The sequence below is a fragment of the Nocardioides sp. T2.26MG-1 genome, from assembly GCF_950101795.1.
Lineage (GTDB): Bacteria > Actinomycetota > Actinomycetes > Propionibacteriales > Nocardioidaceae > Nocardioides.
Window position 1 is genome coordinate 447288 of the sequence record NZ_CATNLZ010000032.1, and the last position, 111297, is coordinate 558584.

Consider the following 111297-nt stretch of genomic DNA (forward strand, 5'->3'; position numbering starts at 1 on the left):
TGGACCCGACATCCAGATCGTGACACCGCGTCTCGACCCTCGGGAAATCCTCGAGCCTTCTGAGGCGGCACTAGGCTGGAGTGGTGATCGAGCTCGAGGACGTCCCGGACCTGGTGGACCCCGTCGTGATCGCCGCGTTCGAGGGCTGGAACGACGCCGCCGACGCGGCGTCGTCCGTGATCGACCATCTGATCCGGGTCTGGGGCGCCCGTACCGTCGGCGCGGTCGACCCGGAGGACTTCTACGACTTCCAGGTCAACCGACCGGTCGTCGGCACGGACGAACTCGGGCACCGCCGGCTGACCTGGCCGAGCACCCAGATCGCGATCGCCTCTCCCCCGGATCTGGACCGAGACGTGATCCTGATCCGCGGGATCGAGCCGAACATGCGCTGGCGGCAGTTCTGCGCCGAGCTGCTCGCGGCCTGCGACGACCTGGGCGGCGAGCTCGTGGTCACCCTGGGCGCCCTCCTCGCCGACACTCCCCACACCCGTCCCATCCCGGTGACCGGGACCGCCACCGAGCCCGAGCTGGTCGACCGGCTCAAACTCGAGCAGTCGACCTACGAGGGCCCCACCGGCATCGTCGGGGTGTTCCAGGACGCCTGCATGCGGGTCGACGTGCCGGCGGTGTCCTACTGGGCGGCCGTCCCCCACTACGTCGCTCAGCCGCCGTGCCCCAAGGCCACACTCGCGCTGATCGGTCAGATCGAGGACCTGCTCGAGGTGAGCATCCCGCTCGGCGACCTGCCCGAGGACGCCCGCGCCTGGGAGCGCGGCGTCGACGAGCTCGCCGAGGAGGACGAGGACATCGCCGACTACGTCCGGTCCCTCGAGGAGACCCGCGACACCACCGACCTGCCCGAGGCGTCCGGCGAGGCCATCGCCCGCGAGTTCGAGCGGTATCTCAAGCGCCGCCAAGACGAGTCGTAGCCGCCGTCCGGCATCCACGCTCGCTGCGTTGCCGCGCCTTGGTGCGGGTCCACTCCCGTTGTGGTTTGGTCACCAACCGCAGCTGGGAGCGTTCCCAATCTGCCGTTGGGGACCAAACCACACCATTTCCCGGTCAGCCCAGGGCCGCCCTGACCTCCTCCGGTGTCATCGTGACCGGCGTCTGCAGCAGCCACTGCACACCGAAGGGGTCGCGGACCCGGCCGCCCCGTGCGCCGTAGGGCTGGTCGGCCACCGGGAAGACCTCGACGGCGCCGTGCTCGACCATCTCGGTCGCGACGCGGTCCGGATCATCGGTGACGACGTCGAGGATCGGGCCCGGCGCGCCCGAGGAGGCGGGCGCCGGATCGAACTCGTCCGCGTCCTTGAGGGTGACCGCGGTCCCGAAGACCTCGAGCTCCGCGAAGATCACCGATCCGTCGCTGTCGTAGCGGACGACCTCGGTGGCGTCGAGGTGTGCGACGTACCAGCGCAGCGCCGCGTCCGCGTCGGGGACCACCAGCTTGGGGCGAAGTGCGTTGTCAGTCATGGCATCAGCCTGCCGCCTGCGGGCCCCAGGGCGTCTTGAAGGAATGGGAGACGCCGGTGCCCCGAGCGGCCCGGCGTCAGCTGAGCCAGAGGGCGAGGCCGAGCGCGGCGTCGAGGGCGGCCAGCATCTGTACGCCGGCGTCGGGGTCGCTGGTGTCCGCGAGGCCGTCGGTGCCCAGGGTCGCCGCCACCCACCGGTCCACGGCTGCGGTCGCCCGAGGAGCGTCGAGGTCGTCGGCCAGGGCCGCGAGGACCTCCTCGACCACCGGGGCGGCCGGCGCGCCGGCACCCAGCGAGAGCGCCCGGCGCCAGCGGGTGACGTCGTCGACCGCGGTCCACAGCTGGTCGTCGGTCCACTCCCAGTCCGAGCGGAAGTGGTGGCGCAGCAGCGCGAGCCGGATCGCCATGGGGTCGACGTCGCTGTTGCGCAGCGCGGACACGAACACCAGGTTGCCGCGCGACTTCGACATCTTCTCGCCGTCGTAGCCGACCATGCCGGCGTGGCTGTAGACCTGCGCGAACGGCGTGCCCGGCACGGCGACCTGCGCGTGCCCCGCGCACATCTCGTGGTGCGGGAAGACCAGGTCGCTGCCGCCGCCCTGCACGTCGAAGGCGCCGCCGAGGTGGCGCTGGGCGATCGCGGTGCACTCGATGTGCCATCCCGGCCGCCCCGATCCCCAGGGGCTGTCCCAGGACGGCTCTCCGTCGCGGCGACCGCGCCAGACCACGCAGTCGAGCGGGTCCTTCTTCCCGGCCCGGTCCGGGTCGCCACCGCGCTCGGGGTAGACCTCGAGCATCCGGGCGCGGTCCCACCCGGACTCCGCCCCGAAGGCCGGGTCGGAGGTGACCGAGAAGTAGAGGTCGTCCTCGACGCGGTAGACGGTCCCAGCCGCCTCGAGCCGCTGGATCAGCTCGATGACCAGCGGGATCGACTCGACGGCGCCGATGTAGTGGTCGGGCGGCAGCACCCTGAGGGCGGCCATGTCCTGACGGAACAGCTCGGTCTCCCGCTCGGCGAGCTCGACCCAGTCGATGTGCACCTTGGCGGCGCGCTCGAGCAGCGGGTCGTCGACGTCGGTGACGTTCTGGACGTACGTCACGTCGTGCCCTGCGTTGCGCCAGGCGCGGTTGAGGAGGTCGAAGGCGACGTACGTCGCGGCGTGCCCCAGGTGAGTGGCGTCGTACGGCGTGATCCCGCAGACGTAGAGCCGCGCGGCGCCGGTCGGCGTGGTGGTGACCTTCGCACCCGACGGGGTGTCGTGCAACGACACCGGCGGTCCCGGCACCGGCAGCGTCGGGATCTCCGGAGAAGGCCAGGCTCGCATGCCGCGAAGCCTAGCCGGGCTCAGACTGGATCCGAGACAGGCTCGGTCTCGATACGCCCGTCGCGACCTCCTGCGTCGGTCGCGGGGCTACTCGACCTGGCTGCTGGGTCCCGGCCTTCGCGGGCTCAGGCCGGGGCAGCTCAGAACGGCGGCCACGGGATCGCGGGCCACTCGCCGTGGGGTGAGGGCATCACCGCGCGGTCCGCGAGCCGGTGGCAGCGCCGGCGCAGCGCCTCGATCTCGGGGTCGCTCAGATGGGCCGCGAGCACCTCGCCGAGGGCACCACCGACCTCGTCGCCGATCCGGCGCACCGTGGCGACCTCGTCGGCCGTGAGCTCCTCCCCCAGCCACCCCCACAGCACGGTCCGGAGCTTGGGGTCGGTGTGGAAGGTGACCCCGTGGTCGACGCCGTACCGATGACCGTCGGTCATCTCCAGCACGTGGCCGCCCTTGCGGTCGGCGTTGTTGACCACGACGTCGTAGATCGCCATCCGGCGCAGCGGCGCGGAGTCCTCGTGGATCAGCGAGATCGGCCGGTCGTGGCCGTCGAGCCCGTCGAAGACGTGCCGCCAGCCGGCGGGCACCTCGCCCTCGGGCACCAGCGTGACCGCCACCTGCTCGTCGTCGGGCTCCTGCCAACGCTGCACCATCCCGTGGCCGTGCGGCCCGTCGCGCAGCCAGGTCTCGGGGACGACGTTCCACCCGAACGCCTCGGACACGAGGTACGCCGCGCGCTCCCGGTCGGCGAGCGTCCCGTCGGGGAAGTCCCACAGCGGACGCTCCCCGGCGACGGGCTTGTAGACGACCCGGATGCCGCCGATCTCACCGACGAACGTGGCGTTGGACGCCGGCATCACCCGGCCGTGCAGCACCAGCTCCCCCTCGACCAGGTCGGGCCCCGGGTCGCCGAGGGTGCCGGGGTCGTCCCGGTCGACGGTCACGGATCGCGGCGCCGGAACCCGTTGGCGCGGACGCACAGGTGCCCGTCCGGGTCGATCGGGTTGCCGCAGAACGGGCAGCTCGGCCGTCCGGCCTCGAGGACCTGCTCGGCGCGCTTCACGAACGCCCGTGCGGGCCCGGCGGGCAGCCGCACCAGGAACACCTCGTCCGGCTCGGGCTCCTCGAAGTCCTCGTCGAGCTGGTCGGGGGTGATCACCGCGGCCTCGGTGTACGGGAAGACCTCGATGACCACCCGCTCGTCGGTCGGGTCCCAAGAGAGCGTCATCGTGCCGGCGCGGAACTCCTCCTCGATCGGCTGCTCCAGCGGGTCGGAGTCGTCGAGCCCGAGCGGCGCGACCGCGGGGATCACCGCGTCGCTGCCCACCTGGGTGGCCATCACCTCGTCGAGGAGCTCGTCGACGCGCTCCGCCAGCGCCTGCACCTGCTGCTTCTCCAGCGCGACGCTCACCAGGCGGCTGCCGGCCCGGGCCTGCAGGAAGAATGTCCGCTGCCCGGGCGGGCCGACGGTGCCCGCGACGAACCGCTCCGGGGGGTCGAATGCGTGGACGACTGGCATAGCCACACCCTAGGACCCGGCCGAAGGCCCGGCCCCGCCCCCGACGACGGCGTCCGTCGTGCGGGCCGTCCGGGACCGCTTCTTGGCCGCCGGGGGCGGTGCGAGCCAGGACAGGTCACCGGCATGGGTGTTCGTGGCGAGCACGTAGGGGCGGGTGCCGGTGTAGCGGACCACCGAGATCGACGCGGGGTCGACGTGCAGCCGCTGGAACAGGTCCAGGTGCATCCCGAGCGCGTCGGCCAGCACCGACTTGATGATGTCGCCGTGGCTGACCGCGACCCAGACCGCGCCCGGACCGTGCTCGTCCTCGACCGCGGCGTCGTGCCGGCGTACGGCGGTGACCGCACGCGCCTGCATGGCCGCCATCGACTCGCCCTCGGGGAAGACCGCCGCCGACGGCTGGGTCTGCACGAGCGACCAGAGCTTCTCCTTGGCGAGCTCCTTGAGCGCCCGGCCCTGCCAGGCGCCGTAGTCGCACTCGGTGATGCCGCGGTCGGTGGTGATCCGGACCGGCTCGGTGCGCGCGCTCGCGATCGCTTTGGCGGTCTGCCGGCAGCGTTCCAGCGGGCTGCTGACGATGCCCGCGAGCGGTACGCCGGTGAGCCGGTCGCCGGCGCGAGCCGCCTGCGCCACGCCGGTCTCGTCCAGCCGCACCCCGGGGGTCCGACCGGCGAGCGTGCCCGACGCGTTGGCCGTCGTCCGGCCGTGCCGCACGAGGATCACGGTTGCCATGGCGTGGACTGTAGTGGGGCTACGGTGGCCGGGTGATCGTCGACTGCGCCCTGTACCGCGACGGCAAGCGCACCGAGGGCGGGACGCACTGGCGCGAGCTGCGGGCGAAGGCGGACCGCGACGGTGACTTCGTGTGGATCGGGATGCACGAGCCGTCGACGGCCGAGGTGCACGAGGTCGCGGAGGTCTTCGGTCTCCACTCGCTCGCGGTCGAGGACGCCGTGAAGGCGCATCAGCGACCGAAGCTGGAGCGTTTCGACGACATGGTCTTCCTGGTGCTCAAGACGCTCTGGTACGTCGACGAGGACGACGCGGTCGAGACCGGCGAGATCGCGATCTTCGTCGGCGACGACTTCGTGGTCACGGTCCGCCACGGGCAGGGCAACGAGCTGCACTCGGCCCGCGAGGAGCTGGAGACCAGCCGGCGGGTGCTCAGCCACGGCCCCGGTGGCGTGCTGTACGCGGTGATCGACCGCGTCGTGGACGAGTACCTCGACGTGGTCGACGAGCTCATCGTCGACGTCGACGAGATCGAGGCCTCGGTCTTCTCCGACGACCGCACCCATGACTCCGCCCGCATCTACGTGCTCAAGCGGGAGCTCGCGGAGGTACGCCGGGCGGTGCTGCCGCTGCGGGAGCCGCTCGTGCGGCTGGCGGGCGGCGACGTGCCGAGCGTCACGGACCAGGCAGCCCCGTTCTTCCGCGACGTCGCCGACCACCTGGCACGGGCAGCGGAGACCGTGGACTCGCTGGACGCCCTCCTGTCGACCGCCTTCGACGCCTACCTGGCCCAGATCTCGGTCCAGCAGAACGACGACATGCGCAAGATCTCGGCAGGCGCAGCGCTGGTCGTCGTTCCGACGCTGATCGCCGGCATCTACGGCATGAACTTCCGGCACATGCCCGAGCTCGAGTGGACCTATGGCTACCCGTTCGCCCTCGGCCTGATGGCCGCAGTCGCCGTCGGGCTGTGGGTGCTGTTCAAGAAGTCCGGGTGGCTGTAGTCCCGGATGGGCGCTAGGCCGCGATCACGCCGGTCGCGACGAGCAGCAGGGTCGCGGCACCGAGCGCCACGCGGTAGAGCACGAACGGCGTGTACGAGTGGGTCGTGACGTAGCGCAGCAGCCACGCGATCGCGGCGTACCCGACCACGAACGAGACCACGGTCGCCACGATCGTCGGTCCCCAGCCGTAGAGGTTGTCGCCGTTCGGCACGTCCTTGAGCTCGAAGAGCCCGGCGCCGATCACCGCGGGGATCGCGAGCAGGAAGGCGTAGCGGGTGGCCGCCTCGCGCTCGTAGCCGAGCAACCGGCCCATCGACAGGGTCGCGCCCGACCGGGAGACGCCGGGGATCAGCGCGAGCGCCTGCGCCAGGCCCATCAGGATCGCGTCGCGCAGCGAGATCTGCTTGATGGTCTTGTCGGTGCGCCCCACCCGGTCGGCGAGGCCGAGGATCAGGCCGAGCACGATCAGCGTGCAGCCGATCAGCCACAGGCTCCGGAAGTCGCGCTCGATGACGTCCTTGAGCAGGATGCCGAGCACGACGATCGGCACCGAGCCGGTGATGATGAACCAGCCCATCCGGGCGTCGAGGTGGCCGCGGTACTCCGGACGGAACAGCGAGAGCAGCCACGCCTTGCCGATCCGCCAGATGTCCTTGCGGAAGAACAGCAGCACCGCGAGCTCGGTGCCGATCTGGATGACGGCGGTGAACGCGGCGCCGGGGTCGCCCCACCCGAAGAGCTCCGGGTAGATCCGCAGGTGCGCGCTGCTGGAGATCGGGAGGAACTCGGTCAGCCCCTGGATGAGGCCGAGCACGACGGCCTGGAGGAAGTCCACCACGGCGGGAACTCTACGGGCGGAACTCCAGGGTGGTCCGCTGGGCGTGCCGGTGCGGACCGGCGGGGCGTGGCCGACTACCTTGTCGCCATGCAGCAGCGGCGTGTCGGTTCGACCGGCCTCACCGTGTCCCGCCTCGCACTGGGGACCATGACCTGGGGCCGTGACACCGACGAGCACGAGGCTCGCGACCAGCTGATCGCGTTCACCGAGGCTGGCGGCACCCTCGTCGACACGGCCGCCGGCTACGGCAACGGCGCCTCCGAGGAGCTGATCGGCACGCTGCTCGGCGACGTGGTCGAGCGCGACGAGGTCGTGCTCGCGACCAAGGCCGGCATCACCGCGCGCCGCGGCGGCCGCGAGTACAACACCTCCCGCGGACACCTGCTCGCCACCCTCGACGCCTCGTTGCGCCGGCTCGGCGTCGACCACGTCGACCTGTGGCAGGTGCACATCTGGTCCGAGGAGACCCCCGTCGAGGAGACGCTCGCCGCGCTGGACACGGCCGTGCAGAGCGGGCGTACGTCGTACGTCGGCGTCTCCAACTACTCCGGCTGGCAGACCGCCCAGGCGGCGACCTGGCAGCGGGCGGTCCCGGGCCGCACCCCGCTGGCGAGCACCCAGGTGGAGTACTCCCTGCTCAACCGCGCCGTCGAGCACGAGGTGCTGCCGGCCGCGGCCGCACTCGGGCTCGGGGTGCTGCCCTGGTCGCCGCTCGGCCGGGGCGTGCTGACCGGCAAGTACCGGACGGGCACGCCCTCGGACTCGCGGGCGGCCTCCTCGCATTTCGCGAACTTCGTCGGCCCCTACCTCGACGAGCGGTCGGCCGGCATCGTCGAGGCGGTGGCCCGGGCCGCCGACGGGCTCGGGTGGACCGCCCTCGAGGTCGCGCTCACCTGGGTGCGCGACCGGCCCGGGGTGACCGCCCCGGTCGTCGGCGCCCGCACCGCCGCGCAGCTGCGCGGCGCGCTCGGTGTCGAGGAGCTGAGCCTGCCTGCCGAGATCACCGCCGCGTTGGACGACGTGTCCGCCGATTGACCCCGCCGACGGAAGGGAGCCCCGATGAGCCGTGCACTGCGCCGACCCCCTGCTCGAGGAGTGGAGTGGGAGTTCGACAAGGTGACCTTCTCGCGGGAGTTCTCCCGCAACGTCGTCACCCGGATGCTCGTCGAGCGTGCCGAGCACGGCGGCTGGGAGCTCGACCGGGTGCGCATCACCGCCGACGGCACCCGGCGCGTGGTGCTGCGCCGCAAGATCATCCGCGCCGTCCGGACCGCCTGAGGCCCCGGCGGCTGGTCGGAATCCGTGCCGTTTGGTCACCAACCGCAGCGTTTCGCGCCGGGAGGTTGTCGTTGGTGACCAAACCACATCATGTCCCGGCCGACCCGGGGTGCTGAGACCATGACGCTGCCGGTCACCACGCCGATCACGCCAGACCTCGTGCGTGGTGCGATCGAGCTCGAGCGGGCCGGGCGCGGACTGCGGCCGCACCGGCTGCCGGCCTGGGCGCGTGCCCAGGGCACGGACGGCCGGCTGGCACTGGCGCAGGCGCAGCCGTCGGGCGTGCGGCTGGTGTTCCGCACCCGGGCCGCGGCGATCGACCTGGACGTGGTGGCGACCAAGGTGACGTACGTCGGCCTCGAGGGCGGGACCGGAGCGGCGTACGACCTGGTGGTCGACGGGCAGCTCGAGCGCCGGGCGACCGCGCCGGGCGGCAACCTGCTGGTGATCGACCTGGCGACGGCGTCCACGGACCTGAGGCGTGGTGCCGTGGGCACGGTGCGGTTCCGCGGTCTCGCGCCCGAGACCAAGCACGTCGAGCTGTGGCTGCCGTACACCGAGCTGACCGAGCTGGTCGCGCTGCGCACGGATGCGCCGGTCGAGCCCGTCGCCGACGACGGCCGCCGGGTCTGGCTGCACCACGGCAGCTCGATCAGCCAGGGCTCGAGCGCCACGAGCTCGTCGACCACGTGGCCGGCGTTGGCCGCGTACGCCGGCGGGGTCGAGCTGGTCAACCTCGGGTTCGCCGGGAGCGCCCTGCTCGACCCGTTCGTGGCGCGCACGATGCGCGACACCCCGGCCGACCTCGTGAGCCTCAAGATCGGGATCAACCTCGTCAACCACGACCTCATGCGGCTGCGCGCGTTCGGCCCGGCCGTGCACGGCTTCCTCGACACGGTCCGCGAGGGTCACCCGACGACGCCGCTGCTGGTCGTCTCGCCGCTCCTCTGCCCCGCCCACGAGGACGTCCCCGGCCCCAGCGCACCGGACCTGACCGGGGGCGGCGTCCGCTTCGTCGCCCTGGGCGACCCGGCCGAGACCACCGCGGGCAAGCTCACGATCCGGGCGATCCGCGCCGAGCTCGCCCGGATCGTGCGGGAGCGCGCAGGCGACGACCCGCAGCTCCACTACCTCGACGGCCTGGAGCTGTACGGCCCCACCGAGCACGCCGAGCTGCCGCTCCCCGACCAGCTGCACCCGGACCCGCTGACGCACCAGGTGATCGGCGGGCACTTCGCCCGGCTGGTCTTCGGACCGGGCGGCGCGTTCAGCGGCTGAGCGTCACGCGCCGTCCAGGAACCGGTCGAACACCCGTGCCCCGAACTCCAGCGCGTCCACCGGCACCCGCTCGTCGACCCCGTGAAACAGCGCGGTGAAGTCCAGGTCGTCGGGGAGCCGGAGCGGGACGAAGCCGTAGGAGCGCAGGCCGAGGCGCCGGAAGTGCTTGGCGTCGGTGCCGGCGCTCATCAGGTACGGCGCCACGACGGCGTCGTCGTCCTCGGCGAGGATCGCCCGCGTCATCGCGTCGACCAGGTCGCCGTCGTACGGCGTCTCCCACGGCTGCTGGTGGCTGACGTGCTCGATCTCGACGCCCTCGCCCACGAGCTCGGCGAGGGTCGCGAAGAACTCGTCCTCGTAGCCGGGCAGGAACCGGCCGTCGACGTGGGCGGTGGCCTCGGTCGGGATGACGTTGACCTTGTAGCCCGCGCCGAGCATGGTCGGGTTGGCGGTGTTGCGGATCACCGCACCGAGCATCCGGGCCGCACCGCCGAACTCCTCGATCAGAGCCGGGGCGTTGTCCGGGGTCGCCTCGGTGCCGGCCAGCTCGGCGACGGCGGCGAGCAGCGTACGCATCGTCGGGGTCAGCCGCACCGGCCAGTCGTACGCGCCGATCCGCGCCACGGCCCCGGCGAGCCGGGTGACCGCGTTGTCCGGGTTGATCATCGACCCGTGGCCGGCGGTCCCCCGGGCCGTGAGCCGCATCCACGCCATGCCCTTCTCGGCGGCCTCGATCAGGTAGACCCGGCGACCGCGGACGGTCGCGCTGAAGCCACCGACCTCGCCGACCGCCTCCGTGCACCCCTCGAGCTCCTCGGCGTGCTCGTCGACGAGCACCTGGGCGCCGTGGTGGCCGCCGGCCTCCTCGTCGGCGGTGAAGCACAGGGTGATCGGCCGCTCCGGCACCCGTCCCGCGCGCTGGCGCGCCCGGACGACGGAGAGCAGCATCGCGTCGAAGTCCTTCATGTCGACAGCGCCCCGGCCCCAGACGTACCCGTCCTTGACCTCGCCCGAGAACGGGTCGACCTGCCAGTCCTCCGCCGCGGCCGGCACGACGTCGAGGTGCCCGTGCAGCAGCAGCCCGCCCCGATCCGAGGCCGACCCGCCCCAGCGGGCGAGCACCGACGTGCGGCCCGGCTCCGACTCGTGGAGCCGTGCCTCGATGCCGACCTCGTCGAGGAGTGCGGCGACGTACTCCGCGGCCTTGCGCTCCCCCGGGCCCTCCTGGTCGCCGTAGTTGGAGGTGTCCATCCGGATCAGCTCGCGGCACAGGTCGACGACCTCGCCGGCGGGGTCGTGACCGGCCTGCTGGGCGACGTTCGGGGGGTCCTGGGCCATGGTCCCAGCATGACATCCGGGGGCCCGATCCCGATGCGAGGATTGCCCGGTGCCTTTGCTACAGTTCCACCGCACTCGTCCGGGTGGCGGAATTGGCAGACGCGCTAGCTTGAGGTGCTAGTGCCCGTATAGGGCGTGGGGGTTCAAGTCCCCCCTCGGACACCGACGAAGACCCCGTCCCAGCTCGCTGGGACGGGGTCTTCTGCATCCGACCCGGGCGCGTCAGGCGGGCACGTACATCGAGTCGATCAGGTCGCGGTAGGCCGCCTCGACCACCTTGCGCCGGACCTTCATGCTCGGCGTCAGCTCGCCGTTCTCGACGCTGAGGTCGTGGTCGAGGATCCGGAACTTCTTGATGGTCTCCCACCGGTTGAGCCGGCCGTTGAGCTCCTCCACGCAGGCCTGGACGTAGTCGCGCACCTGCGGGCTGGCGGCGAGCGACTCGTAGTCGGTGTCGTGCAGGCCCTCGGCCTTGCCCCACTGCACGAGCGCCTCGGGATCCAAGGTGATCAGCGCCGTGGCATAGCTGCGTCCGTCGGCGTGCACGATCATCTGGCTGGCCAGCGGACAGACGGCCTTGAAGATGATCTCGACCGCCTGCGGCGCGATGTACTTGCCGCCGGAGGTCTTGATCAGGTCCTTCTTGCGGTCCGTGATCCGCAGCCGGCCCTGGGCATCGAGCTCGCCGACGTCGCCGGTCGCGAACCACCCGTCCTCGCTCAGCACCTCGGCCGTCGCGTCGGGCAGATGGTGGTAGCCCCGCATCACGCCGGGTCCCCGCACGAAGATCTCGCCGTCCGAGGCGATCCGGATCTCCGTGTCGTCCAGCGGCTTGCCGACGTAGCCGAACACCGGATCCTGTGGGCGGACCATGCAGGTGCCGGCGCTGGTCTCGGTCAGGCCGTAGCCCTCGAGCACCAGCAGTCCCGCGGCGTGGAACCAGTGGGCGACGTCGGGCGAGAGCGCCGCGCTGCCCGAGACCAGGAACCGGATGCGGCCGCCGAGGCGCTCGCGGATCTTGCTGAGCACCAGGCGGTCGGCGACCGCGTGCTGCGCCGTCAACAACCGGGACGGCCGGACTCCGTCGATCCGGGCCCGGGCGACCCGGTCACCGACCCGGAAGGCCCACCGGAACAGCACGTGCTTGACGCCGCCCTCCTCCTGGATCGTCTGGACGACCTTGCCGTGGACCTTCTCGAAGATCCGCGGGGGGCCGGCCATGAAGGTCGGCCGCACGGCGGCGAGGTTCTCCACGATCCGCTCGAGGCGGCCGTCGACCGCCGTCGGGAAGCCGATCTGCAGCTGGACGGCCTCGAGCATCTTGCCGAACGAGTGGGACAGCGGCAGCCACAGGAACTGCAGGTCGTCGGGCGAGAGGATGTCGAGGTTCTCCGCCGCGCTGCCGATGTAGGTCCAGCAGCGGTGGGGCAGCTCGACACCCTTGGGCTGGCCGGTGGTCCCCGAGGTGTAGATGAGCGTCGCCAGGTGCTCCGGTCCGATGGCGGCCACGGTCTCGTCCACGACACCCGGATGGTCCACCAGGTGCCGGGCGCCGAGCGCGACGAGGTCGTGCAGGCTGAGCACCCACCCGCCGTCGGCCTGGCCGTCGAAGGTGACGACCCGGGTCAGGTCCGGCAGGGCGTCTCGGCGTTCGCGCAGCTTGGCGATCTGCACGTCGTCCTCGGCGAACACCACCCGCGAGCCGCTGTCGGCCAGGATGAACGCCACGTCGTCGGCGCTGGTCGTGGGGTAGACGGTCGTGGTCGCCGCCCCCGCGCACATGATCGCCAGGTCGGCCTGGAGCCACTCGACCCGGGTGTTGCTGAGGATCGCGACCCGCTCCTCGGGCCGGATGCCGAGCGCCAGGAGCCCGGCGGCCAGGGTCCGGACGGTCTCGCCGGTCTGCCGCCAGGTCACCGAGCGCCAGCCCTCCTCGCCCGGGAACCGGAAGGCCTCCAGGTCCGGTGTGGCGGCCACCCGGTCGTAGAACATCCGGGCCAGCGAGGCCGCCCGGTCCGTCCGTGGTTGCTGTCTCGACGACGTCGTCTCGCTCACGTTGCCACCCTCTTCCCGACGTCCACATTCATCCGGACGCCGTGGCCGGCACTAGAGGATTTCGTCCTGTGGTGTGACGGTCGTCTCAGCCTCGGGAAGCTCGACCACGACGTCGAGCCGGTTGGGCCCGGCCGGCTCCGCGACCGTGTGCCCGAGTCGCCGCAGCATGGCCAGCGACGCGAGGTTGTCGGCGGTCACGGTCGTCACGAGGCGGTTCACCCCGGCCGGCCGGCGGCGCATGAGCTCGGTCAGCAGGGCGGTCGCCACGCCCTTGCGCTGCCACTCGTCGATGACGGTGACGGCGACGTCGGCGGCCTCGCGGTCGTCGGCGTACCGGATGATCCGCGCCACCCCGGCGGGGATGCCGTTGCCGTCCTCGTCGAGGGCGAGCAGCACGAGCGCCACGTGGTTGACGCCGTCGACCTCGTCGACGAGGTGGTCGAGCATCGTGTCGGTGAGGTGGGGCACCGCGGCCAGGAACCGGTGGAACCGAGTCTCGTCGGACAGCTGCTCGTAGCCCTCGCGGACCGCCTCCCGGTCGATGGGGAGCAGCTCCCAGATCAGTGCCCGGGTCCCGTCGTTGAGCTGCGCCTCGGCGAACACGCCCGTCACCTCCTGCGGCTCAAGTTACGCGCCTGCGGAGCCGCGGGAGGCCGTTTGCGACCGCCGTCACGGACGTCACGGACGGTCGGTGGACTGGCCCAGCCGGCGCTGCAGCTCGTCGCGGACCTGCCTGCGCAGCACCTTGCCGATGATCGACACGGGCAGCTCGTCGACGTTGTAGACGTGGCGGGGCACCTTGTACGCCGCGACGTGCTCCCGGCAGCCCGCCCGGACCGCCTGCTCGTCGAAGGTGGCGCCGGGCGCGAGGACGACGACCGCGACCACCTCCTCGTCACCGCCGCCCGACGGCAGTCCCACCACGGCGGCGTCGAGGATGTCGGGGAGCTCGCGCAGGGCGTGCTCGACCTCGCTCGGGTAGACGTTGAAGCCGCCGGTGATGATCAGCTCCTTGATGCGGTCGACGATCGTGAAGAAGCCGTCCTCGTCCATCACCACCACGTCCCCGGTGCGGATCCACCCGTCCGCGAGCACCACCTCCGCCGTCTCGGCCGGCCGCTCCCAGTAGCCGCCGAACACCTGGGGGCCGCGCAGCAGCAGCTCGCCCTCCTCACCGGGCGGCAGGTCGCGCGAGGGGTCGTGCCGGTCGACGACGCGGACCTCGGTGGAGGGGAAGGGCACGCCGATCGCCCCGATCCGGCGCGCGTCGCCCGCGGGGTTGCCGAGGGCGACCGGCGAGGTCTCGGTCATCCCGTAGCCCTCGACGAGCAGGCCGCCGGTGACGGACTCCCAGAGCTCGGCCGTCGCTGCCGGCAGGGACATCGCCCCCGAGATCGCGTAGCGGATCGTAGTCAGGTCGACGCCGCGCTCCTTCGCGGCCGTGGCGAGGCGCTCGTAGACGGGTGGCACCGCCGGGAGGAACGTCGCGGGCCGGCGGCCCATCGCCTCCAGCACCAGGTCGACGTCGAAGCGAGGCATCAGCACGAGCGTGGCGCCGATGCTCATGGAGAACGTCAGGCAGAGCGTGAGGCCGTAGGCGTGGAACAGCGGCAGCACCGCGTAGACCACCTCGTGCCCGTCGACGAGCCCGGGCATCCAGGCACGCCCCTGCGCGGCGTTGGCCCGCAGGTTGCGGTGGGTGAGCACTGCGGCCTTCGGCCGGCCGGTGGTGCCGCCGGTGTACTGCAGGAGCGCCACGTCACCCGTGGTGGGCCGCGGGTGGGCCGGGTCCAGCGGGGGACCCTTGAGCAGGCGTTCCCAGCGGTCGATCCCGGGCGCGGGCCCGGTCATCGCGGCACGGGTGGCGGCCGCCCGCTTCACCGGCAGCCGGAGCGCGAGCCGCTTCACCGGCGGGAGGGCGGACGGGAGGTTGACCGAGAGCACGGCACGGGCACCGAGGGGCTCGACGATGCCGCGCACCATCGTGGCCACCTTGTCCCAGACGACCACGACGGTGGGCCGGTGGTCGGCGAGCTGGAAGCTCATCTCCTCCTCGGTGTAGAGGGGGTTGTGCTCGACGACGACCGCGCCCAGGCGCAGGGCGGCGTAGAACGCGACCACATGCTGGGGGCAGTTGGGCAGCACCAGGGCCACCCGGTCGCCGGGGCCGACCCCGAGCCGGCGCAGGCCCTCGGCCGCCCGGGCGACCTGCTCGCCGAGCTCGGCGTACGTCGTGGTGGCGCCGAAGAAGTCGAGCGCGGGCAGGGACGCGAACCGCGCCGCGGAGCCGTCGAGCAGGTCGACGAGCGTCTCCTCGGGCACCTGGATGTCCAGGGGCACGCCGGGCGCGTAGCTGCTCGCCCAGGGGCGTTCGTCTGGTTGCATGAGGCCTCGTTTCCGTGTCGGACCGAAGCCTAGTGGGCAGCCGATGCGCCTCGGCAGGGTCGGGCACGCGGGGATGACGGAGAACTACACCGGTGTAACTTTAACTATCTCACACGGCGTGTCTTCTTGACAATTTGGTCACTTCGTTCCCATGAGACCTCAACTGTCCCTAGACTCCCATGCGTGCCACCCCGCTCCCGCCTGCTCGCGCCCCTGACCTCAGCCCTCCTCGGGGCCCTGGGGCTGCTGGTGCTCGCGCCGGCGCCCGCCGGAGCGACCACGACCGCGGCGATCGTCGCCCCAGGTGCGGGGAAGGCCGGCGCGCTCGACCGCGACCGCGATCGCGGCGAGCCCTCGGCGGTCTTCAAGCGCAGCGCCTACCTGTGCATGGGCTACACCGCGTGCCGGGACGCCGGGATGGGCAACGCAGGCTACGCGGCGAACAACCGGACGATGTACTGGCGGATGTACTCCGGCCACAACTGCACCAACTACGCGGCGTACCGGATGGTGAAGAGCGGTCTGCCCAACGAGCGTCCCTGGTCGGGTGGCGGCAACGCGACCTACTGGGGCACCTCGATGCCCGGCATCACCGACGGCACCCCCCGGGTCGGTGCGGTCGCGTGGTGGAAGGCCAACACCGGCCCGGCGGGCTCCTCCGGGCACGTCGCGTACGTCGAGCGGGTCGTCTCGGCCGACGAGATCGTGATCTCGCAGGACAGCTGGAACGGCGACTTCTCCTGGGCGGTCGTCACCCGCAGCAGCGGCAACTGGCCCAGCGGGTTCGTGCACTTCAACGACAAGCCGCTGGTCAACATCGAGGTCCCGGCCGTGACCGGCAACGCGAAGGTCGGCGCGGTCCTGACCGCCACCTCGGGTGCGTGGCGCCCGACCGCCGTCTCTGTCGGCTACCAGTGGCTCGCCGACGGCCAGCCGATCGCAGGCGCCGTGGACACTTCGCTCAAGCTGACCCGGGCCCGGCTCGACCAGCAGATCACGGTCCGGGCCACCGCCTCCCAGCTCGGCTACCCCACCGCCTCGGCGACCTCGGCGCCGACGGAGCCGGTCCAGCCGGGCCAGCTCAAGAACGTCGTCGCCCCGGCGATCACCGGCGAGGCGCAGGTCGACTCCTCGCTGACCCTCTCCCCCGGCACCTGGACCCCGACGCCCGACCTGACCTACCAGTGGCTCGCGGACGGGAGTCCCATCCCGGGTGCCACCGCGACCACGCTCGCGCTCGGCCCCGACCTCGTGGGCCGGACGATCACAGCCCAGGTGACCGCGACCCGCGCGGGGTACGCCGCCGTCACGGCCTCCGCCGCACCGACCCAGCCGGTCGCTCCGGGCACCTTCGCCGTGACGACCGCACCCGCCCTGGTGGGAACCGCGCGCCTCGGCGAGACGCTGGCAGTCGACCCCGGACGGTTCAGCCCCGCGGACGCGGGCGTCCACGTCGCCATCCAGTGGCTGCGCGACGGTGAGCCGGTCCCCGACGCCACCGGGTCGACGTACCCGGTCACGAACCTCGACCTCGGCAGCCGGATCTCGGCGCGGGTCACGCTCTCCCGCCTCGGGTACACGACGGCGGCCCTCGAGACCCCCCGCTCCGCGACCGTGAAGTCCGACCCGCGGATGCGCCTGGTCGTCTCTCCCGGTGCGCACGCCGCCCGGGTCACCGTCACCCTCACCGCGCCCGGCGTCACCGAGGTGACCGGATCGGTGGTCGTCCGGTTCGCCGGTGTCGCCCGCGAGGTCCCGCTCCGGCACGGCACCGCGACGGTCCGGCTCACGGATCTGCCGCAGGGCAAGCGCACGCTGACCGTGCGGTACGCCGGCAGCGACGCGGTCAACCGGGTGGTCGGGACCCGTACGGTCCGGATCGGCTGACCGCGCGCTCCTGGCTCAGCCCTCGGGGTGGTAGCCGCAGGCGTCGTCGGTCTTGACGGCGGTGCCGGGGTCGTCCTTCGGGCCGGCGCTGCCGCCCTGACGAGGGGCGAGCGCCTTGGCGACCACCGACTGCATCCACGCGAAGTCGGGGTCGCCGGAGAAGAACTTGTCGGAGGACACGAAGGCCATCGACCGGATCTTCTTCTCCTTGACCTTCAGGGCGAGGTCGACGAACGCCGGCATGAGCTTGCGCGGCACGTCCGTGCGCAGGATCTCCTCCCCCGCCTTGGCCAGGTCCTGGTAGCGGCGGAGCAGGTTGAGCGGGTCGGCCTCGTCGATGATCGCGCTGACCATGCAGCGCTGGCGCAGCATCCGGTCGTAGTCATCGGAGCCCCACCGGCCGCGGGAGTACCAGAGCGCGTGGAAGCCGTCGAGGTGCTGGTCGGGTCCGGGCTCGAGATAGCCGGTCGGCGGGATGTTGAGGTCGGTGTTGCCGTTGATCGCGATCGGCTCGTTGATGTTCACCGTCACGCCGCCGATGGCGTCGACCAGCTGCTGGAACCCCAGCAGGTTGATCAGCATGTAGTAGTCGACGCGCGTGCCGAGGCTCCCCGCGACCGCCTGCTTGACCGCGTCGGCGCCCTCGTTCTCCGAGTCGCCGAGGATGCCGGGGTAGAGCGCCGGGACCTGGCCGTACACGGCGTTCAGCATCCAGCTGCCCGGGTCGCCCTCGCCGCGGAAGCCGTCGGGGAACACGTCGTGCAGGGGGCTGTCCTCCGGGAACTGCGCGTTCATCATGTTGCGCGGCAGGCTGAACATCACCGACTTGCCCGTGTCGGTGTCCATGCTGAGCAGGATCACCGAGTCCGTGCGGATGCCGGTGCGGCCCACGCCGCCGTCGCCGCCGAGGAGCAGCACGTTGACCCGGTTGCGCCCGCCCCACGGGTCCTCCTCGGTGACGTCCCCCGGGGTCGTCGCCGTCTGCTCGTCGTCGAACACCGTCGCGACGAAGTGGGCCTGGGTGGTCGCGATCCGGACGCTCTGAAACGCCGGCAGCCCGACCAGGATGCACAGCAGCGTCACGACCAGCGCGCCGAGCCCGCCTTCGAGGCGGCTCATCCCGCGCGGGCGCGCCATCGCGTACGTCGTCGCCACCACGAACGCCCACGTCAGGAACAGCACCGCGATCACCACGGCGGCCACCCGGAGCCGGGTCGGGTCGAAGGCGAAGTCGACGAGCCGGTGCAGGTCGCGGGCGTAGAGAGCGAGCAGCACCAGCCCGGCCAGGAACGGCACCAGCACGACGTACCCGAGCCGCCGGCGGGTCCACAGGTAGCCGGTGCCCGGCAGGGCGGCGCCCAGCATCGTGACCCCGAGGGCGCCGGCCAGGGTGTGCGCACGGCGGAACGGCCGCCGCAGTCGCGCGGCGCGGTGTCGTGGGCGCGCCGGCGGCGCAGGCGTCTCCACCGACGTCGCCATGCGTGCACCCTCTCCGGCCGATGTCGCCGCCGAGGATACCGGTGACGGGCCGCGGGATCAGGCCGGGACGCCGACCTCCGGCGTGTACGCCGTGCCTCGCTCGGCGCGGGTCCAGAGCACACCGTTGCCCGGCGTCGGTCCCTGGGCGGCCAGCTCGCGCTTGAGCACCTTGTTGGTCGCGGTGCTCGGCAGGTCGGGTGCGATCCGGACGTAGCGGGGCCACGCCTTGGCGGAGAGGTCGGGCTGGTCCGCGAGGAACGCCTCGAGGCCGGCGGGGTCGAGCTCGGCTCCGTCCTGGAGCACGAGAGCGGCCATGACCTGGTCGCCGACGTGCTCGTCGGGGACCGCGTAGACCGCCACCCGGTTCACCGCCGGCAGCCGTTGCAGGATCCGCTCGATGGGAGCGGCGGCGAGGTTCTCGCCGTCGACCCGCATCCAGTCGGCGGTGCGCCCGGCCAGGTAGATCCATCCGTCGGCGTCGCGGTAGGCCAGGTCGCCGGACCAGTACATGCCGTGCCGCAGCCGCTCCGCGTTGGCCGAGTCGTCGTTGTAGTAGCCGATGAAGTAGCCGGCGCCCTGGGTGTTGACCAGCTCGCCGACGGCCCGGTCGGCGTTGGTGAGAGCGCCGTGCTCGTCGAACACCGCGACGTCGCACTCGGTGACGGTCGCGGCGTCGTACACGGCGACGCCGTCGGCACCGCGGCCGATCGAGCCGCGCGGCGTGCCGGGCTCACGGGTGATGATCACCGCCAGCTCGGTGGACCCGAAGCCGTCCCACACCTCGCACCCGAACCGCCGGCTGAACTCCTCGATGTCGCGGTCGCTGGCCTCGTTGCCGAACGCCACGCGCAGCGGGTTGTCGGCGTCGTCGGGCCGCTCCGGGGTCGCGAGCACGTAGGCGAGCGGCTTGCCGACGTAGTTCATGTAGGTGACGCCGTAGCGGCGTACGTCGTCGAGGAACCGCGACGCGCTGAACCGCGCCGGCACGATCGTGGACGCCCCGCACACGGCCGGGCTCCACCCCGCGACCACGGCGTTGGAGTGGAACAGCGGCATGGAGACGTAGCAGACGTCGTCGGGTCCCAGGCCGTAGCGGCCCTGCAGGTTGAGCCCGGCGAAGAGGACCATGAGGTGGTTGACCTGGACCGCCTTCGGCTCGCCGCTGGTGCCGGAGGTGAAGATCATCATGAACGTGTCCATCGCGCCGACCTCGCGGTGCGGCGTGAGCGGCCCCGCGCCGGCGACCAGGTCCGCCCACTCCTGGCCGTCGGTGTCGAGGACGCGGACGCCGGCGAGGTCGAGGCCGTCGAGGAGCGGCCGGTGCTCGGCGTCGGTGACCAGCAGCTGGCACTCGGCGCGCCGGATGTCGGCGTGCAGCCCCTCCCCGCGGCGCGTGTTGTTGATGCCGCACAGGACGTAGCCGCCGAGCGCCGCTCCCGCCATCGCGCGGAGCATGTCGGGGGTGTTGCCGAGGAGAGTGCCGACGTGCAGCGGACGGTTCGGGTCGGCCGCGCCGATCAGCGCAGCGGCCACCGCCTCGGACTCGGCCACGTGCTCGCGCCAGGTCCAGGTCCGGTCGCCATACCGCACGGCCGGGTGGTCGTCGTCGGCCCGCTCCCTCAGCAGCTGCTGGACGGTCTCCGCCACGTCGGCTCCCTCGGTTGTCAGGTGTTGTTGACGCGCGTCAAACTAGGCGACGATCGGCTAGTCTGCAACACGTTCTAGTTCATCCCAGCGCTCACCGAGCCCCCGGAGGGTCCATGCCCAGCCGCTACGCCAGCCTGACCCGGGACGAGCTGGCCGCCCTGGTGCCGGAGCTGCTGCTGATCGGCCAGCTCATCGACCGCTCGGGCATGGCGTGGTGCATCTCCGCCTGGGGCCGCGAGGAGATGGCGCAGATCGCCATCGAGGAGTGGGCGGGGTCCAGCCCGATCTACACCAAGAGGATGCAGCGCGCGCTGCGCTACGAGGGCACCGACGTCGTCACGATCTTCAAGGGGCTCCAGCTGGACATCGGCGCTCCCCCACAGTTCATGGACTTCCGCTACGAGGTGACCGACCCCTGGCACGGCACGTTCCACCTCGACCACTGCGGCGCGCTCATGGACGTCGAGCCGATGGGCGAGGAGTACGTCGTCTCGATGTGCCACGACATCGAGGACCCGACCTTCGACGCCACCGCGGTCGCGACCAACCCGCGCGCCCAGGTGCGCCCGGTGCACCGGCCGCCTCGCGCCCCGGCCGACCGCCACCCGCACTGCGCGTGGACCGTCACCATCGATGACTCCCACCCGCCGGTCGAGCCGCTGCCGCCGTACTTCGTCATCGAGCGCACGAGGGCGGCCTCCGTCGAGCTCGACCCCATCGTCCAAGGCGGCCCGGCCGGCGGCGGCGCGTCCGACTACTCGGGGCCGCTGCTCAGCGACGTGGACTTCGGCGCGTTCTCGCGCTCCGCGCTGGTCCGGATCGCCGACGAGGTGTGCCTGCAGATGCACCTGCTGAACCTGTCGTTCGGGCTCGCCGTGCGTGCCCGCGCCGCCGACGAGCGCGAGGCCGTCGAGGTGACGACCAAGCAGCTGACCGGCATCGCCGGCATCGCCGCGGAGCGGATCGCCCGCGCGCTGGGCCTGGACGACCCGCTCCGGGTGCTCGAGCTCCACCCGCTGCTCAACCCGGCGGCGTACGTCGACGCGACGGTCGCGGACGGGGCACTGACGGTGCGGCCGTCGGCGGCCGCCGAGGACGGTGCCTGGATCACGCTGTGCGGTCCCGGCCGGGTCGGGGCCCTCCAGGCGCTGGTCCGGGCCGTCGACGCGCACCTGGACGTCGAGATCACCGGCACCGACGAGCACTGGACCGCACGCCTCGTCCGCCGGCCCGAGCCGGCGCGCGAGGCGCCGGAGGTCGCCGTGACCCGGTTCAGCACCGGCTCGACGTTCGCGTTCGAGCCGCGTCGGTCGCTGCCGATCACGCTGGTGTAGCCACCCGTCCTCCTACGCTGGCGACCATGGCCGCACAACAGAACCCTGCCCAGCTCCACGCGCCCGACGCCGCCTGGCGCCAGCGGGCGGGCGACCTGCTGGCGGACGTCCGCACGGCCGTGTCGGACCTGCCGGGTGCGGAGACCGCCGCCTTCGACCACATCGGGTCCACCTCGGTGCCCGGTCTCCGCGCGAAGCCGTACCTCGACCTGCAGATCCGCATCGACCCGCTGCCCGCCGAGGAGGACCTGACGGCGCGCCTGACGCCGCTCGGGTACCGGCGGGCGCGCGGTGCGCGACCGGACTCGCCCGGCGTCGACCGCGACCTGCCCCGTGGGGACGAGGACGTGCCGGACGCGGTGTGGGAGAAGCTGCTGTACTTCGCCGCGCAGGAGCGGGCGATCCTCCACGTCCGCCGGTCCGACTCGCCCTGGGGCCGCTACACCGTCTGGTTCCGGGACTGGCTGCGGGCCCATCCTCCGGAGCGTCAGCGGTACGAGGCGACCAAGGTGCGCCTCGCCGCGCAGAACGCCGGCAAGGCCGACTACGACGACTACCCACGGGCGAAGACCGCCTACTTCGACGAGGTGCAGCCGGTGTTCACCGCCTGGGCACGCGCGCGGGGCGGCGTGCGGGGCTAGACGGCTGCTGACCGCGCCTGACCGCTCCCGGCGACCACGGCCTCGGCATACTTGGCGGGTGCCCATCACCCGAGGCTTCACCGGCAGAGGCCGGCCCGAGCGCCCCGACCGGCTCCCTCCCGGGCAGTACGACACCGGCAGCTCCTGGCCCACGCTGACCGCCGAGGCCACGCCCAGTCTGTCCCAGGAGCAGTGGGAGCAGGAGTGGCGGATGAGCGTGGACGGCCTGGTCGAGAGCCCGCAGAGCTGGTCCTGGCGCGAGATCCACGCGCTGCCCGGCTCGACGTACTTCGGCGACATCCACTGCGTCACCACGTGGTCGAAGTTCGACATGACGTTCACCGGGGTCAGCGTCGACACGCTGCTGGAGGCGGCCCGGCCGCGTCCGGAGGCGGCGTTCGTGCTCGCGCACTCCACCACCGGCTACACGACCAACCTGCCGCTCGCGGACGTGACCGGCGGCAAGGCCTGGGTGGTGTGGGAGGTCGACGGCAAGCCGCTCCCCCGCGGCCATGGCGGCCCGGTGCGGCTGCTGGTGCCCCACCTGTACTTCTGGAAGTCCGCGAAGTGGGTGACCCGCCTCGAGCTGCTCGACCGGGACCGGCCGGGCTTCTGGGAGCAGAACGGCTACCACGACCGGGGCGATCCGTGGCTGGAGCAGCGCTACCAGGGCGACCCGTGACGGGTCCGGCGCCGGCCGGAGGGTGGACCACGGGGACGATCATCGAGCTGGACCGCCCGACCGACCGCCTGGTCCGGGCGCGCCTGCACGTCGACGACCGGGTGGACCACCTGCCCGGCCAGCACTACGTCGTGCGACTCCGGGCGCCCGACGGCTACACCGCCCAACGGTCCTACTCGGTCGCGTCCGACCCGGACGACCCGCTGCTGGAGCTGATGGTCGAGTGCCTGCCGGGCGGCGAGGTCTCCGGGTTCCTGCACGACGTGGCCGAGGTGGGCGACGTCCTCGAGCTGCGCGGCCCGATCGGCGGCTGGTTCGTCTGGGAGGGCGACGTGCCGGCGGTCTGCGTCGCCGGCGGGTCAGGTGTAGTGCCGATCGTGGCGATGGCGCGCTACGCCCACCGTCTCGGCCTCCAGGAGCGGCTGCGGATCGTGGCGGTGGCTCGCACCTGGGACGAGCTGCCGTACGCCGCGGAGCTGCAGCGGTACGGCGCGTTCCTGGCGCTGACTCGCGAGAACCTGGGCGACCGGGTCGCGGCCCCGCCGTACCCCTCCGAGATGGAGCCGCTCGTCGCCGGGGCCTCGCGGGCCTACGTCTGCGGGTCGGTCGGGTTCGCGTCGTTCGCCACCCGCTTGCTCGAGGACGCCGGCGTCGCCACCGACGCCATCCGCGTCGAGCAGTTCGGCGAGACCGGCTGACCCGGGCCGTCCTGCGCGTCGGATCGCTCCGGCCCGGATGGTTGCGGTTTGGTCACCAACCGCAAGGAACGGCGCTCCAGGATTGTCGTTGGTGACCAAACGACATCATTTCCCCGAGGACTGGGCCGGCGGGCGCCGCCCGTAGGGTGGTCGGGTGAGCGAGGCGTTCGGACACTTCAGGGTGGGGTTCGTGACCGGGGCGACCCCGGACAAGTGGGCCGGCACGTGGCGCTCCCGCTTCTCCCGCGACCCCCTCGAGCTGGTGCCGCTGACGGAGGAGGAGCAGGAGCTCCGCGTCCGCGCGGGCACCCTCGACATGGCGATCGTGCGGCTGCCGATCGACCGCGACGGCCTGCACTGCATCCCGCTGTACGACGAGCTGCCGGTCGCGGTGATGGGCGCCGAGCACCTGCTGACCCTCGCCGAGGAGGTCACGACGTCCGACCTCGCCGACGAGCAGCTGGTGCTCCCGCACCCGTCGGGGTGGACGCCCGACGCCGAGCAGCTGGAGTGGCCGGCGATGTCGGTCAAGGACGCGGTCGAGGTCGTCGCCAGCGGCACCGGCGTGGTCATCGTGCCCATGTCGATCGCGCGGCTGCACCACCGCAAGGACGTCACCTACCGGGTCGTGACCGACCTGCCGCCCACCACGGTCGGGCTGACCTGGCTCATCGACAACGAGGACCCGTGGGTGCAGCGCTTCATCGGGATCGTCCGCGGGCGGACTGAGCGCAGCTCGCGCGGCTGAGATCTACCAGCTCGTGGCGAGCGGGCGCCCCTCGTGGAAGCCGGCCGCCGACTGCACACCGACGACGGCGCGCTCGGCGAGCTCGGGCAGCGTCGTGGCCCCGGCGTACGTGCACGCCGAGCGCAGCCCGGAGCAGATCTGGTCGAGAAGGTCCTCGACGCCGGGCCGCGCCGGGTCGAGGTACATCCGCGAGGAGGAGATGCCCTCCTCGTACAGCCCCTTGCGGGCCCGGTCGTACGCCGACTCGGTGGCGGTCCGGTTCGCGACCGCGCGCGCGGAGGCCATGCCGAAGGACACCTTGTAGGCCCGCCCGTCGGAGTCGAGCATGAGGTCGCCCGGCGACTCGTGGGTGCCGGCGAACCAGGACCCGATCATCACCGCCGAGGCGCCCGCCGCGAGCGCGAGCGCCACGTCGCGGGGGTACCGCACTCCCCCGTCGGCCCAGACGTGCTTGCCGAGCTCGGCCGCGGCGCGCGCGCACTCGAGCACGGCCGAGAACTGGGGGCGACCGACGCCGGTCATCATCCGGGTGGTGCACATCGCGCCCGGCCCGACCCCGACCTTGACGATGTCCGCGCCCGCCTCGATCAGCGCACGGGTGCCCTCGGCGGAGACGACGTTGCCGGCGGCGACCGGGACCTGCGGGTCGAGCGACCGGATGGCGGCAAGCGCCTCGAGCATCCGGTCCTGGTGACCGTGCGCGGTGTCCACGACCAGGCAGTCGACCCCCGCGTCGAGGAGGTCGCGCGCCTTGCGCGCGACGTCGCCGTTGACGCCGATGGCGGCCGCCACGCGGAGACCGCCACGGGTGTCGACGGCGGGCGAGTAGAGCGTGGCCCGCAGCGCACCGGTGCGGGTGAGCACCCCCAGGAGGCGGCCCGCGGGGTCGACGGCCACGGCCAGCCCGGCGTGGTCGCGGTCGAGGGCCTCGAAGGCAGCGCGCGGGTCGGCGTCACCGGGCAGCACGACAGCCGGTGGCCGCATCACGTGGCGCACCTGGGCGAACCGGTCGACGTCCGCGCAGTCGGACTCGGCGACCACACCCACCGGCCGACCGTCGTCCACGACCACGGCGGCACGGTGCGCACGCTTGGGGATCAGCGACAGTGCCTCGGCCACGGTCTGGTCGGGGGCGAGCTCGATGGGGGTGTCGAAGACCAGGTGGCGCGACTTCACGAACCGCACCACGTCGGCCACGACCGCAGCCGGGATGTCCTGCGGGATCACGGTCAGCCCGCCGCGGCGGGCGACGGTCTCCGCCATCCGCTTGCCCGCGATCGCGGTCATGTTCGCGACGACGATCGGCAGCGTCGCGCCGGTGCCGTCGCTGGTGGACAGGTCGACGTCGTACCCGCTGGCGACCGCGGAGTGCCGCGGGACCATGAAGATGTCGTCGTAGGTCAGGTCGTGGTGCGGGGTGACCGCGTCGAGGAACTGCACGTCGGGTCAGCCTACGCGGCACCCCCTCCCTAGGGTGATCCCATGGCCTTCGTCGCACCCGGTGACCCCCTCGAGCTCGCGGACGTCCTCCGCACCGCCTTCGCCGAGGCGTACGACGGGCCGCCGGCGGTCGTGGCACGCGCGCCCGGCCGGGTCAACCTGATCGGCGAGCACACCGACTACAACCGCGGCCTCGTGCTCCCGGTCGCGCTCCCCCACGCCACGTACGCCGCGATGTCGCCGCGCACCGACGGCGTCGTGCGGATCGGCAGCCTCGAGGAGGAACAGCCCTGGACCGGCACGGTCGACGCTCTCGGGCCCGGCGACGTGGAGGGCTGGGCGGCGTACGCCGCGGGCGTGCTGTGGGCGATGCGCGCGTCCGGGTACGACGTGCCCGGCGTGGACGTCCTGGTCCACGGCACGGTGCCGCTCGGCGCCGGGTTGTCGAGCTCGGCCGCACTGGAGTGCTCGGTCGCGCTCGCGGTGTGCGGTGTGCTCGGCGTCGAGCCGGACGCCGCGGTGCGCGGCCGGCTCGCGGCGGCCTGCATCCGCGCCGAGTCGGAGGTGGCCGGAGCACCGACCGGCGGCATGGACCAGACGGTGTCGCTGCTGGCGTCGGCCGGGTCCGCGCTGCTGATCGACTTCGACGCGTCCGACCACTCGACGACCGACGTGGCCCTCGGCCTGGACCGCGCCGACCTCGCGCTCCTCGTCACCGACACCCGGGTCAAGCACGCCCTGGTGGACGGCGGGTACGCCGCGCGCCGCGCCGACTGCGAGGCCGCGGCCGCCGCGCTCGGCGTACCGTCGCTGCGCCAGGCGAGCCTGGAGTCGCTCGCGGGCCTCGACGACGAGCGGATCCGGCGCCGGGCCCGGCACATCGTCACGGAGATCACGCGGGTGAGCGACACGGTCGAAGCGCTCGCCGCCGGCGACTGGGCGGCGATCGGCAAGGCCTTCCGCGACTCGCACGTCTCGATGCGCGACGACTTCGAGATCTCCTGCCCCGAGCTCGACCTCGCCGTCACGACGGCCGTCGAGGCCGGCGCCGTCGGGGCCCGGATGACCGGTGGCGGTTTCGGCGGCTCGTCGATCGCGCTGGTGCCGGTGGACCGGGTGGAGGCGGCGGTCCGGGCAATCGACGCCGCGTTCGTGGCGGCCGGGTTCGGCGCACCCCAGCACCTGCGCGTCGAGCCCGCCGGGTCCGCTGACCTGGTCGGGTAGGCCGGTCCGCGGCGAGAACCCTTGTCGTTTGGTCACCAACCGCAACGATTCGCGCTCCGGGGCTGTCGTTGGTGACCAAACGACAGAGGTCCAGCGCCGACCGGCGGACGGAGCCCGCTCAGGTGGCGGAGACCCCGATCCGGCCCTCGCGGAACGCCGTGACGAACAGCGCGTGGTCCTCGCGGACCCGGTCTGCGTAGCCCACCGCGAAGTCGGTGACCCAGGCGATGAGCTCCTTGCGCCGGCCCTCGAGCACCGCGGCGATCGCCTCCTCGACCTGGAACTCGACGAGGTCCTGGTCGCTGTCCTCGTCGGAGGCGCAGTGGATCTTCGCGGTGGCGCGTCCGAGCAGGTCGACGACACCGTGGATCTGGTCGGGCTCGGTGAGTCCGGACCAGTCGAGGTCGACCTCGTACGGCGACAGCTCGGCTACGACGTACCCGACCCCGTCGTGGTCGGTGTAGCCGAGCAGCGGGTCGGTGTGCACCTGCAGCGCCCGCTGGCTGACGACGGTCCGGTGCCCCTCGTGGTCGAAGTAGCGGTCCACCTCGGCCGAGTCGACGAACCGGCTCAGCGCCGGCACGTTGGCCTGCTTCATCGACAGGACGACGTCGTTGTCCAGCGCCTGGCTGAACCCCTCGACGAGCAGGTTGTACGCCGGGAGCCCGGCGCTCCCGATCCCGAAGCCCGACTTGCCCACCACGTCGCGCAGGTCGTAGAACAGGTCGCGGTCGAAGCGCTTGTCCTCGGGGATCGAGTCGAGGTACCGCCCGAACGCCGCGACCACGGACGCGCGCTCCTTGCGGCCGAGCCTCCGGACCCCGTGGGCGTCGCGGAACGCCCGAGTGCCGTCGGTGACCATGGTGAGGCCGTCCAGCAGGTCGGCTCGCCGGCGCAGCCGCGCCGCGACCAGGGCGTCGCGGATCGGGCCCTCGGTGTTGTCCAGGTGCAGGGCGTAGTCGTCGTCGTCGCTGCGCCGGTAGGAGTCGACCTGGGCCAGGTAGGAGCGCAGGTAGCGGCCGATCAGGCGGCGCACGTCGTCCTCGGGCAGCGCCTTCTGCCAGCCGACCAACGCCAGGGAGGCGGCGAACCGCTGCAGGTCCCAGGTGAAGCGCCCGAGGTAGGCCTCGTCGAAGTCGTTGACGTCGAAGACCAGCCGCCCGTCGGAGTTCAGGTAGGTCCCGAAGTTCTCCACGTGCAGGTCGCCGTGGATCCAGATCCGGCCGCTGCGGTCGTCGCAGAACGGGTCCTCGTCGGCGGTCACGTCCGCGTAGAAGAGGCACGCCGTCCCGCGGTAGAACGCGTGCGGGTCGGACGCCATCGTCCGGTACTTGCCGCGGAACGCGACCGGGTCGGCGGCCATCAGCGGGGCGAACGCGTCGTCGAGGACGTCCACGATCAGGGCGGTGCGGTCGTCACGGGAGTGGGCCATGACATGCAGCATGCCCAGACACGGTGGGTACATGCTTGGGAGCAAGGCACGACCGACCTCCATCGATCGAAGGGACCACCGTGGCCAGGAAGAGCCCGCTCCACAAGCTCCAGGAAACCGTCGTCGGCACCGTGAAGGGGGCGATCACGCACCCTGCCGACACCGCGGAGAAGGCAGTCGAGCAGGCCAAGGGCACGCTGTCCCTCGGCCGGATGGTGGCCGGGCAGGTCACCAAGAGCGCCGCGGGCGTCGTGGCCGGTCGGCTCCCGGGCCGCAAGGGCGGTACGCCGCCGACACCCCGGACCCCGACACCCCGGACCCCGGCACCCCGGACCCCGGAGCCGGCTCCCGCGGCGCGCGCCGAGCCGCGCCCGCCCGCCGACCAGAAGCCCGCCGACCAGACGTCTGCGGACCAGGCACCCACGGTGACCCGGCCGCCGGTGACCGATGTCGCGACCGAGGGCGCCAAGAAGCAGGCGGCCAAGCGCGCCGCGACGCCCGCGCCTGCGACCTCGATCGATGCGGCCGCCGACAGCTCGCACGTCGACGTGACCCCGGCCGACCTGGCCAAGAAGGCCGCCGCCCGACGGCCCGCCGCCACCCAGGCACCCGCGAAGAAGACGGCCAAGAAGACTCCCGCCAAGGCAGCGGCGAAGAAGGCCTCGGCCTCACCCAGCGCCAAGCTCCCGGCCAAGCCGGCCAAGAAGGCGCCGGCCAAGAAGGTGCCGGCCAAGAAGGCCCCCGCTGCCGGCCCTAGCGATCCGGGTCAGGCCTGACCGCCACCGGGCCCTGGTGGGTCGGCCTGGACAGGTGGGTCCTCCAGGACGGCAACTACGCCGACGTCGTCTCCGGCGAGCGGCGCCAGTTCGCGCTGGAGCTCGGGTACTCCCGATCCGCGCGGCTGGCGCCGGCCACGGTGCGCCGGGTCGGCGCCCGGCACACCGGCCGGAGCACGACGTACGACGTGACCGGCCGGTTGCTGCACGCCACGTCGTCGCCACGCGACGGCGCGTTCGTGCTCGACGTCGGGCTGCTGGCCTACACGCAGTGGCTCGTGCTCGACGACCTCACCCCGCCCGCGGCCGGCGCCTGGCTGACCGGTGCGATCTCGCTGCACGTCGACCCGTTCTTCTACTTCGACGAGCTCGCCACGCTGCCCGGCATGCCGCCGCTGATCTACACCTGGCGGATCGACGAGATCCAGGTCAGCACCACGCCCGAGGTCGTCGTCGAGTACGGCCACCCTCTCTACCGCGGTCCCGACGAGGGGCCCCAGCGGGTCCCGGACCCGGGCCGCGAGAGCTGGCGCACCGTCGAGCAGACCCGGACATGGGACGACACCGGCAACTACCGGCTGCGCTGCACGCTCGAGGACGTGCCGCCGTCGAGCACGATGGCGCTGAGCGGGCCGCGCTCGCCGTACGGCCCGCTCCCGCGGCGATCCTGACCGCCGCTACTTGAGCTCGGCGCTCGTGAGCCCGAGCACCCGCCGCGCCACGATGAGCTGCTGGATCTGCTGGGTGCCCTCGAAGATGTCGAGGATCTTGGCGTCCCGTGCCCACTTCTCGAGCAGCTCTGACTCGCTGTAGCCCACCGACCCGGCCAGCTCGACGCAGGACAGCGTGATGTCGGTGCCCGCGCGGCCGGCCTTGGCCTTGGCCATCGAGGCCTCCAGCGAGTTGGGCTGGCGGTTGTCAGCCATCCACGCCGCCTGGAGCATCAAGAGGTGCGCGGCCTCCCAGTCGGCCTCCATCTGGAGGAACTTCGCAGCCGCGGCCGACTGGCTCAGCGCCGGCCGGTCGTAGTCGATGACGACACCGGCCTGCTCCAGCAGCTCGCGGGTCAGGTCGAGGGCGGCCTTCGCGCAGCCCACGGCCATGGACGCGACCAGCGGGCGGGTGTTGTCGAAGGTCGCCATCGCGCCGGCGAAGCCCTGCTTGGTGTCGATCTCGGGTGAGCCGAGGAGGTTCTCACGCGGCACCCGGCAGTCGTCGAAGATGATCGTCGCGGTGTCGGACGCCTTGATGCCGAGCTTGTGCTCGAGGCGCTCCACCCGCATGCCCGGCGTGCCCTTCGGCACGACGAACGACTTGATCGCCGCCCGGCCGAGCTCGCGGTCCAGCGTCGCCCAGACGACGACCGCGTCGGCGCGCTCGCCGGAGGTGACGAAGATCTTCTCGCCGTTGAGGACGTACTCGTCGCCGTCGAGCACCGCGGTGGTCTTGATGTTCGCCGAGTCGGACCCGGTGCCCGGCTCCGTGATCGCCATCGCGGCCCACACCCCGTCGAAGCGGGCGAGCTGCTCCTCGTCGGCGACCGACGCGATCGCGGAGTTGCCCAGACCTTGGCGGGGCATGGAGAGCAGCAGCCCGACGTCGCCCCAGCACATCTCGGCGATCGACATCACCGAGGCGAGGTTGGACCCGTTCTTGACGCCGCCCGAGCCCTCGGGGCTCTCCTCGCGGCGTACGCCGGCGGCCCCGGCACCCTCGGCGGCGCCGGACTCCGACAGCCCGTCGATCATCGCGGCGAGCATGTCGAGCTCCTGGGGATACTCGTGCTCCCCCAAGTCATACTTCCGCGAGATCGGCCGCAGCATGTTCATCGCGACCTGGTGGGCCTGACCGGCCAGCGGCCGGAACTTCTTCGGGTCGTCCAAGTTGATGGCCATCAGATCAGCACCGCACCTTCCATGACGCCGACGGCCCGGAGGTCGCGGTACCACCGCTCCACCGGGTGCTCCTTCACGTAGCCGTGCCCACCGAGCAGCTGGACGCCGTCCAGGCCGATCTGCATGCCCTTCTCGGCACACAGGCGACGGGCCAGGGCGACCTCCCGGGCGTAGTCCTTGCCCGCGGCGGCCCGGGAGGCGGCCTTCCAGGTCAGCAGCCGCATCGACTGCAGCTCGATGGCGATGTTGGCGACCATGAACGCCACCGACTGCCGGTGGGCGATCGGCTCCCCGAACGCCTCGCGCTCCTTGACGTACGGCGTCACGTAGTCGAGCACCGCTTGTGCCGTGCCCACGGCCAACGCACACCAGGCCAGGCGGGACAGCCGCACGCACTCCGTGTAGGTCGTGCCGTCCGTGGCGCCGAGCACCGCGTCGGCGGGCACCGTCACGTCGGTGAGCACCAGTCGGGTCAGCCCCGCCGCCCGCACACCCATGCCGGGGTCGGCGACGACCTCGAGCCCGGGAGTGCTCGACTCGACCAGGAAGAGGACGGGAGCGCCGTCCAGCTGGGCGCCGACGACGAACAGCTCGGCCTCGGCACCGCGCGGCACGGCCGACTTGACGCCGCTGAGCACGAAGCCGTCGTCGGTGCGCCGAGCGGTGGTGGTCGGCGAGAGCGGGTCGAAGAGTACGGTCGGCTCGCCGAGCGCCAGCGACGCGGCGGGCACCTCACCGCCCGTGAACGCCGGCAGGTAGGTCTGCTGCTGCGCCTCGGTGCCCCACAGTCCGAGCGCGGTCGCGACCGAGCCGGGCGCGAGCGAGGCGACGGCGAGGCCCATGTCGCCCCGGGCGAGCGCCTCGGCCACCAGGGCGCCCGCGACCGCGGAGCGCTCCTCGGAGATGCCCCCGAGTGCCTCGGGCACGCCCAGGATCGGCAGGCCGACCTCGAGCCCGGCCTTGAGGACCGTGTCCGGAGCTGCGCACGCCTCGTCGGCCTCGCCCGCGGCCGGGCGCAGGACCTCGTCGGCGAGCTCGGTGACCACGTCGACGAGCATCTGCTCGTCCTCGGTGGGCGTGAGGTCGAAGACGCCCCGGGCGTCGGTGCTGGCGGGGCGGGTGCCGGGCTTGCGGTGGTGCCCCACCCGGGCGAACTGGCGGCTCGCCGCGGTCGCGGTCCGGAAGCCGGTGCGGGTCACGGTGAAGACCGTGCGCTCGGCCTGCTTGCGCAGGCCGACGCGGTCGAGGACGTCGCTCTGCGCGAGCCGGCTGAGCGCGGCGACGGCGTACCCGATCGGGTCGCGCGACTCCTTCGAGGACAGCCCGTGCTTGCCGCCGGGCCTCAGGGTGTGGATCAGGGACATGCGGCAAATGTAACTCGCAGTTACACCGAGCGCTACGCCCGGGTGGGTGGGTCGGGTCACACGCTGGATAGCCTGCTCCCATGCCCCCCGCGGAAGACCAGGAGACCGTCCACGCGCCCCACGGCCCGCTGCCCACCGGCGGCACCGTGCGGCCGATCACCCGCTGGGGCACGCCGGTGATGCACCGCGCCCAGCAGCCGGTGACGGCGTACGACGAGGAGCTGCGCGCGCTCGCCGCCGACATGGTCGCCACCATGTACGCCGCGGACGGCGTCGGGCTCGCCGCCTGCCAGATCGGCGTCGACCTCGCGATGTTCGTCTTCGACTGCCCCGACGACTCGGGTGAGCGCACGGTCGGCGTGGTCTGCAACCCGGTGCTGACCCTCCCCGAGGGCCGCGACCGGCAGCTCGACGAGGCCGAGGAGGGCTGCCTGTCCTTCCCGGGCGCCTACGTCGAGTGCGCGCGGCCGGACCACGCGTCGGTCACCGGCACCGGACTCGACGGCGAGCCGGTCGCGTTCTCCGGCGACGGCCTGCTCGCCCGGTGCCTGCAGCACGAGACCGACCACACGGTCGGCACGGTGTTCGGCGACCGGCTCCCCACCAAGCTGCGCAAGAAGCTGCAGAAGATCCACGACCGGGCCGTCGAGGACTTCCCGCCCGACTGGCCGGCCTGACACCCGGGCCGCTGTGCGCTGGACGATGCCCGGGGCCGGCTCCTGATGTCGTTTGGTCACCAACCGCGTTGTTGGAGCGCTCCCACCTGTCGTTGGTGACCAAACCGCAACACCTACCGACGAGCGGTGACGTAGCAGGCGACCGCAGTGGCCGCCGCGACGTTGAGGGAGTCGATGCCCTCGCGCATCGGGATGATCGCCCGGCGGTCGGCGGTCTGCTCCCAGTGGGGCGAGAGGCCGTGCCCCTCCGACCCCATCACGAGCGCCACGCGGTCCAGCCCCGCGACCGCCTCCTCGATCGGCACCGCGTCGGGCGCCAGCGTCAGCGCCACGGTCGTGAAGCCGGCCGCGGACAGCAGCGGGAGGGCGTCGTACCAGTCCGGCAGCCGGGTCCACGGCACGGCGAACACCGCGCCCATCGCGACCTTGACCGAGCGGCGGTAGAGCGGGTCGGCGCAGCGCGGGGCCAGCAGCACCGCGTCGAAGCCGAGAGCGGCCCCGGAGCGGAAGATCGCCCCGACGTTGGTGTGGTCGACGATGTCCTCGAGCACCAGCACCGACCGTGCGGAGGTGAGCACGGAGTCCACCGACGGGAGCGGTCGGCGCTCGAGCGAGGCGAGTGCACCGCGGTGCACGTGGAAGCCGGTGACCTCCTCGGCGAGCGCCTCCGAGACCACGTAGCAGGGTGCGTCCGAGCGGGACAGTACGTCGTCGAGACCGTCGAGCCAGCGCGCGGCCATCAGGAACGATCGTGGGGTGAAGCCCGCCTCGAGGGAGCGCCGGACCACCTTGGCCCCCTCGGCGAGGAACAGGCCGTGCTCGGCCTCGAGGTGCTTGCGCAGCTCGACGTCGCGCAGGTCGCGGTAGTCGGCCAGCCGCGGGTCGGCGGCGTCGGTGATCTCGATCAGGGTGGCCATCACGCGAAGTGTGCCGGATGCGCCACCGCGACCACGCCGCCGACCACGATGATCGCCGGCGGGCGTACGGCGTGGGCCGCCAGCTCGGCCGCCAGTGTGCCGAGGGTGGCGAGCACCGTCCGCTCCCCCGGCATCGTGCCGTCGCACACGACCGCGACCGGCGTGGACGCCGGCCGGCCGCCGTCGACGAGGGCCGCCGCGATCACCGGGGCGTTCTCGACGGCCATCATCAGGATCACCGTGCCGGTGAGCCGGCCGAGGGCCGACCAGTCGACCAGCGACTCGGGGTGGCCGGGGGGCAGGTGCCCGGAGACGACCGTGAACTCGTGGGCCACGCCGCGGTGGGTGACCGGGATGCCGGCCACAGCAGGCACGGCGATCGGGCTGGTGAGGCCGGGGATCACCGTCACCGGCACCCCAGCCGCACGGCACGCGAGCACCTCCTCGTAGCCGCGGCCGAACACGAAGTTGTCGCCGCCCTTGAACCGCACCACCCGCTTGCCCGCGAGCGCCCGGGCCACGATCACCCGGTTGATCTCCTCCTGCAGCGCCGACCGCCCCCGAGGCAGCTTGGCGACGTCGATCAGCTCGACGTCGGCGGGCAGCTCGCCGAGCAGCTCGCGCGGCGCGAGCCGGTCGGCCACCACCACGTCGGCCTCCATCAGTGCCTTGCGGCCGGCCACGGACATCAGGTCGGGGTCGCCCGGGCCGCCGCCGACGAGCACCACGCCCGGCGACCGGTCGCGCTGGTGCCGCGCGACGATCGTGCCCTCCCGCAGCCCCTCCAGGATCTCGTCGCGCACGGCCGCGGACCGTTGCGGCTCCCGCTGGCCGAGCACCGCCACGGTGACGCCCGCGTGCCGGCCGACCGCGGGCGTCCAGGCGGTGGCCCGGGTGGCGTCGTCGGAGCGCACGCAGAAGATGCGCCGCGCCTCGGCGGCCTCGGACACCTGCTCGTTGACCGCCCGGTCGTCGGTCGCGGCGACGACGTACCAGCTCTCGTCGAGGTCGGTGTCGGTGAACCCGCGTGGGTGCCAGGTCAGCTCCCCCGATCCGACCATGCCCTCGATCGCGGGCGTCACCCGAGGGCTCACGACGTGCACGTCGGCGCCGGCCGCGATCAGGTGGGGCACCCGGCGCTGGGCGACGTGCCCGCCGCCGACCACCACGACCCGGCGCCCCGACAGCCGCAGCCCGGAGGGGTACGTCGTGTAGTCGTCCATCCGGACATCATCCCGGCCGCCGTGCTCACGACCGTGGCGGGCGTTCAGCCACCGGACTACGTTGAAGGCGTTCCGCACTCTGAGCTAGCCCCAGGAGCGTCATGAGCCTCGACCGACCCGTCAGCCCGAACCCCTACGACCTGCTGCCCGCCGTCCCGTCGTTCACGGTGACGAGCACCGACGTCACCGACGGCCAGCCGCTGAAGGACGACCAGGTCGCCCACCTGGGCAACACCTCGCCCCAGCTGTCCTGGGAGGGCGCACCCGAGGGCACCAAGAGCTACACGGTGACGTGCTTCGACCCGGACGCCCCGACGCCCAGCGGCTTCTGGCACTGGGTGCTGGTCGACCTGCCGGCCGACGTGACGTCGCTCGACGCCGGTGCCGGCGACGAGGGCGGGACGCTCCCGGGCGGTGCGTTCATGTGCCGGAACGACGTCGGCACCAAGGCGTTCGGGGGCGCGGCACCGCCGCAGGGCGACCAGGTGCACCGGTACTTCTTCGTCGTGCATGCCGTGCGCGAGGAGTCCCTCGGCGTCGACTCGGACGCGTCGCCGGCGGTGGTGTCGTTCAACCTCGCGTTCAAGACCGCGGGGCGGGCGATCATCCACGGCACGTACCAACACTGACGTCAGGCGCCGCGGAGCAGGTCCTCGAACGGCGTCGGGTCGTCGAACCCGTCCTCTACGGAGCGAGCCCGCCGGCGCGGTGCGCCCATGAGCAGCGTGGCCAGCTCGCCGGCGGCGCGCCCGACCCGCGCCTCCAGGCCGGGCTCGCCGAAGTCCTCGCTCGCCGCGAACACCCCGGTCGGCACCACGGTCGCGTGGAGGTAGGTGAACAGCGGTCGCAGCGCGTGCTCGAGGACCAGGGAGTGCCGCGCGGTCCCGGCGGTCGCGCCGATCAGGACCGGCATCCCGCTGAGCAGGTCGGGCTCGAGCACGTCGAAGAACGTCTTGAACAGCCCGCTGTACGACGCCGAGAACACCGGCGTGACCGCGATCATCGCGTCGGCGTGGCGCACGAGCTCGACGGCCTCGGCCAGCTCACCGGAGGGGAAGCCGGTGAGCAGGTGGTCGGCGAGCGCGTGGGCGAGCGGTCGCAGCTCGACGACGTCGACCTCGACCGGCCCGTGCAGCGCGCCGACGGCGGCCCCGGCCAGCTGGTCGGCGAGGATCCGGGTCGATGAGGGCACGCTCATCCCGGCGCTGACCACGACGATCCTCATACCGAGACCCCCGTGACGTCGTCGACGGCGTGCAGCGTGGTGTCGTGCGGACCGCCGGCCGCGGCCACGAGCGAGCCGTGCGTCGGCGCCTCCGGCACGTGCGCCGGACGTCCCTCCGCGAAGCCCGCCCGCAGGTCGGGCAGGATCTCGCCCAGCAGGTCGAGCTGCTCGAGCACGGTCTGCAGGGGCAGCCCGGCGTGGTCGACGAGGAACAGCTGGCGCTGGTAGTCGCCGACGTACTCTCGGAAGCCGAGGGTGCGCTCGAGCACCTCCTGCGGCGACCCGACGGTCAGCGGGGTCTGCGAGGTGAAGTCCTCGAGGGAGGGCCCGTGGCCGTAGACGGGAGCGTTGTCGAAGTAGGGGCGGAACTCGCGGACCGCGTCCTGGCTGCTCTTGCGCATGAAGAACTGGCCGCCGAGCCCGACGATCGCCTGGTCGGCGGTGCCGTGGCCGTAGTGCTCGAAGCGGCGCCGGTAGAGCGCGACCATCTGGCGGGTGTGGGACGCGGGCCAGAAGATGTGGTTGGAGAAGAAGCCGTCGCCGTAGTACGCCGCCTGCTCCGCGATCTCGGGAGTGCGGATCGAGCCGTGCCAGACGAACGGCGGCACGCCGTCGAGGGGCCGGGGGGTCGCGGTGAAACCCTGCAGCGGGGTGCGGAACCTGCCCTCCCAGCTCACGACGTCCTCGCGCCAGAGCCGGTGCAGCAGCGCGTAGTTCTCGATCGCCAGGTTGACGCCCTCGCGGATGTCCTTGCCGAACCACGGGTAGACCGGGCCGGTGTTGCCGCGGCCGAGCATGAGGTCCATCCGGCCGTCGGTGAGGTGCTGGAGCGTGCCGTAGTCCTCGGCGATCCGCACCGGGTCCGTGGTGGTGATCAGCGTCGTCGACGTCGAGAGGATGATTCGCTCGGTCTGCGCCGCGATGTAGGCCATCGTCGTGGTGGGCGAGGACGCCACGAACGGCGGGTTGTGGTGCTGGCCGACCGCGACCACGTCCAGGCCGACGTCCTCGGCCTTCTTCGCGATCTCCACCTGCGCCTTGATGCGCTCGTGCTCGGACGGCGTGCGCCCGGTGGTGGGGTCGGTCGTCACGTCGCCGACGGAGAAGATCCCGAACTGCATGACCACTCGCTTCCTCGGAGCTGCCTTGGTTGAATGTCGAACTATCACATTCAACCGGGGCGGGGACGGGGCTATTCCTCCCCGCGCTGGCAGCATGCACGCGTGACGAACCGCCGCTGCCCCGCCTGGGTGCCCGTGCTCGTGCTGCTCCTGACCGTGGTCCAGCTCGCGGTCGCGGAGTGGGTGCCCGGCATCGACCGGTTCGCGGACAAGGCGTTCGGCGCGCGGTTGATCGCCTATCCGCTGCTGATGCTGCTCACGCCGGTCCTCTGGTGGCTGGCCATCCGCCGGACGACGCCGCGGCCCGCGCCGCTGTACGGCGCGTTCACGCTGGTGATGGTGCCGTTCCTGGTGGACGTGACCGGGAACAGCCTCGACCTCTACGACGCGATCGGGTGGTGGGACGACCTCAACCACTTCGCGAACTGGGCCCTGCTCCTGACCGGCATCGGGCTGATCGTCTGTCGTGACGTGCGTCCGCCGTGGGCCGTGGTCGTGCTCGTCGCCGGGCTCGGCGCCGTGCTGGCCATCGGGTGGGAGGTCGGTGAGTGGTTCACGTTCATCCGGCACGGCACCGAGATCGACACGGCCTACGAGGACACGCTGGGCGACGAGACGCTCGGCACCCTCGGGGCGCTGGTCGCCGGACTGGTCGTGGCGCGGGCTACCCGCGCGGTGTCGCGGTGACGACGACGTTGCTCAGGTAGCGCTCGCCGTCCCAGTCCTCGCAGGTGACCAGCACCAGACGCCCGGGCACCTCCTGGCTGAACAGCCGGGTCGCGTGGTCCGCGATCCGGCCCTTGCTGAAGACGCGGACGCGGCGTACGTCGTAGCGCAGCGACCCGCGATCGGTGCGCACCACGACCAGGTCACCCGGCTCGAGGTCCTCGAGGTGGTCCAGCGCTCCGCCTCCGGTGTGCACGGTGTGGCCGGCCACGAGGGCGCTGCCCCGGGAGGCGCCCGGCTGGGCGCCGTCGGCCCACCACCCGAGTCGCTGCGGGTCGCTCGGCGGGACGAGCGTGCGCCCCGGGGCGCGCACCGGCAGCACCGGGGCGTCCACGTGTAGGGCCGGGATGCGGACTCGCTCGGGGTCACCCGGCTCGCGTGGCGCGCGGACGGGCCTCGCCGTCGACCCGGTCTCCGGGGACGCGCTGGGAGGGCCGGCCGGGTCGGCGGTCATGGCCTGCGTGCCACTGGTCTGCACCCACCACAGCACCGCGCCGACCGCGATCAGCGCGGCGCCCGCCGCCGCCACCCAGCCGGGGTGGCGGCCGGTGGACGCCCTCTGCGTCCCTCCGTCAGGCACGCGACCGGTTGCGCAGGACGATGCCGACCCCGGCCAGCACCAGGGCGAACGAGACCAGGGTCATCGGGAGCGGCGAGCGTGCCCACCCGGGCAGCGCCCCGTCGCCGGCGTCGACCGCGGTCGGCACCGCGGCGCTGGCCGCGACGTCGGCGGTGTCGCCGGTGGTCACATCGGCGGAGTCCGCCGTGTACGTCTCACCCAGGACTCCCTGGTCGGCGGACGAGTGGACACCCCGGGCGCCGTTGGAGACGCCGCCGACGCCGGCGGCCGTCCCGCCGGCGGCACTCGGGCTCGGGGCGGCGCAGGGCTCGACCCAGAAGACCCTCGACTTCGTGTCGTTGCCCAGCGAGTGCGGCGTCGCCACGGTCAGCTTCACGTGGTAGCCCTGCTGCGGGTGCGGCTCTCCCTGGAACGTCACGGTGTAGGCCTGTCGACCGTCGAGGTCGGTGCCGCCGCCGGCGGCATCCCCGCCGACGAACACCTGGGCGGGAGCGGTCCCGCCCAGGACGACGTCCGAGGTCGGCGCCTGCGGCGCGAACGTGACGGTGGAGACGACGTCGGCTCCCTCGTCGAAGCCGAACCACGCGACGAGGAACGTGCATCCGGGCTGCGGGTTGTTGCTCGGGTGGCCGACCGCATCGCCGGGCCCGGCGATCTTGACCGTGCCGTTGTTGCCGGCCGGGTCGCCGTGGCCGCTCTTGGGGCCCTGGGCGCCCTGGTGCCCGTGGCCGGCCTGCTGCCCGGGCGCGTGGGTGTGTCCGTGGTGGCGGCCGTGGTTGCGCGTGGCCCGGTCCTTGGTCTTGTCCTTCTGCCGGCCGGGCGCCTGGTGCTCGTCCGTGGTCTGACCGAGGTGCTGCCCCTGGTCCGTGTGGTCGGACGTGGGGTCCGCGGCGGCAGCGCCTCCGAACGACCAGGTACCGAGAATGCCGACGGTGACGAGCGCGAGGGCGCGCAAACGTACCGAGTTCCCCATGAACTGCTCCGATGTCCAGGCCGCGATGAGCGGCGATCAGTCCCCAACGACCCGGAGGTTGCCTGTGGGTTACCCGCCGGAAACCTAGGACCCAAGTGGTCTAGACCGGTTGTGGGTCACACCCGAGCGAGGATCAGCACCGCGCGGTCGTCGTCGCCGCGGGCGACCCGGCGCACGATCCGCCTGGCCGCACCGTCGAACCCGTCGGCCACCGCGTCGCGGGCGGTCCGCTGCAGCCAGGCGATCCCCTGGTCGAGGTCTGAGCCGCGCGACTCGACCACGCCGTCGGTGTAGAACAGCAGCGCCTCTCCGGGCGCCAGCACGCCCGTGCTCGCCACCAGCTCGGGACGGCGGGTGATGCCGAGGGCGGTCCCGCGCGCGTTGTCGATGACCCACTCGTTCTGCGCCCCGCACCAGCGGAGCGCGGGCGGGTGGCCCGCGCTGACGATCGAGTAGCCACCGCCCTCCAGGTCGACCAGGACGTGCACCGCGGTGGCGAACGACTCGTCGGAGAACTGGCGCAGCAGGAACCCGTTGGCCGCCTCGAGAAGGGCGATGGGGGGCAGTGAGCCGATCAGCCCCCCGAGCGCACCGGCGAACTGCAGAGCCTCCGTGGCCGCGGCGACCCCCTTGCCGCAGACGTCCACCAGGATCATCTCCAGGTGGCGGGCGTCGTCGTCGAGGTCGGCGACCAGGAAGTCGCCGGCGTACCCCGCGCCGTGGGCCGCGAGCATGGCCGACTGCGAGGTCCACCCGGCCGGCAGCGGCGGCACCTTGCCCTGAGCCTGGAGCCGGTCGCGCAGGTCGGCCAGCATCGCCTCGCCCAGGGATCCGGGCAGTCCGCTGCGCTGTCGACTCGACTGCAGGAGGAGCAGCATCGCGGCGACCACCATCGTCGCGAGCGCACTGAGCCGGACGCCGGACACCGGACCCTCGTGCAGGACCGCCCCGAAGGCGGCCGCCAGCGTGCACCCGGTCAGCACGAGCATCGGCACGAACCGGAGCAGCAGCATGCCGAGCAGGAGCCAGACGAAGTACGCCGTGAGCGGCATCAGCTCGTAGTGGTTGAGCGAGATGCCCAGCGAGACGACGACCCCGGCGAGGAGCACCGCGAGCGCGAGGGCCTGGCTGGACCGGCTGCCGGTGCGCCAGGCGGCCACCCGCTCGTTGACGCGCTCGTTGACGAAGCCCGCCGCTCGACGGACGGCGCCCGAGACCCCTGCCGCTCCTGCCACCACGCGAGCCTAGCGAGCGCGGCGGGCGCCGGAGCCCTCTCGTTCAGTTATCCACAGGACGACCTAGCCTCGGGTCCATGAGATGGCTCGGACTCGTCCTCGTCGTGGTCCTGCTGCAGGGAGCGCCCGCGTCGGCGGGCGCGCCCACGGGCCTGGACCGGCCGGATCGCAAGGAGATCGCGATGCAGCTGGTGTCCAGCGCCGAGAACTCCTCGCTGGAGTGGCGCCGGCAGTTCCGCTACCTCGAGGACATCGGCGACGGGCGTGGCTACACCGGCGGGATCATCGGCTTCTGCTCGGGCACCGGCGACCTGCTCGAGCTCGTCGATCGCTACACCCATGACCACCCGAGCAACCCGTTGGCGCGCTTCCTCCCCGCGCTGCGCCGCGTCGACGGCACCGACTCGCACGAGGGGCTCGGCCGCCCGTTCGTCCGGGCCTGGCACCGTGCGGCCCGGGCCGCCGGGTTTCGGCAGGCCCAGGAGGCGGAGCGCGACCGCGTCTACTTCGACCCGGCGGTGCGGCGTGCCAGGTGGGACGGCCTGCGCACACTGGGGCAGTTCGTCTACTACGACGCCATCGTCGTGCACGGGCCCGGCGCCGACGCGCTGAGCTTCGGCGGCATCCGCCGCGCGGCCATGCGGCACGCGGACACCCCGGCGGAGGGTGGGTCGGAGGCCCGCTACCTCGAGGCATTCCTGGCGGCCCGGAAGCGGGTGATGCGCACCGAGGAGGCGCACGAGGACACCTCGCGGATCGACACCGCGCAGCGCCGGTTCCTGCGCGAGCGCAACCTCGGTCTCCGGCCGCCGCTGACCTGGCACGTGTACGGCGACCGGTTCCACATCCCGGCTACGGCGTGAAGTCCTCGGGCGGCAGCTCGGCCTCGAGCTCCACGCCGCCATAGTGCTCGACGCTCGGGTCGCGGTGCAGGCCGCCGCTCATGGCGTACTCCTCCTCCGGCGACAGCACGAGGTAGTGGCGCCCGAAGATCGCGAAGCCGCCGAGTGCGATGACGTAGAGGACCGCGATGCCGAGGATGGCCGTGCGCGCGTCGTCGTTGTAGAACAGCCCGACGAACGTGATCGCCGCGATCAGCCCGGCGACGGCAGCGCCGGCGACACCCGCGGGACTGCGGTACGGACGCTCGGCGTTGGGGAACTTCCGCCGCAGCAGGACGAACGCCACCATCTGCAGGATGTAGGCCAGCACGGCCCCCCAGACGGCCACGTTGAGGACGATGGCGTTGGCCTTCTCCCCGATGGTGTCGGTGTTCTTCGCGAGGTAGTCGACCACCACGAGCACCACGAACCCGAAGGCGGCGCCCGCGACCAGCGCGACGTACGGCGTCTTGCGGGTCCCGGTGACCGACAGGAACTTCGGGTAGTAGCCGGCCCGTGACAGCGAGTACATGTTGCGCCCGTAGGCGAACATGATCCCCTGCAGGCTCGCGAGCAGGCCGATCAGCGCGAAGATCGAGAGCACCGCTGCCCAGTCGTCGGACATGAACGCCCGGAAGCCGTCCAGGAGCGGCTCGTCCGACCCGCCGAGCTCGGACGCGCCCGTCACCGCCGGGTTCAGGAAGAAGACCAGGGCTGCGCAGCCCACGAGCGTGATCATCCCGATGATCCCGGCCCGCGGGATGTCCTTGGCGGGGTCGTGCGCCTCCTCGGCCGCGAGCGGCAGTTCCTCGATGCCGAGGAAGAACCACATCGCGAACGGCAGCGCGTAGAGCACGCCCTCCCAGCCGAACGGCATGAAGGTGCCGTTGCCGCCCTCGGGCGCGATGTTGTCGAGCTGGCCGAAGTCGACCGCGCCGTTCGCGATCGCGAGGACGGCGAACAGGACGAGGATGCCGATGGAGATGACCGCGACCGCGATCGCGAACTTGAAGGAGATCTCCGCACCCGAGGCGTTCAGCGCCACGAACGCCGTGTAGAGCACCAGCCACCAGAGCCACATGTGGTCGCTCAGGTCGAGACCGAAGAGCTCGTCGGTGGCGGCGTTGGCGTATCCGGCCGAGAACAGGACGATCACGCCGGTGGTGAAGACGTACTCGATCGTCTCGGCGAGACCGGTGATGAAGCCTCCCCACGGACCCATCGACGCACGGGCGAAGGAGTAGGCCCCGCCGGTGTGCGGCATCGCCGCCGACATCTCGCCGATCGAGAACAGCATCCCGAAGTACATGGCGACGATCGCGACGGTGGCGATCAGCAGGCCGCCCCAGCCGGCCTCTCCGATGCCGAGGTTCCAGCCGGAGAAGTCGCCGGAGATGACCGCGGCCACCCCGATCCCCCAGAGGCCCCAGAAGCCGGCGGAGCGTTGGAGCTGGCGCTTCTCGAAGTAGCCCTCGCCCGCGTGGGCGTAGGTGACGCCGCGCAGTCGCGGCGGTGCGCTCTTGGTGCCCTTCACGTCGTCGGTCACGGTAGGTCCTCTCGCGAGCTGGTCCGAGGTGGGCTGATCGTGCGAATGTGAACGGACGCTAGACCCGGCCGGATCCGGGTGTAAATGCTTGCTCGTAAAATTGGTATGAACTCAGACCATTGATTGACAGGCCCATCCCGGCCGTCGAAGGTTGAGCCCGTGACCGCCTCCCCTGACGATCGGCTTCCCGAGGCGGTGCTGCGTCCGGTACGTGGTCACCACGCCTTCGAAGCGTGCGTCGGGCAGCTGGCGACCGCGATCCGGCTGGGCGTCTACCCGCTCGGCACCACGCTGCCGGCGGAGCGCGTGCTGGCCGAGCGCCTGGGCGTGTCGCGCGCGACCCTGCGCGAGGCGATGGCCGCGCTGCGAGAGGCCGGGCTCGTCGAGACCACGCGCGGCAGAGGCGGCGGGACCGTCGTCACCCTCAAGCCGCGGCTGCCCAGCGCCCGCAAGGCGGCTCGGCTCGGCCCGGCCCAGCGTCTCGACTGGTTCGACGCCCTGGAGTACCGCCGCATCGTCGAGCCGGGCGCCGCCTACCTGGCCGCCCAGACCGACCTGGACGAGGGCAGGCGCGAGCAGCTGGAGACCGCGTTGCGCGAGGTCACCGAGGCGCGCAGGCCGGCCGCCCACCGCCAGGCCGACTCCCGGTTCCACCTGACGGTCGCGTCATTGGCCGAGTCGCCCCGCGTGATCGAGGCCGTCACCTCGGTGCAGTCCACGCTGCACGAGATGCTGCTGGCGATCCCGGTCCTCGACACCAACATCGCCCACTCCGACCGCCAGCACGCGGCGCTGGTCAAGGCGATCCTCGCCGGCGACGTCGAGCGCGCGCGCCGGGTCATGGAAGAGCACTGCGACGACACGGCCGCGCTGCTGCGCGGGCTCGTGGGATAGGGGACAGCATGGCCCAGGCCGAGCGCGAGCTCCGCAACAGCCGGCACCTGACGATGCACCAGCTCGTCGACCGCATCGAGAGCGGTGTGATCGACACCGTCGTCGTCGCGATCACCGACATGCAGGGCCGCCTCCAGGGCAAGCGGCTGCACGGCCGCTACTTCATCGACCACGTCGCCAAGCACGGCACCGAGGGCTGCAACTACCTGCTCGCCGTCGACGTCGACATGAACACCGTCGACGGCTACGCCATGTCCTCGTGGGAGAAGGGCTACGGCGACATGGAGTTCCGCCTCGACGAGCGCACGATCCGGGTGCTCACCCACCTGCCGGCCACCGCGATGATCCAGTGCGACCTCGAGTGGTCCGACCACTCCCCCGTGACCCAGTCGCCGCGCGGCATCCTGCGCCGCCAGCTCGACAGGTGCGCGGCCCAGGGATGGACCGCTCTCGCCGGCACCGAGCTGGAGTTCATCGCGTTCGACACGACGTACGAGCAGGCGCACGCGGACGGCTACCGCGACCTGACGCCCGTCAACCAGTACAACGTCGACTACTCCATCCTCGGCACCAGCCGGATCGAGCCGCTGCTGCGGGCACTGCGCAACCACATGTACGCCGCGGGTCTCGACGTCGAGGGCGCGAAGGGCGAGTGCAACTTCGGCCAGCACGAGGTCGGCTTCCTCTACGCCGACGCGCTCACCACCGCCGACAACCACGCGGTCTACAAGACCGCCGCCAAGGAGATCGCAGCCCAGCAGGGCAAGGCGATCACGTTCATGGCGAAGTACGACCACCGCGAGGGAAGCTCCTGCCACATCCACCTCTCGCTGCGCGGCACCGACGGGTCACTGGTCTTCTGGGATGAGGAGACCGGCACCCGCACCCCGCTCTACGACCAGTTCATCGCCGGCGTGCTCGCCACCATCCCCGACTTCACGCTGCTCTACGCGCCGAACATCAACTCCTACAAGCGCTTCGCGGACGGGTCGTTCGCGCCCACGACGATCGGCTGGGGCCTGGACAACCGCACCTGCGCGGTCCGGCTCGTGGGCCACGGACCGAGCGCCCGGATGGAGAACCGGCTCCCGGGAGCGGACGTGAACCCCTACCTCGCGCTGGCCGCCATGGTCGCCGGTGGCCTGCATGGCATCGAGCACGAGCTGCCCCTCGAGGAGGAGCTCGTGGGCAACGCCTACACGTCCGGCCGACCGCACGTGCCACGCACCATGGCCGCCGCCCGGGACCGGTTCGCGGGCTCCGAGATCGCCCGTGCCGCCCTGGGTGACGACGTCGTGGACCACTACGTCAACATGGCCGACGTGGAGCTCGCGGCGTACGCCGCTGCCGTGACCGACTGGGAGCTCCGCCGCGGATTCGAGAGGCTGTAAGTGAGCGCTGAGACCTACACCGTCATCAACCCCGCCACCGCTGCGCCCGTCACCGACGTGCACCTGGCCTCGGTCGCCGAGACCGACACCGCCATCGAGGGCGCACACGGCGCCTTCCCCGCGTGGAAGGCGATGCCGCCCGGTGAGCGCGCGACGCTGCTGCGCCGCTTCGCCGCCGTGGTCGACGCCCACGTCGAGGAGCTCGCGGAGCTCGAGGTCCGCAATGCCGGTCACACGTGGGGCAACGCGCGCTGGGAGGCGGGCAACGTCCGCGACTGCCTGAACTACTACGCCGGGGCGCCCGAGCGGCTCTTCGGCCGGCAGATCCCGGTGCCCGGCGGCGTCGACGTGACGTTCCGTGAGCCGCTGGGCGTCGTCGGCGTCATCGTGCCCTGGAACTTCCCGATGCCGATCGCCGGCTGGGGGTTCGCCCCGGCCCTGGCCGCCGGGAACACCGTGGTGCTCAAGCCCGCGGAGCTGACGCCGCTCACCGCGATCCGGCTCGGCGAGCTGGCGCTGGAGGCCGGTCTGTCCGAGCACGTGCTGACCGTGATCCCCGGCAAGGGCTCGGTCGTCGGCGAGCGGTTCGTGACCCACCCGCTGGTGCGCAAGGTCTGCTTCACCGGGTCGACCGAGGTCGGCAAGCGGATCATGGCCGGCTGCGCCGACCAGGTGAAGCGGGTGACGCTCGAGCTGGGTGGCAAGAGCTCCAACATCGTGTTCGCCGACGCCGACATCGATGCCGCGGCCGCGAGCGCGCCGTACGCCGTCTTCGACAACGCCGGCCAGGACTGCTGCGCGCGGTCCCGGATCCTCGTGGAGCGCTCGGTGTACGACGAGTTCCTCGCCAAGCTGCAGCCGGCGGTCGAGGGGCTCCGCGTGCTCGACCCCGGCGACGAGTCCAGCGAGATGGGCCCGCTGATCTCCGCGCACCAGCGGGCCACGGTCACCGGCTACCTCGACGAGGTCGAGGTGGTGTTCGCGGGCTCGACGCCCGGCGGCTCGGTGTCGGAGGGGTTCTGGGTGCCGCCGTCGGTGGTGACCGTGGACGACCCCGCGACCCGGATCTGGCGCGAGGAGGTGTTCGGGCCGGTCGTCGCGGTAATGCCGTTCGACGACGAGGCGGACGCGGTCGCCAAGGCCAACGACACCGAGTACGGCCTGTCCGGCTCGATCTTCACCCGCGACCTCGGCCGCGGGCTGCGCGTGGCCCGCGGTGTCGAAGCGGGCAACCTCAGCGTGAACTCGCACTCCTCGGTGCGCTACTGGACGCCGTTCGGCGGCTACAAGCAGTCCGGCCTCGGCCGGGAGCTCGGCCCGGACGCCCCGATGGCGTTCACCGAGGAGAAGAACGTCTTCATCAGTCACTAGGAGGATGGTGGTTTCGAGGCTCGCTTCGCTCGCACCTCGACCACCGTCACGGTGGTCGAGGTGCGAAGGCCGCCAGGCCTGAGCCTCGCAACCACCCCGACAAGGAGAGAACATGGCAGGACGCATCCAGGACCGGGTCGCGGTCGTCACCGGCGGCTGCTCGGGCATCGGCCTGGCGACCGTCCAGCGGTTCGTCGAGGAGGGCGCGAAGGTCGTCATCGGCGACATCGACGACGCCCGCGGGGCGGAGCTGGTCGCGGAGCTCGGTGGCGCCGAGGTGGCGACCTACGTCCACGTCGACGTCACGGACAAGGAGCAGGTCGACGCGCTGTTCCAAACCGCGAAGGACACCTACGGCTCCGTGGACATCGCGTTCAACAACGCCGGCATCAGCCCGCCCGAGGACGACTCGATCCTCGACACGGACCTGGACGCGTGGCGCCGGGTGCAGGAGGTCAACCTCACCAGCGTGTACCTGTGCTGCAAGGCCGCACTCCCCCACATGCTCGAGCAGGGCAGGGGCTCGATCATCAACACCGCGTCGTTCGTGGCGGTGATGGGCGCGGCTACCTCGCAGATCTCCTACTCCGCCTCCAAGGGCGGCGTGCTCTCGATGACCCGCGAGCTCGGGGTCCAGTTCGCCCGCCAGGGCGTGCGGGTCAACGCGCTGTGTCCGGGGCCGGTCAACACCCCGCTGCTGCAGGAGCTGTTCGCCAAGGACGAGGAGCGGGCCGCCCGCCGGCTCGTGCACGTGCCGATGGGCCGCTTCGGCGAGCCGGAGGAGATGGCGGCCGCCGTGCTGTTCCTCGCCTCGGACGACTCGTCGTTCATGACCGCCAGCACCTTCCTGGTCGACGGTGGCATCTCCGGCGCCTACGTCACCCCGCTGTAGCCGTGGTCGCACCCGTCATCGGGCTCACCACCTACCGCGAGGACGCGGCCTGGGGGGTGTGGCAGCAGCGCGCCGACCTGCTGCCGACGCAGTACGCCGCCGCGGTCGAGGAGACCGGCGGCGTACCCCTGCTGCTGCCGCCAGTCGGCCGCCCGGGCGCCGCGGACATCGTCGTCGCCCGGCTCGACGCGCTGGTGATCAGCGGGGGTGCCGACGTCGACCCGACCCGCTACGGAGCCGACCCGCACCCTCGGACGGCCGGCTGGCGACCCGACCGGGACTCCTGGGAGCACGCCCTGCTCGACGCCGCGGACGCGTGCGGGTTGCCGGTGCTCGGCGTCTGCCGCGGGATGCAGGTCCTCGCCGTGCACGGCGGCGGCACCCTCCAGCAGCACGTGCCGGACCTCGTCGGCCACGACGGCCACAGCCCCGGAGGAGACGAGTTCGGGATCGTCGAGGTCGCCACCACCCCCGGGACCCGGGTCTCCGGCCTCGTCGGGGATCATCTGACCGTGAGCTGCCACCACCACCAGTCGGTGCTCGAGCATCCCGGCCTCGTCGCCGCCGCCCACGCGGGCGACGGGACGCTGGAGGCGATCGAGTGGCCCGGCGAGCGGTTCGTCGTCGGGGTGCAGTGGCACCCGGAGACCGCGTCCGACGTGGGGCTGCTCGCGGGCCTGGTGCGCGCCGCGGCGTCGTACGCCGAAGGCCGCGGATGACGCTGATCAGCGCGCACCGCTGCCTGACCGCGGCGGAGATCGAGCACGCGATCGCCCTCGGCGCCGACTACGTCGAGTTCGACGTGCAGCGCATCGCGGACGGCTCGCTGATGCTCCTCCACGACCTGGTCGACGACCCGCCGCCGGCCACGCTCGGCTACGCCGAGGCCCTGGACCTGCTCGCCGGCCGGGCGCGCGCCCACCTCGACCTCAAGCTGCGCGGGGGCGAGATCCCGCTCGTCGCGGAGGCGATCGAGCGGCTCGGCACCGACCGCCTGCTCGTGACGACCGGCCACGACGACGCGGTGCGGGCGCTGCGCAGGTGGGCGCGCCGCGAGGGCCACGAGCTGCAGGTGGGCCTCTCCCTGGGCCGTGGTGTGAAGGGCTTCTCGCTGTGGCACGCCCTGCGGGTGCGCACCTCCGAGCTGTTCCCGGGGGTGCGCTACCGGAGCACCGGTGCGAACGTCGTGGTCGCACACCACTGGCTTGCCCGGCTCCGGGTGCGGCGCTTCGCCGACCAGCACGAGCTGCCGCTGCTGGTGTGGACGGTCGACACCCCGCGCTCGCTCGCGTACTGGATCCGCCCGGGCCGGGCGTGGCTGGTGACCACCAACCAACCGGAGCTCGCCCTGCGGCTGAGGGCTGACAGACTCGGCACATGACCAGCGGTGCCTTCGACGAGCTGCTGCCCGACGTGCTCGGCGAGCCGTACCTCGCCGAGACCATCAACCTGCCGCCCGACGAGGAGGGCCCGGTCGTCGCGACGCTCGTCGTACGCCGTGCGGCACAGCCGACCGGCCGCGCCGTGCTGCACGTGCACGGCTTCGCGGACTACTTCTTCCAGACCCAGTACGCCGAGTGGTGGAACGAGCGCGGCTACGACTTCTACGCGATCGACCTGCGCAAGTACGGCCGGTCGATCCGGCCGCACCAGACCCCCACCTACGTCACCGACCTGCGCGACTACTTCGCCGACCTCGACGCCGCCCGGCACCGGATCGTCGAGCGCGACCGCCACGACCAGCTCGTGATCAGTGCCCACTCCACCGGCGGGCTGATCGTGGCGCTGTGGGCCGACGCCCGCAGGCCGCCGCTGGCCGGCATGGTGCTGAACTCGCCGTGGCTCGACATGCAGGGCGGCATGATGCTCCGCACCATCGGCACCCAGATCGTCATGCGGGTCGGGGCGCGGTCACCGAAGCGGGTCGTGCCGCGCAGGGTCGAGGGCTTCTACGCGCGCAGCCTGCACATCGACCACGAGGGCGAGTGGGACTTCAACACCGAGTGGAAGCCGCTCGACCCGTGGCCGGTCTACTTCGGGTGGCTGCGGGCGATCCGCATCGGTCACGGCCAGCTCCACCGGGGCCTCGACGTGGGCTGCCCGGTGCTGGTGCTCTCCTCGGGCGGCACGCACTGGCCCAAGGAGATGGGGCCGGACGTGCACAACTTCGACACGGTCCTCGAGGTGCCCCAGATCCGGCGCTGGGCGGTCGCGCTCGGCCGCCACGTGACCTACGTGGCCATCGAGGGCGCCCGGCACGACGTCGTCCTGTCGCTCCCCGAGCCGAGGGAGGCGGCGTACTCCGCCCTCGAGCGCTGGGCGAGGGCCTACCTCACCGACGAGTCCTGACCCGGCGAGCTGGCCGCGAGCGGCGGTCCGTCGAAGGTCTCCCACGTCGCCAGCTCCTCCACCGACCGCCGGCGCAGGCGGGTGACCTCGCGGACCGGCTTGCCCAGCGGCACGACCGCGGCGAGCGCGAACCGGTCGGGGACGTGCAGCAGCTCGCGTACCGCGGGCTCCTCCGCAACGGCCATGGTGGTGATCGTGCCGCCGTAGCCCTCGTTGCGGGCGGCGAGCAGGAGGTTCCACACCAGCGGGTAGACCGACGCACCGGCGACGAGCCCGATCCGGTCCAGGTCCTGGTCGGTGGCGGCCACGAGCCCGAGGTCGACCCAGACCACCAGCACGACCGCCGCGGTGAGCAGCGGCCTGGTGAACGGCTCGGGCACCGCGGTCGCCGCGATCTCCTCGGCCGAGGGTGACGGCGGCTCGAGCGGGTTCCACGGGCTCTGCCCGGCCTTGGCCTGCGCGACGTAACGGCGGACGGCGGGCTCGTTGAGCGCGGCCAGCCGGCGCCGGGTGCCCTGGTCGCGGACCACGACGATCCGGGTCCCCTGCCGGTTGCCGCCGCTCGGAGCGAACCGGGCGTGGTCGAGGATCCGGTGCAGGACGTCCTCGGGCAGCGGGGCGTCGGTGAACTCCCGGACGGCGGGGGTGGTCCGCATGACGTCGTACAGGTCCATACGTCGAGCCTGTCACGCGAACCGGTCGCCGGGCGACCGATAGCGTGCGGCCCATGAACCCTGTGATCGGACTGTCCCTCGGCCGGGTCGCGGTCGGCTCGGTGGCGCTCGCCAACCCCGACCTCGCGGCGAAGCTGTTCCAGCTCGACCCGGCGACCAACCCCCAGCTGCCGTACCTCACCCGCCTGTTCGGGTCCCGCGAGATCGCGCTCGGGCTGATCACGCTCCTGGCGCGCGACAAGACCCGCCGCAACGTCGTCCTCGCCGGCATCCTGGTCGACGCCGCCGACGCGGCCACCGGCTACCTCGCCATGCAGGAGGGCACGGTCTCCAAGAAGACCGCCTTCACGCTGATCGGGCCCGCGGTCGGTGCGATCGGCTCTGGCGTCTCCAGCCTGTTCCGCCGCTGACGCGAGCGGGTCAGCCCAGCAGGAACGCCACGAGCGCGGCGACGCCGACGCAGACGATCACGACGCGCAGCGCGGTGGGCGGGAGCCGCCGGCCCACCGTGGCGCCGAGCTGGCCGCCGATGACCGAGCCGACGCCGATCAGGAGCACGACCCACCAGTCGACGTCGGCGACGACGGAGAAGATCAGGCCGGCGACGGCGTTCACGACCGCGGCGAGGATGTTCTTGACCGCGTTGAGCCGCTGCAGCGACTCGTCGATGCCGGTGCCGAGCACCGCCATCAGCAGCACGCCCTGTGCGGCACCGAAGTAGCCGCCGTACACACCGGTCAGCAGCACCCCCGGCCAGACCCACCAGGTGCCGTGGTGGGGCAGCCCGCCCGCGGCGTCGTGGCGCCTCGCGACCCAGGCCGAGATGCGGGGCTGGAAGACCACCAGCACCAGGCCCAGCAGGATCAGCACCGGCACGATCGCGGCGAACGCGTCGTCGGGCAGCCGCAGGAGCAGCACCGCCCCGCCGACGCCGCCGATGAGTGACCCGACGGAGAGACGCAGCACCCGCGAGCGCTGCCCGGCGAGCTCGCGCCGGTAGCCCACGGCGCCCGACACCGACCCGGGCACCAGGCCGATGGTGTTGGACACGTTCGCGGTGACCGGAGGCACGCCGAACGCCAGCAGGGTCGGGAACGTGATCAGCGTTCCCGACCCCACCACGGTGTTGATGGTGCCGGCCGCGACCCCGGCGAGCAGGATCGCGACGACCTCGTACGCCGTCACTGGGCGGGCGGCACCTCACCCGGGTCGACCGACGGGTCGGTCGTCGCGGGCGGCTCCGCGGCCTGCCGTCCGCGGCCGGGGTTGGCCGCGCTCTCGGCCTCGGCGATCGCGGCCTCGACGGCGGCGTTCGTCTCCTTGAGCAGCTCGTCGGAGGAGCGGGGCACCAGCGCCTCGCTCGAGCCCATGTCCACCCGCTTCCGTGGGCCGGCGACGTCCTGCGGGATGCCCTGGAGGCTGGTCATCGTCGAGCCGAGCCCCTCGAGGGCCTTGCCGATCTCGCTGGGCACGATCCAGACCTTGTTGGCGTCGCCCTCGGCGATCTTCGGCAGCATCTGGAGGTACTGGTAGGCGAGCAGGGACTGGTCGGGCTGGCCGTCGTGGATCGCCTGGAACACCGTCTGGATCGCCTGTCCCTCGCCCTGGGCGCGCAGGATCGAGGCCTCGCGGTCGGCCTGAGCCCGCAGGATCTGCGACTCCCGGGCACCCTCGGCGGTCAGGATCGCGGACTGCTTCTGGCCCTCCGCGGTCAGGATCGCCGACTGGCGCTGGCCCTCGGCGGTCAGGATCGCGGCGCGCTTGTCGCGGTCGGCGCGCATCTGCTTCTCCATCGAGTCCTTGATCGACGGCGGCGGGTCGATGCCCTTGAGCTCGACCCGGTTGACCCGGATCCCCCACTTGCCGGTCGCCTCGTCGAGGACACCGCGCAGACGGGTGTTGATCTCGTCGCGGCTCGTGAGCGTCTCCTCGAGGTCCATGCCGCCGACGATGTTGCGGAGCGTGGTCATCGTCAGCTGCTCGACCGCGGTGATGTAGTTGGCGATCTCGTAGGTCGCCGCGACCGGGTCGGTGACCTGGAAGTAGATGACGGTGTCGATCGAGACCACGAGGTTGTCCTCGGTGATCACCGGCTGCGGCGGGAAGCTCACGACCTGCTCGCGCAGGTCGATGAGGTAGCGCACCTTGTCGATGAACGGCACGACGATGTTGAGGCCGGCCGGCAGCGTCTCCTTGTACTTGCCGAACCGTTCGACGACTCCGGCGCGGGCCTGCGGGATGATCCGAACGGTCTTGGCCAACAAGACGATCACGAACAGCAGCAGGATCGCCAGCAGGATCAGCAACACGGGTGCCACATCTATCTCCTTCTCACTCGCCGAGCTCGGGGACGGGATGGACGTACGCCGTGGCGCCTCGGATCTCGAAGACCTCCACGGTGGCCCCGGGCTCGATCACGACGTGCTCGTCGTAGGGCGCGGCCGACCAGGTCTCCCCCGCGAGCCTGATCTGACCGATGCTGAGGCCGGTGATGCGCTCGGTGACCACGGCGCGCTGGCCGATGAGCTTCGTGGTGCCCAGGCGCAGCTCGGGTCCCTGGTGGAGATGGGCGACCAGCGATGGTCGGACCAGGGCCAGCATCCCGACGGCGGTGATGCCGGCGACGATCACCTGGACCGGGACCCCGGCGCCGATCGCGGCGGTGACAGCGCCCGCGAGCGCACCCCCGGCCAGCATCATCAGGACCAGGTCGAGGCTCATCAGCTCGGCCATGCCGAGCACGGCGGCGATGCCCAGCCATATCGCCCAGGCGTGCTCGCTCAGCCAATCCATGCATCGACCCTATCCCTGCCGGGGGACGGGGGTGCTACAAGTGCCGGGTGCGTCGGCGCGCACTCCACCGGCCGTCGACGTGGCTCAGGACCAGCGGCATCCCGAACGTCGTCGCGAGGTTGGCCTCCGTGACGACCTCGGCGACCGGTCCGGCCGCCACCACCCGGCCGTGGCGCAGCAGCAGCGCGTGCGTGAAGCCCGGGGGGATCTCCTCCACGTGGTGCGAGACCAGCACCGTCGCGGGCGACGCCGGATCGGCGGCCAGCACCGACAGCGTCGACACCAGGTCCTCCCGGCCCCCGAGGTCCAGTCCCGCGGCGGGCTCGTCGAGCAGCAGCAGCTCGGGATCGGCCATCAGCGCCCGCGCGATCTGCACGCGCTTGCGCTCGCCTTCGCTGAGGGTCCCGAAGGTGCGGTCGACGAGGTGGATCGCGCCGACCTCGGTGAGCAGCTGGCCGGCGCGTTCGTGGTCGAGGTCGTCGTAGGCCTCACGCCAGCGGCCGACGACGCCGTACGACGCCGAGACGACCACGTCGTGCACCCGCTCGCTGCGCGGGATCCGCTCCGCGAGGGCGGCGCTCGTCAGCCCGATCCGCGGCCGCAGCTCGAACACGTCGACGGTGCCCAGGACCTCGTCGAGGATCCCGGCTACGCCCGACGTCGGGTGGATCTGCGCGGAGGCCACCTGGAGCAGCGTGGTCTTGCCGGCGCCGTTGGGACCGAGGATCACCCAGCGGTCGCCCTCTTCGACGCGCCACGACACCTCGTCGAGCAGCGTGGCCTGTCCGCGCCGGATCGTCACATCGGCGAAGTCCAGCACAGCGGTCATACCCAGCACCCTATCGACCGCCGTCACGGCTCCCGCGGCGTATCCTCACCCGCCGTGACCACCCTGCTGCCGGCCTCCGCGCGTCTCGCGTGGTGGGGTACGGCGTGGCTCGCCGGGCACGTGGTCACCGACCTGCTCGTGGACGCGGTCCTCGCCGGCGACGCCACCCACGCGGTCGCCGGCCTGCCCGGGGTGGACGGCACCGAGACCCTGGTCGGCGCGCTGGCGCGGCTGCGGGCGATGGGCGCCACGGGCGTGGGTGCGGCGTTCCCCGCCGAGGGCGACCCGGTCGGTCTGGGCGGCCCCCCGGTGTTCAACGCCGACGCGCTCGAGGCCGGAGAGGCAGTGGTCGTCGGCGGCGTAGAGCTCGGCCTGGTGCCACATCGCACCGGGGCGGCGACCGTGTGGACCGCGTACCGCGCGCAGCGCCGCCAGCTGCCCGACGTCGGCGAGGCCGACCGCGGGCTGCGCGCCGCGCTGCTGGGGTCGGCGGAGGCACTGGCGCGTCTCGACGTGGCCCGGTGGCGCCCCGAGGTCGCGGACCAGCTGCTGAACCTGCGGCACCGCCCGGCCCTGTCCGCTCCCGACGGCGTTCCCGCGCGCTGCGTCGACCTCGCCGGCCGCGGGCTGCAGGCGACCGAGATCGTCGCCCTCGCCCTCGAGGACGAGGGTGCCGCGATCACGGCGTACGAGATCGAGGAGCGGCGGGCGGCGCTGGTTCCGCTGGACCGAGCCGGCCGGCGCGCGCTGGTGGCCGCCTGCTCGCCCGAGGCGTGGCCGCCGGCCTGATTCGGAGCCGGCGCGATAGCCTCGACCACTGAGATGACTGACGTTCACGCCGGGCGCAAGCCGGAGACCCTGCTCATCACGCTGACCGGCAAGGACCGCCCGGGCGTGACCTCGTCAGTGTTCGGCACCCTCTCCGGCGCCGGGGTCGAGGTCCTCGACATCGAGCAGATCGTGCTGCGTGGCCGGCTGATCTTGGGCGTGCTGGTCACCGCCCCCCACCAGGTGCGCCGCGTGACCGAGGCGGTCGAGGAGACCGCGTCGGCCCTGGGCATGAGCGTCGACATCGAGCGCGGCGTGGGCGACAACAAGGCTCGCCGCGGCGGACGCTCGCACGTGACGATCCTCGGCTCCCCGCTCCGTGCAGCCGCCATGGGGGCCGTCGCCGGTCGGATCGCCGACCTGGGCGCCAACATCGACCGCATCGAGCGGATGGCCCGCTACCCGGTCACCGCCATCGACCTGCACGTCTCCGGTGTCGAGACGGCGGCCCTGCGCACGGCGCTCGCCGCCGAGGCGGTGCGCCAGGGCGTCGACATCGCCGTCCAGCCCGCCACGCTGCTCCGCCGCGGCTCGCGGCTGATCGTCATGGATGTCGACTCGACCCTGATCCAGGGCGAGGTGATCGAGATGCTCGCCGCGCACGCCGGCTGCGAGGCGGAGGTCGCCGCCGTGACGGAGTCCGCGATGCGTGGTGAGATCGACTTCGAGGAGTCCCTGCGCTCCCGGGTCGCCCTGCTCGAGGGCGTGCCTGCGAGCGCGCTCGACGAGGTGTACGACGCGATCCTGCTGGCGCCCGGCGCGCGGACGATGGTGCGCACCCTGCGGCGTCTGGGCTACCACTTCGCGATCGTCTCCGGCGGCTTCAGCCAGATCACCGACCGGCTCGCCGCCGACCTCGAGATCGACTACGCCCGGGCCAACGAGCTCGAGATCGTCGACGGCCGGCTGACCGGGCGCATCGTCGGCCCGGTCGTCGACAGAGCGGGCAAGGCCGCCGCCCTTCGCGAGTTCGCCGCGGCTGCCGGGGTGGCCGGGGCCGCGGTCATCGCGATCGGGGACGGCGCCAACGACCTCGACATGCTCAACGCCGCCGGGCTCGGCATCGCCTACAACGCCAAGCCCCTGGTCCGCGACGCCGCCGACACCGCCGTCAACGTGCCCTACCTCGACGCGATCCTCTACCTGCTGGGCATCTCACGCGAGGAGATCGAGGCGGCGGACGCCGAGGCCGGCTTCGTCACCCCGTCTCCCCCGGTCTGACCGCGGGGCGTCAGCCCCGCCCGACGTGGAAGCCGACCAGTCGCGCCGTGCCCTCGGCCAGGTCGGCCCAGGAACCGTCGTGCTCGAACACCGCGACCGCGCCGGTCGGGTAGCCGGCCAGCATCTCCTCGGCGAGGTCCGGGTCGCCGTCGCCGTCGTCGAGCAGCTGCGCGAGGACCGCGATCGTGGGGTTGTGCCCGATCACGAGGAGGCGGCGTACGTCGTCGCCGACCTCGCGCACCAGGTCCAGCGCGGTGTCCGGCCCGGCGGCGTAGAGACCACGGTCGAGCTCGGGGTCGAGGTCCCAGTCCGCGGCGCCGGCCACACTCGCCCAGGTCTCGAGCGTGCGCAGCGCCGCCGACACGATCGCGTGGTCGGGCTCGAATCCCTCCGCGGCCAGCCATGATCCGACCGCGGCGGCGTCGCGGTGCCCTCGATCGGCCAGCGGTCGGTCGAAGTCGGTGGGCCCGTGCTGCTCCGCCTTGGTGTGGCGCAGCAGGGCGATGGCACGGGAGGAGGACTCGAACTGCACGGTCCAACTCTCGCAGCCGGACGACCGGCTGTCATGCCCCGGGGCCGCGTGTCAGCCGCGCAGGGCGTCGCGCCGCTCCTGGAGCCGCTGCTGGGCCGCGGGCAGGTAGGCCAGGCACGGCGCGGTCTCCCCGGGATGCTTCTCGGTGAGGTGGAAGGTCCACCGGTCCATCGCCGCGAGGTAGCCGTTGTCCTCTCCTGGGCGGTAGGTCGACCAGGCCCGTCCGTCACGGACGACGCACGAGGTGCAGCCGATCTTGTAGAGGAACCGCTGGTCGCCGTCGAGGTCGATCTTGACCGCCGACAGGGCGCCGGCCTCGCTCGCGGCCTTCCGCTCCCGGGCAGACCGGGTCGCGGTCACCGGTCAGCCGCCCATCGCGTGGAAGCCGCCGTCGACGTGGACGATCTCCCCCGTGGTGGCGGGGAAGAAGTCCGACAGCAGCGCGCACACGGCCTTGGCAGTGGGCTCCTGGTCGGAGTTGTCCCAGCCGAGCGGCGCGCGCTCGCCCCACATCTGGTCGAGCGCCTCGTAGCCGGGGATCGCCTTGGCGGCGAGCGTCTTCAGCGGCCCGGCCGACACGAGGTTGACCCGGATGCCCTGGCGGCCGAGGTCGCGGGCGAGGTAGCGCGAGCACGACTCCAGCGCCGCCTTCGCCACGCCCATCCAGTCGTAGGCCGGCCACGCGACCGTCGCGTCGAAGGTCAGCCCGACCACGGAGCCGCCCTCGCCCATCAGCGGGCGGCACGCCTCGGCCAGCGACTTCAGGGAGTAGGCAGAGACCTGCACCGCCTGCGCCACGTCCGGCCACGGGCCGCTGAGGAACTTGCCGCCGAGCAGCGTCTCGGGGTTGCCGTAGGCGATCGAGTGGACGACGCCGTCGAGGCCGTCGACGTGCTCACGGACCAGGTCGGGCAGGCGCGCGAGGTGCTCGTCGTCGGTGACGTCGAGCTCGAGCACCGCCGGCTCGACCGGCAGCCGCTTCGCGATCCGCCGGGTGATGCCGAGGGCGCGGCCGAAGTTGGAGATGAGCACGGTCGCGCCCTGCTCCTGGGCGACCTTCGCGGTCGCGAAGCCGATGGAGGTGTCCATCGTCACCCCGGCGACCAGGATCCGCTTACCGTCGAGAATGCCCATCGTTCAGTGCCCCATTCCGAGTCCACCGTCGACCGGGATGACCGCCCCGGTGACGTACGCCGCGCCGTCGCCGGTCAGCCACAGCACCGTATCCGCGATCTCCTGCGGCGTGCCGTAGCGCCCCAGCGGCACCTGCGCCTTGATCGCCGCCTTCTGGTCGTCGCTGAGCACAGCGGTCATGTCGGTCTCCACGAACCCGGGGGCCACCACGTTGGCGGTGATCGATCTGGAGCCCAGCTCGCGGGCGATCGACCGCGCCATGCCGACCAGTCCGGCCTTGGAGGCGGCGTAGTTGACCTGGCCTGCGGAGCCGAGCAGGCCGACCACCGAGGAGATGAACACGATCCGGCCACGGCGCAGCCGCAGCATGCCCTTCGACGCGCGCTTGGCCAGCCGGAAGGACGCGGTGAGGTTGGTGTCGATGACCGACGACCAGTCGTCCTCGCTCATCCGCAGCAGCAATGTGTCGGCGGTGACGCCGGCGTTGGCGACGAGCACCTCGACCGGTCCGTTCGCCTCCTCGATCTGGGCGAAGGCCGCCTCGACCTGGGCGGGGTCGGTGATGTCGCAGCGCACGTCCAGCGCACCCTCGGGGGCGCCACCGCTGCGGGTCGTGACCGCCACGCGATCTCCGTTGGCGACGTAGGCCTCGGCGATCGCGCGCCCGATTCCGCGGTTGCCGCCGGTGACCAGCACCGACCTGGTCTCGTGGGTCTGATTCACGTCAGGTGACGCTAGCGACTACTGATCGGTATACCGAACCGGTCTCGCGCCACGCGTCCGTCAGTCGTCCTCCAGCCGGAAGCCCACCTTGAGGCCGACCTGGAAGTGCTCGACGACGCCGTCCTTGACCTGGCCCCGGACCTGGGTGACCTCGAACCAGTCGAGGTGGCGCAGGGTGCGTCCGGCCCGCTCGATGCCGTTGCGGATGGCCTCGTCGATGCCGTCGGGCGAGGTGCCGACGATCTCGGAGACGCGGTAGGTGCGGTTGGTCATGGGTGCCTCCAGGGTGCGGACGTGGGAGGCCGAGCCTACCGACGTAGGCTGGCAACCATGGCCCGGGACCTGCGCCGCCGCCGCGAGGAGGCCGTCCGCATCACGACCGCGGCGACCAGCCGCGACGAGGAGATCTCCGCGCGCCAACGGCGTTACGTGTTCTCGATGGCGATCCGGACCGTCTGCTTCGTCGCCGCGATCGCGGTCGGCCCCGGATGGCCGCGCTGGGTGCTCGTGGCGGCCGCGGTCCTGCTGCCCTACGTCGCGGTGGTGATGGCCAACGCGACCGCTTCGCGTTCCGACGGGTTGGACCTCCTCGACAACGAGTACGGCGGCAACGAGCTCGGTCCGGCGACCGAATCCGACGAGGTCACCCGGCCCGACGTGCTTTGAGAACCGCGTCTCCCGTGACAGAATCACCAACGCAAGCCGAGTCTCCCCCGTCTCGGTTGGCAGCGGTGCCGGACGGCTTCCCCCGTGGCTGTCCGGCACCGTTCTCATGTGCTGGAGGAGCACCGTGACCGATCCGCAGCCCGGCCCGCTCGACGACCAGACCGAGGCGGAGGCGACCTGTTCGGCCAGGGGCTGCCAGGCCCCGGCGACCTGGCAGCTGCTCTGGAACAACCCCAAGCTGCACACGCCGGACCGGCGGAAGGTGTGGCTCTCCTGCGACGACCACCGTCAGCAGCTCATCGACTTCCTCGGCAAGCGGGCGTTCCTCAAGGACGTCGTCCCGCACGTCTGACGAGCCGGTCAGCCCCCGATGGCTGACATCGGACGGTCGGGCTGGAGGAACGTCGGGTCGTCGATCCCGTGACCTGCGCGCTTGCCGCGCATGGCGACCACCCAGCGCTCGGCGATCACCTCGTCGGAGGCGCCGGCGCGCAGAGCCGTGCGCAGGTCGGACTCCTCGCGCGCGAACAGGCAGTTGCGCACCTGGCCGTCGGCCGTGAGCCGCACCCGGTCGCAGTCGCCGCAGAACGGCCGGGTGACCGACGCGATCACACCCACGGTCGCGGGGCCGCCGTCGACGGTGAACAGCTCGGCCGGAGCGCTCCCGCGCGGCTCCGCGGCCGGGACGAGGTCGAACTCGCGCTCGAGGTGTTCGAAGATCTCGTCGGCGGTCACCATCTGCTCGCGGTTCCACACGTGCTGCGCGTCCAGCGGCATCTGCTCGATGAACCGCAGCTGGTAGCCCTCGGCGATCGCCCAGCGCAGCAGCTCGGCTGCCTCGTGGTCGTTCTGGCCGCGCATCAGCACCGCGTTCACCTTCACCGGCCCGAGACCGGCGGCACGCGCCGCGGCGAGCCCCTCGAGCACGTCGTGCAGGCGGTCGCGCCGGGTGATGGCGTGGAAGGTCTCGCGCCGGATGCTGTCCAGGCTGACGTTGACCCGGTCGAGGCCGGCCTCGGCGAGGGCGCCCGCGACCCGAGCCAGGCCGAGCGCGTTGGTGGTCAGCGAGGTCTCCACGGTCGGGTCGATCTCGTGGGTACGCCGCACGATGTCGACCAGTCCGCGGCGCACCAGCGGCTCGCCGCCGGTGAAGCGGACCTCGCGGATGCCGAGCAGCTCCACCCCGATCCGGATCAGTCGCACGACCTCGTCATCGGTGAGCACCGAGTCGTCGGGCAGCCAGTCCAGCCCCTCGGCCGGCATGCAGTAGGAGCAGCGGAGGTTGCACCGGTCGGTCAGCGAGACGCGCAGGTCGGTGGCGACCCGCCCGTAGCGGTCCGAGAGCGGTCTCGTGTGCGGCACCCCTGCAGTCTAAGCAGATGGGGTCTGCCGGATAGCCTCGGTGAGTGCGGTCGTTGCGGTTCCTGCTCAGTCGGCGGTGGCTGCTGTTCGCGCTCGTGGTGGTCATCCTGTGCTCCGCCGCCTGGTGGCTGGGCGAGTGGCAGTTCCACCGGCTCGCCGACCGCAAGGACCGCAACGCGGTGGTCCGCACCAACGAGGACCGGCCTCCCGCGCCGGTCGACGAGGTTCTCGCGCCGGGCCGCGCGGTCGCCGAGGACGACGAGTGGCGGGTGGTCACGGCGACCGGCACCTATGACACCGCTGACACCGTGATCGTGCGGTACCGGACGCGTGACGGTGCCTCGGGCATCGACGTCGTGGTGCCGCTCGTGACGGGCGACGGCACCGCGCTGCTGGTCGACCGGGGCTGGACCGCCGCCGACAACAAGGGGGCCGGGCCCGAGGACGTCCCTCCCCCACCCGACGGCGAGGTGACGGTCCAGGGCTGGGTGCGCAGCGACGCCGAGGGCGACAGCACAGCGGTCGACGACCACTCGACCCGAGCGATCTCCAGCGAGCGGATCGGTGAGGAGCTCGGGCGCACCGTGTACGGCGGCTTCGTCGAGCTGAAGACCGAGGACGGGCGGCCGGCCACCGGGCTCGAGCCGGTCGAGCTGCCCGAGCTGAACAACGGTCCCCACTTCTTCTACGGGCTGCAGTGGTGGTTCTTCGGAGTCCTCGCGGCGTTCGGCTTCTGCTACCTGGCCTTCGACGAATGGCGCAGCCGCCAGCGCGGCGAGCAGCCTGCGCAGGTCAGCGCCGGCGCCGACCGCTCGCAGCGCCGGGCAGCGAGGACCGCGCGCAAGCAGGCCGTGCGCGCGGCGTACGAGAGGGCCTGGGAGGCGGAGCGCCGGCAACGGGCCCGGCAGCAGGATCAGAGCGCGCGGAGCATGCCGCCGTCGACCGGCAGCATCGATCCCGAGACGAACGACGCGGCCGGGGAGAGCAGGAACGCCGCCACCCGGCCGAACTCCTCCGGCACGCCGTAGCGGCGCAGCGGGATCGTCGCGACGGCCGCGACCCGGGCGGCCTCGGGATCGCCGGACGCCGCGTCCAGCTCGGCCACCCGCTCGGTGCCGACCCGCCCCGGCAGCAGGCCGTTCACCCGGATGCCGCGGGGGCCGAGCTCGTCGGCCAGCGTCTTCGCCACCATCGCCAGCCCGGGACGCAGACCGTTCGAGATCGCGAGATCGGCCAGCGGCGCCCGCACGCTCGAGGACAGCACGAACGCGATCGAGCCTCCCGGCGGCAGCACCGCGGCGACCTCCCGGGCCAGCCGCACCGCGCCCAGGAAGACCGACGCGAAGGCCGCTGTCCACTCGTCGTCGGTGACCTCGGTGACCGCGCCCTTCGGCGGACCGCCGACGCTGATCAGCGCGCCGTCGACCCGCCCCCAGCGCTGCCGCGCGGCCGCGATCAACCGGCCGGGCGTGTCCGGGTCGGCGTTGTCGCCGACGATCCCCTGGGCCCGGTCGCCGAGGTCGGCGACCGCGCGCTCCACCGTGTCGCGCGTGCGGCTCGACAGGACGACCCGGGCGCCCTCGGCGATCAGCACGTCCGCGGTCGCGCGGCCCAGCCCTCGGGCCCCGCCCGTGACGAGGTAGACGCGGTCGGCGAGGTCGAGGTCCATGCGGCGAGCGTAAGGGGCGGGTCAGACGGGCGCGGGCGGCTGGTCCTCGATGAACTGGGTGCGGTAGAGGTCGGCGTAGAGCCCGCCGCTGGCCAGCAGCTCGGCGTGCGTGCCGGACTGGACGATCCGGCCCTCGTCGAGCACGAGGATCTGGTCGGCGTTGCGGACGGTCGAGAGGCGGTGCGCGATGACCAGCGAGGTGCGCCCCTCGAGCGCCGCGTCGAGGGCCCGCTGGACGGCCGCCTCCGACTCGCTGTCGAGGTGGGCGGTCGCCTCGTCGAGCACCACGATCGCGGGCGCCTTGAGGAGCAGCCGGCCGATCGCCAGCCGCTGGCGCTCACCGCCGGAGAGCCGGTAGCCGCGGTCGCCCACGACGGTGTCGAGGCCGTCGGGGAGCGACCTGATCAGGGCGGCGATCTGGGCGGCCTCGAGCGCGGCCCACACCTCGGGGTCGCTCGCGCCGGGCCGGGCGTAGAGCAGGTTGGCGCGGATCGTGTCGTGGAACATGTGGGCGTCCTGGGTGACGTAGCCGACGACGTCCTCCAGGGACTGCAGGGTGACGTCGCGTACGTCGTGCCCGCCGACGCGCACGGCTCCGGCGCCGACGTCGTAGAGCCGGGCGACCAGGTGGGTGATCGTCGTCTTCCCGGCACCGGAGGGGCCGACCAGGGCCACCATCTGCCCGGGCTCGGCGGTGAAGGTGATGTCGGTGAGGACCGGCCCCGAGTCGCGTGACTCGGTGCGGGCGACGACCTCGAGCGACGCCAGCGAGATCTCGTCGGCGCGTGGGTAGGCGAAGGCCACGTGGTCGAACTCCAGCCGGGCCGCGGTGCGGGGCAGGACGACCGCGTCGGGCCGCTCCTGGATCAGCGACGGCAGGTCGAGGACCTCGAAGACCCGTTCGAAGCTGACCAGCGCGGTCATCACGTCGATGCGCACGTTGGACAGGCTCTGCAGCGGCCCCAGCAGTCGCAGCAGGAGGGTCGCGAGCGCGATGACGGTGCCGACGGTGAGGGTCTTGTCGACGGCCAAGTGCCCGCCGACACCGTAGACGAGCGCGGTCGCCAGCGCCGGGACCGCCATCATCGTGGCCCCGAAGACCCGGGTGAGCAGCGAGATCCGCACGCCGAGATCGCGCACCCGAGCGGCCTTGGACGCGAACAGCGCGTCCTCGTCGCTGCGGCGCCCGAAGAGCTTGAGCAGCATCGCGCCGCCGACGTTGAAGCGCTCGGTCATCGCGTTGCCCATGTCGGCGTTGCCGTCCATCTGGTCGCGGGTCAGTCCGGCGAGCCGGGCGCTCACCCAGCGCGACACGAGCACCAGCAGCGGGAAGATCGCCAGGCAGAGCACGGTCACCTGCCAGCTCAGCGCCAGCATCGTGATGCCGACCACGATCACCGAGATGGTGCTCGCCACGGTGGTGGACAGGGTGGAGGTGAAGGCGCGCTGGGCGCCGATCACGTCGTTGTTGAGACGGGAGACCAGGGCACCGGTCTGGGTGCGGGTGAAGAACGCCAGCGACTGGCGCTGGACGTGGCCGAACACCTTGGTGCGCAGGTCGTAGATCAGGCCCTCACCGATGCGCGAGGAGAGCCAGCCCTCACCCACGGCCAGCACCGCGCTGACGAGAGCGGTCGCCGCCATGGCGAGCGCCAGCAGCGTGATGAGCCCGTGGTCGCCGCCCCTGATGCCGTCGTCGATGATGTGCTTGGCGAGCAGCGGGGTCACGACGACCATGCCGGCGTCGATGACGGTCAGCACCAGGAAGACCGCGATCAGCCGGCGGTGGGGGCGCGCGAACCCGAGCACCCGGCGGACGGTCCCGCGCTCGATGCGGTTGTGGACCACGCTGCGGTCCGATCTCAGCAGCCGCCAGGCGGCGCCACCGCCGTGCATTCCCGACACGTCTGCCTCCTGTTGCTCCTATTGCTGCCCGGCCCCCATCAGTGCCGCCAGCTCCCGGAACCTCCGGGTCTGCGCCTCGCGCTCGAGGCGCCGCTGCTCGTCGAGGCTACGGTCCGCCGCCCCCTGGAGCAGCGCCTTGGTCTCGGTGACCGCGCCGGCCAGCGGGGCCGTGAGCGCGCCGACGAGGTCGGCGACGGTCGCGTCCAGCTCGTCGGCGGGTACGGCGGTCAGCGCGAGCCCGATGCCCACGGCCTCGTCGGCCCCGACCATCCGGGCGGTCGCGCAGATCTCCAGCGCTCTCGCGTAGCCAACGCACTCGACCAGCGGCTTTGTTCCCGTCAGGTCGGGGACCAGGCCGAGCGCGGACTCCTTCATGCACAGCTGGGCGTCGTCGGCGAGCACCCGCAGGTCGCAGGAGAGCGCCAGCTGGAACCCGGCGCCGATCGCGTAGCCCTGGACCGCGGCGACCGAGACGAACCGCGGGTCGCGCAGGAACGTGAACCCCTGCTGGTAGGCGTCGATCGTCGCCGAGACCTCGGCGTCGGAGAGCGCCAGCAGCCCGGCCACCGACTCCTCCCCCGACGCGTTCGTCGGGTCGAGCATCGACCGGTCGAGGCCCGCCGAGAACGACTGCCCCGATCCCCGGACCACGACCACCCGCACGTCGTCCGGGATCTGAGCGCCGAGGTCGGCCAGAGCCCGCCACATGGTCGGCGTCTGCGCGTTGCGGACCTCGGGCCGGTGCAGGGTGATGGTCGCGACCGCACCCTCGACGTCGTACGTCAGGCCGGCAGCGAGCAGGGTGTCAGCATCCATGCTGCGCACCCTAGTGTCGGGTCAGTCCGCGCCCTCCAGCCGGTCGGCGAGGGAGGCTCCGTCGAGCTCGGTCAGGGTCGCGCGGGCCAGGGCCAGCGCACGCGGCGCGGGCGGCCGCTCGCCGAGCAGGTCGAGCTGGTGGATGACGTCCTCGACCGCCCAGACGGCCAGGAAGTCGCCGGCCGTGAACACGTGACGCTGCCACAGGTGGTGCCCGTCGGCGCAGCCGGTGGCACCGCGCACCACGGCCTCGGCGACGTCGTGCATCTGCTCGCGGGCCGAGTCGGGTCGCGCGTACGCCGTCGTGCGGCGTCGCTGCGCCAGGAGCTCGAGGAGCGGGTCACCCGCATCCTGCTCGTCGAAGGCCGGCCAGTACGACGCGGCGTCGACGGTGGATGGGCCGTCGACGGGCGACACGAGGCCGCCGAGCATCTCCTGCCATCCGGCGACGACGTGCACGAGGACCTCGAGCCTGGTCCATCCGTGGCAGCGCGACGCACCGAGCAGCGACCACTCGTCGAGGTCGTCCACGGCGGCGACGAACTCGTGCACCGACTCGACGAACGCCGTACGACCGGTCTCCAGATCCACCGTGAGGGCCATGGGCTGACTCTAGAGGCGGCCGCGGACAGCCCGTCAGGCGAGCGACACCAGGTCGGCGTACTCCTCGTTCCAGAGGTCCTCGACGCCGTCGGGGAGGATCAGCACCCGGTCCGGCTCCAGGGCCAGCACCGCGCCCTCGTCGTGGGTGACCAGCACGATCGCGCCCTCGTAGGTGCGGATCGCGGCGAGCACCTCCTCCCGCGAGGCGGGGTCGAGGTTGTTGGTCGGCTCGTCGAGGAGCAGCACGTTGGCGCTCGAGACGACCAGCGCGGCGAGCGCCAGCCGGGTCTTCTCTCCACCCGAGAGCACCCGCGCGGGCTTGTGCGCGTCCTCGCCGGAGAACAGGAACGAGCCGAGCACCGACCGCGCCTCGGTGTCGGTCAGCTGCGGCGCCGCGCTCTGCATGTTCTCCAGCACGGTCCGGTCGACGTCGAGCGTCTCGTGCTCCTGGGCGTAGTAGCCGATCTTGAGGCCGTGCCCGGGCACGACGGCGCCGGTGTCGGGCTGGTCCACCCCGGCCAGGATCCGCAGGAGGGTGGTCTTGCCGGCGCCGTTGAGCCCGAGGATCACGACCCGCGAGCCCTTGTCGATCGCGAGGTCGACGTCGGTGAACACCTCCAGCGACCCGTACGACTTCGACAGCTCGGCGGCGGTGAGCGGCGTCTTGCCGCACGGCGCAGGGGCGGGGAACTTGATCCGCGCCACCTTGTCCGACTGACGCTCGCCCTCGACCCCGGCCAGCAGCTTCTCGGCGCGCTTGAGCATCGATTGTGCCGCCTGCGCCTTGGTGGCCTTGGCCCGCATCTTGTTGGCCTGGTCGGTCAGCGTCTTGGCCTTGTTCTCGGCGTTCATCCGCTCGCGCTTGCGGCGCTTCTCGTCGGTCTCTCGCTGGGTCAGGTAGGCCTTCCAGCCCATGTTGTAGACATCGATCTCGGCGCGGTTGGCGTCGAGGTGCAGCACCTTGTTGACCGTCGCCTCGAGCAGGCCGGTGTCGTGGCTGATCACGATCAGGCCGCCCCGGTGGGCCTTGAGGAAGTCGCGCAGCCAGACGATCGAGTCGGCGTCGAGGTGGTTGGTCGGCTCGTCCAGCAGCAGGGTCTCAGCACCGGAGAACAGGATCCGGGCCAGCTCGACCCGGCGGCGCTGTCCGCCGGAGAGGGTCTTGAGCGGCTGGTGCAGCACTCGCTCGTCGAGGCCGAGGTTGTGCGCGATCTGCGCCGCCTCCGACTCGGCCGCGTAGCCGCCACCGGCGTGGAGCTCGGCGTCCGCACGCTCGTAGCGGCGCATCGCCTTGTCGCGGACGGCCGCGTCGTCACTGCCCATGTCGGCCTCGGCCTGGCGGAGCCGGCGTACGACCTCGTCGAGGCTGCGCGCGGAGAGGATCCGGTCGCGGGCGAGCACGTCCGGGTTGCCGATGCGGGGGTCCTGGGGCAGGTAGCCGACCTCACCGGTCGCCTGCACGGTCCCGGCAGCGGGCAGGGCCTCGCCCGCGAGGATCTTGGTGAGCGTGGTCTTGCCGGCGCCGTTGCGGCCGACCAGCCCGACCTTGTCGCCGGCGGCGACCCGGAAGCTGACGTTCTCCATGAGCAGGCGTGCGCCGGCCCGGACTTCCAGGTGGTGGGCGACGATCATGCGGGGTCCCCGCGGAAGCGTGAGGTGGAGGAGCCGAGCGGAGGAACCTCGCGGTTTCGTGGGGTGCAGATCATGAGGACTCGATCCTAGATGTGGGTACCGTCCACTCAGACATCGGCGACGCCAGGAGGACCCATGCGCTTCAACCCCAAGGCCCGGCTCGACACCAGCCGGGTCCGCGACCGCGGCCGCGGGAGCGGGGGCGGACGTGGCGGCGGCCTCGGCAGCGGGGGCGGGGGCGGTGGGATGCCGATCCCCGGAGGCGTGGCCAGCGGCGGCGGGGTGGTCGGCATCATCGTGATCGTGCTCTACGTCGTGCTCACCCAGTGCACGGGCGACGGTGCCGCCAACGGGGGCCTCGACGGCAGCCGGATGGCCGACACGCAGCGGTACGCCTCCTGCAAGACCGGCGAGGACGCCAACAAGAGCGCCGACTGCGCCCGGGTCGCGGTCGAGAACTCCCTCTACGACTTCTGGGGCGACGAGCTCGGCTCGAAGTTCCGCGCCGAGAAGGAGGTCGACACGTTCACCGGGGCGACCAGCACCGGCTGCGGCCAGGCCTCCTCCGACGTGGGGCCGTTCTACTGCCCGGTCGATGAGACGATCTACCTCGACACGACGTTCTTCGACGACGTGCTCGAGCGCCAGCTCGGCGGGCCCGACGGCGGGTTCGTGGAGCCCTACGTGCTCGCGCACGAGTACGGCCACCACATCCAGAACGTCCTCGGCACGATGGGCAAGGTGAAGACCCAGCAGGGTCCGAAGAGCGACTCGGTGCGCCTGGAGCTCCAGGCCGACTGCTACGCCGGCATGTGGACCAAGGCGGCGACGAGCACCGAGGACGCGTCCGGCGAGGTCCTGTTCGCCTCGGTCACCGATCAGGACATCCAGCAGGCGATCGAGGCCGCCACGGCGGTCGGCGACGACCGGATCCAGGAGCGCAGCGGCGGCCGGGTCAACCCCGAGCAGTGGACCCACGGCTCGTCCCAGGAGCGGGTCGCCTGGTTCAAGACCGGCTACACCAAGGGCGACCTGGCCGCCTGCGACACGTTCGCCCCCGGCGCCCTCTGAGCAGCCCTACCGCTCGACCAGCGCCTCGATGTGCGCGAACTGCCGCTGGAGGGCGCGCAGGTGCGGGGCGACCGAGGGGTGCCGGAACTTGCCGGCGAGGGCGCCCTCGCCGCCGGCGACCCGGGCCAGCGCCCACTCCGCGCGGTTGAGCACGGTGTAGACGGCGCTGACGCGGGCGCCGAGCGTGACCTCGTCACGGGTGGCCAGACCGTCGGGCAGGCCCATCAGGTAGGCGTCGAGCAGGGGCTCGAGATCCTCACGGGCGGCGAGCGCGTAGTAGCCGAGGTCGGCGCCCACGGGACCCGTGCCGAGCGTGGACCAGTCGATCGCGACGACGTCGTCGCCCTCGCGGCCCGGCAGGTTCGCCGGTACCGCGTCCCCGTGCATGGGCACCTGCACCAGCGCGTCGGCGGCGGCCAGCAGCTCGTGGCGCCGCTCCCAGAGGTGCACGGCCACGTCGGCGACCGTCGTCCGCTCCAGGGTCTTCCAGCCGCCGCGGTGCTCGACGCGGGCCATCCGGTCGCGCAGCTGGTTGCGCGCGAGCCACGGGGTCGGCGTGAGCTGGGCGCCGGCGAACCGGCCGAGGGCATGTGCCACGAACAGCCCGCTGAGCGCGGCGTCCTCGACCCACTCCTCGGTGATCGTGATGCCCTCGACGTCCTCCTCGACGGCCGCGAGCGCGGGTGAGCGCAGGCCCGGCGTCGCGGTGACCAGGCCGGCGGTGACCACGTCGGCCGCCCGCCGCCAGTAGGCGAAGTGCCGCGGGTCGCTCAGCTCAGCGGGGTCGTGCTCGGCGGGTGCCGCGAGCCGCTTGACGACCACGGGCTGGTCGCCGAGCACGGTCCGCCACACGCCTATCGTCGAGGCGCTCGAGCCACCCGGGAGCGCGAGCCACCCGGCTTCGGGCTGCCACATGGCTCCGACGCTAGTGCACGTCGCGCCGCTGGAAGGCGATCTGGCCCGCGACACTCAGGACCGCGGCCACGGCCGTCACGGCGACGAACGGCGCCCACCGGAAGTCCTCGACCGGGACGAACGCGAGGTGCTCGAAGGGCGAGACGTCCTGCAGCCACTGCGGCAGCTGGAGCAGCTCGCCGAACAGCAGCACGACGTACGCGAGCAGCAGCGCCAGCCAGGCCAGCAGCGTCGCGCGGGGCAGCACCCCGTGGAGCAGCCGGGCGAAGCCGCTGAGCACCAGCACCCCGGGAGTGAACGACAGCAGCTGCCACGTCAACCGCACCACCGCTCCCCCGTCGCCGGTCACGAGCGCATAGCTGACGCCGAGCCCGACTCCGGCCGCGCCCATGACCAGGAGCGTGCCGGCCACCGTGACCACGACGTGCCCGCCGAGCCAGGTCCTGCGGCGCAGTGCCGTTGCGAGCAGTGTCTCCACGCGCCCGGCGTCCTCCTCCCCGCGAGCGCGGAGCGCCGAGGAGATCGCGAACCCCGCCGCCACCAGCGCGAGCATCAGCATCATCGTCGCGTAGAACCCGTCGACGAGGTCGGCGCCGCCCTGGGCGACCAGGTCCCGCGACGTCTGGGAGTCGCCGACGAGGTCCTCCACGTCGCTGCCCATGCTCCCGAAGGCGAGTCCGCCGAGGAGCAGCCCGAAGGCCCAGGACAGCACCGCGGGCCGCTGGAGCCGCCAGGCCAGCCCGAGACCCGTGCCCAGGGAGGGCGCGGCCCGGTCCGGACCGGGCCTGGCCGGGAGCACCCCAGCGCCGTAGTCGCGGCGGTCGAAGACGGCGTACGCCCCCGCTATCAGCGCGCCCGCGCCGGCGAGCAGCAGCAGGGCCGGCCACCACCGCAGACCGGAGAAGGGGTGCATCGCCTGGTACCACCCGATCGGCGAGAGCCAGCTCAGCGCGGCGGCGCTGATGTCACCGAAGGCGCGCAGCGCGTACGCGACTCCGATCACCGCGCCCGCGAGGCCGTACGCCGCGCGCGTGCTGGTCGTCAGCTGGGCCGCGAGCAGGGCGACGCCCGAGAAGAACCAACCGCAGAACATCACGCCGAGGCCCAGGCCCAGGGAGTCCGCGACCGCCAGGCCGTACGCCGCCAGGGTCCCGGCGGTCAGGAGACCGACCACGAGGTTGGCGAGTGCGGCGTCGAGGACCGCGGCCGTCTGCGGGGCGTACCGGCCCACGGGCGCGGCCCGCAGCAGCTCGTCGCGTCCGGACTCCTCGTCGGCGCGCGTGTGCCGGCCGACCAGGAACATGCTCATCAGCCCGACCAGGATCGCGCCGAACGCGGCGGCCTGCCAGGTGACCTGTCCGCCGGTGGTGTTCAGCGCCCGCGCGGGCCCGGCCATCGCGATCAGGGCGGCGTTGCCCTCCATGTCGGCGGCGGCCTTGTCGAACTCCGCCTGGGTCTGGTAGAGCCCGTCGACACTCCACCCCTGGCTGACGTAGAGGAGCGCGATCCCGATCGGCCACCAGACGAACATCCACCGGTCGCGGCGCAGGAACGCACGCAGGAGGACCAGCGTGCCCGTCATCGGCGTACGTCCTCCTCCGTGGGAGCGGGCGCGGCGACCTGGTCGCCGTAGTGGCGCAGGAACAGGTCCTCGAGCGTGGGTGGCTGGCTCTCCAGCGTGCGCACGCCACCGGTCTGCAGGAGGTCGAGCACCGCGTCCAGCTCGGTGGTGTCGACCTCGAGGTGCACCCGGTGGTTGTCGATGTCGACGTCGTGGACGCCAGGCAGATCGGCGATGCCGGCGGGTACGGTCGCCAGGTCGGCGGTGATCGACGTCCGGGTCAGGTGCCGCAGCTCGGCCAGGGTGCCGGACTCCACGCAGCGGCCCGACCGGATGATGCTCACCCGGTCGCAGAGGTGCTCGACCTCGGCCAGGATGTGACTCGAGAGCAGCACCGAGTGGCCCTCGCTGCGGAAGTCGTCGATGCAGTCGCGGAACACCGCCTCCATCAACGGGTCCAGGCCGGAGGTGGGCTCGTCGAGCAGCAGCAGCTCGACATCGGACGCCAGGGCCGCGACCAGGGCGACCTTCTGTCGGTTGCCCTTGGAGTAGCTGCGGCCCTTCTTGGTGGGGTCGAGGTCGAAGCGCTCGAGCAGGTTCGCGCGGCGTCGTTCGTCGAGCCCGCCGCGGAGCCGGCCGAGCAGGTCGATCACCTCTCCCCCGGTCAGGTTGGGCCAGAGGTTGACGTCGCCCGGCACGTACGCGAGCCGGGCGTGCAGCTCCGCGGACTGGTGCCACGGGTCGCCACCGAGCAGCCGCGCCTCGCCGCCGTCCTTGCGCAGCAGCCCGAGCAGCACCCGGATCGTCGTGGACTTGCCGGCGCCGTTGGGGCCGAGGAAGCCGTGCACCGTCCCCCGCTCGACCGTGAGGTCGAGGCCGTCGAGTGCGCGCAGACTCCCGAACCGCTTGACCAACTCCCGGATCTCGATCACGTTCTCGGTCACGACGTCGACCGTACACCATATTCAGTTGTTTATGAATCATGTAATATGCCGGCATGTCGACCGACGATCAGCGCCACCGCTTCGTGGAGCGCATGGGCGGGGCACTGACCTCCGCGGGGATGATCCGGCTCCCCGCCCGGATCTTCGCCGCACTCCTCATCGACGATGACGGCCGGATGACCGCCGCTGAGATCGCGGCATGCCTGGGCGTGTCCCCCGCGGCGGTCTCGGGCGGCGTTCGCTACCTCGACAGTGTCGGCATGGTGCGCCGTGAGCGTGAGCGCGGCTCGCGACGGGACATCTTCGTGGTCGACGACGACGCCTGGCACGACGCGATGCTCCATGCCGACCAGATCTACGCCCCGATGCAGGCCGCGCTGCGCCGAGCGATCGAGGAGCTCGCCCCCGACGACCCGGCCTACCGGCGGCTCCGCCTCTCGGAGGAGTTCATCAGCTTCCTGCTCGCCGAGCTCGGGTCGATCAACGACCGCTGGGCCCAGCGGCTCAAGGAGCTGGATCTCTGAGCGTCGGCGGATCGAGCCGGGTCAGGCGTTGACGACCTCGACCTGGACGGAGCACGCCTCCCGGACGGCCTCCTCGAGGACCGCGCGCCGGGGGTCGGGTACGGCGAGCCAGGGGCCCACGACGCGCAGCCCGCGCAGGCGGGGGTCGGTGAGCACCTCCTCCACCGCGGCGTGGTCGCCCCCTGCCACGACGGGGCCACGCAGTCCCTCCAGGATCCGTGCCGCGTGGTCGGCGGCCGCCTCGTAGGCCTGGCGGGCCTGGTTGTCCCGCCGCCGGGCGAAGCGCTGCTGACTCTGCCCACCCGCCTTGGTGCGGCCCTGCACGTGGCGCTGCCCGACCTTGCTCTCGGTCGTCCGCGGGCCGGCCAGTCGGGCGACCGCGAACCCGCCCTTGCGCACGAGCAGCACGCCCCAGTCCGCCGGAGCCGTCACCGCCGCCGCGAACCGGGCCGCCTCGGCAGGGCCGTCGTACCCCGTCTCGAACGGGAGCCTGGCCACGAACGTCGACCCGTCCGCGGCCCGCCCGCAGAGCCCATCGCCGTCGACCCGGAGGGGGGTGTCGCCGTGCCGGCCGGCGAAGTTCGCGATCCAGCGCTCGATCCGGTTCGCAGGCACTCGGACATGGGCCACGCCCTGACCCTAGAGGTGCGCGGACCGGACCGGGCTGTGGGCCGCCGCGTCTTTTCCCTACAGACCACCGTGTGCCCGCCGAATGGCAACCGCGAGAGCCGGACGCCCGCCGGCTCTTCTCAGCGAACCGCGGGCGAGGGAGCGTGATGGGCATGGCAGGCACCGGCGATGGCGGCGTGGTCGCGAGCAAGCGGCGTACGGCATGGTTCGCGAACCGCTCACTGCGGACCAAGATCATGGCGCTGGTCGGCCTCGCCACCCTGGTCAGCCTCGTCCTCGGCGCCTCCGCGCTGTCCGCGATGACCTCGGCGCGCCACACGACGAACGACATGGCGACTTCGCAGGCCGCACTCAACACCTCGCTCGCCACGCTGAAGGACGCCCTCTGGTCGGTGCGCAACAACGCCTCGGTGATTGGCGGCTTCACCGGTTCGCCCGACCTGCCCGAGCGGGTCGCCGCGCTCGACGACGCCGAGACCGGCCTCGACGACGCGCTCGCGTCGTTCGCCCACGACTATCAGGCCGAGACCGGCTCCCTGCCCGATCGCTTCGGCGATTTCAGCACCTCCCTCGAGGCCTACCGCGCGGTCGTGCACGACAAGATGGTGCGGGCGGCGCAGTCGGGCGACCTGGCGGGCTGGGTGGCCGCCCGGGGCGAGGCCGGCACCATCGGCGGTGAGATGGTGGACAACCTCGTCGAGGTCAACGACGAGGTCGTGGCCCACCTCGCGAGCGTCGCCTCCTCGGCCGACGCGGAGGCCGGGTCCGCGATCACGCGCATGCTGGTGATCCTGGCGGTAGGGCTCGTCGCCGCGCTGACCGGAGGCGTCCTCCTTGCCAACGCGATCCGCCGGCCGTTGCGCGCCGTGCAGCAGTCCCTCGAGGCGATGGCCCACAACGACCTCACCGTCGACGCCGACGTGGCCTCGAGCGACGAGCTCGGGCAGATGGCGGCCGCACTGGGCAAGGCCCAGGCGGAGCTTCGGCAGACGATCGCGCACGTGGTGGCGACCTCGGAGGCGGTCGCGGGGGCAGCCGAGGAACTGTCGGCGACCTCCGAGCAGATCGCGTCGACGTCGATGGAGACCTCCGCCCAGGCGGACGTCGTCTCCGGCGCGGCCGAGCACGTCACCGACAACGTCCAGACCGTCGCCACCGGCACCGAGCAGATGTCGGCCTCTATCCGCGAGATCGCGCAGAACGCCGCCTCCGCCTCCCAGGTGGCCGCCCGCGCCGTCGACGCCGCCCACACCACGTCGGACACGGTCACCCGGCTCGGCAACTCCTCGGCAGACATCGGGAAGGTCATCGCCGTGATCAACTCGATCGCCGAGCAGACCAACCTGCTCGCGCTCAACGCCACCATTGAGGCCGCCCGCGCCGGTGAGGCCGGCAAGGGCTTCGCCGTGGTCGCCAACGAGGTCAAGGAGCTCGCGCAGGAGACCGCACGCGCGACCGGCGAGGTCAGCGGCCGGATCGAGGCGATCCAGACCGAGACGCAGGCCGCCGTCACGGCGATCACCGAGATCTCCGAGATCATCGCCCAGATCAACGACACCCAGGCCACGATCGCCTCGGCGGTCGAGGAGCAGACCGCGACCACCAATGAGATGGCCCGCAACGTCGCGGAGGCAGCCTCCGGCTCTGCCGACATCGCCACGAGCATCACGAGCGTGGCGGCCGTGGCGGCGACGACCAACGAGGTGGTCGGCCAGACGAAGCAGGCGATCGCCGAGCTGGCCCGGATGTCCTCGGACCTCCGTGGTCAGGTCGCCCAGTTCACCTACTAGGTCGAGTCGGGACTTCTGACGGTCGAGTCGGGAGTTGTGACGGTCGAGTCGGGAGTTGTGGTCACGTAAGTCCCGACTCAACGCTCAGAAGCCCCGACTCAACATGGCCGGGTCGCGGTGGTCGAGCCTGTCGAGACCGCCACCGGCCACTACCAGGCTCGGTCGGCAAGTGCGCCTGGTGTCTCCGGTCTCGAGCCGCCCGTCGCGCCTTCGCTGCGCTCAGGCGGCGGGGCTCCTTCGACCTCTTCGCGTCGCTACTCCGCGGCGCCGCGAGCTCCGCTCGGCCACCGATCGGTGTAGCGGCTCAGACGTTGAAACCGAGGGCGCGCAGCTGCTCGCGGCCGTCGGGGGTGATCTTGTCGGGACCCCACGGGGGCATCCAGACCCAGTTGATCGCGACGTCGTTGACCAGGCCCTCGAGGGCACTGTTGGTCTGGTCCTGGATCACGTCGGTCAGCGGGCAGGCCGCCGAGGTGAGCGTCATGTCGAGCACCACGTTGGAGCTCTCGTCCAGGTGCACGTCGTAGACCAGGCCGAGGTCGACGACGTTGATGCCCAGCTCGGGGTCGACGACGTCCTTCATCGCCTCGGTGACGTCCTCGACCGAGACGGCCGATCCGACGGTCGTGACGGAGCCCCCAGCCTCGGGGACCTCGGGAAGATCGCTGTGGTCAGCCATTGCTGCCTCCATTCGTCGAGCCCTCCAGGGAACGGGCCGTGGCGTCCTTCCAGGCCATCCACGACAGTAGTGCGCACTTCACGCGCGCCGGGAACTTCGCGACACCGGCGAACGCGATGCCGTCCTCGAGCACGTCCTCGTCGGGCTCCACCGTGCCCTTGCCCTGCATGAGGGTCAGGAACTCCTGGTGGATCGACATCGCCTCGTCCACCGGTTTGCCGATCACCAGGTCGGTGAGCACCGACGCCGACGCCTGTGAGATCGAGCAGCCGACCGCGTCGTACGACACGTCGCGCACCACGCCCTCGTGGACGTCGACGCGCAGGGTCACCTCGTCCCCGCAGGTCGGGTTCACGTGGTGCACCTCAGCCTGGTACGGGTCGCGCAGGCCTTGGTGGTGGGGGTTCTTGTAGTGGTCCAGGATGATCTCCTGGTACAGGGCGTCCAGCTCTTGGGTCATCAGTCAGCCCAACTTGAAGTACGAGCGGGTGTATTCCAGGCCCTCGACCAGCGCGTCGATCTCGGCCGGCGTCGTGTAGAGGTACGACGACATCCGGGTCGAGCTCTGCACGCCGAACCGTGCGTGCGCGGGCTTGGCGCAGTGGTGGCCTGCCCGTACGGCGATGCCGCGGGAGTCGAGCACCTGCGCGACGTCGTGGGGGTGCACTCCGTCGATCTCGAAGGCGATCGCTCCCCCGCGCTGCGCGGCGTCGAGCGGCCCGAGCACGGTGAGGCCCGGCACGGTCGCGAGGCCCTCGAGGGCATATGCCGTGATCGTCTGCTCGTGCCGGTGCACGGCGTCCATCCCGAGGTGGGCGAGGTAGTCGACGGCGGCACCGAGGCCGACGGCCTCGACGATCGGCGGCGTGCCGGCCTCGAAGCGGTGCGGCGCCGCGGCGTACGTCGAGCGTGCCATCGTCACCGTCTCGATCATCTCGCCGCCGCCGTGGAACGGCGGGAGCTCGTTGAGCAGCTCCTCGCGGCCCCAGAGCACGCCTATCCCGGTCGGGCCGACCGTCTTGTGCCCGGTGAAGACCAGGAAGTCGCAGCCGGTCGCGACCACGTCCACCGGCAGCTGCGGGGCCGCCTGTGATGCGTCGATGACCGAGTAGGCACCGACCGCCCGCGCCCGGGTGACGAGGTCGGCCACCGGGTTGATCGTGCCGAGCATGTTGGAGACCCACGTGAAGGCGACCACCTTGGTGTGCTCGTCGACCAGCGCGTCGGCGTTCGACAGGTCGAGGCGACCGTCCTCGGTCAGCCCGAACCACCGCAGCTCGGCGCCGGAGCGCTCGCACGCGAGCTGCCAGGACACGATGTTGGAGTGGTGCTCCATCTCGGTGATCACGACGTTGTCGCCGGGGCCGAGCTCGATGGTGCGCGCCAGCAGGTTCAGGGCCTCGGTGGCGTTCTTGGTGAAGACGACCTCGTTGCGCGAGGGTGCGTTGAGGAACGCGGCCACCTTGTCGCGCGCAGCCTCGTACGCCTCGGTCGACTCCGCGCCGAGGGTGTGCATGGCCCGGGCGATGTTGGCGTTGTGCCGCTCGAGGTGGTCGACCATCGTGTCGATGACGACCTGCGGCTTCTGCGAGGTGTTGGCGCTGTCGAGGTAGACCAGCGGCAGACCGCCCGCGAGGGTCCGCTCCAGGATCGGGAAGTCGGCGCGGATCACCTCCAGCTCGGGGAGGAGTCCGGGCAGCTGCACCGTGGTCATCTCAGACGCCGGCCTTCAGGTAGCGGTCGTAGCCCTCGGCCTCGAGCTGCTCGGCGAGCTCGGGGCCACCGGAGGCGGCCACCTTGCCGTCGACGAACACGTGGACGTGGTCGGGGGTGATGTAGCGCAGGATCCGGGTGTAGTGCGTGATCAACAGCACGCCCTTGCCCTGCTGGGCGCGGAACCGGTTCACGCCCTCGGAGACGACCTTGAGCGCGTCGATGTCCAGGCCCGAGTCGGTCTCGTCGAGGATCGCGACCTGCGGGTTGAGCAGCTCGAGCTGGGCGATCTCGTGGCGCTTCTTCTCGCCGCCGGAGAACCCCTCGTTGACCGAGCGGGTGCCGAAGGTCGGGTCGAGGTTGAGGTCCTCGAGCGCCTTGTTGACGTCCTTGACCCAGGTGCGCAGCTTGGGGGCCTCGCCGTCGAGGGCGGTCTTGGCGGTGCGCAGGAAGTTCGACACCGAGACGCCGGGAACCTCGACGGGGTACTGCATCGCAAGGAACAGGCCGGCGCGGGCACGCTCGTCGACCGTCATCGACAGCAGGTCCTCACCGTCGAGGGTGACCGTACCGCCCGTGATCGTGTACTTCGGGTGGCCGGCGATCGAGTAGGCGAGCGTGGACTTGCCCGACCCGTTCGGCCCCATGATCGCGTGGGTCTCGCCGGCCTTGATGGTCAGCGTGACGCCCTTGAGGATCTCCTTGGGACCGTCCTCGGTGTCGACGGACACCTGCAGGTCCTTGATCTCGAGCTCGCTCATACCGGGGCCCCCGCGGAATCGTTCGCGGAGGAGCGAAGCGGGGGAAGCGGACGATTTCGTGGGGTGGTCATGAGGGGGTGACTCCGTTCAGGGTGGTGGTGGTGTCGACGTAGATGTCGTTGTCGCGGACCTCTACGGGGAAGGTCGCGACGGGCTCGGTGGCCGGGAGGCCGGTGGGCTTGCCGGTGCGCAGGTCGAACCGCGACCCGTGCAGCCAGCACTCCACGGTGCAGTCGGCGACCTCGCCCTCGCTCAGCGGCACCGCCGCGTGCGAGCAGAGGTCCTGGATCGCGAAGAACTCGTCCTCGTGACGGGCCACGGCGACGTCGTACGCCCCGACGGTGACCGCGAGGGCCTCGTCGGTGGGGACGTCGCCGACCGCGCAGGCGCGCTCGAAGCTCATTTCGGGGTCCCCGCGTCGTTGTTCGCGGAATGAGCGAAGCGGGAGGAGCGGAGACCGGCGTGGGGCGTTGTCATGCGTCCTCCTTGAGGACGTTCTTGGCCAGCTCCGTCTCCACGGTGCTCAGCAGCCGCTCCTCGACCGAGGGGATGCCGACCTTGCGGATGAGGTCGTTGAAGAAGCCGTGCACGACGAGGCGCTGGGCCTCCTTCTCCGAGACGCCGCGCGAGCGCAGGTAGAACAGCTGCTCGTCGTCGAAGCGGGCGGTGGCCGACGCGTGCCCGGCGCCCTCGATCTCGCCCGTCTCGATCTCGAGGTTGGGGACCGAGTCGGCCTGGCAGCCGTCGGTGAGCACGAGGTTGCGGTTCTCCTCGTAGGTCTCGATGCCCTCGGCGATCTTGCGGATCAGCACGTTGCCGATCCAGACGGTGTGAGCGCCCTGGCCCTGCAGCGCTCCCTTGTAGAGCACGTGGCTCTTGGTCTTGGGCGCGTTGTGGTCGGCGAACAGCCGGTGCTCGAGGTGCTGGCCCTCGTCCGCGAAGTAGAGCCCGAGGAGCTCGGCGTCGCCGCCGGGACCGGCGTACTCGACGTTCGCGTGCATGCGCACCACGTCGCCGCCGAAGGAGATCGAGGTGTGCTTGACGGTCGCGTCGCGGCCGACCTGGATCGCGTCGCGGCCCAGGTGGACGGCGTCGTCGGCCCAGTCCTGCAGGGTGAGCACGTTGGCGCGGGCACCGTCTCCGACGAGCACCGTCGTGATCGCGGCGTAGCGCGCCGACCCGGTGTGGTTGACGACGACGGTGACGTCGGCGTGCGTGCCGACCCGGATCAGCAGCCGGCCCCACACCAGGTCGTCGACCGACTCGCCGTGGAGGTGCAGCACGACGGGCTCGGTGATCGCGGCGTCGGCGGGGACGTCGAGCAGCATCGCGCTGCCGGCGTGCGCAGCCGCGAGCGCCGAGGGCCGGTCGTTGGGGGCCAGCTCGCCCAGGGCGACCGCCTCGTCGGCACCGACCTCGCGGAGCGTCACGCCCTCCGGGAGCGTGGTGGTCCACGTCAGGTGAGCCTCGGAGGACTCGCCGTCGAGGAGCCCGCGCAGCCTCTTGAGCGGCGTGAAGCGCCAGATCTCCTCGCGCCCGGTGGGCACCGGGTGGTCGTCGAGGTCGTACGACGGCGGCGGGTTCAGGTGGGACACGATGAGGTGTCCCTGCTCCTGCTCGAGGGCGGACGACACGCTCTCGCGTGCGGTGTCAGTGACGGTCACTACTCTGCTTTCTACGTGCTGGGTCTCGATACGCTCGCTGGCGCTCGCTACTCGACCAACGGGGGCGGATGTCCCGCTCAGCCGACTGCGCCTTCCATCTGGAGCTCGATCAGCCGGTTGAGCTCCAGGGCGTACTCCATCGGGAGCTCCTTGGCGATCGGCTCGACGAAGCCGCGGACGATCATCGCCATCGCCTCGTCCTGCTCCATGCCACGCGACATGAGGTAGAAGAGCTGGTCGTCGGAGACCTTGGAGACGCTCGCCTCGTGGCCCATCGACACGTCGTCCTCGCGGATGTCGACGTAAGGGTAGGTGTCGGAGCGGCTGATCTGGTCCACGAGCAGCGCGTCGCACAGCACGTTGGACTTCGAGCCGTGGGCGCCCTCGTTGATCTGGATGAGGCCGCGGTACGACGTGCGGCCACCACCACGAGCAACGGACTTGGACAGGATCGAGGACGAGGTGTGCGGCGCGGCGTGCACCATCTTGGCGCCCGCGTCCTGGTGCTGGCCCGCGCCGGCGAACGCGATCGACAGCGTCTCGCCCTTGGCGTGCTCCCCCATGAGGTAGACGGCGGGGTACTTCATCGTGACCTTGGAGCCGATGTTGCCGTCGACCCACTCCATCGTCGCGCCGGCCTCGCACACCGCGCGCTTGGTGACGAGGTTGTAGACGTTGTTCGACCAGTTCTGGATGGTCGTGTAGCGGCAGCGGCCGCCCTTCTTCACGATGATCTCCACGACGGCGGAGTGCAGCGAGTCCGAGCTGTAGATCGGCGCGGTGCAGCCCTCGACGTAGTGCACGTAGGCGTCCTCGTCGACGATGATCAGCGTCCGCTCGAACTGGCCCATGTTCTCGGTGTTGATCCGGAAGTAGGCCTGCAGCGGGATATCGACGTGGACACCCTTGGGGACGTAGATGAACGAGCCGCCGGACCACACCGAGGTGTTGAGCGCGGCGAACTTGTTGTCGCCGACGGGGATCACGGTGCCGAAGTACTCCTGGAACAGCTCCGGCTGCTCGCGCAGCGCGGTGTCCGTGTCGAGGAACAGCACGCCCTGCGCCTCGAGGTCCTCGCGGATCGAGTGGTAGACGACCTCGGACTCGTACTGCGCGGCGACGCCGGACACCAGGCGCTGCTTCTCCGCCTCGGGGATGCCGAGCTTGTCGTAGGTGTTCTTGATGTCCTCGGGGAGGTCGTCCCAGGTCGCGGCCTGCTTCTCGCTCGAGCGCACGAAGTACTTGATGTTGTCGAAGTCGATCGCCGAGAGGTCCGAGCCCCAGGTCGGCATCGGCTTCCGGTGGAAGAGCTTGAGGCCCTTCAGGCGCAGGTCGAGCATCCACTGCGGCTCGTTCTTCTTCGCCGAGATGTCGCGGACGACGTCCTCGTTGAGCCCGCGCCGCGCGGCGGCACCGGCGACGTCGGGGTCGGCCCAGCCGAAGTCGTAGCGACCGATGCCCTTGAGCTCGGGGTTGAGTTCTTCGATGGAGGTCATCGGCTGACGTGCTCCTTCTTCTCGGTGGTCACCGGGTGCGGCGTGGTCTTGGTCTGCGTGCTGGTCGGAACGTCGGGAATGCAGGTGGTGCACACCCCGTCGCCGTGGGCGATGGTCGCCAGGCGCTGGACGTGGCGGCCGAGGACCTGGCTGATCGCCTCGGTCTCGGCCTCGCACAGCTGGGGGAACTCGTGGGCGACGTGGGAGACCGGGCAGTGCTGCTGGCACAGCTGCTCGCCCACCGCGACGTCGCGGACGGCCGCGGCGTAGCCCTCGTCGGTGAAGACCCGGGCGAGCACCTCAGCCGGCCCCAGGTCGGGGTGGGCGGCGCTGACGCCGACGAACCGCTCCTGGATGAACGACGCACGGCGGACGGCGAACTCGCGGACCGCGTCCGTGCCACCGGTCTCGGCCAGGAACCGCAGCGCCTGGACCGCGAGGTCGTCGTACTGCTGGTCGAAGCGGTCGCGCCCGGTCTCGGTGAGCGCGAAGACCTTGGCCGGACGACCCCGGCCACGGGCCGCCAGACTGCGCGGCTCACGCGCCTCGACCGCCCCCTCCTCGACCAGCTGGTCGAGGTGCCGGCGGACCGCCGCGGGCGTCAGGTCGAGCCGCTCGGCGAGGGCCGCGGCCGTCGAGGGTCCGTCGACGAGGATCGACCGAGCCACCCGCTGGCGCGTGGGCTGGTCGTGCCCGGGGACCGGGACCTCGTCGAATTCCACAACGCCAGTGTGCCGTTATTGAGCAAGGCCCTTCAAGTAAGGCGAGCCTTACCCGACTTGGACATCGGCCGGTCGTCAGCCACACTTGCACCAACCCGCGCTGCAAGGAAGCCGCGATCTCGCCGACCGAAGGTTCCGCCGACCGCATGCTCGCCCGCCTCCGCGCCGTCCTCGCGTCCCGCACCGTGCTGGTCCTCGGGGTGCTCGTGAGTCTCCTCGTCCCCGTGTTCACGCTCCCCCAGCTGCCCCACGTCTCGGTGTGGCCCGTGCTCGTGGGGCTGCTCCCCTGGGTGGTCGGCAAGTACCTGCTCTGCCCGCTGCGCTGGCGGGCGCTCACCGACGCCGACCTCACCCGGCGCTGGCACCTGCGCGCGTACGCCGAGTCCGAGCTGCTCGGGCTGTTCACGCCCGGTCACGTCGGCGCCGACCTGTGGCGCCTCAAGCGGCTCACCGGCACGGGCCTGGGCCGCGGCGACGCGATCGTGAGCGTCGGCACCGACCGGCTCGTGGGGGCGCTCGGCCTCGCTGCGTTCGTCGCCTTCGCCGGTACGGCGCTCCCGATGAACCTGATCCTGCCGGTCGTCGGACTGTCGCTGGCCGCGGTCGCGGCCGTCGTCGTGCTGCGCCGCGTGCGCCCCGGACTGCTCCCCAGCCGCCCGCTCCCGCCGGTCCGCAAGCTCCTCCACGGTCTCGTGCTCTCGGCCGGCTACCAGCTCTCGATCGCCGCGCTCCTGGTCGGGGCGGTCGGGGCGACCGGCAACACCGTGTCCCCGCTGGCCGTGCTCGGCGCGTTCGGCGCCAGCCAGCTGGCCGGTGCCGTCCCTGGGCCCAACGGCGCGAGCCTGCGGGACGGGGCCCTCGTGGTGGCGCTGGTCGCCGCAGGCGTCCCGCTGGGTGCCGCCGCCGCGGCCGTCTCCATCAAGGCCGCCATCGCCTGGCTGCCCGCCCTCACCCTCGGCGGGGCGAGCCTGCTCGTCAGCCGACGCCAGGCCAACGTGGCCGCCGCGGCCGCCGCCGTCTGAGTCTCGCCCACGCACCGCCCGGGCACCTGCATCGAACTCGGGACCTTCGCCTCGCGACGCCGTCGGCGGGACGCGAGAGGATCGACCCGAGGGCCGCCCCGGACGCCGCACGCGAGCGACAGGCAGGAGGCCGGGTGATGTTGATGCCGACCACGGCCGTGCTCCGGCACCGTCGGGTGCGATGGGTGCTCGAGCAGGTCGCGATCGTGGTGCTCGGCGTCTTCTTCTACTTCCAGGTGCGTGGGCTCACCGCGGCGACGCCGTCGGTCGCCGTCGAGCACGCCCACGACGTCATCGCGTTCGAGGAGCGCCTCGGCCTCGACATCGAAGGCGTCGTGCAGGCGTCGGTCACCGACTCCGACGCGCTCTCGACGATCGCCAACTGGATCTACATCTGGGGGCACTGGCCGGTGATCGTCGCCACCATGGTCTGGCTGGTGTCGCGCCACCGGGACGTCTTCCTGCGGCTGCGCAACGCCATGCTGGTCTCCGGCGGCATCGGGCTCATCATGTTCGTGTCCTACCCGCTGGCCCCGCCCCGGCTGGTCGACCCCGAGCTCATCGACACGATCACCGAGCGTTCGTACGCCTACCGCGTCCTCCAGCCGCCCAACTTCGTCAACCAGTACGCCGCGATGCCGAGCCTGCACGCCGGCTGGGACCTCCTGGTCGGCATCTCCATCGCCACCGCCGCGGGCTCCATGCTGTGGCGCGTGATCGGCTGCGTGCTGCCGGTGCTGATGGCGTTCGCGGTGGTCGCCACCGCCAACCACTACGTGGTCGACGTGATCGCCGGGCTGATGCTCGCCATGGTCGGCTACGCCGCTGCCGTGGCCTTCGAGAGCCGGCGCGCGCGCCGAGCCGGACCGGCCCCATGACGCTGCTCGCGATCGCGCACCGTGCCGGGAACTCGCTGGCCGGGCTGCACGAGGCGAACCTGCTCGGTGCCGACGTCATCGAGTGCGACGTGCACGCCTACCGCGGCCGGCTCGAGGTCCGTCACCTCAAGACCGCCGGGCCGCTCCCGTTCCTCTGGGACCGCTGGGAGCTCGCGTCGGCCTCGGCACCCCGGCTCGGCCTGGGCGCGCTGCTCGACGCCGACCAGCGAGGCACCACGTTCATGCTCGACCTGAAGGGCCGCAAGGTCGCCACCGGGCGTTCCGTCGCCGAGCTGCTGCACGAGCGCGCCCACGAGCACGACGTGCTCGTCTGCGGGCGGCACTGGCCGGCGGTCGAGCGGGTCGCCGAGCTCCCCTACGTGCGCCCCGTGCTGTCCGCGCGCACCCGTGCCGAGCTCGCCGCGCTCGTGCGCCGGCTCGACCGCCGTGACCGGGCGACGCCGTACGGCGTGTCCCTGCACCGATCCCTGCTGGACGCCGATCTGCTCACGAGGCTGCGGCGCACGATCGAGGTGGTGATGACCTGGGCCGTCGACGATCTCGCGACCCTCGACCGGGTCGTCGGCCTCGGCGCCAACGGCATCATCACCAACGAGCCCGAGATCCTGGCCGAGGTGCGTCGCCGGAGCAGCTGACCCGTCGCCGTTCAGGTCCCGACTGCTCCCTAGACTGGCCCGGTGCCCGCGCCCGACGACCCCGACGTGCCTGCGGTCGCCGTCGACGGCCTGGTGATGCGCTACGGCGACAAGGTCGCCGTCGACGGGCTCACGCTGACCGTCCAGCGGCACACGATCACCGCAGTCCTGGGGCCCAACGGCGCCGGCAAGACCACCACGCTGGAGACCTGCGAGGGCTATCGTCGGCCCCAGTCCGGCACGGTCCGGGTGCTCGGTCTCGACCCGGTCCGCGAGCGCACCACGCTGCTGCCCCGCATCGGCGTGATGCTCCAGGGCGGCGGGGCGTGGAGCGGTGTGCGGGCCCGCGAGATGCTCGACCACGTCGCGAAGCTGCACGCGCACCCGCTCGACACCGACATGCTCTCCGACCGGCTCGGGCTGGCCGACTGCGGGCGGACGCCGTACCGCCGGCTCTCCGGCGGCCAGCAGCAGCGTCTGGGCCTGGCGATGGCGCTGGTCGGACGCCCCGAGATCGTGTTCGTCGACGAGCCGACCGCCGGCATGGACCCCCAGGCCCGCCGGACGACCTGGGAGCTCCTCGAGGAGCTCCGGGCCGACGGCGTCACGGTGGTGCTGACCACGCACTACATGGACGAGGCCGAGCGGCTCGCCGACCACATCCACATCATCGACCACGGGCGGCTGATCGCGTCCGGGTCGCCGCTCGAGCTCACCCGCGGCGGCACCCACGCGACGATCCGGCTGGTGGTGACCCGGCCGTTCCCGCCGGGGTCCCCGGACACGCTGCGCCGGACGCTCGGCGAGCACGCGGAGGTCACCCAGCTCGACGAGGTGAGCATGCTGGTGACCGGTCCCGCCGACGCGTCGACGCTCGCGAAGGTGTCGCGCTGGTGCGAGGAGAACGACGTGCTGCCCGAGTCGCTGACGCTGGGACAACGCAACCTGGAGGACGTCTTCCTCCAGCTGACCGGACGGGGGCTGGAGCCGTGAGGGGCTCGACCGGGACGTTCATCCCGAGGCCGGGCGCCGCACCGCTCCACCGACAGGTGCTCGCCCAGGCGGCGATGGAGTCGCGTCTGATGCTGCGCAACGGCGAGCAGCTCCTGCTCGCCGTGGTGATCCCCGTGATCGTGCTCATCGGCGGCGTCGCGGGTGCCGACCGGGTGGGCCTCGACCTCGAGCACTCCGCGGTGGACGTGTTCGCACCCGGCGTGCTCGCGCTCGCGGTGATGTCGACCGCCTTCACCTCACTGGCGATCGCGACGGGCTTCGAGCGCCGCTACGGCGTCATCAAGCGCCTCGGATCCTCGCCGCTCCCCCGCTCCGGCCTGCTCGCCGGCAAGATCGGCGGCCTGCTGCTGATCGAGGTGCTCCAGGTGCTGGTGATCTCGATCGTCGCGCTGGCGCTCGACTGGGACCCCGAGCCGGGGGTGCTGGGCGCCGTGCTCGCGGTGATCCTCGGGACGGCGGCCTTCGCCTCGCTGGGCCTGTTCATCTCCGGGGTGCTGCGCGCCGAGGCCACCCTGGCCGCCGCCAACCTCGTCTACCTCCTGCTGATGGCGGGCGGCGCGGTGGTGCTGCCGTCGTCGGCGTACGGCGCGTTCGGCCACGTCGTGCACTGGCTGCCCTCGGGCGCCCTGGGCGGCGCCATGCGCGAGGCGCTGATCGACGGCACCACCGCCTGGTCCGAGCTGCTCGTGCTGCTCGCCTGGGCCGTGCTCGGCACCGCCCTCACCGCCCGGACCTTCAAGTGGGAGTGATGGACCGACTCATCCAGCGACTGCGACACCTCGACGACTGGGCACGGGGCTGGGGGTGGGCCTCCCTGATCGCCAACGGCGCGCTCGTCGTGACCGGAGGCGTCGTCCGGCTGACCGGCTCCGGCCTGGGCTGCCCGACCTGGCCGCGGTGCACCGAGGACTCGCTGACCCCGCACGGGGCGTACGACATCCACTCGGTCATCGAGTTCGGCAACCGGATGCTGACCTGGGTCCTCGTCGTGGTCGCGGTGGGCACCTTCGTGGCCGCCTGGCAGTCCGGGCGGCGCGACCTGCGCCGGATCGCGCTGGTGATGGCGCTCGGCATCCCCGCCCAGGCCGTGATCGGCGGGATCACCGTGCTCACCGACCTCAACCCGTGGGTCGTGTCGCTGCACATGCTCTGCTCGATGGCGATCGTCGCGCTCGCGGTCTTCTTCCTCGAGCGGCTGGACCGGCCCGCACCCGCCGTACCGCCGCGGGGTGCGACGCTCGGGCTGGCCTGGGCGACCTTCGGCGCCGCCTGGGCGGTGTTCTACATCGGCACCGTGGTCACCGGGGCCGGGCCGCACGCCGGCGACTCCGCCTCCAAGCGCAACGGCCTCTCCGCGCTGCAGATGAGCCAGCTGCACGCCGACTTCGTGTTCTTGTTCGTCGGCCTCACCATCGGGCTGCTGTTCGCCGCCGTCGCCACGGGTGCGCCCGCATCGACCCGTCGGGTGATCGTGCTGCTGCTCGCCATCGAGGTCGGCCAGGGCACCATCGGGTTCGTGCAGTACTTCACCGACCTGCCGGTCGTGCTCGTCGGCTTCCACATGCTCGGCTCGGCACTCACGTCCGGCGCCGTCGCCTGGGCGCTGGTGCGGGTCCGGGAGCCGGCCGCGGCCTGACGTACCCGCGCTGCCCGGGGGTGGGCGGTGGGCCAGCAACCTTGGCGGCGCCCGGAAGGTTGCCCGGGCACCGCCGCCCGGCGCGCACCCCGACGTACATCGACGGCGGCCCGCCCGTACCCCCGTGGACGGGCTGGCCGCCGTCACCTCTCAGACGCCGTTGCAGCCCCGGAGGTTGCGTCGCGGGACGAACTTTCTCGCACGAGTTACTCCGGGGCCCGGCGGAATCCGGTCGCGACCGGCCCCTCAGCGGGAGATCAGCGGGTCGACGGCGACCGCGACGAAGAGCAGCGACAGGTAGAGGTTGGACGAGTGGAACAGCCGCATCGGCTGGATCACCGTGAGGCTCTCGGTGTCGCGGGCGCGCGCCCACATCCGATGTGCCTCGACCAGGAAGAACGCACCGAGCAGGCCGGCCGCCACGGGGTAGACCACGCCGGTGCCGGCGACCGGCCACAGCAGCAGCGACGTCGCGACCATCACCCAGCTGTAGAGGACGACCTGGCGGCCGACCTCGCGCGCGGGTACGACGACCGGGAGCATCGGCACGTCGACGTTCGCGTAGTCCTCGCGGTAGCGCAGCGCGAGCGCCCAGGTGTGCGGCGGGGTCCAGAAGAACACCACCGCGAAGAGCACCACCGGCACCCACGAGAGAGAGCCGGTCACGGCCGTCCACCCGATCAGCGCGGGGAAGCAGCCGGCGAGGCCGCCCCAGACGATGTTCTGGGTGGTGCGCCGCTTGAGGAGCATCGTGTAGCCGAAGACGTAGAACGCGTTGGCTGCGACCGCCAGCACCGCCGAGAGCGGGTTGACCCACAGGTAGAGGATCACGGTCGAGGCGATCCCGAGCACGAACCCGAACACCAGCGCGGCCGCCGGCGACACGATGTGGCGCGGCAGCGCCCGCCGGCGGGTGCGCCGCATCTGCTCGTCGATGTCGCGGTCGTAGACGCAGTTGAACACCGACGCCGACCCCGCCGAGAACGCACCACCGACGACGGTCGCGACGACGAGCCCCAGGTCGGGGACGCCGCGCGCGGCGAAGAACATCACCGGCACGGTGGTGAGCAGGAGCAGCTCGATCACGCGGGGCTTGGTGAGCCCGACGTACGCCGCGATCACGTCCTTGACGGTCGCCCGTTCGGCTGCGGACTGCTGGGCAGCAGAGGCCGACTGGCCGACGTACGTCACAGGGGATCCTCGGGCGGGACAGGGGGTACCGGCAGGTAGCAGGACGGCTGCGAGTCTATCCCGTGGGGTGAGTAGGCTCGGTGATGGCCGATTGACCTCGAAAGGAATCCCGTGACCGACACCGCTGCGCTCGACTGGACCGACCTCGACCAGAAGGCGGTGGACACGGCTCGGGTGCTCGCGATCGATGCTGTCCAGAAGGTCGGCAACGGGCACCCCGGCACGGCGATGAGCCTCGCGCCCGCGGCGTACCTGCTGTTCCAGAAGGTCATGCGGCACAACCCCGCCGACCCGAACTGGCCCGGGCGCGACCGCTTCGTGCTGTCGGCCGGCCACTCCTCGATCACGCTCTACACGCAGCTGTTCCTCGGTGGCTGGGGCCTGGAGATCGAGGACATCAAGTCACTGCGCACCTGGGGCAGCAAGACCCCCGGACACCCTGAGTTCGGCCACACCGCCGGTGTGGAGACCACCACCGGCCCGCTCGGTCAGGGCGTCGGCAACGCGGTCGGCATGGCGATGGCCGCCCGCCGGGAGCGGGGGCTCCTCGACCCGACCGCCGCCGAGGGCGACTCGCCCTTCGACCACCAGATCTACTGCATCTGCAGCGACGGCGACCTCGAGGAGGGCGTGAGTGCCGAGGCGTCCTCGATCGCCGGTGTGCAGAAGCTCGGCAACCTCACGCTGATCTACGACGCCAACCGCATCTCCATCGAGGGCGACACCGACGTGGCGTTCACCGAGGACGTCGGCAAGCGCTACGAGGCCTACGGCTGGCACGTCCAGACCGTCGACTGGACCCACGACGGCACGACGTACGTCGAGGACGTCCCGCAACTGCACGACGCGATCCGCAAGGCCCAGGCAGTCACCGACCAGCCCAGCATGATCGTGCTGCGCACGGTCATCGCCTGGCCGGCGCCGAACGCCCAGGGCACCGGCAAGTCGCACGGTTCGGCCCTCGGCGCCGAGGAGGTGGCCGCCACCAAGAAGATCCTCGGCTTCGACCCCGAGCAGCACTTCGAGGTCGCCGCGGAGGTCCTCGCTCACACCCGCTCGCTCATCGAGCGCGGCAAGGCCCAGCAGGCCGAGTGGGACGAGTCGTTCGCGGCCTGGCAGTCGGCCGCCGACGCCGAGACGCTGGCCGTCTGGGAGCGCATCCAGACCCGGGCCCTCCCGGACATCGACGCGGTCCTCCCCCACTTCGACGCGTCCGAGAAGGGCGTGGCCACCCGCAAGGCCTCCGGCGAGGTCATCAACGCGATCGCCGGCATCATGCCCGAGCTGTGGGGCGGCTCGGCCGACCTGGCCGAGTCGAACAACACCACGATCGAGGGCGCGAAGTCGTTCATCCCGAAGGACCGCTCGACCGCGCAGTGGGACGGCGACCCCTACGCCGGCCGGGTGCTGCACTTCGGCATCCGCGAGCACGGCATGGGCGCGATCCTCAACGGCATCACCCTGCACGGCGGCACCCGCGTCTTCGGCGGCACGTTCATGACGTTCTCCGACTACATGCGCGGATCGGTGCGGCTCGCGGCGCTGATGGGCCTGCCGGTCACCTACGTGTGGACCCACGACTCCATCGGCCTCGGCGAGGACGGCCCGACCCACCAGCCGATCGAGCACCTCGCCGCGCTCCGCGCGATCCCGGGACTCGACGTCGTCCGGCCGGCCGACGCCAACGAGACCGCCGCCGCCTGGAAGGCCGTCCTCGAGAACACCGACCGGCCCGCCGGCCTGGCGCTCACCCGGCAGAACGTCCCCGTGTTCCCGCGGGGCGAGGACGCCGACGGTCAGCAGTGGAGCGACACCAGCAACGTCCATCGCGGCGGCTATGTCCTCCTCGACGCTCCTGACATCGACGGGCAGAGCGGCGCCCCCGACGTCGTCCTCGTCGGCACCGGCTCGGAGGTGCAGGTCGCGGTCGCGGCGCGCGCGCTGCTCGCCGCGGACGGCATCCGGGCCCGCGTGGTCTCGATGCCGTGCCGCGAGTGGTTCGACCGGCAGGAGGAGTCCTACCGCGAGACCGTGATCCCGCCGATCGTCAAGGCGCGCGTGTCCGTCGAGGCCGGCGTCGCCCAGGGCTGGCGCGAGGTTGTCGGCGACCACGGTCGCATCGTCTCGATCGAGACGTACGGCGCCTCCGCCGACTACGCCCGCATCTACGAGGAGTACGGCATCACCGCCCAGGCCGTGGCCGACGCGGCCCGCGACAGCATCCGCGTCAGCACCAGCTGACCTCGGCTGCACGACCGACCACCTACATCGGAGGAACCTGCATGAGCGACCGACTGAAAGCCCTCGCCGACGCCGGCGTCTCCATCTGGCTCGACGACCTGTCCCGCGAGCTGATCGAGAGCGGCCGGCTCGCCGAGCTGATCGCCGAGAAGCACGTGGTGGGTGCCACCACCAACCCGACGATCTTCGCGGCGGCGATCGCCGACGGGGAGCGGTACGACGGGCAGGTCCGTGAGCTGGTCGAGAAGGGCGAGCCGGTGGAGCGAGTGGTCTTCGAGCTCACCACCGAGGACGTCCGCAACGCCTGCGACCTGATGCGCCCGGCCTTCGACGCGCGTCACGTCGACGGTCGTGTGTCGATCGAGGTCGAGCCGGACCTCGCGAACGACACCGAGGGCACGCTCGCCTCGACCCGAGCCCTCTGGTCGGCCGTCGACCGCCCCAACGCCTTCATCAAGATCCCCGCGACCAAGGAGGGTCTGCCGGCCATCACGGCCGCGACCGCCGAGGGCATCAACGTCAACGTGACCCTGATCTTCGGCGAGCAGCGCTACCGCGAGGTCATGGACGCCTACCTCACCGGCCTCGAGCAGGCCCGCGAGGCCGGACGCGACCTGTCCACGATCCACTCGGTGGCGTCGTTCTTCGTCTCCCGGGTCGACACCGAGGTCGACAAGCGGCTGGAGGCGGTCGGCTCGGAGACCGCGCTCGCCCTGCGCGGCAAGGCGGCGGTGGCCAACGCCCTGGTGGCGTACGGCGCGTTCGAGGAGGTGTTCGGGTCCGAGCGCTGGCGCGCGCTCGAGGCCGCGGGCGCCAACCGGCAGCGGCCGCTGTGGGCGTCGACGGGGGTCAAGAACCCCGACTACGACGACACCATGTACGTCCGCGACCTGGTCGTCCCCGAGACCGTGAACACGATGCCCGCGAAGACCATGGAGGCCTTCGCCGACCACGGCGAGATCCTCGGTGACGTGGTCACCGGCCGGTCCGGTGCCGGCGCCGCGATCCTCGAGCGGCTCAGGGAGGTCGGCATCGACTTCGACGACGTCCTGGTCGTCCTCGAGACCGAGGGCGTGGACAAGTTCAAGAAGTCGTGGACCGAGCTCGTCGAGACCGTGTCCGCCCAGATGAAGAAGGCCTCCGCATGAGCGACTCCCCCGCCCCCGCCGCCGGCTGGCACGTCGCACAGGGCGACCGGTTCGAGCTGCACGTCGGCTACCGCGACGAGGCGGCCTACACCGCCGCCGTGCAGGCCCTCGTGGACGACAAGGTCGCCAGCCGCCTCGCGGCGCGCGACCACACCCTGTGGGGGGCCGCCGCGGAGGCCGAGTCCGCCAAGCGCCTCGGCTGGGTCGGCCTGTCCGAGGCCTCCCGGTCGATGATCAGCGACATCGCCGAGCTCGAGGTCGAGCTGCGCGAGCAGCAGGTCTACCGGATCGTGCTCTGTGGCATGGGCGGGTCCTCGCTGGCTCCCGAGGTCATCTGCGAGAGCGACGACGTCGAGCTCGTGGTCCTCGACTCCTCCGACCCCGACTTCGTGCGCACCGCCATCGAGCACAGGCTCGAGGAGACCGCCGTGGTCGTCTCCAGCAAGTCCGGCGGCACCGTCGAGACCGACAGCCAGCGACGCGCCTTCGAGAAGGCGTTCCGCGACGCCGGCATCGACCCCACGAACCGGATCATCGTGGTCACCGACCCCGGGTCACCGCTGGAGAAGTCCGCGCGTGAGGCCGGCTACCGGGTCTTCCTCGCCGACCCCGAGGTCGGCGGGCGCTACTCCGCGCTCACGGCGTTCGGCCTGGTGCCCAGCGGCCTGGCCGGCGCTAACGTCGCCGACCTCCTCGACGAGGCCGAGGCGATCCGTCCGGCGCTCGAGGCCGACTCCGTCGACAACCCCGGCCTGCGGCTGGGCGCGCTGCTCGGCGCGGCCAACCTGGCCGGCGCCGACAAGCTGGCGCTCACGAACGTGGGGGCGCCGTACGCCGGCTTCGGCGACTGGGTCGAGCAGCTCGTCGCGGAGTCCACCGGCAAGGACGGCAAGGGCATCCTGCCGGTCGTCGTCGAGTCCCTCGACTCCCCCAACTTCACGCCCAGCACCGCGGACGAGGTCCTGGTCGCGTTCGGGCCCGGCCACGCCGACCGGGCCGACAAGATCCGGCCCACCTCCGGCTGGGGGGCCACGATCGACGCGCCGCTCGGCGCCCAGATGCTGCTGTGGGAGTACGCCACGGCCGTCGCGGGCCGGATCATCGGCATCAACCCGTTCGACCAGCCCGACGTCGAGAGCGCCAAGGCGGCCGCCCGCGAGATGCTGGACGGCGGGGGCAGCACCCCGGAGCCGGTGTTCACCGACGGGCCGGTCGCGGTCTACGCGTCGGAGGGCTGGCTGCCCGAGGGCACCACCACGACCGCCGCCGCGGTGGAGGCGCTGCTCGCCCAGCTCGACGGCGACCGGGGCTACGTCTCCGTGCAGGCCTACCTCGACCGGCACCGCGACGCCCGCCTGGCCGACGTCCGCGACAAGCTCGCCGTGCGCACCTCGCGCCCGGTGACCTTCGGCTGGGGGCCGCGGTTCCTGCACTCGACCGGCCAGTACCACAAGGGCGGACCGGCCACCGGTGTCTACCTCCAGGTGACCGGGCAGCCGGAGGCCGACCTCGCCGTACCGGATCGCCCGTTCACGTTCCACGAGTTCCTCACCGCGCAGGCCGTCGGTGACGGCCGCGTGCTGGCCGACAAGGGGCGCCCGGTCCTCCGGCTGCACGTCTCGTCGCCGGCGGAGCTCGGCGCGGTGCTGGGAGTGCTCGGGTGACGACCCCGCCGGTGTGGAGCAACCCGCTCCGCGATCCCCGGGACCGGCGGCTGCCCCGCATCGCGGGGCCGAGCGGGATGGTGCTCTTCGGTGTGACCGGGGACCTGTCCCGCAAGAAGATCATGCCCGCGATCTACGACCTGGCGAACCGCGGGCTGCTGCCCCCGGGCTTCAGCCTCACCGGCTTCGCCCGGCGGGACTGGGCCGACCAGGACTTCGCGCAGATCGTGCACGACTCGGTGAAGGCGCACGCCCGCACCGAGTTCCGTGAGGAGGTCTGGCAGCAGCTCGCCGAGGGCTTCCGCTTCGTGCCGGGCAACTTCGACGACGACCAGGCCTTCGAGCGGCTGCGCCGTACGATCGAGGAGCTCGACGAGGTCCGCGGCACCGGCGGCAACCACGCGTTCTACCTGGCGATCCCGCCGGGATTCTTCGCCGACGTGGTCGGCCAGCTCCAGGAGCACGGCCTCACCGAGGGACGAGGCGACTCGTGGCGCCGAGTGGTGGTCGAGAAGCCCTTCGGTCACGACCTGGAGTCGGCCCGCCAGCTCAACGCGGTGCTCGACGAGGTGTTCCCGTCGGGCTCGATCTTCCGGATCGACCACTACCTCGGCAAGGAGACCGTGCAGAACATCCTGGCGCTGCGGTTCGCCAACGCGATGTTCGAGCCGATCTGGAACGCCAACTACGTCGACCACGTCCAGATCACGATGGCCGAGGACGTCGGCATCGGCGGGCGCGCCGGCTACTACGACGGCATCGGCGCCGCCCGCGACGTGATCCAGAACCACCTGCTGCAGCTGATGGCGCTGGTCGCGATGGAGGAGCCCACGTCGTTCGACGCCGAGAGCCTGCGCATCGAGAAGCAGAAGGTGCTCTCCAGCGTGGTGCTGCCCCGCCGCCTCGACCTGACCACCGCCCGCGGGCAGTACGCCGCCGGGTGGGCCGGCGGTGAGGAGGTCATCGGCTTCCTCGAGGAGGAGGGCATCAAGCGCACGTCCTCGACCGAGACGTACGCCGCGGTCACGCTCAACGTCGACACCCGCCGCTGGGCGGGGGTGCCGTTCTACCTGCGCACCGGCAAGCGGCTCGGCCGCCGGGTCACCGAGGTCGCCGTGGTGTTCAAGCGCGCCCCGCACCTGCCGTTCGCCGCGTCCTCGACCGAGGAGCTGACCCAGAACGCCCTGGTGATCCGCGTGCAGCCCGACGAGGGCGTGACGATGCGCTTCGGCTCGAAGGTGCCCGGCACCCAGATGGAGATCCGCGACGTCAACATGGACTTCGCCTACGGCGGGGCCTTCACCGAGTCGTCGCCCGAGGCGTACGAGCGGCTGATCCTCGACGTGCTCCTCGGCGACCCGCCGCTGTTCCCACGGCACGAGGAGGTCGAGCTGTCCTGGAAGATCCTGGACCCGATCCTCGAGCACTGGGCCAAGCAGGACGAGCAGCGCAAGAGCAAGCCCGAGCAGTACGAGTCCGGCGGGTGGGGACCCTCCTCCTCGGATGCGATGCTCGCGCGCGACGGACGAGTCTGGAGACGCCCATGAAGCCAACCCAGCCCACGCCGCGCCCGAACGTGCGCCCCGCATTGCCCCCGCGTCTGCCGGATCAGTTGACCGTTGGAAGTGCAGAATGATCGAGTTGACAAGCACCAATGCGTCCGAGATCGCCGCGGAGTTCGTCCGCGCACGGACCCGGGCCGGCAGCCCGGCGATGGGCATGGTCATGACGCTGATCATCGTGGTCAACGAGGACCAGGCCGAGGACGCCATGGCCGCGGCACGCGCAGCGTCGCACGAGCACCCCGCGCGGGTGCTCGGCGTGATCCTGGGCAGCGGCCGCGGCGCGCCCCAGGTCAACGCCCAGGTCGGCATCGGCTCGGGCTGGACGGGTGAGACCGCGCTGATCCGGCTCAAGGGCGAGGTCGTCAAGCACCCCGAGTCCGTCGTGCTCCCCCTGCTGCTGCCCGACTCCCCCGTGGCCGTCTGGTGGCCGTGCCACCCGCCCGAGGACCCCGCGGGCGATCCACTCGGCCGGCTCGCCCAGCGCCGGATCACCGACGCCGCCGCGGCCTCGAAGGCGCGGACCCGGGCGATCCACCAGCAGTGTGCGTCGTACACCAAGGGCAACACCGACCTCGCGTGGACGCGCATCACCTCGTGGCGGGCCCTGCTCGCCGCGTCGCTCGACCAGCGGCCGGTGAAGGTGACCGGCGCCGCGGTCACCGGTGAGCGGATCAGCCCGAGCGCGGACCTGCTCGCGGCCTGGCTGGCCGACCGCCTGAAGGTCGACGTCAAGCGGTCCAGCTCCGAAGGACCCGGCATCACCGAGGTGGTGCTCGAGACCCGTGACGGCCCGATCCGGATCACCCGCACGGACGGCAAGCTCGCGACGTTCTCCTCGCCCGGTCAGCCCGACCGGCCGGTGGCGCTCAAGCGACGTGCGCTGCCCGAGCTCCTCGCCGAGGAGCTGCGCCGGCTCGACGAAGACGACGTGTACGCCGAGACCGCCCGCGCCCTCGTCAAGATGAACGAAGCCAAGATGGGATCCCGATCGTGAGCACCGTTCCCCGGGTGGAGGTCCACCCGGACCCCTCCGCCCTGGCCACGTCGGTCGCCGGCGAGCTGCTGACCCGGCTCGCCGACGCCCAGGCCGCCGGCGGCGTGCCCCAGATCGCGCTCACCGGCGGCAGCATCGCCGAGGAGATCCATCGTGAGCTCGCCCGCCTCTCCCCCGCCTCCGAGGTCGACTGGACCCAGGTCGTGGTCTGGTGGGGCGACGAGCGCTTCGTGGCACCCGACTCCCCCGACCGCAACGCCGGGCAGGCCCGCGAGGCGTTCCTGGACGCGGTCGGCGTCGACCCCGCCAAGGTGCACGAGATGCCGTCGACGGCCGACACGGCCGACGTCGAGGCGGGGGCAGCGGCGTACGCCGCGGACCTGCGCGCGCACGGCAGCGGCGACTTCGACGTGGTGATGCTGGGCATCGGGCCCGACGGCCACATCGCCTCGCTCTTCCCGGGCTTCCCGCAGCTCGACGTCACCGACCGGATCGCGGTCGGCGTGACGGGCTCGCCGAAGCCGCCCCCGGAGCGGATCAGCCTGACGCTCCCGGCGCTCAACCGCGCCCGGTCCGTCTGGTTCCTGGTCAGCGGGGACGGCAAGGCCGGTGCGGTCGCCCAGGCCCTCGGCGGCGCCGACCTCCACGAGATCCCCGCCGCCGGCGTCACCGGCCACGACGAGACGATCTGGTTCCTCGACCGCGACGCCGCCAGCCAGCTCTGACGTTGATTCGGGACGACTCGACCTTGCTGCGGCAGCTAGAAGATGACGTCGCCGGACTTGCGACGGGAGCGCAGGAGCGCGAGTGCCTCGTCGAGGATGTCGGCGGCCTCCTGGTCGGAGCGCCGCTCCTTCACGTAGGCCAGGTGGGTCTTGTACGGCTCGATCTTGGGGGCGGGCGGCGGGTTCTCCGAGTCGAGGCTCGCCGGCAGGCCGCACTTGGGGCAGTCCCAGGAGTCCGGCACCTGCGCCTCGACCGAGAAGGTCACCACCGAGCGGTGCTCGTGGGCGCAGAAGTAGGTCACGGCCTGGCGAGGCGCCGCCTCACCACGCTCGGCCTCGCCCATCGGGCCGGCCCCAACCCGGCTCCCGCGAATAGCGTTTCCTCCACCAGCCACGGATCGGTTCCCTTTCTCGAGTTCTCAGTAGGCGAGCAGGAGCCCGAGGGCCACCACACAGGCAAACCAGATGACGCCGATCCCGACCGTCAACCGGTCGAGATTGCGCTCCGCGACGGACGAGCCGCCGAGGGAGCTGGAGACGCCACCGCCGAACATGTCCGAGAGGCCACCCCCGCGGCCCTTGTGGAGCAGCACGAGCAGGATCATCAGACCGCTCGCGATCATGAGCACGATGGTGAAGAGCAGAGTCACGATCGGTAAGCCTACGTCAGAGCCGGGGAGATCAGAGGACCGGCATGTCGTAGAAGCGGCAGATTCCGCCGAACTCGTCCACCTGCAGGCTCGCGCCGCCCACCAGGCAGCCGTCCACGTCCTCCTTGGCCATGATGCCGGCGACGTTGGAGGCCTTCACCGAGCCGCCGTACAGCACGCGCACGGCGTCGGCGGCCTCGTCACCGTGGACCTCGCGGATCCGCGCGCGGATCGCGGCGCAGACCTCCTGGGCGTCCTCAGGCGTCGCGACCTCGCCGGTGCCGATCGCCCAGACGGGCTCGTACGCGACCACGAGACCGGCGACCTGCTCGGCGGTGAACCCGGCGAGCGACCCGTCGACCTGCGCCAGGCAGTGCTCGACGTGCTGCTGCGCCTTCCGGACCTCGAGGCCCTCGCCGACGCACACGATCGGCACCATCCCGGCCTCGAGGGCCTTGTGGGCCTTGGCGTTGACGACCTCGTCGGTCTCGGCGTGGTACTCGCGACGCTCGCTGTGCCCGGCCAGCACATAGGAGCAGCCGAGCTTGCTCAGCATGGTCGCCGAGATCTCGCCCGTATAGGCGCCGGAGTCGTGCGTCGAGACGTCCTGAGCGGCGTACTTGACCTGCAGCCGGTCACCGTCGACGAGCGTCTGCACCGACCGGAGGTCGGTGAACGGCGGGACCACGACGACCTCGGCACGCTTGTAGTCGTGCCGCTTGTCGGTCAGCGTCCAGGCGAGCTTCTGGACCAGGACCACCGCCTCCTGGTGGTTGAGGTTCATCTTCCAGTTGCCCGCCATGAGCGGGGTGCGCTTGTCGGCCATGCCATCCTCGGCGTCTCGTGTGTCGGGGCTGGGCCCCGGTCGGGTTGTTCGTGCATTGAGGCGTCGCCCCCCCGGGCCCCCGGGGCGTCGCTTGGGTGNGCCCCCCCCGCGCCCCGGGGGGGCGACGCTTCGGAGTGCTAGTCCTCCAGGACCTTGATGCCCGGGAGCTCCTTGCCCTCGAGGTACTCGAGGCTCGCCCCGCCACCGGTGGAGATGTGGCCGAACGCTCCCTGGTCGAAGCCGAGCCTGCGGACCGCGGCGGCGGAGTCGCCACCACCGACCACGGACAGGCCGTCGACCTTGGTCAGGGCCTCGGCGACGGCACGCGTGCCGCCGGCGAAGGCGTCGGTCTCGAAGACGCCCATCGGGCCGTTCCAGAACACCGTGCGGGCGTCGGCGAGCGCGGCCGCGAAGGCCGTGGCCGACTCGGGCCCGATGTCGAGGCCGAGCGCGTCCGCCGGAATCTCCGAGGCAGGCACGACACGCGGCTCCGGGGTGCGGTCGCCCGAGGGGAACTCGGTGTCGACCACGATGTCGGTCGGCAGCACGATCTCGACACCGGTCTGCTCGGCCCGCTCCAGGTAGGAGCGGCAGGTGTCGAGCTGGTCGTCCTCGAGCAGGCTCTTGCCGACCTCGTGGCCCTGCGCCTTGAGGAAGGTGAAGACCATGCCGCCCCCGATGAGCAGCTTGTCGGCCTTGCCGAGCAGGTTGTCGATGACGCCCAGCTTGTCGGAGACCTTGGAGCCGCCGAGGACCACGACGTACGGACGGGCCGGGTCGACCGTGAGGCGACGCAGGACGTCGGTCTCCTTGGCCACCAGGGCGCCCATCGCGTGCGGCAGCCGCTGTGCCACGTCGTAGACCGAGGCCTGCTTGCGGTGGACCACGCCGAAGCCGTCGGAGACGAAGGCGTCGGCGAGGGCCGCGAGCTGGTCGGCGAACGCCGCCCGCTCCGCCTCGTCCTTGCTGGTCTCGCCCGGGTTGAACCGGACGTTCTCGAGCACGGCGACCTGGCCGTCCTGGAGACCCGCGACCGTGGCCTGGGCGCTCTCCCCGACCGTGTCGGTGGCGAACGCGACCTCCTGGCCCAGCAGCTCGCCGAGCCGGGCTACGACCGGCCGCAGCGAGTACCGGTCCTCGGGCGCCCCCTTGGGGCGCCCGAGGTGGGCGGTCACGATCACCCGGGCGCCGGCGTCAGCCAGGGCCTTGATGGTCGGCACGCTTGCGCGGATCCGGCCGTCGTCGGTGATGGTCGTCCCGTCAAGCGGGACGTTGAGGTCGGACCGGACCAGCACGCGCTTGCCGGCGACCTCACCGAGTCCGTCGTAGGACGTCACGATCAGAGGGTCGTCGCGACGTAGTCGATCAGGTCGACGAGACGGTTGGAGTAGCCCCACTCGTTGTCGTACCAGCCGATGACCTTGACCTGGTTGCCGATGACCTTGGTCAGCGGCGCGTCGAAGATGCAGGACGCCGGGTCGGTGGTGATGTCGGTGGAGACGATCGGGTCCTCGCTGTACTTGAGGAACTTGCCGTCGGCGGCAGCCTTGACGATCGCGTTGACCTCCGCGACCGTGGTCTCCCGGCCGGCCTCGAAGGTGAGGTCGGTGGCGGAGCCGGTCGGGGTGGGCACGCGCAGCGCGAAGCCGTCGAGCTTGCCCTTGAGCTCGGGCATGACCAGGCCGATCGCCTTGGCGGCGCCGGTCGAGGTCGGCACGATGTTGAGCGCCGCGGCGCGGGCGCGCCGCAGGTCGCGGTGCGGGCCGTCGAGCAGGTTCTGGTCACCGGTGTAGGCATGGATGGTGGTCATCAGGCCCTTGACGATGCCGAGCTCGTCATGCAGCGCCTTGGCCATCGGGGCGAGGCAGTTCGTGGTGCAGGACGCGTTCGAGATGATCGTGTGCGAGGCCGGGTCGTAGTCGCCCTCGTTGACGCCCATGACGATGGTGACGTCCTCGTTCTTCGCCGGGGCGGAGATGATGACCTTCTTGGCGCCGCCGTCGATGTGGGCCTTCGCCTTGGTCGCGTCGGTGAACAGGCCGGTGGACTCGATCACGATGTCCACGCCGAGGTCGCCCCACGGCAGTGCGGCCGGGTCGCGCTCCTCGAACACCTTGAACGTGTGACCGGCGGCCGAGATCTCGGTCTCGGTGGAGGTGACGTCGCCCTCGAGGCGACCCAGGATCGAGTCGTACTTCAGGAGCGTCGCCAGGGTCTTGTTGTCGGTCAGGTCGTTGACGGCGACGATCTCGATGTCGGCGCCGGACGCCACGACGGCCCGGAAGAAGTTGCGGCCGATCCGGCCGAACCCGTTGATACCTACTCGAACGGTCACTGCGGAGCTCCTCATGTAGCGCTGGCTGATGGGGACGGCTGGGGTGTCCGACCGTCCGATTTCCGACCCTATCCCTCGGATCGCTATGACCAACCTCTCGTCCCGGGGTACGTCCCGGTAACGAGCGAAGGTCCTTCAACAACAGGACCTTAGGTCTTCATAGAGCCGAAGTCATCCCTCGTCGGCGAGCATGTCGGGGGTGAGGGACGCCTCCGTGTCGGGGATCCCGAGCTCCTCGGCGCGCTTGTCGGCCATCGCGAGCAGCCGCCGGATGCGCCCGGCGATCGCATCCTTGGTGAGCACCGGGTCGTGCAACTGCCCGAGCTCCTCGAGCGAGGCCTGCTTGTGCTCCAGCCGCAGCTCGCCGGCCATCTTGAGGTGGTCGGGCACGTCGTCGCCGAGGATCTCCATGGCCCGGTCGACCCGGGCGCCGGCCGCGACCGCAGCGCGTGCCGAGCGGCGCAGGTTGGCGTCGTCGAAGTTCGCCAGCCGGTTGGCGGTGGCCCGGACCTCGCGGCGCATCCGCCGCTCCTCCCAGGCCATCAGCGACTCGTGGGCGCCGAGGCGGGTGAGCAGCTGTCCGATCGCGTCGCCGTCGCGGATGACCACTCGGTCCACCCCGCGGACCTCGCGCGCCTTGGCATGGATGCCGAGGCGCCGGGCGACCCCGACGAGCGCGAGCGCGGCCTCCGGCCCGGGGCAGGTGACCTCGAGCGCCGAGGACCGCCCGGGCTCGGTGAGCGAGCCGTGCGCGAGGAACGCCCCGCGCCACGCGGCGACGGCGTCACAGCCGCCGCCGGAGACGACGGCAGGTGGCAGACCACGGACGGGCCGCCCGCGCTGGTCGAGCAGCCCGGTCTGCCGGGCCAGCGCCTCGCCGTCCTTGACCACGCGCACGATGTAGCGGCTGCCCTTGCGGATGCCGTTGCCCTGGACCATCACCACGTCGGACTGGTGCCCGTAGACCTCGGCGATGTTGGTGCGCAGCCGGCGGGCGGCCGCGCCGGTGTCGAACTCGGCCTCCACCACGATGCGGCCGCTGACGATGTGCAGGCCGCCGGCGAACCGCAGCATCGAGGCCACTTCGGCCTTGCGGCAGCACGTCTTCGTGACCTGGGTGCTGGCCAGCTCCGCCTTCACCTGTGCCGTCATCGCCATGGCCCAGATCCTTTCACGCCCGTCAACGACCCGCGGCGGTCCGGTCGAGATCACCGGCCCCGAGGATGCGGGCGTACGACGCCGCCAGCCGCCCAGGGTCGTGACGCGGGGAGCCGTCGCGGCAGGCGACATCCGCGACGACGAGCTCGGCGCCGGTCGCACGGACGACCTCGAGCAGGTCGTCCAGCCCGTCCCGCACGCTCGCGGCGTCGGCCAGCACCGTGTCGATGCGCAGGTCGGGAGCGTGCTCGGCGAGCACCGCCAGGTGGTCGGCGGCCTCGAACCCGGGCGTCTCCCCCGCCTGCTCGGTCAGGTTGAGCGTCACCACCACACGGGCATCGCTCGTCACGATCGCGTCGTGGAGGGCCGGCACCATCAGGTGCGGGATCACCGAGGTGAACCAGGACCCCGGGCCGAGCACCAGCCAGTCGGCGGCCCGCACGGCAGCGAGCGCCTCCGGGCACGGCTCGGGGTCGGGCGGGTCGAGGGCGATCGAGGCGATGACACCCTCGGTGGTGGCGACCTCGACCTGGCCGCGGACGGTGGTCAGACCGGCGGGATTCTCCGGGAGCCCGCGCACCTCGGCGGTGATGTCGAGCGGCGTCAGCGCCATCGGCAGCACCCGACCGGAGGTCCCAAGCAGCCGTCCCACCCAGTCGAGCGCCGCGACCGGGTCGCCGAGCTGCTCCCAGAGACCGACGATCAGGAGGTTGCCGATCACGTGGCCGCGCATGTCCCCCTGGCCCGCGAACCGGTGCTGGAGCACCCGGGACCAGGTGTCGCCCCACTGGTTGTCGCCGCACAGGGCCGCGAGCGCCATCCGCAGGTCCCCCGGCGGCAGCACCCCGAACTCCGAGCGCAGACGCCCGGACGAGCCGCCGTTGTCGGCTACGGTGACCACGGCGGTCAGGTCGTCGACCACCAGGTCGTCCACGAGCAGGCGCAGCGCCTGCAGCGAGGCGGCGAGCCCGTGGCCACCCCCGAAGGCGACCACGGACTGGGCTCGGTCGTGTGCCACGCGCGGCTCACTCACGCCCGAGGTCGCGGTGGGTGGCTCGCGTGTCGAACCCCGACGCCGCCAGCCGGCGGGCGATCTCCTCGGTCATCGCGACGCTGCGGTGCTTGCCACCGGTGCAGCCGATCGCGACGGTCATGAACCGTTTGCCCTCCCGCAGGTAGCCTGCGGCGACCCCCTCGAGCACGGGGACGTAGGCGTCGAGGAACTCCGCCGCCCCGGGCTGGGTGAGGACGTAGTCGGCGACCGTGGCGTCGAGACCGGTGCGCGGCCGCAGCTCGGGGACCCAGTGCGGGTTGGGCAGGAACCTCATGTCGGCCACGAAGTCGGCGTCGACCGGGATGCCGTACTTGACCCCGAAGCTCACCACGCTCACCTTGAGCCGGGTCGTGTCGGGAGTGCCGAACGCCTCGGCGATCCGGTCGGTGAGCTGGTGGACGTTGAGCCGGGTGGTGTCGATGACGAGGTCGGCGTCGCTGCGCAGGTCGGCCAGCACCTCGCGCTCACGGACCAGCCCGTCGATCAGCCGGCCCGTCCCCTGGAGCGGGTGGGGACGCCGGGCCGCATCCTGTCGGCGTACGAGGACGTCGTCGGTCGCCTCGAGGAAGACCAAGGTCGCGTGCCTCCCGGTCGCCCCCTGGGCGAGGTTGGCCTGCAGCGTCTGGAAGAAGGACCCGGAGCGTACGTCGACCACCACGGCGATCGGCTGCTCGCTGCCGCGGCTGTCGTCGACGAGCCGGACCACCTCGCGCAGCAGGCTCGGCGGCAGGTTGTCCACGACGTAGTAGCCCAGGTCCTCGAGCTCCTTGGCCGCGGTGCTCCGGCCGGCACCGGTCATGCCGGTGACGACGACGAGCTCACCCAGCCGCGGGTGGGGGGTCGACCTGTCGCTGGACCTGTCGCTGGGACTGTCGCTGGGCACGGGGCCTAGCCCTCCTCGATCTCGCCGGTGGCGGTGTTGACGCTGACGATGGCGGGACCAGTCTTGCCGGTGCTCCGCGAGACCGCATCCTTGATCGCACCGGCGGTGCGTGCCCCGATGCCCGGGACCTGGGCGATCTCCTCCGCCGTGGCCTCCCGCAGCCGCTTGAGGGAGCCGAAGTGCTTGATCAGGGTCTTGCGGCGCACCTCCCCCAGGCCGGGCACGTCGTCGAGCAGGCTCTCGACCATCGACTTCGAACGGCGAGATCGGTGGTGGGTGATCGCGAACCGGTGCGCCTCGTCGCGGATCCGCTGGAGCAGGTAGAGGCCCTCGCTGGATCGCGCCAGGATCACGGGGTCCTCCTGGCCCGGCAGCCAGACCTCCTCGAGCCGCTTGGCCAGTCCGCAGACCGGGATGTCGACGATGCCGAGCTCGGCCAACGCTCGCTGCGCGGCAGCGACCTGGGGCGCGCCGCCGTCGACGACGACGAGGCCGGGTGCGTACGCGAACTTGCGCGGCCTGCCGGTCTCCGGGTCGACGAGCATCGGCCCGTTCGCGCCGTCGACGTCCGTCGACGGGACCGAGGTCGCCTGCTCGTCGAGCAGCCGTTTGAAGCGGCGCGTGATGACCTCGTGCATGGCCCGCACGTCGTCGGAGCCGTCCTGGCCCCGGATCACGAACCGGCGGTACTCGGACTTGCGGGCGAGTCCGTCCTCGAAGACCACCATCGACGCGACGATCTCGGACCCCTGGAGGTGAGAGATGTCGTAGCACTCGATGCGCAGCGGCACCTCGTCGAGGCCGAGGGCGTCCTGGATCTCCTCGAGGGCCCGGTTGCGCGTGGTGAGGTCGCTGGCCCGCTTCGTCTTGTGCAGCGCGAGCGCCTGGGCGGCGTTCTGGGCGACCGTGTCCTGCAGGGTCCGCTTGTCACCGCGCTGCGGCACCCGGATCGCGACCCGCGAGCCGCGCAGGTCGCCGAGCAGCTGCTCGTACGTCGCGACGTCGGCCGGCAGCGCGGGCACGAGGATCTCGCGCGGGATCTCGTCGGAGCCGGCCCCGGCGTACAGCTGAAGCAGGAAGTCGTCGACCAGCTCGGCCGTGCCGCCCTCATCAACGCGGTCGGCCACCCAGCCCCGCTGACCGCGGATCCGGCCGCCGCGCACGTAGAAGATCTGCACGGCGACCTCGAGCGGGTCCTCGGCGAGCGCGATCACGTCCGCGTCGGTGCCGTCGCCGAGCACGACCGCCTGCTTCTCGAGCGCCTTGTGCAGCGCGCCCAGGTCGTCGCGCAGCCGCGCCGCCTTCTCGAAGTCGAGCGCGTCGGACGCGGCGTACATCTCACGTTCGATGCGCTTCACGAACGCGGTCGTGTGCCCGCCCATGAAGTCGCAGAAGTCGTCGACGATCGCGCGGTGCTCCTCGGCGCTCACGTTGCCCACGCACGGGGCCGCGCACTTGTCGATGTAGCCCAGCAGGCACGGACGGCCGATCTGCGAGGAGCGCTTGAACACGCCGTTGCTGCACGAGCGCATCGGGAAGACCCGCAGCAGCAGGTCCACGGTCTCGCGGATCGCCCAGGCGTGGCTGTAGGGGCCGAAGTAGCGGGTGCCCTTGCGCTTGGCGCCGCGCCCGACCATCACCCGCGGGAACTCCTCGCCCACTGTCACCGCCAGCCACGGGTAGGACTTGTCGTCGCGGTACTTCACGTTGAAGCGCGGGTCGAACTCCTTGATCCAGGAGTACTCGAGCTGCAGGGCCTCGACCTCGGTCTTGACCACCGTCCACTCGACGCTGGCCGCGGTCGTCACCATCGTGGCGGTCCGCGGGTGCAGGTGGGCCACATCCTGGAAGTACGACGACAGCCGGGCCCGCAGGTTCTTGGCCTTGCCGACGTAGACCACCCGGCCGCGCGGGTCGCGGAAGCGGTAGACACCCGGCTGGGTCGGGATCGATCCGGGCTCGGGACGGTAGGAGTGCGGGCCTCGGGTGGAGCGGGACGGTCGAGCGGGAGGCACGCCGCAACCCTACGTTCCAGCGGGGACAGTCTCGTCCGAGCGAGCCGCGCGCAGCGTGTCGAGCGCTCCCAGCGCACGCTCGGTGACGGCCAGGGTCGCCGCCATGGCGGCGACCGCGACCAGGCTGCCCACCTCGGTGGGCCAGTGGCCCGGGCCCAGCCGGGTCAGCAGCGCACCGGCGCCGGCAGCAGTGAGAAGGGCGGTGAGCCGGCGGGTCAACGGGCGCCGGTAGACCCCCTGCCAGGCCACGCCGACCAGCACCGCGGCACAGGCCGCCGGCAGCGCGTCGCTGTCGGAGACGCCGAGGAGGAACGCCGCGGGGACCAGCCAGAAGAGCCGCTGGATGCCGCCCGCCGGACCGAAGGAGGGATCGTGCTGCACGCGCTCATGGTCTCGCGCTCGGCGCTCCTGCTGGGAGCCGGGTCTGCTCACCGCCGGCGGACCTGGCCGGGTGTGGCCCCCGAAACGGTGGACGCCGTTCGCGAACCGTTCGGCGAATGCCTCCGAGCCCGTCATGTGCGGCTCCTAGTTTTCCGGTCGGCGGGGGGCAGCTGATGTGCACGGCCTGATGACCAGATGGAGTTGAGCCCCCCTATGCCTTCGACCGCCGTTCGGGCGCGCGGTCTCACCAAGAGGTTCGGCGACGTCGTCGCCCTCGATGGTGTCGACCTGGACGTCTCCTCCGGACAGATCCACGGCCTCGTCGGGCCGAACGGGGCAGGGAAGACGACCCTGCTCGGTCTGCTGCTCGGCCTGGCCGTGGCCGACCACGGCCAGCTCGAGGTGCTCGGTGCGCCGGCGGGTGAGTCGCTGGCCCTGGCGGGTGGAGTCGCCGGCTTCGTCGACGGGCCCGGGCTGTACCCGTCGCTCACCGCTCGCCAGAACCTGTCCGCTCTCGCCTCCCTCCGTGGGCGGGTCGACGGGAGCCGCGACGCCGTGGACGAGCTGCTCGGCCGGGTCGGGCTCCGGGACGTCGCCGACGATCCGGTGCGCGGCTTCTCGCTCGGGATGCGCCAGCGGCTCGGACTGGCGGCCGCGCTCCTCGGGGAGCCGCGGCTCCTGGTCCTCGACGAGCCGGCGAACGGGCTCGACCCCGCGGGCAAGCGGCAGGTGCACCGGGTCCTGACCGAGCTCGCCGACTCCGGGGTGACGATCATCCTGTCCAGCCACCGGATGGACGACCTCACCGCCCTCTGCGACGAGGTCTCCCTGCTCTCCGTCGGACGGGTGGTGTTCTCGGGTCCGGTGCAGAAGCTGGCCGCCGAGAGTGGCGAGCTCGACCACCGCCTCGTCACCTCGGACCCGGCCGGTGCCCGCAGCGTCGCGGAGCGTACGCCGGGCCTGCGGGTGCTGACCGGCCGCAGGTCGGGGTCGCCGGCCGACGACGGCTCGCTGTTCGTCCGCGGGCCCCAGGCCTCCGTCGAGGATCTCGTCGTCCGGCTGGTCGGCGCAGGCCTCGTGCCCCGAGAGCTCGGGCCCGTCGTGTCCCAGCTCGAGGCGGCGTTCCTGGCGCTCACCGGCGCCGCCGACGAGGAGGAGGACGCCCGATGAGTGTTGCGGCCGCGACGGCACCGACCCGGACCACGGCGGTGCCGGTGCTCCGGGGCTACCGGTTCGAGCTCGTCAAGCTGGCCGCCCAGTGGCGCCTCCGACTGGTGCTGCTGGCCTGTCTGCTCGCGCCGGCCGTGTACACCGGCGTGGTCAGCCGCCAGACCTCGCTCCCGGCGGATGCCGTCTACGGCCGCTGGATGGGCCAGTCCGGGTGGGCCGGATCCCTGGTGATCCTGGTCTTCATGGGCACCCTGGTGCTGCCCCTGCTCACCTGCGTCGTCGCCGGTGACATCTTCGCCGTCGAGGACCGGCTCGGGACCTGGCGCCACCTGCTGGTCGCCGTGAGGTCGTCCCGCCGCATCTTCCTCGCCAAGGCGCTGGCCGCGCTCACCGTCACCCTCGTGCTCCTCGGCGCCCTGGTCGGCTCCTCGATCGTGGGCGGGCTCGTCTCGATCGGGAGTCATCCGCTGCCCGGGCTCGACGGGCACGCGATGGGCTCCGCCGAGCTCTGCCGGACGGTCCTGCTGGCATGGCTCACCGCGCTCCCGCCGACGCTGGCCTTCTCCGCGGTCGGCCTGCTCGGATCCGTAGCGCTGGGGCGGTCGCCCCTGGGCCTGCTGATGCCGGTCGTGCTCGCGCTGGTGCTGGAGGGCGTCCAGCTGATGCCGGTGCCCGCCGCACTGCGCGTCGCGCTCCCGATGAACGCGTTCCTGGGCTACCGGGGGCTCCTCACGTCGCCGACCCAGCTCGAGACCCTCTGGATCGGCGTCGGCGTGAGCCTCTCGTGGGCGGCGCTCGCGACCTACCTGGCGTACCGGCTCTTCGTGCGCCGCGACTTCACCGACCTGGCGTACGACGGCTCGGGCCGTCGGTTCCTCGTCGCCGGGCTGGCACCGCTGGCCGGCCTGGTCGTCCTCACCACCTTCTCCGTCGCGGTGGCGACCGGCGCGACCGGCTCCGGCGTCGACCGGGCCAAGCTGGAGACGGCACTGGCCACGTCGTTCTCGCACCTCTATGTCCTGCAGACCGACGAGCTGCACCGGCCTGCGGTGACCAAGGAGCAGCTGCAGACGTCCGCCCGGTGCGACAAGGGCGGCGACCGCGTCGACGACACCGGCCCGGGCGCCGACTGGCGCTGCGTCGTCACCTGGACCCTGCCCGGCGCATCCGCCACCGGCACCGCGATCTACCAGCTCGACGTCGCCGCCGACGGACGGTACGTCGCCGACGGCGACGGCCCGAAGGCGGTCAACGGCTACTTCCCGATCCACACCCCCACGGGCGACGCGCCCAACCCCCTGTGGCAGTTCGACGGCTTCGTCGACCTGCTCGACACCCCACCGAGAGGAACACGATGAATGTCAGGCGAAACCGTGCGGCCAGGCCCGCACGGCGATTCTCTCGCAAGCTGCCCGTGGTCGTCGCCGCCGGAGTGGCGCTGGCGGTCACCGGCGGCGTCGCCTACGGCACGACCGTCGGCTTCGGCCGCAACCTGGTCGGCACGGAGTACGCCGACGGACTGCAGATCTCGTCCGACCAGATCCTCAAGCCCCTGGGCGAGCGGCTGACGACGCCGTACGGCAAGTTCATGGGCTCCACGGTCAGCCCGGACGGCCGCTTCCTGGCCGCGACGGCCAACGACCGAGGGGTCTCGCTGCAGGTGTTCGACCTGTCGTCGTACCGGCTGATCTGGCGGGGCGGCACGGCGTCGGGCGTCGACGCCCGCCTGTCCGACAACACCGTCGGCCAGGAGGGACCGGCCTACTCTCCCGACGGGGCGTTCCTCTGGATGCCCAACGCGACCGGTCTCACCCGCTTCCCCGTGAACGCCGACGGCACCCTGGGGACCGGCACGAAGGTGCCGATCCCGACCGCCAACGGGCAGCAGGCGCTCACCGCAGGTCTGGCCTTCTCCCCGGACGGCTCGACGCTCTACGCCGCCGTCAACGGCCAGAACACGGTGGCCGCGATCGACCCCGCCGCCGGCACCGTCACGCGGACCTGGGACGTCGGCATCGCTCCGCGGCAGCTCGCCGTCGTCGGCACCAAGCTCTACGTGAGCGACGAGGGCGGGCGGCGGCCGCGCCCGGGCGAGACCACGATGGGGTCGTACGGCACCGACGTCCCCGCCGACCCGGTCCTCGGCACCTCGACGACCGGCGCCCTCAGCGTCATCGACACCGCTCAGCCGGCCGCGGCCGTCCGCGAGATCGGCGTCGGCCTCCACCCGACCGCGATGCACGTCGAGGACGATGTCCTCTACGTCGCCAACACCAACGACGACACGGTGTCGGTGGTCGACACCGCGATCGACAAGGTCGTGCAGACGATCGCGACCCAGCCCTGGCGCGGCTCGAAGATCGGCTACGCACCCGACGCCGTCCGCGTGGTCGACGACCGCCTCCTCGTCAGCCTCGGTCGGGCCAACGCGATCGCGGTTTACAAGCTCGGCGACAACGCCCTCGACCCGGTCAGCTACGTCGGCCTCCTGCCCACGGACTACTACCCCGAGGACCTCTTCCCGGTCGGCGACCAGATCGTGGTGGCCAACCGGCGCGGCATCGACGCCCGCGGCCCGCTCATCACGTTCAACAAGGGCTACGGGACCACGCCGGCGACCGGTCACGGCACGCACGGCACGACCGCCTCCCTGACCCGTTTCCGCCTGCCGAGCGACCGGGAGATCCAGGAGACCCACACCCCGACGGTCTTCGCCCAGAACGGCTGGGGCGACGCCGACACCGACGTGAAGCACGCCCACGGCCAACGGGCCAGGGCCGTCCCCGTCCCCCGCCGGATCGGGGACCCGTCGACGATCAAGCACGTCTTCATGCTGGTCAAGGAGAACCGGACCTACGACCAGATCCACGGCGACATGCCCGAGGGCAACGGCGACGCGTCGCTCGCCCAGTTCGGCGAGCAGGTCACCCCGAACCTCCATGCACTCGCTCGCCAGTTCGGTCTCTACGACAACACCTACGACGTCGGCACCAACTCTGCCGAGGGCCACAACTGGCTGATGCAGGGCGACAACCCCGAGTACACCGAGTCGAGCGCAGGTGAGTACGTCCGCTCCTACGACACCGAGGAGGACGTGCTCGGCCACCAGCGCTCGGGCTTCCTGTGGACGGCCGTGCAGGAGGCCGGCGCGACCGCGAGGAACTACGGCGAGTTCGAGTTCACCGAGGGGAAGCCGTCCGGGACCTGGCAGCAGTACTACTGCGCCGTCAAGAGCGTCGAGGACGGCGGGGACCCCGCCCAGCTGACCGCTCCGGAGCTGAAGGGCGACTACGGCTCGGTCATCCCGTCGCTGAACGAGATCAGCAACCCGCTGTCACCGCCGTTCGACATGAGCATCCCCGACATGTACCGCTACGAGATCTGGAAGCAGGACTTCCAGCGGCATGGGCCGGCGGACTTCAACATGGTCTGGCTGTCCGACGACCACACCGGTGGCCCGGTGTCCGCGCGCTCCAACGTCGCGAGCGGCGACCTCGCGGTGGGCAAGATCGTCGAGACGATCTCGCACAGCCGCTACTGGAAGGACTCCGCGATCTTCGTGGTGGAGGACGACAGCCAGAACGGTGCCGACCACGTCGACGGCCACCGGGCGCCGATCCAGGTCATCAGCCCCTGGGCGGCCCACGGCAAGACGATCTCGACGTACTACTCCCAGATCTCGATGGTCCGCACCATCGAGCAGATCCTGGGAGCCGAGCCGCTGAACCAGAAGGTCGCGGCGGCGACGCCGATGTTCGA

112 protein-coding genes and 1 tRNA gene (1 of these 113 cut by a window edge) are annotated in these 111297 nt (G+C 71.9%); 50 read left to right on the forward strand and 63 right to left on the reverse strand.

The genetic code is table 11. The features are described 5' to 3' along the window. The first annotated feature begins 83 nt into the window (after positions 1 to 83). A complete protein-coding gene (locus tag QQZ14_RS17200; RefSeq protein WP_284535609.1) occupies positions 84 to 932 on the forward strand; it encodes a PAC2 family protein in 849 nt (282 codons plus the stop codon). 133 nt (positions 933 to 1065) lie between these two features. Here QQZ14_RS17200 and QQZ14_RS17205 read toward each other — a convergent pair whose 3' ends face one another. The 5 genes from QQZ14_RS17205 to QQZ14_RS17225 form a co-directional block, all read right to left on the reverse strand. Continuing rightward, on the reverse strand, positions 1066 to 1479 hold the full coding sequence (locus QQZ14_RS17205) for a VOC family protein (protein WP_284535610.1): 414 nt from the start codon (positions 1477 to 1479) through the stop codon (positions 1066 to 1068). A 76-nt stretch (positions 1480 to 1555) separates the two neighbouring features. Continuing rightward, positions 1556 to 2803 carry a cysteine--1-D-myo-inosityl 2-amino-2-deoxy-alpha-D-glucopyranoside ligase gene (gene mshC / locus QQZ14_RS17210; RefSeq protein ID WP_284535611.1) on the reverse strand — a complete coding sequence of 416 codons (1248 nt, stop codon included), beginning with the start codon at positions 2801 to 2803 and terminating at the stop codon, positions 1556 to 1558. A gap of 140 nt (positions 2804 to 2943) precedes the next feature. Continuing rightward, on the reverse strand, positions 2944 to 3744 hold the full coding sequence (locus QQZ14_RS17215; protein ID WP_284535612.1) for an SCO1664 family protein: 801 nt from the start codon (positions 3742 to 3744) through the stop codon (positions 2944 to 2946). Next, complete coding sequence (locus tag QQZ14_RS17220; protein WP_284535613.1) at positions 3741 to 4319, reverse strand: DUF3090 domain-containing protein; 579 nt, start codon at positions 4317 to 4319, stop codon at positions 3741 to 3743. The genes QQZ14_RS17215 and QQZ14_RS17220 overlap by 4 nt, the downstream gene beginning before the upstream one ends. A 9-nt stretch (positions 4320 to 4328) precedes the next feature. After that, a complete protein-coding gene (locus QQZ14_RS17225; protein ID WP_284535614.1) occupies positions 4329 to 5051 on the reverse strand; it encodes a histidine phosphatase family protein in 723 nt (240 codons plus the stop codon). 32 nt (positions 5052 to 5083) lie between these two features. Here QQZ14_RS17225 and corA point away from each other — a divergent pair, with 32 nt between their 5' ends. Next, positions 5084 to 6055, forward strand: a complete 972-nt coding sequence (gene corA / locus QQZ14_RS17230) for a magnesium/cobalt transporter CorA (RefSeq protein ID WP_284535615.1) — start codon at positions 5084 to 5086, stop codon at positions 6053 to 6055. A 13-nt stretch (positions 6056 to 6068) separates the two neighbouring features. Here the strand turns inward: corA and QQZ14_RS17235 are convergent, their stop codons facing one another. Beyond that, on the reverse strand, positions 6069 to 6893 hold the full coding sequence (locus tag QQZ14_RS17235) for an undecaprenyl-diphosphate phosphatase (protein ID WP_284535616.1): 825 nt from the start codon (positions 6891 to 6893) through the stop codon (positions 6069 to 6071). An 87-nt stretch (positions 6894 to 6980) separates the two neighbouring features. On the opposite strand from QQZ14_RS17235, the gene QQZ14_RS17240 reads away from it, so the two are divergent. From QQZ14_RS17240 to QQZ14_RS17250, 3 genes are all read left to right on the forward strand, one after another. Continuing rightward, positions 6981 to 7928 carry an aldo/keto reductase gene (locus tag QQZ14_RS17240; RefSeq protein WP_284535617.1) on the forward strand — a complete coding sequence of 316 codons (948 nt, stop codon included), beginning with the start codon at positions 6981 to 6983 and terminating at the stop codon, positions 7926 to 7928. Between the two features lie 24 nt (positions 7929 to 7952). Then, a complete protein-coding gene (locus QQZ14_RS17245) occupies positions 7953 to 8171 on the forward strand; it encodes a DUF5703 family protein (protein WP_284535618.1) in 219 nt (72 codons plus the stop codon). Positions 8172 to 8291: 120 nt separating this feature from the next. Further along, a complete protein-coding gene (locus QQZ14_RS17250; RefSeq protein ID WP_284535619.1) occupies positions 8292 to 9449 on the forward strand; it encodes a GDSL-type esterase/lipase family protein in 1158 nt (385 codons plus the stop codon). A gap of 3 nt (positions 9450 to 9452) precedes the next feature. Here the strand turns inward: QQZ14_RS17250 and QQZ14_RS17255 are convergent, their stop codons facing one another. Beyond that, positions 9453 to 10787 (reverse strand): M20/M25/M40 family metallo-hydrolase, encoded by a 1335-nt coding sequence (locus tag QQZ14_RS17255; protein ID WP_284535620.1) that lies wholly within the window; start codon positions 10785 to 10787, stop codon positions 9453 to 9455. Positions 10788 to 10864: 77 nt separating this feature from the next. On the opposite strand from QQZ14_RS17255, the gene QQZ14_RS17260 reads away from it, so the two are divergent. Beyond that, positions 10865 to 10949: transfer RNA gene (locus QQZ14_RS17260), tRNA-Leu, on the forward strand. Positions 10950 to 11009: 60 nt separating this feature from the next. Here QQZ14_RS17260 and QQZ14_RS17265 read toward each other — a convergent pair. The 3 genes from QQZ14_RS17265 to QQZ14_RS17275 form a co-directional block, all read right to left on the reverse strand. Next, complete coding sequence (locus QQZ14_RS17265; RefSeq protein ID WP_342395242.1) at positions 11010 to 12842, reverse strand: AMP-dependent synthetase/ligase; 1833 nt, start codon at positions 12840 to 12842, stop codon at positions 11010 to 11012. Between the two features lie 51 nt (positions 12843 to 12893). Continuing rightward, complete coding sequence (locus QQZ14_RS17270; RefSeq protein WP_284535621.1) at positions 12894 to 13445, reverse strand: GNAT family N-acetyltransferase; 552 nt, start codon at positions 13443 to 13445, stop codon at positions 12894 to 12896. 75 nt (positions 13446 to 13520) lie between these two features. Continuing rightward, the gene (locus QQZ14_RS17275) at positions 13521 to 15227 is read right to left on the reverse strand and encodes a long-chain-fatty-acid--CoA ligase (RefSeq protein WP_284535622.1); all 1707 of its coding nucleotides are present in this window, start codon (positions 15225 to 15227) and stop codon (positions 13521 to 13523) included. Between the two features lie 183 nt (positions 15228 to 15410). On the opposite strand from QQZ14_RS17275, the gene QQZ14_RS17280 reads away from it, so the two are divergent. Then, positions 15411 to 17114: a CHAP domain-containing protein gene (locus tag QQZ14_RS17280; RefSeq protein WP_284535623.1), complete on the forward strand. Its 1704-nt coding sequence runs from the start codon at positions 15411 to 15413 to the stop codon at positions 17112 to 17114. Between the two features lie 15 nt (positions 17115 to 17129). Here the strand turns inward: QQZ14_RS17280 and QQZ14_RS17285 are convergent, their stop codons facing one another. Together QQZ14_RS17285 and fadD1 are read right to left on the reverse strand one after the other, a co-directional pair. After that, positions 17130 to 18593, reverse strand: a complete 1464-nt coding sequence (locus QQZ14_RS17285; protein ID WP_284535624.1) for an LCP family protein — start codon at positions 18591 to 18593, stop codon at positions 17130 to 17132. Positions 18594 to 18650: 57 nt separating this feature from the next. Further along, complete coding sequence (gene fadD1 / locus QQZ14_RS17290; RefSeq protein ID WP_284535625.1) at positions 18651 to 20240, reverse strand: fatty-acid--CoA ligase FadD1; 1590 nt, start codon at positions 20238 to 20240, stop codon at positions 18651 to 18653. A 113-nt stretch (positions 20241 to 20353) separates the two neighbouring features. Here fadD1 and QQZ14_RS17295 point away from each other — a divergent pair, with 113 nt between their 5' ends. The 5 genes from QQZ14_RS17295 (at position 20354) to QQZ14_RS17315 (ending at position 24343) form a co-directional block, all read left to right on the forward strand. Then, positions 20354 to 21574: a hypothetical protein gene (locus tag QQZ14_RS17295; RefSeq protein WP_284535626.1), complete on the forward strand. Its 1221-nt coding sequence runs from the start codon at positions 20354 to 20356 to the stop codon at positions 21572 to 21574. Positions 21575 to 21600: 26 nt separating this feature from the next. Then, positions 21601 to 22215 carry a GrpB family protein gene (locus QQZ14_RS17300; protein WP_284535627.1) on the forward strand — a complete coding sequence of 205 codons (615 nt, stop codon included), beginning with the start codon at positions 21601 to 21603 and terminating at the stop codon, positions 22213 to 22215. Between the two features lie 58 nt (positions 22216 to 22273). Continuing rightward, positions 22274 to 22897, forward strand: a complete 624-nt coding sequence (locus QQZ14_RS17305) for a sulfite oxidase-like oxidoreductase (RefSeq protein ID WP_284535628.1) — start codon at positions 22274 to 22276, stop codon at positions 22895 to 22897. After that, a complete protein-coding gene (locus QQZ14_RS17310) occupies positions 22894 to 23595 on the forward strand; it encodes an FAD-binding oxidoreductase (protein WP_284535629.1) in 702 nt (233 codons plus the stop codon). The genes QQZ14_RS17305 and QQZ14_RS17310 overlap by 4 nt, the downstream gene beginning before the upstream one ends. Before the next feature lie 154 nt (positions 23596 to 23749). Continuing rightward, on the forward strand, positions 23750 to 24343 hold the full coding sequence (locus QQZ14_RS17315; RefSeq protein ID WP_284535630.1) for a LysR family substrate-binding domain-containing protein: 594 nt from the start codon (positions 23750 to 23752) through the stop codon (positions 24341 to 24343). A 3-nt stretch (positions 24344 to 24346) separates the two neighbouring features. Here the strand turns inward: QQZ14_RS17315 and QQZ14_RS17320 are convergent, their stop codons facing one another. Further along, complete coding sequence (locus QQZ14_RS17320) at positions 24347 to 25783, reverse strand: GuaB1 family IMP dehydrogenase-related protein (RefSeq protein WP_284535631.1); 1437 nt, start codon at positions 25781 to 25783, stop codon at positions 24347 to 24349. 42 nt (positions 25784 to 25825) lie between these two features. Here QQZ14_RS17320 and galK point away from each other — a divergent pair, with 42 nt between their 5' ends. Further along, on the forward strand, positions 25826 to 27007 hold the full coding sequence (galK, locus tag QQZ14_RS17325) for a galactokinase (protein WP_284535632.1): 1182 nt from the start codon (positions 25826 to 25828) through the stop codon (positions 27005 to 27007). A 118-nt stretch (positions 27008 to 27125) separates the two neighbouring features. Here the strand turns inward: galK and QQZ14_RS17330 are convergent, their stop codons facing one another. Beyond that, positions 27126 to 28439: a DUF2252 domain-containing protein gene (locus QQZ14_RS17330; RefSeq protein ID WP_284535633.1), complete on the reverse strand. Its 1314-nt coding sequence runs from the start codon at positions 28437 to 28439 to the stop codon at positions 27126 to 27128. Positions 28440 to 28519: 80 nt separating this feature from the next. On the opposite strand from QQZ14_RS17330, the gene QQZ14_RS17335 reads away from it, so the two are divergent. Continuing rightward, positions 28520 to 29215 carry a hypothetical protein gene (locus tag QQZ14_RS17335; protein ID WP_284535634.1) on the forward strand — a complete coding sequence of 232 codons (696 nt, stop codon included), beginning with the start codon at positions 28520 to 28522 and terminating at the stop codon, positions 29213 to 29215. Between the two features lie 140 nt (positions 29216 to 29355). After that, positions 29356 to 29886 carry a hypothetical protein gene (locus tag QQZ14_RS17340; RefSeq protein WP_284535635.1) on the forward strand — a complete coding sequence of 177 codons (531 nt, stop codon included), beginning with the start codon at positions 29356 to 29358 and terminating at the stop codon, positions 29884 to 29886. A 6-nt stretch (positions 29887 to 29892) separates the two neighbouring features. Here QQZ14_RS17340 and QQZ14_RS17345 read toward each other — a convergent pair whose 3' ends face one another. Both QQZ14_RS17345 and QQZ14_RS17350 read right to left on the reverse strand, forming a co-directional pair. Further along, on the reverse strand, positions 29893 to 31110 hold the full coding sequence (locus QQZ14_RS17345; RefSeq protein WP_284535636.1) for an acyl-CoA dehydrogenase family protein: 1218 nt from the start codon (positions 31108 to 31110) through the stop codon (positions 29893 to 29895). Beyond that, complete coding sequence (locus QQZ14_RS17350; protein ID WP_284535637.1) at positions 31110 to 32474, reverse strand: acyl-CoA dehydrogenase family protein; 1365 nt, start codon at positions 32472 to 32474, stop codon at positions 31110 to 31112. The genes QQZ14_RS17345 and QQZ14_RS17350 overlap by 1 nt, the downstream gene beginning before the upstream one ends. 80 nt (positions 32475 to 32554) lie before the next feature. Here QQZ14_RS17350 and def point away from each other — a divergent pair, with 80 nt between their 5' ends. Further along, positions 32555 to 33151: a peptide deformylase gene (gene def, locus QQZ14_RS17355; RefSeq protein ID WP_284535638.1), complete on the forward strand. Its 597-nt coding sequence runs from the start codon at positions 32555 to 32557 to the stop codon at positions 33149 to 33151. Positions 33152 to 33264: 113 nt separating this feature from the next. Here the strand turns inward: def and QQZ14_RS17360 are convergent, their stop codons facing one another. After that, entirely contained in the window at positions 33265 to 34068 is an 804-nt protein-coding gene (locus QQZ14_RS17360; RefSeq protein ID WP_284535639.1) for a TrmH family RNA methyltransferase, read from the reverse strand. Beyond that, the gene (gene cobA, locus QQZ14_RS17365) at positions 34068 to 35291 is read right to left on the reverse strand and encodes a uroporphyrinogen-III C-methyltransferase (RefSeq protein WP_284535640.1); all 1224 of its coding nucleotides are present in this window, start codon (positions 35289 to 35291) and stop codon (positions 34068 to 34070) included. Before cobA ends, QQZ14_RS17360 begins: the two co-directional genes overlap by 1 nt. A gap of 101 nt (positions 35292 to 35392) precedes the next feature. Here cobA and QQZ14_RS17370 point away from each other — a divergent pair, with 101 nt between their 5' ends. Beyond that, on the forward strand, positions 35393 to 35920 hold the full coding sequence (locus tag QQZ14_RS17370; RefSeq protein WP_284535641.1) for a YbhB/YbcL family Raf kinase inhibitor-like protein: 528 nt from the start codon (positions 35393 to 35395) through the stop codon (positions 35918 to 35920). 2 nt (positions 35921 to 35922) lie between these two features. Here QQZ14_RS17370 and QQZ14_RS17375 read toward each other — a convergent pair whose 3' ends face one another. Beyond that, positions 35923 to 36516: an FMN reductase gene (locus QQZ14_RS17375; protein WP_284535642.1), complete on the reverse strand. Its 594-nt coding sequence runs from the start codon at positions 36514 to 36516 to the stop codon at positions 35923 to 35925. Then, positions 36513 to 37637: an LLM class flavin-dependent oxidoreductase gene (locus tag QQZ14_RS17380; protein WP_284535643.1), complete on the reverse strand. Its 1125-nt coding sequence runs from the start codon at positions 37635 to 37637 to the stop codon at positions 36513 to 36515. The genes QQZ14_RS17375 and QQZ14_RS17380 overlap by 4 nt, the downstream gene beginning before the upstream one ends. 102 nt (positions 37638 to 37739) lie before the next feature. Here QQZ14_RS17380 and QQZ14_RS17385 point away from each other — a divergent pair, with 102 nt between their 5' ends. Next, the gene (locus tag QQZ14_RS17385) at positions 37740 to 38324 is read left to right on the forward strand and encodes a hypothetical protein (protein WP_284535644.1); all 585 of its coding nucleotides are present in this window, start codon (positions 37740 to 37742) and stop codon (positions 38322 to 38324) included. On the opposite strand, the gene QQZ14_RS17390 is transcribed toward QQZ14_RS17385, so the two are convergent. From QQZ14_RS17390 to QQZ14_RS17400, 3 genes are all read right to left on the reverse strand, one after another. Further along, the gene (locus tag QQZ14_RS17390; protein WP_284535645.1) at positions 38302 to 38943 is read right to left on the reverse strand and encodes a class F sortase; all 642 of its coding nucleotides are present in this window, start codon (positions 38941 to 38943) and stop codon (positions 38302 to 38304) included. The genes QQZ14_RS17385 and QQZ14_RS17390 overlap by 23 nt on opposite strands. Then, complete coding sequence (locus tag QQZ14_RS17395) at positions 38936 to 39916, reverse strand: hypothetical protein (protein ID WP_284535646.1); 981 nt, start codon at positions 39914 to 39916, stop codon at positions 38936 to 38938. Before QQZ14_RS17395 ends, QQZ14_RS17390 begins: the two co-directional genes overlap by 8 nt. 116 nt (positions 39917 to 40032) lie before the next feature. Further along, positions 40033 to 41151 carry a PP2C family protein-serine/threonine phosphatase gene (locus QQZ14_RS17400; RefSeq protein ID WP_284535647.1) on the reverse strand — a complete coding sequence of 373 codons (1119 nt, stop codon included), beginning with the start codon at positions 41149 to 41151 and terminating at the stop codon, positions 40033 to 40035. A 77-nt stretch (positions 41152 to 41228) separates the two neighbouring features. Between QQZ14_RS17400 and QQZ14_RS17405 the strand changes: the two genes are divergently transcribed. Then, positions 41229 to 42014 (forward strand): chitosanase, encoded by a 786-nt coding sequence (locus tag QQZ14_RS17405; protein WP_284535648.1) that lies wholly within the window; start codon positions 41229 to 41231, stop codon positions 42012 to 42014. Here the strand turns inward: QQZ14_RS17405 and QQZ14_RS17410 are convergent. Beyond that, positions 42004 to 43578 (reverse strand): amino acid permease, encoded by a 1575-nt coding sequence (locus tag QQZ14_RS17410; protein ID WP_284535649.1) that lies wholly within the window; start codon positions 43576 to 43578, stop codon positions 42004 to 42006. The two genes, QQZ14_RS17405 and QQZ14_RS17410, sit on opposite strands and share 11 nt — an antisense overlap. Before the next feature lie 159 nt (positions 43579 to 43737). Here QQZ14_RS17410 and QQZ14_RS17415 point away from each other — a divergent pair, with 159 nt between their 5' ends. From QQZ14_RS17415 to QQZ14_RS17445, 7 genes are all read left to right on the forward strand, one after another. Next, positions 43738 to 44472: a FadR/GntR family transcriptional regulator gene (locus QQZ14_RS17415; RefSeq protein WP_284535650.1), complete on the forward strand. Its 735-nt coding sequence runs from the start codon at positions 43738 to 43740 to the stop codon at positions 44470 to 44472. A gap of 8 nt (positions 44473 to 44480) precedes the next feature. Further along, positions 44481 to 45863 (forward strand): glutamine synthetase family protein, encoded by a 1383-nt coding sequence (locus QQZ14_RS17420; RefSeq protein ID WP_284535651.1) that lies wholly within the window; start codon positions 44481 to 44483, stop codon positions 45861 to 45863. After that, positions 45864 to 47234, forward strand: a complete 1371-nt coding sequence (locus tag QQZ14_RS17425; RefSeq protein WP_284535652.1) for an aldehyde dehydrogenase family protein — start codon at positions 45864 to 45866, stop codon at positions 47232 to 47234. Between the two features lie 112 nt (positions 47235 to 47346). Then, complete coding sequence (locus QQZ14_RS17430) at positions 47347 to 48126, forward strand: 3-oxoacyl-ACP reductase (RefSeq protein ID WP_284535653.1); 780 nt, start codon at positions 47347 to 47349, stop codon at positions 48124 to 48126. A gap of 2 nt (positions 48127 to 48128) precedes the next feature. Further along, on the forward strand, positions 48129 to 48845 hold the full coding sequence (locus QQZ14_RS17435; RefSeq protein ID WP_284535654.1) for a gamma-glutamyl-gamma-aminobutyrate hydrolase family protein: 717 nt from the start codon (positions 48129 to 48131) through the stop codon (positions 48843 to 48845). Continuing rightward, positions 48842 to 49507, forward strand: coding sequence for a glycerophosphodiester phosphodiesterase (locus QQZ14_RS17440; RefSeq protein WP_284535655.1), 666 nt, complete (start codon positions 48842 to 48844; stop codon positions 49505 to 49507). The genes QQZ14_RS17435 and QQZ14_RS17440 overlap by 4 nt, the downstream gene beginning before the upstream one ends. Beyond that, on the forward strand, positions 49504 to 50475 hold the full coding sequence (locus QQZ14_RS17445) for an alpha/beta hydrolase (protein ID WP_284535656.1): 972 nt from the start codon (positions 49504 to 49506) through the stop codon (positions 50473 to 50475). Before QQZ14_RS17440 ends, QQZ14_RS17445 begins: the two co-directional genes overlap by 4 nt. Here the strand turns inward: QQZ14_RS17445 and QQZ14_RS17450 are convergent. Then, on the reverse strand, positions 50454 to 51149 hold the full coding sequence (locus tag QQZ14_RS17450) for a nitroreductase family protein (RefSeq protein ID WP_284535657.1): 696 nt from the start codon (positions 51147 to 51149) through the stop codon (positions 50454 to 50456). The two genes, QQZ14_RS17445 and QQZ14_RS17450, sit on opposite strands and share 22 nt — an antisense overlap. Positions 51150 to 51202: 53 nt before the next feature. Between QQZ14_RS17450 and QQZ14_RS17455 the strand changes: the two genes are divergently transcribed. Then, positions 51203 to 51559 (forward strand): DUF4267 domain-containing protein, encoded by a 357-nt coding sequence (locus QQZ14_RS17455; protein WP_284535658.1) that lies wholly within the window; start codon positions 51203 to 51205, stop codon positions 51557 to 51559. A gap of 10 nt (positions 51560 to 51569) precedes the next feature. Here QQZ14_RS17455 and QQZ14_RS17460 read toward each other — a convergent pair whose 3' ends face one another. The 4 genes from QQZ14_RS17460 to QQZ14_RS17475 are packed head-to-tail and all read right to left on the reverse strand — an operon-like array spanning position 51570 to position 54771. Further along, positions 51570 to 52334: a sulfite exporter TauE/SafE family protein gene (locus QQZ14_RS17460; RefSeq protein WP_284535659.1), complete on the reverse strand. Its 765-nt coding sequence runs from the start codon at positions 52332 to 52334 to the stop codon at positions 51570 to 51572. Then, positions 52331 to 53467 (reverse strand): SPFH domain-containing protein, encoded by a 1137-nt coding sequence (locus QQZ14_RS17465; protein ID WP_284535660.1) that lies wholly within the window; start codon positions 53465 to 53467, stop codon positions 52331 to 52333. The genes QQZ14_RS17460 and QQZ14_RS17465 overlap by 4 nt, the downstream gene beginning before the upstream one ends. A gap of 13 nt (positions 53468 to 53480) precedes the next feature. Next, positions 53481 to 53942 (reverse strand): NfeD family protein, encoded by a 462-nt coding sequence (locus QQZ14_RS17470; RefSeq protein ID WP_284535661.1) that lies wholly within the window; start codon positions 53940 to 53942, stop codon positions 53481 to 53483. A 34-nt stretch (positions 53943 to 53976) separates the two neighbouring features. Continuing rightward, a complete protein-coding gene (locus tag QQZ14_RS17475; RefSeq protein WP_284535662.1) occupies positions 53977 to 54771 on the reverse strand; it encodes an ABC transporter ATP-binding protein in 795 nt (264 codons plus the stop codon). Positions 54772 to 54825: 54 nt separating this feature from the next. On the opposite strand from QQZ14_RS17475, the gene QQZ14_RS17480 reads away from it, so the two are divergent. Together QQZ14_RS17480 and serB are read left to right on the forward strand one after the other, a co-directional pair. Next, positions 54826 to 55560 carry a hypothetical protein gene (locus QQZ14_RS17480; protein ID WP_284535663.1) on the forward strand — a complete coding sequence of 245 codons (735 nt, stop codon included), beginning with the start codon at positions 54826 to 54828 and terminating at the stop codon, positions 55558 to 55560. 33 nt (positions 55561 to 55593) lie between these two features. Beyond that, positions 55594 to 56820, forward strand: coding sequence for a phosphoserine phosphatase SerB (serB, locus tag QQZ14_RS17485; protein ID WP_284535664.1), 1227 nt, complete (start codon positions 55594 to 55596; stop codon positions 56818 to 56820). Between the two features lie 10 nt (positions 56821 to 56830). On the opposite strand, the gene QQZ14_RS17490 is transcribed toward serB, so the two are convergent. Genes QQZ14_RS17490 through QQZ14_RS17510 form a run of 5 tightly spaced genes read right to left on the reverse strand, consistent with a single transcriptional unit; the run spans position 56831 to position 59482 of the window. Next, positions 56831 to 57352 carry a SixA phosphatase family protein gene (locus QQZ14_RS17490; protein ID WP_284535665.1) on the reverse strand — a complete coding sequence of 174 codons (522 nt, stop codon included), beginning with the start codon at positions 57350 to 57352 and terminating at the stop codon, positions 56831 to 56833. A 51-nt stretch (positions 57353 to 57403) separates the two neighbouring features. Beyond that, positions 57404 to 57712, reverse strand: a complete 309-nt coding sequence (locus tag QQZ14_RS17495) for a hypothetical protein (RefSeq protein ID WP_284535666.1) — start codon at positions 57710 to 57712, stop codon at positions 57404 to 57406. 3 nt (positions 57713 to 57715) lie between these two features. Beyond that, positions 57716 to 58486, reverse strand: a complete 771-nt coding sequence (gene fabI, locus QQZ14_RS17500; RefSeq protein WP_284535667.1) for an enoyl-ACP reductase FabI — start codon at positions 58484 to 58486, stop codon at positions 57716 to 57718. Between the two features lie 3 nt (positions 58487 to 58489). Beyond that, positions 58490 to 59209 (reverse strand): 3-oxoacyl-ACP reductase FabG, encoded by a 720-nt coding sequence (gene fabG / locus QQZ14_RS17505; protein ID WP_284535668.1) that lies wholly within the window; start codon positions 59207 to 59209, stop codon positions 58490 to 58492. Positions 59210 to 59269: 60 nt separating this feature from the next. Further along, positions 59270 to 59482, reverse strand: coding sequence for a dodecin (locus QQZ14_RS17510; protein ID WP_284535669.1), 213 nt, complete (start codon positions 59480 to 59482; stop codon positions 59270 to 59272). A 57-nt stretch (positions 59483 to 59539) separates the two neighbouring features. Between QQZ14_RS17510 and QQZ14_RS17515 the strand changes: the two genes are divergently transcribed. Continuing rightward, positions 59540 to 59875 (forward strand): DUF3099 domain-containing protein, encoded by a 336-nt coding sequence (locus tag QQZ14_RS17515; protein ID WP_284535670.1) that lies wholly within the window; start codon positions 59540 to 59542, stop codon positions 59873 to 59875. A 124-nt stretch (positions 59876 to 59999) separates the two neighbouring features. Then, complete coding sequence (locus tag QQZ14_RS17520) at positions 60000 to 60227, forward strand: acetone carboxylase (protein WP_284535671.1); 228 nt, start codon at positions 60000 to 60002, stop codon at positions 60225 to 60227. Between the two features lie 8 nt (positions 60228 to 60235). Here QQZ14_RS17520 and moaA read toward each other — a convergent pair whose 3' ends face one another. Next, positions 60236 to 61237 carry a GTP 3',8-cyclase MoaA gene (gene moaA / locus QQZ14_RS17525; RefSeq protein ID WP_284535672.1) on the reverse strand — a complete coding sequence of 334 codons (1002 nt, stop codon included), beginning with the start codon at positions 61235 to 61237 and terminating at the stop codon, positions 60236 to 60238. A 44-nt stretch (positions 61238 to 61281) separates the two neighbouring features. Here moaA and QQZ14_RS17530 point away from each other — a divergent pair, with 44 nt between their 5' ends. Beyond that, positions 61282 to 62265, forward strand: coding sequence for an SURF1 family cytochrome oxidase biogenesis protein (locus tag QQZ14_RS17530; protein ID WP_284535673.1), 984 nt, complete (start codon positions 61282 to 61284; stop codon positions 62263 to 62265). On the opposite strand, the gene QQZ14_RS17535 is transcribed toward QQZ14_RS17530, so the two are convergent. From QQZ14_RS17535 to QQZ14_RS17555, 5 genes are read right to left on the reverse strand one after another with little or no spacing between them, the layout of a single operon-like run. After that, a complete protein-coding gene (locus tag QQZ14_RS17535) occupies positions 62151 to 62906 on the reverse strand; it encodes an SDR family oxidoreductase (protein ID WP_284535674.1) in 756 nt (251 codons plus the stop codon). The two genes, QQZ14_RS17530 and QQZ14_RS17535, sit on opposite strands and share 115 nt — an antisense overlap. Before the next feature lie 21 nt (positions 62907 to 62927). Next, a complete protein-coding gene (locus QQZ14_RS17540; RefSeq protein WP_284535787.1) occupies positions 62928 to 64802 on the reverse strand; it encodes an ABC transporter ATP-binding protein in 1875 nt (624 codons plus the stop codon). Positions 64803 to 64829: 27 nt separating this feature from the next. Then, positions 64830 to 65627 (reverse strand): enoyl-CoA hydratase/isomerase family protein, encoded by a 798-nt coding sequence (locus tag QQZ14_RS17545; protein WP_284535675.1) that lies wholly within the window; start codon positions 65625 to 65627, stop codon positions 64830 to 64832. A gap of 21 nt (positions 65628 to 65648) precedes the next feature. Continuing rightward, positions 65649 to 66230, reverse strand: coding sequence for a maleylpyruvate isomerase N-terminal domain-containing protein (locus QQZ14_RS17550; RefSeq protein WP_284535676.1), 582 nt, complete (start codon positions 66228 to 66230; stop codon positions 65649 to 65651). Positions 66231 to 66263: 33 nt separating this feature from the next. Further along, positions 66264 to 67862, reverse strand: a complete 1599-nt coding sequence (locus tag QQZ14_RS17555; RefSeq protein ID WP_284535677.1) for an ABC-F family ATP-binding cassette domain-containing protein — start codon at positions 67860 to 67862, stop codon at positions 66264 to 66266. 135 nt (positions 67863 to 67997) lie between these two features. On the opposite strand from QQZ14_RS17555, the gene ypfJ reads away from it, so the two are divergent. Beyond that, positions 67998 to 68933 (forward strand): KPN_02809 family neutral zinc metallopeptidase, encoded by a 936-nt coding sequence (gene ypfJ / locus QQZ14_RS17560; RefSeq protein WP_284535678.1) that lies wholly within the window; start codon positions 67998 to 68000, stop codon positions 68931 to 68933. 6 nt (positions 68934 to 68939) lie between these two features. Here the strand turns inward: ypfJ and QQZ14_RS17565 are convergent, their stop codons facing one another. From QQZ14_RS17565 to QQZ14_RS17575, 3 genes are read right to left on the reverse strand one after another with little or no spacing between them, the layout of a single operon-like run. Beyond that, a complete protein-coding gene (locus tag QQZ14_RS17565; protein ID WP_284535679.1) occupies positions 68940 to 69848 on the reverse strand; it encodes a phosphotransferase in 909 nt (302 codons plus the stop codon). 10 nt (positions 69849 to 69858) lie between these two features. Next, positions 69859 to 71430 (reverse strand): ABC transporter permease, encoded by a 1572-nt coding sequence (locus tag QQZ14_RS17570; RefSeq protein ID WP_284535680.1) that lies wholly within the window; start codon positions 71428 to 71430, stop codon positions 69859 to 69861. Then, entirely contained in the window at positions 71427 to 72353 is a 927-nt protein-coding gene (locus QQZ14_RS17575) for an ABC transporter ATP-binding protein (protein WP_284535681.1), read from the reverse strand. Before QQZ14_RS17575 ends, QQZ14_RS17570 begins: the two co-directional genes overlap by 4 nt. Positions 72354 to 72406: 53 nt before the next feature. Between QQZ14_RS17575 and QQZ14_RS17580 the strand changes: the two genes are divergently transcribed. Next, positions 72407 to 72877 carry a GbsR/MarR family transcriptional regulator gene (locus tag QQZ14_RS17580; RefSeq protein ID WP_284535682.1) on the forward strand — a complete coding sequence of 157 codons (471 nt, stop codon included), beginning with the start codon at positions 72407 to 72409 and terminating at the stop codon, positions 72875 to 72877. Between the two features lie 21 nt (positions 72878 to 72898). Here the strand turns inward: QQZ14_RS17580 and QQZ14_RS17585 are convergent, their stop codons facing one another. After that, positions 72899 to 73507, reverse strand: coding sequence for an acVLRF1 family peptidyl-tRNA hydrolase (locus tag QQZ14_RS17585; RefSeq protein WP_284535683.1), 609 nt, complete (start codon positions 73505 to 73507; stop codon positions 72899 to 72901). Between the two features lie 152 nt (positions 73508 to 73659). Here QQZ14_RS17585 and QQZ14_RS17590 point away from each other — a divergent pair, with 152 nt between their 5' ends. Continuing rightward, a complete protein-coding gene (locus QQZ14_RS17590; protein WP_284535684.1) occupies positions 73660 to 75297 on the forward strand; it encodes a methyl-accepting chemotaxis protein in 1638 nt (545 codons plus the stop codon). A gap of 304 nt (positions 75298 to 75601) precedes the next feature. Here QQZ14_RS17590 and QQZ14_RS17595 read toward each other — a convergent pair whose 3' ends face one another. The 8 genes from QQZ14_RS17595 to QQZ14_RS17630 all read right to left on the reverse strand — a co-directional run bounded on the left by QQZ14_RS17595 (position 75602) and on the right by QQZ14_RS17630 (position 82332). Further along, positions 75602 to 75976, reverse strand: a complete 375-nt coding sequence (locus QQZ14_RS17595; protein WP_284535685.1) for a metal-sulfur cluster assembly factor — start codon at positions 75974 to 75976, stop codon at positions 75602 to 75604. After that, a complete protein-coding gene (gene sufU / locus QQZ14_RS17600) occupies positions 75969 to 76436 on the reverse strand; it encodes a Fe-S cluster assembly sulfur transfer protein SufU (RefSeq protein WP_284535686.1) in 468 nt (155 codons plus the stop codon). The genes QQZ14_RS17595 and sufU overlap by 8 nt, the downstream gene beginning before the upstream one ends. A gap of 3 nt (positions 76437 to 76439) precedes the next feature. After that, entirely contained in the window at positions 76440 to 77690 is a 1251-nt protein-coding gene (locus tag QQZ14_RS17605; protein ID WP_284535687.1) for a cysteine desulfurase, read from the reverse strand. A 1-nt stretch (position 77691) separates the two neighbouring features. Then, positions 77692 to 78450, reverse strand: a complete 759-nt coding sequence (gene sufC / locus QQZ14_RS17610) for a Fe-S cluster assembly ATPase SufC (RefSeq protein ID WP_284535688.1) — start codon at positions 78448 to 78450, stop codon at positions 77692 to 77694. A gap of 67 nt (positions 78451 to 78517) precedes the next feature. Next, positions 78518 to 78853 (reverse strand): non-heme iron oxygenase ferredoxin subunit, encoded by a 336-nt coding sequence (locus tag QQZ14_RS17615; protein WP_284535689.1) that lies wholly within the window; start codon positions 78851 to 78853, stop codon positions 78518 to 78520. A 70-nt stretch (positions 78854 to 78923) separates the two neighbouring features. Next, positions 78924 to 80114, reverse strand: coding sequence for a Fe-S cluster assembly protein SufD (gene sufD, locus QQZ14_RS17620; protein ID WP_284535690.1), 1191 nt, complete (start codon positions 80112 to 80114; stop codon positions 78924 to 78926). A gap of 77 nt (positions 80115 to 80191) precedes the next feature. Then, positions 80192 to 81610, reverse strand: a complete 1419-nt coding sequence (gene sufB / locus QQZ14_RS17625; protein WP_284535691.1) for a Fe-S cluster assembly protein SufB — start codon at positions 81608 to 81610, stop codon at positions 80192 to 80194. Continuing rightward, a complete protein-coding gene (locus tag QQZ14_RS17630) occupies positions 81607 to 82332 on the reverse strand; it encodes a helix-turn-helix transcriptional regulator (RefSeq protein ID WP_284535692.1) in 726 nt (241 codons plus the stop codon). The genes sufB and QQZ14_RS17630 overlap by 4 nt, the downstream gene beginning before the upstream one ends. A 146-nt stretch (positions 82333 to 82478) precedes the next feature. Between QQZ14_RS17630 and QQZ14_RS17635 the strand changes: the two genes are divergently transcribed. The 6 genes from QQZ14_RS17635 to QQZ14_RS17660 all read left to right on the forward strand — a co-directional run bounded on the left by QQZ14_RS17635 (position 82479) and on the right by QQZ14_RS17660 (position 87538). Continuing rightward, positions 82479 to 83354, forward strand: a complete 876-nt coding sequence (locus QQZ14_RS17635) for a lysylphosphatidylglycerol synthase domain-containing protein (protein ID WP_284535693.1) — start codon at positions 82479 to 82481, stop codon at positions 83352 to 83354. Positions 83355 to 83491: 137 nt separating this feature from the next. Further along, positions 83492 to 84232: a phosphatase PAP2 family protein gene (locus QQZ14_RS17640; RefSeq protein WP_284535694.1), complete on the forward strand. Its 741-nt coding sequence runs from the start codon at positions 83492 to 83494 to the stop codon at positions 84230 to 84232. Next, entirely contained in the window at positions 84229 to 84888 is a 660-nt protein-coding gene (locus QQZ14_RS17645) for a glycerophosphodiester phosphodiesterase (protein WP_284535695.1), read from the forward strand. Before QQZ14_RS17640 ends, QQZ14_RS17645 begins: the two co-directional genes overlap by 4 nt. A 42-nt stretch (positions 84889 to 84930) precedes the next feature. Next, complete coding sequence (locus QQZ14_RS17650) at positions 84931 to 85881, forward strand: ABC transporter ATP-binding protein (protein ID WP_284535696.1); 951 nt, start codon at positions 84931 to 84933, stop codon at positions 85879 to 85881. Then, on the forward strand, positions 85878 to 86651 hold the full coding sequence (locus QQZ14_RS17655; RefSeq protein WP_284535697.1) for an ABC transporter permease: 774 nt from the start codon (positions 85878 to 85880) through the stop codon (positions 86649 to 86651). The genes QQZ14_RS17650 and QQZ14_RS17655 overlap by 4 nt, the downstream gene beginning before the upstream one ends. Next, on the forward strand, positions 86651 to 87538 hold the full coding sequence (locus QQZ14_RS17660; protein ID WP_284535698.1) for a COX15/CtaA family protein: 888 nt from the start codon (positions 86651 to 86653) through the stop codon (positions 87536 to 87538). The genes QQZ14_RS17655 and QQZ14_RS17660 overlap by 1 nt, the downstream gene beginning before the upstream one ends. Before the next feature lie 246 nt (positions 87539 to 87784). Here the strand turns inward: QQZ14_RS17660 and QQZ14_RS17665 are convergent, their stop codons facing one another. Beyond that, complete coding sequence (locus tag QQZ14_RS17665) at positions 87785 to 88837, reverse strand: heme o synthase (protein WP_446740504.1); 1053 nt, start codon at positions 88835 to 88837, stop codon at positions 87785 to 87787. Between the two features lie 3 nt (positions 88838 to 88840). On the opposite strand from QQZ14_RS17665, the gene tkt reads away from it, so the two are divergent. The 6 genes from tkt (at position 88841) to pgl (ending at position 97066) form a co-directional block, all read left to right on the forward strand. Then, complete coding sequence (gene tkt, locus QQZ14_RS17670; RefSeq protein ID WP_284535700.1) at positions 88841 to 90970, forward strand: transketolase; 2130 nt, start codon at positions 88841 to 88843, stop codon at positions 90968 to 90970. Between the two features lie 41 nt (positions 90971 to 91011). Further along, entirely contained in the window at positions 91012 to 92118 is a 1107-nt protein-coding gene (tal, locus tag QQZ14_RS17675) for a transaldolase (protein ID WP_284535701.1), read from the forward strand. Then, positions 92115 to 93782, forward strand: coding sequence for a glucose-6-phosphate isomerase (locus tag QQZ14_RS17680; RefSeq protein WP_284535702.1), 1668 nt, complete (start codon positions 92115 to 92117; stop codon positions 93780 to 93782). Before tal ends, QQZ14_RS17680 begins: the two co-directional genes overlap by 4 nt. Then, a complete protein-coding gene (zwf, locus tag QQZ14_RS17685; protein WP_284535703.1) occupies positions 93779 to 95329 on the forward strand; it encodes a glucose-6-phosphate dehydrogenase in 1551 nt (516 codons plus the stop codon). Before QQZ14_RS17680 ends, zwf begins: the two co-directional genes overlap by 4 nt. Positions 95330 to 95414: 85 nt before the next feature. Further along, positions 95415 to 96341: a glucose-6-phosphate dehydrogenase assembly protein OpcA gene (locus QQZ14_RS17690; RefSeq protein WP_284535704.1), complete on the forward strand. Its 927-nt coding sequence runs from the start codon at positions 95415 to 95417 to the stop codon at positions 96339 to 96341. Then, a complete protein-coding gene (pgl, locus tag QQZ14_RS17695) occupies positions 96338 to 97066 on the forward strand; it encodes a 6-phosphogluconolactonase (protein WP_284535705.1) in 729 nt (242 codons plus the stop codon). The genes QQZ14_RS17690 and pgl overlap by 4 nt, the downstream gene beginning before the upstream one ends. Before the next feature lie 35 nt (positions 97067 to 97101). Here pgl and QQZ14_RS17700 read toward each other — a convergent pair whose 3' ends face one another. The 10 genes from QQZ14_RS17700 to QQZ14_RS17745 all read right to left on the reverse strand — a co-directional run bounded on the left by QQZ14_RS17700 (position 97102) and on the right by QQZ14_RS17745 (position 106368). Then, on the reverse strand, positions 97102 to 97461 hold the full coding sequence (locus QQZ14_RS17700) for an RNA polymerase-binding protein RbpA (RefSeq protein WP_284535706.1): 360 nt from the start codon (positions 97459 to 97461) through the stop codon (positions 97102 to 97104). A gap of 24 nt (positions 97462 to 97485) precedes the next feature. After that, on the reverse strand, positions 97486 to 97716 hold the full coding sequence (secG, locus tag QQZ14_RS17705; RefSeq protein ID WP_207559306.1) for a preprotein translocase subunit SecG: 231 nt from the start codon (positions 97714 to 97716) through the stop codon (positions 97486 to 97488). 31 nt (positions 97717 to 97747) lie between these two features. Beyond that, positions 97748 to 98542, reverse strand: coding sequence for a triose-phosphate isomerase (tpiA, locus tag QQZ14_RS17710; protein WP_284535707.1), 795 nt, complete (start codon positions 98540 to 98542; stop codon positions 97748 to 97750). Between the two features lie 137 nt (positions 98543 to 98679). Further along, complete coding sequence (locus QQZ14_RS17715) at positions 98680 to 99879, reverse strand: phosphoglycerate kinase (RefSeq protein ID WP_284535708.1); 1200 nt, start codon at positions 99877 to 99879, stop codon at positions 98680 to 98682. A 2-nt stretch (positions 99880 to 99881) separates the two neighbouring features. After that, positions 99882 to 100877 carry a type I glyceraldehyde-3-phosphate dehydrogenase gene (gene gap / locus QQZ14_RS17720; RefSeq protein WP_284535788.1) on the reverse strand — a complete coding sequence of 332 codons (996 nt, stop codon included), beginning with the start codon at positions 100875 to 100877 and terminating at the stop codon, positions 99882 to 99884. A 171-nt stretch (positions 100878 to 101048) separates the two neighbouring features. Further along, complete coding sequence (whiA, locus tag QQZ14_RS17725; RefSeq protein ID WP_284535709.1) at positions 101049 to 102035, reverse strand: DNA-binding protein WhiA; 987 nt, start codon at positions 102033 to 102035, stop codon at positions 101049 to 101051. A gap of 22 nt (positions 102036 to 102057) precedes the next feature. Then, on the reverse strand, positions 102058 to 103053 hold the full coding sequence (locus tag QQZ14_RS17730) for a gluconeogenesis factor YvcK family protein (RefSeq protein ID WP_284535710.1): 996 nt from the start codon (positions 103051 to 103053) through the stop codon (positions 102058 to 102060). 7 nt (positions 103054 to 103060) lie between these two features. Beyond that, positions 103061 to 103972, reverse strand: coding sequence for an RNase adapter RapZ (gene rapZ / locus QQZ14_RS17735; protein WP_284535711.1), 912 nt, complete (start codon positions 103970 to 103972; stop codon positions 103061 to 103063). A 5-nt stretch (positions 103973 to 103977) separates the two neighbouring features. After that, positions 103978 to 105987, reverse strand: coding sequence for an excinuclease ABC subunit UvrC (gene uvrC, locus QQZ14_RS17740; RefSeq protein ID WP_284535712.1), 2010 nt, complete (start codon positions 105985 to 105987; stop codon positions 103978 to 103980). Between the two features lie 9 nt (positions 105988 to 105996). Then, on the reverse strand, positions 105997 to 106368 hold the full coding sequence (locus tag QQZ14_RS17745; protein ID WP_284535713.1) for a hypothetical protein: 372 nt from the start codon (positions 106366 to 106368) through the stop codon (positions 105997 to 105999). A 213-nt stretch (positions 106369 to 106581) separates the two neighbouring features. Here QQZ14_RS17745 and QQZ14_RS17750 point away from each other — a divergent pair, with 213 nt between their 5' ends. The 3 genes in view from QQZ14_RS17750 to QQZ14_RS17760 are tightly spaced (at most 56 nt apart) and all read left to right on the forward strand, a layout consistent with a single transcriptional unit that may run on beyond the window. Next, positions 106582 to 107538: an ABC transporter ATP-binding protein gene (locus QQZ14_RS17750; protein ID WP_284535714.1), complete on the forward strand. Its 957-nt coding sequence runs from the start codon at positions 106582 to 106584 to the stop codon at positions 107536 to 107538. Next, complete coding sequence (locus QQZ14_RS17755) at positions 107535 to 108896, forward strand: ABC transporter permease (RefSeq protein WP_284535715.1); 1362 nt, start codon at positions 107535 to 107537, stop codon at positions 108894 to 108896. The genes QQZ14_RS17750 and QQZ14_RS17755 overlap by 4 nt, the downstream gene beginning before the upstream one ends. A 56-nt stretch (positions 108897 to 108952) precedes the next feature. After that, on the forward strand, positions 108953 to 111297 hold the 5' portion of the coding sequence (locus QQZ14_RS17760; protein ID WP_284535716.1) for an alkaline phosphatase family protein. 361 nt of this gene lie beyond the right edge of the window; only the first 2345 of its 2706 coding nucleotides appear in the window; its start codon is at positions 108953 to 108955; its stop codon lies beyond the right edge, outside the window.

Coding starts and splice junctions, on each gene's coding strand:
- QQZ14_RS17755 (WP_284535715.1), top strand. CDS start 107,535: ATGAGTGTTGCGGCCGCGACGGCACCGACCCGGACCACGGCGGTGCCG.
- serB (WP_284535664.1), top strand. CDS start 55,594: ATGACTGACGTTCACGCCGGGCGCAAGCCGGAGACCCTGCTCATCACG.
- QQZ14_RS17250 (WP_284535619.1), top strand. CDS start 8,292: ATGACGCTGCCGGTCACCACGCCGATCACGCCAGACCTCGTGCGTGGT.
- QQZ14_RS17375 (WP_284535642.1), bottom strand. CDS start 36,516: ATGAGGATCGTCGTGGTCAGCGCCGGGATGAGCGTGCCCTCATCGACC.
- mshC (WP_284535611.1), bottom strand. CDS start 2,803: ATGCGAGCCTGGCCTTCTCCGGAGATCCCGACGCTGCCGGTGCCGGGA.
- QQZ14_RS17635 (WP_284535693.1), top strand. CDS start 82,479: ATGCTCGCCCGCCTCCGCGCCGTCCTCGCGTCCCGCACCGTGCTGGTC.
- QQZ14_RS17595 (WP_284535685.1), bottom strand. CDS start 75,976: ATGGCTGACCACAGCGATCTTCCCGAGGTCCCCGAGGCTGGGGGCTCC.
- QQZ14_RS17750 (WP_284535714.1), top strand. CDS start 106,582: ATGCCTTCGACCGCCGTTCGGGCGCGCGGTCTCACCAAGAGGTTCGGC.
- QQZ14_RS17295 (WP_284535626.1), top strand. CDS start 20,354: ATGCCCAGCCGCTACGCCAGCCTGACCCGGGACGAGCTGGCCGCCCTG.
- QQZ14_RS17475 (WP_284535662.1), bottom strand. CDS start 54,771: ATGACCGCTGTGCTGGACTTCGCCGATGTGACGATCCGGCGCGGACAG.
- QQZ14_RS17580 (WP_284535682.1), top strand. CDS start 72,407: ATGTCGACCGACGATCAGCGCCACCGCTTCGTGGAGCGCATGGGCGGG.
- QQZ14_RS17690 (WP_284535704.1), top strand. CDS start 95,415: ATGATCGAGTTGACAAGCACCAATGCGTCCGAGATCGCCGCGGAGTTC.
- fabI (WP_284535667.1), bottom strand. CDS start 58,486: ATGGGCATTCTCGACGGTAAGCGGATCCTGGTCGCCGGGGTGACGATG.
- tpiA (WP_284535707.1), bottom strand. CDS start 98,542: ATGGCCGACAAGCGCACCCCGCTCATGGCGGGCAACTGGAAGATGAAC.
- def (WP_284535638.1), top strand. CDS start 32,555: ATGCCCCCCGCGGAAGACCAGGAGACCGTCCACGCGCCCCACGGCCCG.
- QQZ14_RS17220 (WP_284535613.1), bottom strand. CDS start 4,319: ATGCCAGTCGTCCACGCATTCGACCCCCCGGAGCGGTTCGTCGCGGGC.
- QQZ14_RS17550 (WP_284535676.1), bottom strand. CDS start 66,230: ATGGCCCTCACGGTGGATCTGGAGACCGGTCGTACGGCGTTCGTCGAG.
- QQZ14_RS17370 (WP_284535641.1), top strand. CDS start 35,393: ATGAGCCTCGACCGACCCGTCAGCCCGAACCCCTACGACCTGCTGCCC.
- QQZ14_RS17360 (WP_284535639.1), bottom strand. CDS start 34,068: ATGGCCACCCTGATCGAGATCACCGACGCCGCCGACCCGCGGCTGGCC.
- QQZ14_RS17430 (WP_284535653.1), top strand. CDS start 47,347: ATGGCAGGACGCATCCAGGACCGGGTCGCGGTCGTCACCGGCGGCTGC.
- QQZ14_RS17255 (WP_284535620.1), bottom strand. CDS start 10,787: ATGGCCCAGGACCCCCCGAACGTCGCCCAGCAGGCCGGTCACGACCCC.
- tal (WP_284535701.1), top strand. CDS start 91,012: ATGAGCGACCGACTGAAAGCCCTCGCCGACGCCGGCGTCTCCATCTGG.
- ypfJ (WP_284535678.1), top strand. CDS start 67,998: ATGCGCTTCAACCCCAAGGCCCGGCTCGACACCAGCCGGGTCCGCGAC.
- QQZ14_RS17510 (WP_284535669.1), bottom strand. CDS start 59,482: ATGACCAACCGCACCTACCGCGTCTCCGAGATCGTCGGCACCTCGCCC.
- sufB (WP_284535691.1), bottom strand. CDS start 81,610: ATGACCTCCATCGAAGAACTCAACCCCGAGCTCAAGGGCATCGGTCGC.
- QQZ14_RS17330 (WP_284535633.1), bottom strand. CDS start 28,439: ATGGCCCACTCCCGTGACGACCGCACCGCCCTGATCGTGGACGTCCTC.
- QQZ14_RS17540 (WP_284535787.1), bottom strand. CDS start 64,802: ATGCACGGCGGTGGCGCCGCCTGGCGGCTGCTGAGATCGGACCGCAGC.
- QQZ14_RS17345 (WP_284535636.1), bottom strand. CDS start 31,110: ATGGCCATCAACTTGGACGACCCGAAGAAGTTCCGGCCGCTGGCCGGT.
- QQZ14_RS17590 (WP_284535684.1), top strand. CDS start 73,660: ATGGCAGGCACCGGCGATGGCGGCGTGGTCGCGAGCAAGCGGCGTACG.
- whiA (WP_284535709.1), bottom strand. CDS start 102,035: ATGGCGATGACGGCACAGGTGAAGGCGGAGCTGGCCAGCACCCAGGTC.
- QQZ14_RS17225 (WP_284535614.1), bottom strand. CDS start 5,051: ATGGCAACCGTGATCCTCGTGCGGCACGGCCGGACGACGGCCAACGCG.
- QQZ14_RS17440 (WP_284535655.1), top strand. CDS start 48,842: ATGACGCTGATCAGCGCGCACCGCTGCCTGACCGCGGCGGAGATCGAG.
- QQZ14_RS17245 (WP_284535618.1), top strand. CDS start 7,953: ATGAGCCGTGCACTGCGCCGACCCCCTGCTCGAGGAGTGGAGTGGGAG.
- QQZ14_RS17450 (WP_284535657.1), bottom strand. CDS start 51,149: ATGGACCTGTACGACGTCATGCGGACCACCCCCGCCGTCCGGGAGTTC.
- QQZ14_RS17395 (WP_284535646.1), bottom strand. CDS start 39,916: ATGGGGAACTCGGTACGTTTGCGCGCCCTCGCGCTCGTCACCGTCGGC.
- sufC (WP_284535688.1), bottom strand. CDS start 78,450: ATGAGCGAGCTCGAGATCAAGGACCTGCAGGTGTCCGTCGACACCGAG.
- QQZ14_RS17205 (WP_284535610.1), bottom strand. CDS start 1,479: ATGACTGACAACGCACTTCGCCCCAAGCTGGTGGTCCCCGACGCGGAC.
- QQZ14_RS17405 (WP_284535648.1), top strand. CDS start 41,229: ATGAGATGGCTCGGACTCGTCCTCGTCGTGGTCCTGCTGCAGGGAGCG.
- sufU (WP_284535686.1), bottom strand. CDS start 76,436: ATGACCCAAGAGCTGGACGCCCTGTACCAGGAGATCATCCTGGACCAC.
- QQZ14_RS17535 (WP_284535674.1), bottom strand. CDS start 62,906: ATGGACCTCGACCTCGCCGACCGCGTCTACCTCGTCACGGGCGGGGCC.
- QQZ14_RS17420 (WP_284535651.1), top strand. CDS start 44,481: ATGGCCCAGGCCGAGCGCGAGCTCCGCAACAGCCGGCACCTGACGATG.
- QQZ14_RS17445 (WP_284535656.1), top strand. CDS start 49,504: ATGACCAGCGGTGCCTTCGACGAGCTGCTGCCCGACGTGCTCGGCGAG.
- QQZ14_RS17545 (WP_284535675.1), bottom strand. CDS start 65,627: ATGGATGCTGACACCCTGCTCGCTGCCGGCCTGACGTACGACGTCGAG.
- QQZ14_RS17605 (WP_284535687.1), bottom strand. CDS start 77,690: ATGACCACGGTGCAGCTGCCCGGACTCCTCCCCGAGCTGGAGGTGATC.
- QQZ14_RS17300 (WP_284535627.1), top strand. CDS start 21,601: ATGGCCGCACAACAGAACCCTGCCCAGCTCCACGCGCCCGACGCCGCC.
- QQZ14_RS17680 (WP_284535702.1), top strand. CDS start 92,115: ATGAGCGACTCCCCCGCCCCCGCCGCCGGCTGGCACGTCGCACAGGGC.
- QQZ14_RS17380 (WP_284535643.1), bottom strand. CDS start 37,637: ATGCAGTTCGGGATCTTCTCCGTCGGCGACGTGACGACCGACCCCACC.
- QQZ14_RS17660 (WP_284535698.1), top strand. CDS start 86,651: ATGGACCGACTCATCCAGCGACTGCGACACCTCGACGACTGGGCACGG.
- cobA (WP_284535640.1), bottom strand. CDS start 35,291: ATGGACGACTACACGACGTACCCCTCCGGGCTGCGGCTGTCGGGGCGC.
- QQZ14_RS17240 (WP_284535617.1), top strand. CDS start 6,981: ATGCAGCAGCGGCGTGTCGGTTCGACCGGCCTCACCGTGTCCCGCCTC.
- QQZ14_RS17515 (WP_284535670.1), top strand. CDS start 59,540: ATGGCCCGGGACCTGCGCCGCCGCCGCGAGGAGGCCGTCCGCATCACG.
- QQZ14_RS17275 (WP_284535622.1), bottom strand. CDS start 15,227: ATGCAACCAGACGAACGCCCCTGGGCGAGCAGCTACGCGCCCGGCGTG.
- QQZ14_RS17615 (WP_284535689.1), bottom strand. CDS start 78,853: ATGAGCTTCGAGCGCGCCTGCGCGGTCGGCGACGTCCCCACCGACGAG.
- QQZ14_RS17640 (WP_284535694.1), top strand. CDS start 83,492: ATGTTGATGCCGACCACGGCCGTGCTCCGGCACCGTCGGGTGCGATGG.
- QQZ14_RS17455 (WP_284535658.1), top strand. CDS start 51,203: ATGAACCCTGTGATCGGACTGTCCCTCGGCCGGGTCGCGGTCGGCTCG.
- QQZ14_RS17645 (WP_284535695.1), top strand. CDS start 84,229: ATGACGCTGCTCGCGATCGCGCACCGTGCCGGGAACTCGCTGGCCGGG.
- QQZ14_RS17285 (WP_284535624.1), bottom strand. CDS start 18,593: ATGGCGACGTCGGTGGAGACGCCTGCGCCGCCGGCGCGCCCACGACAC.
- galK (WP_284535632.1), top strand. CDS start 25,826: ATGGCCTTCGTCGCACCCGGTGACCCCCTCGAGCTCGCGGACGTCCTC.
- QQZ14_RS17350 (WP_284535637.1), bottom strand. CDS start 32,474: ATGTCCCTGATCCACACCCTGAGGCCCGGCGGCAAGCACGGGCTGTCC.
- QQZ14_RS17470 (WP_284535661.1), bottom strand. CDS start 53,942: ATGGATTGGCTGAGCGAGCACGCCTGGGCGATATGGCTGGGCATCGCC.
- QQZ14_RS17570 (WP_284535680.1), bottom strand. CDS start 71,430: ATGACGGGCACGCTGGTCCTCCTGCGTGCGTTCCTGCGCCGCGACCGG.
- QQZ14_RS17555 (WP_284535677.1), bottom strand. CDS start 67,862: ATGATCGTCGCCCACCACCTGGAAGTCCGGGCCGGCGCACGCCTGCTC.
- QQZ14_RS17565 (WP_284535679.1), bottom strand. CDS start 69,848: ATGTGGCAGCCCGAAGCCGGGTGGCTCGCGCTCCCGGGTGGCTCGAGC.